Consider the following 85,011-nt stretch of genomic DNA (forward strand, 5'->3'; position numbering starts at 1 on the left):
AGTTTATTAAACTGGCATTTTACTATTAATTCTCCATAAAAGTAACCGAAGAACCGGAAAAACCAAATCATCTAAATAAGGATTTTCAGGTTTGATAGATATCAGTAAATTTCGTAATCTTTCTGAACAAGGGAATTGCCGTTTTTTGTTGTTTTTAGATCCCTGTACTCTTGTAGGGATGCCATTTCCCGATGTTGTCACTGACTCTTCAAAGCGAATATAACCACAGTCCTCTGCTATGTGCTTCCATTGAAGCCCAATTGCCTCTGATGGACGACAACCTGTCAGGAAGAAAAATTCTACAAGTGAAGCATAATGACTATAACTGATGCCTGTATAGCCTCTGCCGTTCCAATTTCCCCGATGCTCTTTAAATGCTTTAATAATTTTTTCTCTTTCTTCTTCTGAAAAAGCATTGGGTTTAGGTTCTAATTGATAACGGTACTTTGGCATCTCGTTAGCCATTCCCACATAAGGGTTAGAGTCAATCAACTTATGTTTTACAGCCCAGTTACAAGCTGCATTAAGTTGAATCAATGCCCGCTTGGTTTGCCCTACTGTAGTTATCCTCTCCAATTCTGCTTTTACTTTAAGAGCATCTAGCAATGGTATATCACCTAAACGTTGGAATAGTTTGGTGAAGCTATTGTAGTATCCCTTAGTTGTTTCCTTGAGGCTTGATGATTTGTAATTTATATAACCTTCCCAAAGTTTTGTTATTTTGGGTGTAACTTTGGGTGTAATGTCAGGTTCAACGGTACTCAGCACTGATTGAGGCTTGTATTTGTCCAGAGTTGGATCAAAATTTCCTGAAGCAATATCCAACTCAATCTGATTCTTTTTTGCTTCTGCTGCTTTACGGCTTATTTTTGTATCGGGTAAACCAAGAGATAAATAGTATCTTTTCCCTCCATAGCGAAATCGTAGTTGTAACCGTCCATTGGAATCAATAATAGAGACATTTCCCTTGGGTACTTTCCCTTTAGGTGTTTTGGTGTACATATTAAACTGTTTTTAGCTGATTATAGTACATCTGTTCGCTACACCCAATTTACACCCAATTTACCCTAAACAGACCCAATTTTTTGTTCAGATGTGGTACATGAGTACCATTGGATTAAGTATTCTATAGACACAAAAAACCCTTGTAAGGCTTAACTCACAAGGGTTTTAAGATAAGAGCGGGCGGCGGGAATCGAACCCGCATTAATAGCTTGGAAGGCTATAGTTTTACCACTAAACTACGCCCGCGAAATATTAACTATGTTAATATAGCACAGTTTTATTGGCAATTCAAGTATTTAATTAGCTGTTTGAGGCTTAATATCAATCCATATATAACAGTTGCTTAAATCTAGTGGTGTACCATCCCCATTTTTAGCTGGGGTACAGCTGTCGTTTTGGAACAAGTCGTTGATGATTTGCTGGTATGAACTTTTTTCACTTTGTAGGTTCACAGGAAGTTCTAAAACTTCAGCTTGTTGGAATTTGCCATTTTGATCAATTATTAAACTAACTAACAACTGTGCAGGCTGAAGTGTAGAGCTGCTCGGAAGATAACTGGAGCTATTGTCTAGAGACTTTGTACTGCTTCCTTGGTATACAGCAAAAACATTAGGAATATCTCTGTTTCTAATTTTACCTTGTTCTATGAGTTGGCGTACTTCAGTGTCCGCTATAGGCATGACATTGGCTATAAATCCGCCAGCATTAGCTGTAGGTGAATTTTCCGCCGCCGGACTATTGTTAGTTTCAGGAGTAGATGAACTATCATCACTGGAATTATTGGGAGTCTCTCCATTGGGAGTGGATGGAGTGTCTACATTATTAGAATTACTTGCAGTTTCTTCACTAGAATTAGAACTATTATCACTGGAATTGCTGGCAGTTTTTTCATTGAGAGGGGTTGGAGAATCTTGACTAGAAGTGTTTGCAGTTTCTTCGTCTAGAGTGCGTGGCGTTTTCTCTTCTACATCTCCCGACTCAGTGATTTGTTCTGGTGTAACATTTGGATTATCTGATGGTAAGGGAACGCTATTACCGAATTCGATATCTTGACGACGTTCCCAAGGACGTTCACCCAAGGGAACTGTAGGATTTGGCTGCGTAGGTTCTGGGGGTGGTGTAGGAGTTGGTGTAGAGGTCGGTTCTGGTTGAGGAGATGTTTCTTGAGCAAAGACTTGTGTATTAGGTTGAGACGCATTGCTACTGTTTTCTTGCTGAACACTACCACCAAAATTTAGCCTTCGATCATCTTGATTAGTAGATGTGGGTGGTGCTGTTTCTGGTGTAGTTTTTGGTGCTTGAGGTGTTGCTGGTTTAGTAGTTGATTCTTGAGGTGAAATTTCGACTAACTCAATAGGAACAACAGTTTGGCTTTGTTGTGGAAACCAAGGTCTAAAACCATTAGGCGATCGCATCAACCAAAAAGCTAGCAAATGCAGAGAAACTGAACCTATAGCTACAGCAATCCACAAACCTGGAGGATCGTGATGTCGCCGCCAGAGTGTTGCTGAAATGGGAGTTTTATCTGCAACCGATGTCGTCATAAGTTGAGTGCTGAGTGCTGAGTGCTGTTAGCGGTAGCGCGGCGTTTAGCCGGTGCTGAGTGAGGAGTGCTGAGTCCTGATTTAGGTATTGGGCATGAGTTCCTTTCTACCTTACTTCTTCCCAGTTTCCATTAACCCTGATCCCAAATTCCTTCCTCAAGGTGTCACAACAAAAGTTAAAACGGTTTCATCAACTCCTTTGAGTTTTAGAGGACTACCTTTAGTAATTTCTTCGTCTTGTAAATAATCAGCGACAGCCGCAGAGACTAAAATAGTACCAGGAACAGCAGCAGATTGTAATCTAGCCGCAATATTCACACTCGGACCGATCGCAGTATAATCTGCTCGTTCGGCACTACCAAACATACCCACAACTGCCGTACCTTGGTGAATACCACAGCGAAACTGCACCCCAGTTGGGTTATCGGCATCAAATATACCTTGGTTGTGCCACTTCTGGTTTAACTGCACCAATGACTTTTGCATAGCTCTAGCTGTATTAATGGCTCGACGCACCTGTTCATTGGGTGTCAGCTCTTCTGGCGCACCATACAAAGCTAAAATAGCATCTCCCATAAATTTATCTACCGTGCCACCGTTATCAAACACCCCTTTAGTCATTACTTCTAGATATTCATTCAGCAATTCTGCCACGCGTCGGGATCTGAGGGTATTAGCTAACTGAGTAAACCCCACAATGTCGCTAAACAAAACTGTAATTAAGCGTGGTTCTGGTCGTAAATCTAAACTCAAAGTACCCGCAGCCGCTTTGGACACTAAAGACGGCGGTAAAAAGCGTTTCAAGACTGACTCTGTAAGATAAGTGTTTAGCTCCAAAACCCTACGTTCGTTTGCCTTCAAAGCTAAAAGATTGCGAACCTCCGCTAGAAGTTCCCGGTCATTAAATGGCTTGGCTAAATACGCATCTGCTCCATGTTCTGTTCCTTCGATGCGGGTTTCTTCATCAACTTTGGCTGTGAGTAAGATAATTGGTATCCCTTTGAGCTTTTCTTCACTGCGAATCATCCGAATCATCTCCAATCCCGTCACCATTGGCATCATCAAGTCGGTGACAATTAAGTTAGGAGCGATCGCTTGCGCTTTCCCAAACCCTTCATAACCGTTACGCGCTGTCTGAACTTGATAACCACTGCGCCGCAGGATATCAGACACATAGGTTCGCAAATCTGGGTTGTCATCTACCACTAGGATAGAGTGCTGCGAGTTATCACTAGATGTTGTAGTTGTTTGGGTGTTTTCCCCTAAAATATTTTGAGCATCTCTAGATAGTGTGAAGTCAATGCTCTGTATGTTGTCAGCAGTCGATTCTACCAGTTCTAAGTCTGCTAACTCCACACTAGCGCGGCTGGTATTAACTTCTACGGGGGTATCAGATACTTGCTGTGGGGGTAAGTGAGCATTGCCGGCTAAAAGCCAAAGTTTAAAGGTAGTACCTTGACCATAGACTGATTCAACTGTGACTTTGCCACCATGTATTTCTACTAATTCTTTGACTAAAGCTAAACCGAGTCCACTACCTTCATAAGAACGATTTTCTGAACCTTCAGCTTGACGGAATCGCTCAAACAGATAAGGAATCTGCTCCTGCACAATACCAATACCTGTATCTTGTACCTGTAGTAAGCACTGATTCTGTGCAGTTCTAAGTCTAACGCTGATTGTGCCACCTTCAGGAGTAAACTTCATGGCATTTGACAACAGGTTATAAAGTACCTTGTCAAATTTTTCCATGTCTAAATACACGGTAGGACATTGGCTCAAGTCAGTGACCAGATGTAGTGACTTTTTTTCACAGTAGGGACGAAATGACTCGACAATTTGGCTGACAAACTCTACTAAATCGCTAGGACGGAAACTCGGCTGCATCCTCCCAGCATCTAAGCGTTGTAAATCCAGTAGTTGGTTGACTAGTCTGAGCAATCGGCGAGAGTTCCGCAAAGCGATCGCGCTTTGGTCATAGGATAACCCCTCCCCTGAACTCACGGCTGACTCTAATGGCCCTTGAATCAAGGTGATGGGAGTGCGAAATTCATGGGAAATATTTTGAAAAAACTCGGTTTTTTGTTTATCTAGTTGCAATAGGCGTTCAGCTTGTTCGCGGGTTTTTTCGTAGAGGCGTGATTGCTGTACTGCGATCGCGGCTTGTGCTGCTACAGTTTTTGCTAACTCAATATCCGATGATAACCACCGTCTAGCTTTGCTACCTACTCTTAGGGTAATACTACCAATACATTTAGCATCAGCTACTAAGGGAACTACCATCAGCGATCGGGCTTGCTGTTTCCACGGTAAATCTAAACCTTGAATTTCTGAAGGAAAATGATTCAAGTCATCAATGACTACAGGCTCATGGGTACGTACTATTTCTTGCAGAATTGGATTTTCCCAAATTTTAGTTTGGGATTCTGGTGATTCTTGTATTGTTATTTCTCTCGGTTTAATAACTGAGGGAAAATCCTCTAAATGCTGAGAACTATCATACAATCCTACACACTCCACATACTCATCTTCCTCTGCCCACAAAGACAAAACACAGCCATCTACTTGTAAAGCCTGTCCCAGTTGTTGAGTAATGGCCGCAAAGATATCTTGAGGATTCAAACTAGAACGAATTGCTGTGGTAATTGTATTAATTAAAGCTTCTCGTTTCGCCAGGGCGCGTACTTGCTCATATGCGTATGCTTGCGATAAAGCAAGAGCTGCTTGATCCGCCACCATCAAGACTAACTGCACCTCTTCAGACCCCCAAATACGCGCTTGGTGACACTGGTGCAGTGCTAGCACCGCCATTAATTGCTGTTGCCAAAGCAAGGGTACAACTAAGCTAGAGGAGATATTAGCAGCCTCAAAAGCCTTAGCTCTGTGTTGCAGTTCAGAAGTATCTCCATAAATACGCTCATCACCTACTACATCATGAATTACCTGCACCTCGCGAGTTTCCCAAACTGTCTGGGCTAGAAGCGGAGGGAGGGAGGGATGATTGATTGGTGCTGATGTTTTCTCATTACTCAGCTGTGCATGAGCGTGTTCTGAAGCCGTTTTTTGATAAATAAATCCTTCATCTACTAATTGTTCATCTTGAAAGGGACGTAATAGACAAACATCCACCTCCAGCATATGACCAACTGTATCCACAATGGCTTGCAAAATTTGTCGATAATCTAAGGCACTACGAATTGTATTAGTAACAGTATTCAGTAGCGATTCTTGGCGCAACGTGCGAGTTAATTCACGGGTGCGAGCTTTCAGGACATTGTGAGTATCAAGAGCTTGACGAACTACTGCCTTGAGTTCTTCCGATTCCCAGGGTTTAGTAACATATTTAAATACTTTACCAGCATTAATTGCTTCTACTAAGTCTTCGACATCAGTGTAGCCAGTTAAAATAATCCGAATAATATCTGGATATTGAGTTGCCGTGAGGCTTAAAAATTCTGTACCACTCATGATCGGCATACGCTGATCAGAGATAATGACTGCAACCTCTCCCTCTTGCGCCAGCAGATCCAGTGCCGCAGGGCCAGATGTTGCCCTCAGCACCTTGTAGTCGCGATAGAAGGTGCGGTAAAGCAAGTCGAGGTTGTCTGGTTCATCATCAACAACCAAAATTTTAGGCTTACTGTTTACTTGGGATTTCATGCACCGCTTTCCTGCTGTAACGGCAGTCGGATAAAGGATAATCTGATCAGGTAAGAATGTTTCTGAATCAGTTGATAACAGATGTCATTGCAACCAATAAAACTATGTGGAACTATTCACAGTAATTAACTTCAATGGCTTATCAGGATTGCCATTGCCGCTAGGGCAGTGCAGTTAGTCTCATTATCAGTGATTGTGTTACAGATGTGATACTGACTGTTCAAATATCGCCTCACCTCCAGTAATAAACATCAGAATACTATAAGCAGCAATCAAGCCTAGTTCAAAAACCGCATGAAGCTACTTTTTAAGTTTTCCCGTTGTTGCAGTCGCACTAACACTTTTAAGTAAATTTTATTTATGCCAGTCCTAGAATAACTAGTAATTTTACTAAAGTCATTTTTTAAATCAAGTATACTGTTAGACTAAATATATCGTGCCTGTATAGCTTTCAGAAAGATTTGCCTAGAACTAACAGCAGCTTCTCGCTCACCCATAAGGGAAGTGATGAGATGAGTTTTGTGGCAATGACTTTTTACTTTTGCCTTTTTGTACTGCTTATGATGATGTTGGCAAGCATACTAATGTGTTAGGCTACTATACTCTTACTGGGTTAATTTTTATCTAGCTTAATTTTTTCTATTTCAAGCAATGAAGAGTGCTGAGTAAGGTCAAAGCTTGATTTTGTTCCCGTAGTAGATGTACCAAAGGGCTGTATACACCCCTTGTTAGCGTTAAACTACTCTGCAAGAACACCTGACGTTGAATCCTTCCCCGTACAGAGTACACTAAAAAACTAGAATTATGTCCGCCGACTTACTGACAGTGTTTTAGGATAATTGAGAAGATTGTCGTTGAAAAACATCAATACTAAACTAGCCTTGACATACTGGTTTTCTGACCCATCCCACCAAAAAAAAGTCACAGCATCTGCTGAACACAGTTCCCATCACTTCCAAATTCGCGCTGCTACATCTGCTGATTTGAGGGGTGTTGCCCAAATTATTACAGAAAGTTTTCATTCCCAAAATGGTTTATGGGGATGGGCTTTTCCTCTACTCCGTTTAGGTATTTATGAAGACCTCAAACATCGCCTGCTATCGTCATTACCTCATCACATTTGTTTGGTGGCGGTGAATACTCATAGCAATGCAACGCATCAATTAGTAGGAACTGTCGAAATGGGTGTGCGTTTCAGTGATCCTTGGACGCAGGTTGGTAAGAGTTTCCTTTATCTGTCTAACTTAGCAGTTCACCCAGAATACCGAAGGTATGGGGTGGCATCACAATTACTCGCTAGCTGTGAACAGGTTTCGCAGGAATGGGGATTCGATGATCTATACCTCCATGTTTTGGAAAATAATTATCAAGCACGGCAGCTCTATTTCAAGCTGGGGTATAAGGTACAAACTGTAGAATCTAACTTGAATATCTTCTTCTTTAGGCAATCACGGCATATCTTACTGCATAAACATCTACACTTAGATGCCATTATCTAAATATTCTTTTTTGGCTGGTAAATAGTTTACTAGCACTCCGCTTGGTCTAGTAAGTTTTTTAGTCTTTATCCAATGAATGCTTTTGTTCTTTAAAGCTATAATCTATAGTATCAGATAAAAAATAAGTAATTACTTAAATCATAAAACTACATACCTGATTTGTTCACGAGAAATATTCTCAGCGATACCTTAATATTTTGGTCAAACAAGATGGGTGTATACCATTTATGTACCATTTACGAGATTTATATCCTTGCAAATTTTGAACGAAAGTATTGAATTTCCTTCAGGGCAGTAGTTTTGACAGGATTTAAGCATATTTGTTCTAGTTAAAATTTCATCTACAATTATTAGAAAATTATTTTTACTTGTACTTTAAAAAAAGTTCATAGAAAAAAACATATTTATTTGTCCATATTATGTTAGTCATATTAAATTTCAATTCTTAACGTTAAATATTATGAAACGAAAAATTTAAGCTATGATTGTCGCATCAGTAAAATTACTTTGAAAGTAAATTAATATCCTCATAGAAACTTATTAATGAAGATATTTATCTTCATAAAAACTTTAAGTGTTTTTGTGATTAATTGGCAGACAAATATAGTTAAATCACATAGAATGTGATTACTTCAATGGCAAAGCTCATGTCTATTGCTTTTAATTTTAGTTACAATTAACTAAACAATTCTGGTTACAAAGAGAGAGCAAAAAAAGGTGGGGATTTAATCAAACTTATCCACACTGGATTCCCAAAATTACACTATTCAAAAGTTTTAGCAAACATGGATAGCGAAAAAACCCGCCGCTATCAAGCTACTATGGTATCAACTTACTACTCTGACACAAGTTGCCTTGACAGTTTTGTCATGCCAGATGGAACTGAGCAAACATACAGTTCGGATGTTCTGACATTTTTGCACAGTGGACAAGTTTTTATAGTCAATAGTCGTAGGCGGAATGGGTTAATCCTCTTTAAACGCTATCATGCTGAATTTGCCGGGCCAGGAGCAGCAGTTGGCGGTGATTATGATTCTGATTGCCAGATGGTTATCCCTATAGGAAATCTGTCTTTACTGACACCGGAGTTATATGAAGAGCGTCAAAAAGCTTATTTAATTAGACGACAGTGGATTAGGTTGATCAAGCAAATTACAGAAAATCCAGTTCCTCAGCAGCGAGTGCAGAAAATTCTGGATCAGTTTGAACAATATTTTCCCCAAGAAATGGTTGCTAATTTACCAGATGTTGCTTTTGCTTTACTAGTGGGAGTGCTACCTCAAACGGCGGGAATAGTACGCCGTTGGGGGGGTAGGGAGTAGGGAACGACTCAAGTCAACAGTCAATATTCAAAATTAAATAACTCCTTGGGATTGGGGATTGAAGATCAGGAAGCAAGGGAGAAAAGCTAATGACTAGTGACTAAAGCTGCTTGTATTCGGTTTAGCGTGCGTAAGTTTTCTTCAGGTGTACCGATAGTAATTCGCAGTCCTCCGCTAATTTCGCGGATAAGAGTGCCTTGATTTTTGAGTTGTTGATGAAGATTTTTTAAAGCTGTATTTTTTGAGTCGTCATTATTTGGTTGAAGACGCACGAAAATAAAGTTAGTGGCACTTTCTATAACTTGTAATGCTGGGTTTTGAGATAACGCTGTAGTCATTTTGTTGCGTTCATGCAGCGTTTGCGGAATTGATTCCAGCAAGATGTGACGATTTTGCAAAGCCATGAGTGCGGCTGCAATGGAAAAACTAGGTAAGTTGTAGGGTAAGCGGATTTTTTCTAGGATAGCGATCGCTTCTGGATGAGCTATACAATAACCTACACGCATAGCTGCTAAACGGAAAGCTTTAGAAAAGGTACGTAAAATCACCCAGTTGGGATGCTTTGCTAGTTCACTCGCTAAGGTTGTTTGGCTAAATTCAAAATAAGCTTCGTCAATGACTACCAAAACTTGCTCACTTAGACTTCTTAACCAAGTTAATTCATGGAGAGTTAAAGGATTAGCTGTAGGGGAATTGGGATGAACAACGAACACAACACGAATGGGAGGATTTTTAGTTTGTTCGATAGCTGATTGGGCGGCTGTTAAATCAATTTCAAAGTTGTTAGGATTTCTAGCAACTGTCACCACAGGAATACCCAAAGTTTTTGCTAGAATCCCGTACATGGAAAAGGTGGGATTAGCAACAAGAACTGCACCTTCTCCTTGTAGACAGGTAGCAATTAATAAAGAACGGATTAGTTCATCCGAACCATTACCCACAGAGATATTGTCAGCCGTAAATAGTGATGTAGAAATACCAGCCGATTCATTGACATATTCAGCGATCGCATTTTTGATCGCCTCATGTCCACCATCAGGATAACGATTCGTTTCGATGACCTCTTGATAAGTCCAAGCCAGCTTTTGTTTTAAGTCAGGCGGCAAATCATAGGGGCTTTCATTGGTATCTAGGCGATCTAACTGAGTCGGAACTGCTGCACCTGTGTCGCTGCTAGGGTGTGGTTTGTAAGCGTTAAATTGTGCTAAATCTGAACGAATAAAAGGAAGCATAGTTTTAGTCAATAGTCAATATTCATTGGGAATTGGGCATAGAAAATATAATCTACCTTGTCACCTGTCACCTGTCACCTGTCACCTGTCACCTGTCACCTATCCCCCAGATAACTGACAAAATTGTTGAATCGCTTGCCAAATTTCTTCTGTAACATTACTTAGGGCGTGATCACTATCTAGTTCTACTAATTTTACCCAAGGACGCGATCGCATAAAATAGCGACTGGCAATAATGGGAATGACTTCATCTTGTTTGCCATGCAAAATCAACGTGGGAATTGGGTGGTGTAATTGGGTTTGGGAGTATTTAGTTGCATCTGTCACAAAATTGTAACTTAAAGGTAGCGATCGCCCTTCGCCATAGTGATGAACCATGATGTACTGTTCTTGTTGCCAACGTTGTATTGCTTCATCGCCTAAATTGGGCAACCAATGGGATAAAAACTCAAAAGCTGGTGCTAGTAATACTAAGCGTTCTACTTGTAAATATTGCTGTGCTATGTGGGCAGCAGTCAATCCCCCCAAACTAGAACCAATCAGGGTTACAGGTACAGAGTCATCACTAAATGCTGCTGCTACTTGTTTGATTTGACGTGAGATTGTTAACTCGGAACTGTTCTTGTTGCCAACGTTGTATTGCTTCATCGCCTAAATTGGGCAACCAATGGGATAAAAACTCAAAAGCTGGTGCTAGTAATACTAAGCGTTCTACTTGTAAATATTGCTGTGCTATGTGGGCAGCAGTCAATCCCCCCAAACTAGAACCAATCAGGGTTACAGGTACAGAGTCATCACTAAATGCTGCTGCTACTTGTTTAATTTGACGTGAGATTGTTAACGCTGAGAAGTCACCAGCATTCAGATCAGGAATTTTTAGGGGGATTTGAATTTTAGCAAAGCGATCGCTAATATCTTGAGCTTTGTTAGATTTAGGGCTAGAAGCAAAACCGTGCAGGTAGATGTACTGGTTAAGCATTGGGGAAGGTGACAGGTGACAGGTGACAGGTGACAGGTGACAGGTGACAGGGGAATGACTATTGATCTATCGCATAGTGACAAATTCTTCGGCGGCGGAGGGGTGAATACCTACGGTGTCATCAAAGTCTTGTTTGGTTGCACCCATTTTGACAGCGATCGCGACACCTTGGATAATTTCGGCGGCATTTTCACCGACCATGTGCGCACCTAAAACTCTGTTGGTGTTAGTATCTACAACCAACTTCATCATTATGCGCTCTTGTTTACCTGTCAAACTGTGGTACATGGGACGGAAGCTGGTGCGATAAATTGTCACCGCGTCACCCAGTTTTTCCCGTGCTTGGGTTTCTGTCCAACCAACTGTAGCGGCTTCTGGGTTGGAAAATACGGCGGTGGGTACGGTTTCATGGCTGAATTTACGGCGATTGTTGCCAAATTCACTGTCAGCAAAAGCACGACCTTCACCAATAGCGACAGGAGTTAAATTTAAGCGATCGGTGACATCACCGACAGCAAAGATGTTGGGTTGATTGGTTTGACTATATTCATCGACTGCGATCGCACAAGTAGTGCAGTATCCTGCTTCTACAGAACCGGGAACAACATCAACCCCAGCGTTTTGCAAACCGAGTCCTTCGACGTTGGGATCTCGTCCTGTAGCTACCAAACAAACATCGGCAATGATGGGTTCTTGATCGTCTCCAGATAAATTCAACTTCAAGCCTTCTGGAACTTGTGCAATGGCTGTCACCTCGGTATTTTGGATCATGTTAATCCCGTGATTGCTCATGCCTTCTTGAATGGCTGTGCGGATATCTTCATCAAATCCTTTTAGAATGAGGTGATTACGGTTAATCTGTGTCACCTCAGATCCCAAACCGCGCATGATACAGGCAAATTCTGTACCGATATAACCAGCACCAATAATGGCGATGTGTTTTGGTTGTGCTGTTAAATGAAATATTTCATTGGAGGTAATACTGTATTCTATCCCTGGTAAATCTGGTTTAGCAGGTCGCCCACCAACAGCAATTAAAATTTTATCGGCTGTAATTTTGCGGTCATTAATTTCTATGGTGTGGGGATCTAAAAATTTAGCGTGACCGGCTATCAGTTCTACGCCTGCTTTTTCGAGCAAACTGATATGTACTTGTGACAGCCGCCTGACTTCTTGATCAATTGATGTAATAAAATGCTCCCAGTCCAATAAAAAATTATCTAATTGCCAACCATAGCCGGCTGCATCTTGAAACAGCGCGGGAAAATGAGAGCCGTAAACCATCAATTTTTTCGGAATACAACCCCGAATCACACAAGTTCCGCCGACTAAATCATATTCAGCGATCGCTACTTTTGCTCCGTAGCTAGCTGCACGTTTGGAAGCCGCCAAACCACCAGAACCCGCACCAATTACAAATAAGTCATAATCAAAAGTCATATATTTAGGTGTTTTATTTTATTAAAGTGTGCGATTTTGCAATAAAAAAGGAATATACCTCATTCCCTTTTCCAAGATAGGATTAAGCATTGAGTCTGAGTTTGCTACAATTCCCCCAATCCCCAATCCCCAGTTATTTAATTTTGAATTTTGAATTTTGAATTTTGAATTGATTTGTCTCCAATCCCCAGTCCCCAATGCCTCGTACTCCCACCTTAACGTTTGATCGCGGTACATTAATTTTACATCCACCACCACGGAGTAAAGCTTGGATGGACTATGCCACTTGGGATGATAGGGTAGAAAAATTCCGCATTCCAGGGATAAAATACCGTACTGTAGTGGAAACACTGCAAGCTGAAGACATTTATTTTATCGATGAAGCCAAAGAATTTTACCCCGTGGATTTGGTTGCGAGTTTAGAAATGCAACCCTACCCCCATCAGAGTGAAGCCTTAGCAGCTTGGAAACTGGCAGGAAGACGGGGGGTTGTGGTGCTACCCACTGCGGCGGGAAAGACTTATTTAGCCCAGATGGCGATGCAGGCGACTCCACGGACAACGTTAATTGTTGTGCCAACCTTGGATTTAATGCACCAGTGGTATGCTCATTTGGTATCGGCGTTTCCTGATGCGGAGGTGGGGTTACTGGGGGGTGGTTCGCGGGATAGGACGGCGATTTTAGTAGCCACCTATGACAGTGCAGCCATTCAAGCCGAAGCTTTGGGGAATAAGTATGCTTTGATTGTATTTGATGAGTGTCATCACTTACCTACAGATTTTAACCGCGTTATTGCCGAATATGCGATCGCACCTTATCGTTTAGGACTATCGGCTACCCCAGAACGCACCGATGGGAAACACGCAGATTTAAATATTTTGATTGGGCCAGAAGTCTATCGCAAACGTGCTGAAGATTTAGCAGGGAAGGCGTTAGCTGAACATGAAATAGTCCAAATTAAGGTGAAGTTATCACAGCATGAGCGCGAAAGATACAACAATTTCATTCAAATTCGCAATGATTTTCTACGCCAAGCTAAGGTTTCCTTGGGGAGTATACAAGGTTGGCAGATGTTTGTGCAGATGAGTGCGCGATCGCAATCTGGGCGTAGAGCTATGTTAGCGCACCGGGAAGCGAAAGAAATCGCTCTTGGTACTGATGGCAAGTTACGCATTTTAGCTAATTTACTCGCCAAACATTACCCGGAACGATTGTTAATTTTTACTGCTGATAATGCCACAGTTTATAAAATTTCTCAGGATTTATTAATTCCCGCCATTACACATCAAACACCAGTCAAAGAAAGGCATGAAATATTAACTAAATTTCGGGAAGGTGAATATAATACTTTGGTGGCTTCCCATGTGTTGAATGAAGGGGTTGATGTTCCGGCTGCTTCTATAGCAATTATTCTATCTGGGACTGGCTCAACTAGAGAATATATTCAACGCTTAGGGAGAATTTTACGCAAAGGAAATACTCCTAATAAACAAGCAATCCTCTATGAAGTAATAGCAGAAGATACGAGCGAAGAAAATACTTCAGCACGACGACGCGGTGAGGATAAAAAAGCGAACTTAAAAGTTGTTTATGGCAGTAATCAAGAAAAGGTTGCTAAAGCTGCGGAACAATTAGATATCAATTATGTAGTCGATAATTCATCAGAGAAAAATAACCAGGAAAATGCTACCAACAGACCTACTAAGCCATCGCCTAAACGGAGAAGAAATAATTCCGAAGAGACTGAAGATAGATAATAAGAATTTAGAGTTAGCCAATGAATTAATTAATTGTTTTCAGTCAACATTAGGTAAAACTCAGGGTGAACTTGAGCGTCAACTTTTAGGGTTAGAAGGTGATGCTACAGATTATCGAGTTAAACGGGGGTTAGCTTACATTATTAAAAGCAATTTTTGCACATTTGAAGTAGTTAGTCCCCTAGAACCACCAATGTTAAGAGAACGGGTGTTTGCTTTGGCTGCAAAATCTGCACCTAGTCGCGAATCAACCCAAATCACTTTAGTGAAAATTGCTGATGAATTAAGTCAAGAATTAGAACGAGAAGTCTTACCTGAGCAAGTGCGTGATGGTATCTATGCTGATTTGGTGGAAAATAAAATTTTAACCAACTTGGATACACCAACAGGGGTCGATTTAATCAATCGATATAATTTATCTCAAGTGCAAGGGATATTTTATAAAGCCAGTAAGCTAATTTTAAATGCTCATCGCAATGTTCCAGGAGAATATAAGCTGTTATTTCGCTATCTCAAATTGTTTCAATTAATGGCTTATATTGAGGGTGATGCCGACCACGGGTTTACAATTACAGTAGATGGCCCCACCAGTTTATTTACGCCTAGTACGCGTTATGGGTTAGCGATCGCTAAACTGATTCCCGCCTTACTCCATGTTACCAAATGGAGTCTTGCCGCCACATTACAAACCCGTGATGTCTACACAGATACTTGGAGAACAGGCCGATTTACCCTCAATTCAGAATGTGGTTTAGTTTCGCACTACTCTAAAGGTAAACCCTACGATAGTATGCTAGAGGCTTCCTTTGCGGATAAATGGGATGCCTTAAAAACAGACTGGATATTAGAACGCGAAGTAGATTTGATTCCCATTCCTGGAAGTGTGATGATTCCCGATTTTCGGTTAGTGCATCCTGATGGACGGGAATTTTTATTAGAAATTGTTGGCTATTGGCGACCAGAGTATTTACAAAAAAAATTTTACCAGGTGCGGCGTTCCGGTTGTGATAATTTGATTTTGGCTATTTCTGAAAGGTTAAATTTAGAGAAAGCTGGTATTAAGTTAGATGATGTTCCCGCAAGAATTGTGTGGTTTAAAGATAAATTGTTGCCAAAATCTGTGTTACGAGTTATCGAATAAGGTAAGTTCTAGTAAAATTTTTTTAGATAAGATTAACTTAATTCTAGATAAGATTAACTTATTTGAGATTATTTTGCTGCTATTTACTCCAACGCAAAATATGCCTGTTTTTTTGAACTCACTAAGGTATAATTTGATTATGGCTCGAAATGTTATTCCCAACCCAACCTGTACAACATAGAACTACAGTCGCCGACTCGACGGTAAATATAATTTTGCCTAAATAATAAGTTTAAACGTGATAAACAATGGAAAATGATTCACAGTTGATTCCGGTTTTTGAACAACTATTTAGAGAAAAGTTAAAACTCAACAATTGTAAGGTCAAAAAGAAAAGACAAGAGAATAATTATGAAATTATTACTCCAGCCAAAGACGTTTTTTTGATGTCTTGGTGTGAATTTCCAGAAATTACCTTGGTATATCAGCCTATTGGGGTACGCACACACCAAACTATAGTTTATGAACGCGCTATTCGTTCTCACATTGAGTTTTGTGTGAGCAGTATTAAGGAGAAGGATAAAGCTCTCTCTTAATCACCATTATTTATTGAATAGTAGAATATCTGTATACCCAAGGGATTGTTCACCGTAGTTTGGGTTTTTATCAATACATTCACCAATTGTGAAGAGTAATATCATCAAGAATCTGAGCCAGTTTTATTGGCTCAGATTTTTTAAAAAGTAGAAATAATTAAAAATTATTCGTACTGACAGCCAATTTGGGATAATTTATATTTTGGTGTTCCCTAACCAAAAATAGTCCCTTATCGCACTCTCGGTATCTCATGAGTTCACAAACTTCTCACTCTGGCAACATTCTAGTTGTTGACGACTCTCCTGATAATGTGTTTTTAATTAAAACCATTTTGGAGGAAGAAGGTTACATAATTAATACCGCCGAAAATGGCTTCTCAGCATTAGCACAACTGCAAGCATTACCTTGTGATTTAGTCCTGTTAGACTTAATGATGCCTGGAATGGATGGTTATGAAGTTACTAGGCGCATTCGGGGGGAAATGCAGTTACCACAATACATTCCCATACTATTAATTACAGCCCACGATACGCCGAATGTAGCGCGAGGATTAGATTTAGGTGCTGATGATTTTATCCGCAAGCCTGTCACAGTCGATGAATTATTAGCTAGAGTGCGATCGCTATTGCGGTTAAAGCATAGCATGGATGAACGGGATGAAATTGCCCGGCAGAGAGAAGATTTTGTCTCTCGTCTTACCCATGACTTGCGTACTCCCCTAGTGGCTGCTGATCGGATGTTGACGCTGTTTCAACAGGGTGCATTAGGCACATTATCACCACAAATGCAAGAAGCGATCGTTATTATGGGGCGTAGTAATAGCAATCTGCTGTCGATGGTGAATACCTTATTAGAAGTGTATCGTTTTGAAGCCGGGCGTAAGACTCTGGCGTTTCAACCAGTTGATTTAAGTCGATTACTCAAAGAAGTAGCGGGAGAACTCACACCCTTAGCCCAACCCAAAGGCTTGGTGATCAATCTAGACGTTGATGATACAGCAAACCCCAGTACCATCACAGGCGATCGCTTGGAACTTCATCGTCTATTTACTAACCTTATAGGTAACGCCATCAAATTTACCGAATCTGGTTCAGTAAGTATCCGGCTGAAAAATCCTACTTTGAGTAATAGTTTCCCCACAGATAAAATCACCGATTACATAACTGTAGAAATAGCCGATACAGGCCCAGGTATTCCAGCCACCGAACAAGCCATCCTATTTGAAAGATTTCGTCAAGGTAGCCATAAAATCTCCGGTAGTGGCTTGGGTTTGTACCTTTCCCGACGCATTGCCCTGGCTCATCACGGCAAGATTGTTGCCAATTCTGAATTAGGGAAAGGTAGTGTATTTATTGTCAGCTTACCCATTAAATATTAATGTAACCGTCCCGTCTATGTAGAGATATTGCAATGTCTCTACATGAACAAATTCATAAAAAAATTATTATGGATAATTTAAAAATTCAGGAAATCATACACAAACAGCGTCAGTTTTTTCAGACTGGTCAAACTAAAGATATCGCTTTTCGCCTTGACAAACTCCGAATACTAAAACAATTAGTTAAAAATCATGAGCAAGAAATTATCCAGGCGTTAAAAGCAGATTTAAATAAACCAGAGTTTGAAGCTTATGCTACAGAAATCTTTATCATTAAAGAAATTAATTACGCTATCAAGCATCTCAAAAATTGGTGTCGTCCCCAAAAAACAGGCATTCCATTAGAATTTATTCAATATTCCGCCCAAATTCATCCAGAACCATTAGGAATCGTTTTAATTATTGGGGCTTGGAATTACCCATTTCAGTTAATTATTGCCCCCTTATTAGGGGCGATTGCGGCTGGTAATTGTGCCATGATTAAACCTTCAGAACTTGCTCCTCATACTTCTAATTTATTATGCAAACTTATTAATAAATATTTTTCAAATGAGTATATTTCTATAGTAGAAGGTGAGATAGAAATAAGCCAACAACTGTTAGCAGAAAAGTTTGATCATATCTTTTTTACTGGTAGTACATCCGTTGGTAAAATTGTGATGATGGAAGCAGCAAAAACCCTCACACCCGTCACCTTAGAATTAGGTGGTAAAAGTCCTTGTATTGTTGATACTGATATTAATCTCGAAAATACAGCCAGACGTATTATCTGGGGTAAGTTTCTGAATGCAGGACAAACTTGTATTGCACCAGATTATCTTTTAGTTAATCAAGCCATCAAAAAAGATTTAATTCTGGCTTTGAAAACAACAATTACAGAGTTTTATGGTGATAACCCAGCCAAAAGTCCAGATTATTGCAAAATAATCAATGAAAAGCATTTTGAGCGGTTATCTAAACTATTAAACAATGGCAAAATCATCATTGGTGGAGATACCAACCCCGAAGAATTATATATTTCTCCAACATTAATTGATCATGTTTCCCTAGCAGATTCCATCATGCAGGAAGAAATATTTGGGCCGATTTTACCCATCATAGAATATACAGATATAGAAACTCCGATCGCTCTAATTAATTCTCAACCAAAACCCCTAGCTTTATACCTATTTTCCCGCAATCAAAATCTCCAAAAACATATCTTACAAACTACCTCATCAGGTGGAGTTTGTATCAACGATATAGCCCTACAATTTGCTGTCTCGTCTCTCCCCTTTGGTGGCGTAGGCAATAGCGGTATTGGTAGTTACCACGGTAAAGCTAGTTTTGACACCTTTTCACATTACAAAAGCGTCTTAAAAAATTCCTTTTGGCTAGACATCAATTGGCGATACGCACCATACAAAGGTAAATTATCGTTGTTAAAGCTAATTATTAAGTAGCTGTGGGGTGCTTTAGTCAGAAAAACCCCAATTAAACCCTGAATTTTCACGTTGTGTAGAAAAATTTAGGTTTAATCTAACCCCCTAGCCCCATGCCCTAGCAGGGAAGGGGGAATTTTTTCAGGTTACTATCGCTGGGTTCATCGCTTCCACAAAATCTAGAACTTCTCCCTACAACCCTACACCCTTGTGTCTCTTAGGACATCATAAGCAACAAAATATTGCTTTTACTTGATTTGCGATCGCTAACCACGATAAAACCTTAAACGCATAACACATCATTATTTTTAGCTTTTTACAGTCATGCGTTATCAAAAACAACTCATAGTAGGATTCATTAGCTGCACTCTCCTCATGCAAGCTACTCCTGCATTGTCTGCACCTATCAATTCCTCTGGTATTTGCTTAAAAGAAGCTCCTCGATTTCCTTCTTTGTATCTACCAGCACTCCCCCGTCTTCCAGTCTCCCTAGCACTCAATGAGACAGCTTTATTGAATCAGGCTTTGGAATTAGCCAGAAACAGAAAACTTGACGAAGCATTACAACTTACACAAAGTATCCCTGATGAAGCAAAACGCTTTTATATTTTGAATCAAATCGCCAGAAGTTTAGCTGCTGCTAATCAGATTTCTACATCTGTCAGCTTTGTGCAGAAAATTGCCGACCCTGCGATTAAAAACGAAATTTTTGGTAATCTAGCTAGAAGTATGGTATCAGTAGGTAAAACTCAGCAAGCTTTAGAAGTTGCAGTTAACATTGACGACTCTGGTCAACGCACCTGGGTAGTGAGTGATATAACTAATCAACTAGTAGCAACAGGTAAACTTTCTGAATCATTAGAAATAGCTAAAACTGGTCAGAATAATTCTGAAAAATGTTCAATTTTAGAAAGTATAGCTGTTAAATTAGCAGAAGTAGGTAGAGTATCTACAGCTTTGCAGATAGCCGACACAATGGAAGACAATGGTTGGCAGAGTTCTACATTGAATAATATTTCTAGAAACCTGTTAGAGACTCAAAAAATATCTCAAGCCATAGAGATAGCTAAAAAAATTCCCAATGGATACTATCAGAATAATTCATTACAAGAGATTGGGAGGAGTCTGGCGCGCCAAAATAAATTTCCCCAAGCTTTAGGAATTGTGAAAGTCATCGATAGTCCAGAATATAAAGCTAAACTTTTAGTGACAATAGCAGCCCAGTACAGGAGAGTTGAGCGAAATCGTGAAGCTTTAGCTATTCTGGCACAAGCTCTACAAATAACCGATGAGAATTTAGAAAGTTACACCAAAATTTCTCTATGGCGGGATATATCTGACGAATACAGAAGGTTGAAACAGGTTGATAAATCCTTGGAAATTTTGTATAAAATAGATGCTCTAGAAACTCTCTACTAACAATAGTATGTTCGATTGTAGAGATGTTGTTTTGTCAATTCTCTACAATCAATTAAGAGCAATTTAGGGTTTTTTCTCGGAAAATATCACCCAACCATCCTAATAACTATATCTTTCTTCCGCCCAAGGTTCACCACGCCGATGGTAGCCGTTGCGTTCCCAAAAACCCAGTTCTTCTTGTTCAAGAAACTCTAAACCATTAATCCATTTAGCACTTTTCCAAGCATAGACATGGGGTACAACTAACCGCATCGGTCCACCATGTTCTACTGGTAATGGTTCACCAAATAATTTAACGGCGAAAAAATTTTCTTCTCTAACAAAATCCGCCATTGCAATATTTGTAGTGTAGCCCCCATAGCAATGTTCCATCACATGGGCAGCTTTGGAATCTACCTCTATCAGATTCATAAAATCTGTAACTTTAATCCCCGTCCACTTAACATCAAGTTTAGACCAACGGGTAACACAGTGAAAATCTGCGGTGAACTCGTGTTGAGGTAGATTCATAAAATCTGACCAACTAAACACAGCAGGTTTAGCCAAACCCCAAACCCGAAATTCCCATTCTTCTATGCTAACTTGGGGTGCTGCACCATAGGTTAAAACCGGGAAACCCTTAGCCAAATGTTGTCCTGGGGGGACGCGACCGCTATTTTCTTGATTTGGTTTTTGAAAAAATTTTCCTAACATAATCCCATCAACATTAATCTTGTTAATAGTTTTTGCACTAATTCACCAATTCTCAGCGTCTAAATTCCACCCAGAAACCAGGTAAATATTAATTTTGTTGAAAATCAAAAAATCAAGAGCTACAGATATTTTACTGTTAATGTGATTATTTGATTTTCAGTCATGGGTAAAAGGTAATGAGTAATTAGGTAAGTCCAATTACTCATTACCAATTTTTTCTTATTCTTCTTCGTCTTCTTCAGCAGTAGGATAGACAAATGTAGAACGTCCCGTCAAAATTGATTTACCCAAAGAAAGAGCTTTTTGTGCTTCAACAACAGCCTTGTGTCTCCAGGTAGCTCGACGTTTATCTCGTTTAGATTTAGATGTTTTCTTCTTAGGAACAGCCATGATAGCCGATATCGCAATTCTTGACAACCTTCCTATTCTAAGCGATCGCTTGGCTAAGTCAAATTAATTAGGGACTGGGGATTGGGGACTGGGGATTGGGGACTGGGAAGAGTTTTCTGTAATAGACCTCTTGCAAAAGTCATAATTATAGCGTCCTTCTTTGCGCCTTTGCGCCTTTGCGCGAAACAAAAAAATATTTATGCAAGAGGTCTAATCTTTCTCCTTTGTCTCCTTTGTCTCCCCTACACCCCTATTCCGTCGGCTTCGTTTCAGGAGTTGCGGGCGTAGCTGTGGGAATAGTCACTGCGGCGGCGGGACTTGGGGTGGTTTGTGTTTCAAAACGTAAGAGCGATCGCGCACTTTTAAAATAAGTCGCCCATCGACGAGGATCGGGACGGGTGCGCCATTGTTTGCGGCTGACTTCTAAAGACAAAATTGGCGCGATCGCACCATAACTTTGTACGGATACGATTACGTAAATATCTGTAGCTAAAATATCTTGGTCAAAGCTGCGTTGTGCTGCTGCTCTAGCCGTCATTTCGGCTCTTCTGAGTATGGCTTCGTAGCCTTCATCTGGTAATCGGTCAATAGTCAAGTCTACTCTGGCGGTGTAAGCTCGCACAATCTGGGGTGAAATGGCTTCTGTGCCTATCCATACAGACACAGGCGACAGGAGCAAAAATATTAACGGAAATGTCCGGATTTTTTTGTCAAATTGGCTAATAACTTTAAAGGGAATGATCGATGATAGTTGGTGAACACTTATTTTGGTCATGACTTTATGGCTCGCTGGCAAAGTTCTATATTTTGAATAAGTCGAGAGTTTTTTCGGTTACTTAGGTAATAAAAGTTACATACAATCTGGTGACTCTCATTGAATCACCCAGACTATAAAACATTAGGTTAGCTTTGTTTTTTCAGCAAAGCCAACCGCAATTTTAGGCAACCACACAACAACCTACAAAGGGCGGGATGGCAAACTACTGGGCGATCGCCATAGGCATCAATCAATATCAGTTATTTCAACCTTTAAGTTGCGCTCAAGCTGATGCTGAGTCACTAAAAGATTTTTTAGTTCAACAAGCAGGTTTTTTACATCAACGATGCTTGCTGATGAGTGACACTTCGCCACCGATTGGCGACAGATCCACTTATCCAACCAAAGAAAATATTCTGTTGCTATTGGAAGATTTAGCAGCTGCTTGTTGGCAACCCCAAGACAATATATGGTTATTTTTTAGCGGTTATGGGGTCAACTACGAAGGCAGAGATTACCTGATGCCTGTAGATGCTGATCCCAAACGCGTCCCAGAGACTGGGATAGAATTGCGATCGCTAATGCAAAGTCTGCAACTAGCTAACCTCAATGTCTTGTTGCTGTTTGATATCAACCGCGCTTTTGGTGCGGGTGGGGATACTCCCGTTGGACAAGAAACCCTAGAACTAGCCCAAGAACTACAACTAGCGACAATTTTTTCTTGCCAACCAGAGCAATTTGCCCAAGAAAGTAGAGAACTCGGTCACGGTATATTTACCGCCGCACTGTTAGCAGCTTTGCGTTCTGGTTATGGTATTAGCCTGGCGGATTTAGAAAAACACCTCAGCATTATCACCCCAGAATTATCTCAACACTACTGGCGACCCACCCAAAACCCAGTCGCAGTCATCCCCTCTACACCGCCGGCAATTTTACCGCCAGTTGAAACTACCACCCATACATTACAATTTAGAGCCGCAATTCCTAGTACATTCATTCCCAATACATTAGAACCCACCGCCGCAGAACCAATTATTTTTCCAGAGGAAAACTTTGCGGTAGCACTCGCATCTCCCCCACCAGGAGAATTCTCTTCCCACACTCTCGCTAATTCATATCCTATGAATATCTGGGGAGAAGCTCAAAGTGCAGAAACGGCTATCAAAGATAGATCCCAGCCGTTATCATTTCCCAACTTGACATTCAATGAACAACAATTTTCTCATCTAGATCCTGACTCTAACACTAGGGAACAATTCTTCACCCAGTCATCCCCACCACTTCCACCCGATGAAGAGATGGGAGGTAGGTTTATTCCCAACAGTCCCCAACCTTATATTTCTCGCCTACCTGAAAATAAACCGGACTCCTCATTGTGGAGACAGTTTATCGTTTGGGGTGGAGGTACGATGCTTGTAGTAACTTTGATTACGGTAGTTCTGCTACGCAATCAAGCCAGAGTATTGCAAGCCAGAGAAATATCCTCTACATCTGCTAATCATGAGACACCAGTTATCAAAACTGCCTCAAATTCCCAGTCTCCTCCCACAATATTGCCCCTCAACCCACCAAAAAACCAATCAACAGCCCAAATTGCGCCAATTTCTGAATCACAAAAACGCAACCAAGCTTTACTAGACCTAGCCAAGAAGTCCCTCAGACAAACGCAAGCTAGCGACCTCAACTTGGCGATTGCTACCGCGAAGAAAATCAAACCCGGTGAACCCCTCTACGACCAAGCCCAGGAAAACATTAAGATTTGGAGTCGGATGATTTTAGATTTAGCCGAAGGTCGGGCTAAACAAAAACAATACAGCAATGCGATCGCAGCTGCACAATTGATCCCCAAAGACGAGACTCTTTACCCCAAAGCCCAAGCAGCAATCACCCAGTGGCGGACAGAAGCTAAACAATATCTAGCCAACACCACCCTTTTAGAAGCCGCCCAGGCCTTAATCAAGTCAGGACAAGCTTCTACTTACAATCGAGCCATTGAAGTTGCCAAAAGAGTACCAAAAGGACAACCCGGTTACTACTTAGCAAAGAAATCTATTAACCAATGGAGCGAAAATATTTTAGATTTGGCGAAAAGCCGCGCCGAACAAGGTAATTTTCCGGCTGCGATTGAAACAGCCACCTTAGTCCCAGAAGTCACATCTGTCCACGAAGATGCTCAAGAAGCCATCCAAAAATGGCAAGCCAGAAAAACTAAAAATTAGCAACAACAAAGAGTTAGAAGCCGTTTAACTTCTAACTCTTTGTACTCCTAACTCTTCACTCAGCACTCTTTACTCAGCACTAACAATACTGCGTTACATCCTCGCCACACTCATCGGCTAGATAGCACATGGCTCGAAAGCGCAAACTCACCACTTCTTCATATAACGGATTGAGCTTGCATAATGGCGGAATATGAAACAAAGTTTTGCCAAATAAATTAATATCGCGTTCAAAGGGACATTGAGAGGGGATCAGTTGACATAGACGGTGCGCGAATTGGCGATCGCTGATTTTAATGCTGTCTAACCACTGGCGTAGGGGTTGGAGAAGATCCCATCCGGCTAAGGAAGTGGAGTTTTGCAACTGCTGGGGATGAACTTTGCTTACTTCTTGTTGATTTATCCAAACCCAGCTTGCAAGAAAAATCTTTTTTGTGGTATTATCAAATACCTTCATGGTTGTGCCTCTGTGTTAATGAGGGTATTCACCTTTCCGATGAATATATACAGCGTCAAAATTACTGAATCGGGAAAACATCGTCCTGAACAAGATACAATAAGGAATCTGACTAGTCACTGAAGTCAGGACATGATCTATTACTACGTCAAGTTAACCGCAATTTTCCCGGAATGACTAGTGTAGCCTTCCAATCTTATTGGTAACTTGACACAGTTTAAATTCTAATAAAGACATCCGTCTTTGGACGGGTTTTCCGGTAATCTTTACAAAACTTAATATACAAATTTTTATCAATAAAGCATATCAGCTATAGAAGCATATAGTTCTATCTTGAGAGAGGCGTAATGGTAATAGCTCAATAAAGAAAGTGAATATCATCCAATTTGAAGTTTATCTTGGTGTTTACCCTTTGAGTTTGGCGCAAGCCTTGAGTTTAAATCCCATTCCTTATTTACTGGCGATCGCAGGTGCAACTAACAACTAACATAGGTTCAGTGGCTACCTTAAGCGGTAATCCTCAAAATATCCTGATTGGCTCATTTTCTGGCATTTCCTACCGAGAATTTCTGCAAGCATTAGCTCCAGTGGCGATCGTCGGCTTGGTAATTCAAGTAGGATTACTGTGGCTACTCTACCCAGACGTGCGCTCATTCAAACCTTGTCAAATCCTACCTACCAGCAAGCAACGAATATTCAAACCTCTATTTAAAAAAACATTAGTCATTACCACCGGCTTACTAATTGCTTTTGCTGTAGGTTTACCCCTAGCACAGTCAGCTTTAATTGCTGCTAGTTTATTGCTAATTACTAGAAGGATTAAACCGCAGCGAATTTTGAAAAAAGTAGATTGGAACTTGTTGGTAATGTTTTCCGGACTGTTTATCTTAACGAAAGCCACACAAAAATTGAACTTACTACAGCCATTTACCCATACAGTTAACTCTGCTGCCAGTTTATTGGGTTTAACGGTTGTTTTATCTAACTTAATTTCTAATGTGCCAGCTGTACTGCTATTACAACCATTAATTACTCAAGATGATACTAAATCTTGGCTGTTGCTGGCTGCCGGTTCAACTTTAGCTGGTAATCTCACTTTATTTGGTGCAGTAGCCAATTTAATTACTGTGGAAGCTGCGGCTGGCTTAGGATACAAACTCACGTTTTGGGAGCATCTCCGTTTTGGCTTGCCACTCACTGTCTTAACTGTCATGATTACTTTTTTGTGGATTAATTAAGCTCTGATTTTGCACCATTCTCAACACAACAAAAACCAGATTGATCAAGCAATAATCAAATGTTTAAGCTTGAATATTTTCCAGAAACCCATTTTTGGACTATTGTTAAAAAATGTAACCAAAAATCAAAATAAACTTCACTAAAATCAGGCGATCGCCATCCGGTAAGTCACCCACTGCGGTAGTCTAGATGAGAGTGAAATGATCGCCTGGTTTGACATATTTTTTTATGACTTCAGTTATTTCGACTGCTAAACGCACAATTCGTATTGGTTCACGCAAAAGTCAACTTGCGCTAGTTCAGACCTATTGGGTAAGAGAGCAACTGCAAAAAAGCTATCCTGACATTGCTTTTGAAGTCCACACCATGTCTACCCAAGGCGACAAAATCCTGGATGTAGCATTAGCCAAAATTGGCGATAAAGGACTATTTACTAAAGAACTGGAAGTGGGAATGATCAATCAAGAGATTGATTTTGCTGTGCATTCCCTCAAGGATTTACCGACTAACTTACCAGAAGGTTTAGCACTAGCAGCGATTACAGAACGAGAAAATCCCGCCGATGCGCTAGTTGTGCATGAAAAATTTAAAGATAAGCAAATTGATACCCTCCCAGTCGGTGCAGTCATTGGTACATCGTCTTTGCGACGTTTGGCGCAATTACGCAACAAATTTCCTCACCTGACATTTAAAGATGTGCGGGGAAATTTGAATACCCGCCTAGCCAAACTTGATGCAGGCGAATATGATGGTTTAATTTTAGCGGCGGCTGGGTTGCAGCGTCTGGGAATGGGCGATCGCGTTCACCAAGTCCTCCCCAAAGAAGTATCGCTCCACGCTGTCGGCCAAGGTGCATTAGGGATAGAATGCCGTGCGGATGATACTGAATTAATCTCACTACTCAAAGCTATTGAACACCCCGAAACCCGCGATCGCTGTTTAGCAGAACGCTCTTTTTTGCGGAGTTTAGAAGGCGGTTGTCAAGTACCAATTGGGGTAAATACAGAGATAAATGGCGATAATTTAACACTCACAGGTGTGGTAGCCAGTATAGACGGTCAAAACCTAGTTAATGATACTGTTAGTGGTGCGGCAAGTGATGCCGAGGCTCTAGGTATAGAACTAGCAACACTTTTGCGTCAACAGGGAGCGCAAGAGATTTTAGAGGTCATCTTTGCAGAGATTCAACGTGGTTCTTAAACGATGATGCTCCGAGATGTGTTTAGATCAATGAGTAATTCGTAATTACTTAACTAAAAATTTTAAGAACCGGGGAAATAAAAACTACCATGCGGATTCTATTTGTAGCAGCAGAAGCAGCACCCGTGGCTAAAGTCGGCGGAATGGGTGATGTTGTTGGAGCTTTACCGAAAATCTTGAGAAAAATGGGGCATGATGTCCGAATATTCCTGCCTCATTACGGCTTTCTCCCAGACAAAATGGAGATTCCCAAAGATCCGATTTGGCGGGGATACGCCATGTTCCAAGATTTTACAGTTCACGAAGCGATTCTGCCTGGTACTGATGTTCCCTTGTACTTATTTGGACATTCTGCCTTCAATACCCGCCGCATTTATGGTGGCGATGATGAAGACTGGCGGTTCACCTTGTTTGCCAATGGTGCAGCTGAATTTTGCTGGAATTACTGGAAACCAGACATTATCCACTGTCACGATTGGCATACAGGGATGATTCCTGTGTGGATGAACCAGTCTCCAGATATCACTACAGTCTTTACAATTCATAACTTGGCATATCAAGGCCCTTGGCGTTGGTATTTAGAGAAAATTACTTGGTGTCCTTGGTATATGCAAGGACACAACACCTTGGCCGCCGCCGTCCAATTTGCTGACAGAGTAAATACAGTCTCTCCCACCTACGCCGAGCAAATCAAGACTCCGGCTTACGGTGAAACTATAGAAGGTTTACTGTCCTTCATCAGTGGTAAATTATCTGGGATTGTGAACGGTATAGACACGGAAGTATACGATCCAGCTACAGATAAATATATAGCTCAAACCTTCACTACTGATACCTTAGACCAACGCAAAGCCAACAAAATATCCTTGCAAGAAGAAGTAGGCTTAGAAGTTAACAAAAATGCCTTTTTAATTGGCATGGTAACGCGGTTAGTCGAGCAAAAAGGCTTAGATTTAGTCATCCAAATGTTAGACCGCTTCATGGCCTATACTGATGCTCAGTTCGTTTTGTTGGGAACAGGCGATCGCTACTATGAAACCCAAATGTGGCAATTAGCCTCGCGCTATCCCGGACGCATGGCCACTTACCTACTATATAACGATCCTCTGTCCCGTCGCATTTACGCCGGTACAGATGCCTTCTTAATGCCTAGCCGTTTTGAACCCTGTGGTATCAGTCAAATGATGGCTTTACGCTACGGTAGCGTCCCCATCGTTCGCCGCACCGGTGGACTAGTTGACACCGTATCCCACCATGACCCCATGAATGATGCTGGTACAGGCTATTGCTTTGACCGCTATGAACCACTAGATTTATTCACCTGTATGATTCGCGCTTGGGAAGGTTTCCGATATAAACCCCAATGGCAAGAACTACAAAAACGTGGCATGAATCAAGACTTCAGCTGGTACAAATCTGGCAAAGAATACGACCGACTATACAGATCAATGTACGGCTTGCCAGAACCTGAAGCAGAGAATCTAGAACCAAAGCTGATATTAACTAATCAATAATTTAGTCAGATCCCCGACTTCTTAAAGAAGTCGGGGATCTAGTCATCTAGCAGCAGTTTCTGGAAACCAAGACTGTTAGGTAGGCTATGATCCACCAAAAATTGCTGATAGGCTGACTCTTCCTGAATCTGCTTCTTAATATACTCTGTCTTGGGTAGTATTCCTGCTCGTAAACCGACATAATCTAAACAACTAGAAAACTCCCATTCTTCAGGTTGCTGTACTAATCCTGCTTTTACTGGATTCAGATGGATGTAATGGGAAAGATTGATCAGATAATCAGTTTGTGAAACATGGAGACTTTGGAAGCGTCCCGAAATAACACTCCAGAACGATTAAACCTTTTTTTTATTAATTGCTTTTGTATAGGCAAGTGAGAGAGATTTCATGGCATCAGAGAGGGTTTCATCTCTGAGGTAAACTAAAAAATGATAATGATTGGGCATTAAACAATAAGCGATAATATCTACCGCATTACTGATGAGATGTTTTCTGACCAATCTGAGAAAATAAATATAATTCTCACGCTCGAAGAAAATATTTTGGCGATTATTCCCCCGATTGTAAACATGATAAAAGTTTCCCATTTGCAGGGAAATGTCGCGTTTTGGCATAGGTGGAAATATAAGGTGTCGCTGTTAGTGTTCCCTTACACGTCATTCAGATGTCATTCAGATCCCCGACTTCTTTGAGAAGTCGGGGATCTTTTTTTTCGCTATTCTTGCACAAATTATCGCTCCCTGACACTTTCTCAGCACAATCTCCGTCTATGTAGTACGCAGCATCCATAAAAGTAATAAATTTTACGGATTTTATCCTGTTATTTCCAGTGTTATCTTGAACAAACGAATATATACAGACTATTTAAACTATATTTGCAAGGATTAACACTTGTGAGAAAAAATACTATCTTACAAGCCTGTACTTATGGCTTGATGGCATTAATATCATTCAGCACTGTACTCATCACCAATAGCACCGCTTTCACTCAAGTCGCAATTCAACAAACACCTCTAACTATTGCTAACTTGATTTGGCCAACAAAAGGATATATTTCTCAAGGCTTCCACAAGTATCGACATGAAGGTATTGATATCGCTGCACCATCTGGAACGCCAATTATGGCGGCGGCGGCGGGAACAGTAGTGAAATCAGGATGGGATGAATGGGGATTAGGTAATGCTATAGAAATTAAACATCATAACGGTAGTGTAACAGTGTACGGTCATAACCGTCGTTTATTAGTCAGCAAAGGTCAACAGGTGAAACAAGGCCAAATTATTGCTGAGATGGGATCTACCGGAAATAGCACTGCACCTCACTTACATTTTGAAATTTATCCCAATGGTCGAGTTGCTGCTGATCCTCAGCATTTACTAGCATCTTCTATCGCTAGCAATATTCCCTCACCACAGAGTTATCCATCTGCGGCTGGCGGTTATCAAGTTAATAAACCCCGACCAATTACTACACCCCCAGTAGCACAAGCCGTTTCACCTTCCCAAGCTATACCAATTCCCGTAACTCTTGCACCTGTGACAGATACCAAATGCAATGGTGTCACAGTCTTACAAGGTGAAACCAAAAATACATTCGTCAAAGTCTGCCAAGAAAACAGTCAGTTATTCTATATTGGTCAGTTAAAACAAGACCCTCAACAACCAGTCAAGATACCAGCTTGGAACATTGGTCAAAATCAATATCAAGCAGATAACGGTAGTTTCTCTTACTTAGTCAGTCCAGACAAAGTAGAAGTGTGGCGTAATGGTAGTCAGATTCGTACCGATGTTTTTTTTACTTTTAATAAATGAAAAAAATAGTTTTTTTGTGATGAGAGGAATTAAGATTTTATGACTTTTGTCTCAATCTAATTAATCTGAAAAAATCCAAGTGTGCAGAGTCCCTCAAGCCAATGATAACACTGAAAATTACTAGCGCGATCGCGAATTGTTTCTGCAAAGATTGTTATAAATTTTCTGATTTCTTGATCATACCAACAATAAAACGCTTTATGATATAGAGTAGTTAAAAATACACAAACTCAATATCGTCTGTACGCTTTTAAACTTTACCAAATATAAGGTGTTCACCAATGGAATATCTCGCTTATTCCTCTATGGTTATTGCCAACGAAGAGGCAAATGGTCAGGCAGAATATATCGACTACGAGTTTCCCAAATTTGATTTAAATTGGCATAAAGTCCTGAAATCTTCGGCTTGGTTGTCTTTAGCAGGCTGCATGGTATTGTTCTCGGCTATTACTCAAACACCAGCAGCTTTAGCCGCCTATGTCAGAACTAATGGCACTTGTCTCAATGTGCGTGTAGATCCCAACCCCAAATCGAAAGTTGTCGATTGTTTACCTAACGGTACTCAAATTGCAACCACTGGGACAGTAAATGGTTTTGCTCGCCTATCTACCAACAGATATGTATCTGCAAACTGGGTGAGTAGTATGTCTACCACTTCTACGACTAGTCCGACCAAACCGATGAATCGTGCCGGGGTTGGTGGACGTGTCATCCTCACTGTTGGCTCTAGAGGTCAAGCTGTGTCAGAAGTGCAGAAAGTTCTAGGGATTAATGCTACAGGTTATTATGGGCCTGTAACTGCTCGACGAGTTAGGGAGTTTCAAGCCAATAATAAATTGCGTGTAGATGGCATAGTCGGACCTCAAACACGCAGTGCTTTATTTAGAACCGCTTCGACACCTACTACAACTATTACACCGACTGGCGGCCCTATAACGCTGAGTCTTGGCTCTAAAGGTCAGGCTGTATCAGAAGTGCAGAAAGTTCTCGGAATTGAACCCACTGGTTATTACGGCCCTGTGACTACTCGGCGAGTCAGGGAATTTCAAGCCAATAACAACTTGCGTGTAGATGGCGTAGTTGGCCCTCAAACTCGCAGTGCATTATTAAGAGGATAGTTAAGGAAGGCAGAATACAATAAGATACAGTTCTTAGCGTTATGGGTGAATAGAGACGTTGCATTGCAACGTCTTAAGTTTTTAGCCCAACCCAAAGTATTTTTGAACAATCTGCAAGATGTATTCTGCTGCATGACCATCCCCAAAGGGATTAATAGCGTTAGCCATCGTTTCATACGCTACTGGGTTACTCAGTAACTCATCGGCAGCAGATGCAATGCTATCACTAGCAGTCCCGACCAGTTTTGCTGTACCCGCAGCCACAGCTTCTGGTCTTTCAGTCGTTTCTCTGAGAACTAAGACTGGTTTTCCTAGACTGGGTGCTTCTTCTTGTAAACCACCGGAGTCAGTCAGTAGAAAATGCGATCGCCCAATTGCTCCTACTAATTCCGCATAATCTAGAGGTTCTGTTAAAAACACTCGCGGATGATTCCCCAATAATGCTTGCAAAGGTTCTCTCACAGTAGGGTTGCGGTGTAAGGGTAACAGCAAAGCCGTATCGGGAAACTTATTTAAGATTTGTAAAAAACCTTGGGCGATCGCTTGTAATGGTTCTCCCCAATTCTCTCGGCGATGCACAGTAGCCAGCAAAGTACGGTAGGAATCCCAATCTAAACCAGGCACATTACAAGCCGGTTGAGTCGCAGCCACATTTAACAGCGCATCAATAACTGTATTCCCCGTCAAATGAATTTCACCCAAAACCCCAGAACGCTCTAAGTTTTCCACAGCCAACGCAGTCGGCGCAAAGTGTAACTGGGTGAGTTGCGAAATTAACCGCCGATTAGCTTCCTCTGGGTAAGGATTAAATAAATCATCAGTTCTTAAGCCTGCTTCGACATGACCAACAGGTATTTTTTGATAAAACGCTGCTAAAGTTGCGGCAAAAGCCGTAGTCGTGTCACCTTGTACTATGACTAAATCTGGCTTATTTTCCAGGAATAACTTTTCTAAACCTCGCAAACTGCGGCAAGTGATATCACTTAGAGATTGTTGAGGCTGCATAATCTCTAAATCATAATCTGCCTTCAAGTTGAACAACTGCATCACTTGTTCAACCATCTCCCGATGCTGTCCAGTTAAAATCACCCGCAAATCAAAGTCAGGCGATTTCTGGAAAACCTGAATCACCGGAGCTAACTTAATCGCCTCTGGACGTGTTCCTAAGATAATGTAAATAGATTTTTGATTAGTCATTAGTCATTAGTCATTAGTTATTAGTTAATAATCATTAGTCAATAATCATTAGTCAATAATCATTAGTCAATAGTTATTTCCCTGTCACCTGTCCCCTGTCCCCTATCCCCTAATTCCCTCCAAACACGAAAAAACCCGGCTGAACCGGGCAGATGCTTTTGGTCGAATTTTTCAGGATGACTATAGTTTGGAATCACAAGTTAGTGGGCAAGCTGCATATACAGTGGTCTGCATCTGCTCTGCTTCTCCTCCGTGCAACCAGCTTAACCATTGAATTTCTTTTGGATGTACACCCTTAAAGGTCAGCACACCTGCCGCAATCAATACAGCCATGACATTCAACATAATCAAGCCGCCTGCAACAAGTAAAACTGCGCTAACAGGCATTACAGATTGCAGCACAATTGACAACAAACATCCGACAGTAGCCATCAACACAACTAATGGAAATCCGACAACCAACAAGCATACTGCCAATGTAAAAGTCCATATCAAAAAACTTTTAATCATCAACAAGGAGTAGGTCTTTCCGAGATTAGAACTCTGAGCCAAAACCATAACGTTTCCTCCTAAGTACACAGCAAAATTTATTTTCAGTAATATCTCGCTTTTGGCAAGCAACTGAATGATTCAATGAAGTTTCAGTATATAAAACCAGTCCGAGAAAATGAGCGTTTATTTATTAAACTTTACAATTAATTTTTTGCAACTATGAATGTAAATTTAAGTTCACATTTCATCATAAATCTCGCTTTCGATATCTGTCTTGAGGAATAGTGGACAAAAGTCATTTGACCAAAAAGTTTGATTCCAACTCTTGAGTTAGATTTTGCTTAACATTTCTTATGAAAAATGCCGATGCTTCTCATAATTCTCTCAGGTCGCTCAACAAATTATCTACAGATGATTCTGCTGTTAATTGCTAGTTACTTATAGTCGCCATAGATAAAGTCCTCTCATTTAAGATTCATATTCCTAATTCACATCAATTTTTTTGCGTAAAAAAATACTTTACTTTAACAATACATTTACTGAGGTTTTTTAGGAAACTCTTAGGATAAACCAGTTTAGATAGGAGGTTACAATTTTTTCTTTTATAAATTAACGTCATAAGTTATACAAATATCCTAGACGAGATGTAACGGAATATTACTAAAAGCTGCCAATTAATCAGAAACCTAAAATTGGCTTACTGAGAAGCTTCAGAACGTTTTACCTCGTCTTTTTCTTCATTGAATAGTTCAACTGCGAGATATTAAAGATATATGACAGAATCACAGCATCCAGCGAATCCCAATCCTGTTGTTGCTCGGAATGTGCCACCAGCACCGCCACTACCGCCACCACCACCTACAGTCATGACGCAACGCCAACATACACAAACTTTGGATATGTCGTCAGTTAATAGAAGTGCTGGACAAGCTGTACCACCACCCCCAAGTCCTGCACCTGCGGCGGCTCATCGTCCTGGAACGCCGCCACCAATGCCTGTTGCTAGTAGTGCTACCACTTCGGGGCTAACTTTAGCGGAAATTATTAAAGAAGCCTTTGATAATGGATATTCTGATATTCACTTGGGAGTAGGTGAAATACCTCGCTTCCGTAGCCGAGGAGAAATTAGCCCAACTGATTATCCAGAAACCGACAAACCAACTTTCATGAGTTGGTTACGAGAGATCATAACTGAGCCGGAAATTCAACGATTTCAAGAACACTTGGAATTTGATGGTGCTACCCAATATGAATTTGCCCGTGTACGGATTAACGTCTTTGACTCTCTCAAAGGCCATGCAATGGTGCTACGGTTGATTCCTTTAAAAATCCTATCTATTGATCAGTTGAGATTACCCCCCATATTTCGAGATATTTGTCATTATCACAAAGGCTTAATTTTGGTGACTGGGCCTACTGGTTCAGGTAAATCGACAACGATGGCAGCTATGATTGATTACATCAATAGGGAAATGCCTAAACACATTATTACTATTGAAGACCCAGTAGAATTTGTGCATCAAAGCCGTAAGTCTTTAGTTAAGCAACGGGAAGTAGGAATGCACACCCGAAAATTCGACAATGCTTTAAAAGCAGCCTTGCGGGAAGATCCAGATTTAATTCTGGTAGGTGAAATGCGGGACAAAGAAACAGTCAACACAGCCTTAAAAGCGGCTCAGACTGGTCACTTGGTGATGGGAACGCTACACACCAATAGTGCAGTAAAAACTATTGAACGGATTTTGAACCTGTACTCAGGTGAAGAACAAGATGCTATGCGAGTAGCACTGGCTGAATCTTTAGTAGCAGTTATTGCCCAAGGTTTGTGTCGGACAACCGACGGTAAGCGGGCAGCTTTCCATGATGTCCTGATTAATACAGAGGCAGTCAAAGAATGGGTCAAAGATGGTAAGTATGATGAAATTACCGAATTGATGAAGCAAGCTGGTTTTGACGGTATGATTACGATGAATCAGTCATTGCTCAACCTCTATCAAGAGGGTCGCATCACTGAAGAAACAGCCTTAGAAATGTCGCCAACACCTAACGAAATGGCTCAATTCCTTCGAGGACGAGTCTAAGAGAGTAGCGGTGTAGGGGTGTAAGGGTATAAGGGTGTATAAGAAAGAAATTTTACCCCAATGCCCCATACCCCATGCCCTATGCCCCATGCCCAGTTCCGAGAACTAACTAATTAACTTGACTACAGATACACTATTTCAACCTCAGTTATTTAAGGGAATTGCCCTATTTACACCGGGAGGAGATTTAATTTACTGCATCGACTCAAACAAGCAAGGTCGATGGCATTCTCATTTATGTACTGCTTTACAGGAAATTCTCGACTTACCAGAACCGCCCCACTTTCTAGTTCCTTGTTATACAGCCACAATTGACCACTGGTTAGATCCGCAAACGCAGCAGGTGAAAACCTTTGCGGAAGCTTACCCCGTAGTAATGAAACATCAGGCTGTACTAAATGCGATTTTTGATACAGGTGACTTGGTTTGGCAACCTGCACCTTGGCAAGATGGGTTGTGCGATCGCATGGTATTGTCCACTTATCGCGCTGCATTTCCCCAACTCTGGGAAGACCACGACTTAATTATCAATTTAGACCTTTCCGAACCAGTCCCAAGATATCATCCATCAGCTAAGGCAGTACAAAAAGCCCAAATCAAAACTTATGTTCTGCGTTTGTTCGTCGCCGGACACAGTGCTAACACAGAGCGTATTCTCAAGAATTTACATGAACAATTAGAGCGATCGCTAGGATATCCTTACACAATGAAAGTGATTGATGTCTTAACTAATCCAGAACAAGCAGAAATCGATCAAGTATCCGCCACCCCAACCCTAGTCAAAGTTTGGCCTCACCCAATTCGCCGTCTAGTTGGTGACTTAGATAACGCAGAAAAAATACTCCAAATGCTAGGAGCAAAAGATAAACTCTAATTGGCTCTCCCTGCGTACCTCCGCGTTTAAATTACCACTCTCAATAAGTCAAGAAATCTTGAACATCCGCGAGCTAAATCCAGTTTTCCGGTAAATATTAGCATCTATCATTCAAACACTCGCTTGTCAATGAGTACATCTTGCATATACTGAGATGTATAGTAAGATAAACTTTTGTAAAGCGAGGACTACGGATGTACATCGTACAGATTGCCTCGGAATGCGCTCCTGTAATTAAGGCAGGAGGTTTAGGGGATGTCGTTTACGGTTTGAGTCGAGAATTAGACATTCGGGGCAATTGCGTCGAACTGATTTTACCCAAGTATGATTGTATGCGCTACGACCATATTTGGGGGCTACATGAGGCTTACTTAAACTTGTCTGTGCCTTGGTATGGTGGGGCTATTCACTGCACCGTGTATTGTGGTTGGGTACATGGGCGAGTCTGTTTCTTCATCGAACCCCACTCTGAAGACAACTTCTTCAATCGCGGTTGCTATTACGGTTGTGATGATGACGATATGCGCTTTGCCTTCTTCAGCAAAGCCGCTTTAGAATTTCTCCATCAAAGCAATAAGCGTCCTGGTATTATCCATTGCCATGATTGGCAAACAGGGTTAGTTCCCGTCATGCTCTATGAGATTTACAAATATCATGGCATGGATCATCAACGAGTTTGCTACACCATCCACAACTTTAAGCATCAAGGAATTGGTGGTGTCAAAACTCTCTGGGCTACAGGTTTAAATCGAGAGTCCTATTACTTCCAATCCGACAAGTTGCAAGACGACTTTAACCCCTTCGCTTTGAACTATATGAAAGGGGGAATTGTTTACTCAAATGCAGTCACCACAGTTTCGCCTAACCATGCTTTAGAGGCTCAACATACAGAAGTTGGCTGTGGTTTAGGTCATACTTTGCATTTGCACCGAGAAAAATTTAAAGGGGTGCTGAACGGTATAGATTACGATTTTTGGAATCCAGAAATTGACCGTTACATATCCCACAACTATAACGAAGATGATTTTGAACAAAAACTATATAACAAAAAAGCTTTGCGCGAGCAACTATTGCTCCGCCCCTCTGATAAACCAATCATCGCCTACATCGGAAGATTAGATCATCAAAAAGGTGTGCATCTTGTCCACCATGCAATTTATCATGCTTTGAATAAAGAAGCACAATTTGTATTACTAGGTTCTGCAACAGAAGCGGGAATCAACGCTCATTTCCGCCATGAAAAAGAATTTTTGAATAATAACCCAGATGTACATTTAGAACTGGGCTTTAATGAAGAACTATCTCACCTCATTTATGCAGGGGCAGATATGATTGTTGTCCCCAGCAATTATGAACCCTGTGGTTTAACTCAAATGATTGGTTTGAAGTATGGTACTGTCCCCATTGTGCGCGGTGTCGGCGGACTAGTGAATACAGTATTTGACCGAGACTACGACCAAAATCTCCCACCAGAAAAACGCAATGGTTATGTGTTTTATCAGACAGATAACCAGGCTTTAGAATCAGCCATGAATCGGGCAATTGATTTGTGGTATAAGTCCCCTGAAGAGTTTCAAAAACTAGCGATTCAGGGTATGAAGTATGACTACTCTTGGAATCAACCAGGGGAAGAATACTTAGAGATTTACGACTGGATTAAATACAAATGGTAGTTTAATCCTCATAGAAAAGTAGCTGTTTTTACTCAGCTACTTTTTTCATTTTAAAAAGTGCGTAGGTGTAGCCATCGTAGACATCACTCTATTTAAAACAGCGACATCATATTAATTGATGGCGAATCAAATCTTTCTCAAACCGTAAACCTGCAAGAATTTATAGACAACCAGAAATATAAAGTTAAAAATATTTTTATAATCCTCCTCTACGATCCATTCCAAAGCCATAGGCATAAATATCAGCAACCTTATAGCGTTCCTCTTTTTCGCGCCATTCAATAATACCAATCTCACTTAAAAAAGAAGCAAACTCTTCAAATTCTGCTATATCATGTGCTGATTCCTGCCATATTTTTTGTAATGGTTCTTTCTCTAAAAAAGCTGATACGTTTTTGAGAGAATCAAAAAATTTAATTAAATCAGGATATTCCTCTTTAATTTCTTCGCAGCGTTTTTCTGATGCTTTTTTCAAGCCAAATTCCAGAGAATTCCCTTGGAGTAATCGGTCTGTACGCAGTTTAATTGATGATTTTCCTTTATAAGTTAATTCTTGTTCTTTTGCTCCTTTGAGTAATATACTTAAACTTCTAGGAAAAGTAGTACCACTTGAATCTGTTAATCGTTCATAAACCCATCGAGATACATTTTTAGCTCTATTTCCACCTCTGCGACGACTTCCCCACAGTAACTCTAATGCTTTATCAATCGCTTCCTCGCTAGCTTGATCAATACTTTCAATAGGAATAGGAGCAACTCGATCAACTAATTTTTTGAAAGGTTCAGATTGTATTGCTTGACGAAGTGCTAACCGTAAAAAATCAATCTTAGCCCATTGTAAGATAATATCCCGGCCAGTAAAATGACTTTTATTGTCAAAACTTAAACGATTCCATATATCTTCTCTCAAGAAAATTTTAAATCTAATTTCTGTTAATCTGTTAGCATCACAAGATTGAACTAATTGAAATAAGCCAGTGAGTGCTTGCTGTCTTACTCCTCCTACTTCAGGAAAATCTTCATCTAAATCATCGTAAAGAAACCACAATTTTTGAGAATTATTTTTAGCTTCTTCATTAAGAAGAATGTTGATGGCATCTTTGACTATGAGACGTAGTTCAAAATTAGTGGATAATTCTAACAAAGCTTGAGTGCATTCAGACTGCCATGTTCCTCTAGGTAAATTATTGATAATTTGTTTCAGTTCACTAAATTTTTCACCTTTCTTACCTCTAGGAAACTTAAATAAATTTTCCTGATGACATCTAAGTAATAAATAAGCCCTCCAGAAAGCTTCCCATGTTCCACTTTTTGGCTGCAAATTCTGATGGATAAATTGGAATTCCTCACGAGATGGGCGACTTTCTTGAAATCTCCCATGCGCTGACACAAATATAGTACTATCTAACCGTCCATGAGCTAGTTTTTGAGCGAGATTTTTGTGTTTTAAAACAAGCCAATACAAAGCAGTTTTACCTGTTCCTTTTCGTCCTCTAATTAAGCAGGTTGTATCGTCTAAAAATCTTTCAAAATCAGTTGTACGCTGAAATAGTAAGCTTAAATCCTGTCTTTGATCGGCAGCATTTACTTCAGGAAATTGCAGAGTTTCAATGATTTCCCAGCGTTTCTCTGAATTAGTTAAAATATTTTTGCGTTCGATTTCATCAGTTTCTTCATCAATCAAGTTAGCAATTTTATTATAGTAATCTAGAAAAGCTGGTACAGGATAATTATCAGCTACAGCAATGGGCGTAAAGTAAGGAATTACTAATGGTTCTTCTATTAAATTTTGATGATTTTCTAAATCAGACTCATCCTCATCCGTTTCATAATGTTCATTTAGTTCTGTCTTTATTTTGTTGAGTAATGATTTCCAAATATTAATTATTTTTGATGAAACAGCTTTATGATCACTGTCAAGTACAGGAGAAAAAACAAAATTAATTGATAAATCCTTAAGGCTTTGAAGTGATTGCAAAAGTACTTCTATTCCTTGTTTATTTTGTTCATTAGGGAAAAGAAAGATAATTGCTTCATCAGCCGCTTGGATTAATGATAAAGCTCCCCATTGATTAATTCCAGTTCTCGAATCAATTAAGAGTATATCAGGTTTCAATTGTTCGTAAATTTCTCGCTTGAAAATAGACCAAAGATTTTGATCTCCATCAATAACAGTATTAGCATGAAGATCATCAACTTTCGAGACATAATCAAGATTAAGATAGCCAGCAGGAACAACAAATAATCGTCCTATGGCGTTAGTTATTCTCACTTCTCCAAATATTTCAGCAATTGAAATACTTGGTTCTACTCCTGCTGGTAGGTAGGAACGTTCATAAAAATAGTCAACAATTCCATACTTGGGTTGTGGTTTGAGGTTGAATGCTGTACTCAATCCAGGTGCTTCTAAATCTAAATCCACAACTACAACTTTACGACCACGCATTGCTAAAATCCAAGCAACATGAGTTAATGCTGTAGTACGTCCTACTCCTCCTTTAAAGGAATAAAAAGTTACGGTTCTGGGTAAACTGGGTTCATGCTGGGGAAGTTGAGGTTGATTTTGCGGATTAGCTGCTTGAATTGCTAAATCTTGCCAAGTTTTTACTGAAGCTGTATTAAAAGCCTGTGGTGCTGAAAGATTTAGTGAATCTGCTTCTTGAGGAGTATATAGGGAAATAAACCCAGGAGATAAATGAGGAACTTGTGATTTAAATAAATTATAAATTTGTTCTTTGCGTTGAGGAATAGATAAATTAATAAATTCTTCACTCACAATCGTCAAATTCAATAAACCTGATGTAGAAATATTTAAATCAATCCATTCTTGTGAATTATGCACATACTGGTTTGTAATTTCCTGCTTTAGCAAAATCTGCCAATTTTCCTGCATTTAACCACCTCTTTAAAGTTGAGTAGTTTGCTTCTGTAACCACCCGTTGAGACTCAGATAGGCTTTTAACCAGCGTTTGTAACTTTCATCATCAGGCTCAAGGCCAGAATAACGCATATCTATAAAATTTTGACTATTTGGATTTTCCACTTCATCAAGCCACTTTCGCACTGCAGGAAAATTAGCAATTCTAGATTTAAGTCGATTGTGCCGGTTTAATGCTTCTATGTAACTATGTCCAGGATTAGTAATAGTATGCCCAGGATTAGTAGAATCTGTCTTCCATTCCTGAGTTGCACCCTTTGGTAATGTAGCAAAAATCATTGCTTTTAATAAACACTCAATAGTTACACCTCCAAAGTGCATAGCTGCTACTTTCCTTCCAGTCTGACATAGTGTTTCAGTATCAAGGTGCCGGTGCATAAAAGCGGCTTGGTAATCTTCCATACTTAGTAAACTTAGAGTGCAAACTTGATCAGTATATTATTAAATAGCAATTCCTTTAACATTATTAATTCGTTATTTTCTCGTTTAAAAAACCTGAATTTTGACACAAAAAAATAGCCGCCTCCACAAAGGAAGCAGCTGTTTTTTTAACTTATGTGACTACAGAATATTAGTAATCGAAGTCACCGCCGCCAGCACCAGCCGCAGCAGGTGCGCCATCTTTTGGTTCTGGCTTGTCAACAACGATGCACTCGGTTGTCAACACCATTCCAGCGATAGAAGCAGCGTTTTGCAGAGCAGAACGAGTTACTTTCGCGGGGTCAACAATACCAGCATCGAACATATCTACGAATTCGTTGGTTGCAGCATTGAAACCAACATTGAATGCTTTTTCTTTGACACGTTCAGCAATAACAGCACCATTCTGACCTGCATTTTCAGCAATTCTCTTCAGAGGTGCGGGTAATGCACGAGCGACAATCAAAGCACCAGTCAACTCTTCATCTTTGAGGTTGCTGTTAGCCCAAGCTTCTAAGTCTGGGGTGAGGTGAGCATAAGTTGTACCACCACCAGGAACGATACCTTCTTCAACAGCAGCCTTGGTTGCGTTGATAGCATCTTCTAGGCGGAGCTTCTTGTCTTTCATTTCGGTTTCGGTAGCTGCGCCTACTTTCACCACAGCTACACCACCAGAGAGTTTAGCCAAACGCTCTTGGAGTTTTTCTTTGTCGTAGGAAGATTCGGTTTCTTCCAGTTGACGACGAATTTGTTCAACACGAGCCTTAACAGCAACGTCGTTACCTTCAGCCACAATTGTGGTGCTGTCTTTGGTAATGGTGACGCGGCGAGCTTTACCCAGGCTTTCTAGCTTGGTGTTGTCCAGCTTCAGACCAGCATCTTCGGTGATTAATTGACCGCCGGTGAGGATGGCGATATCTTCTAGCATAGCCTTGCGGCGATCGCCAAAACCAGGAGCTTTTACAGCCGCAACGTTGAGTACACCGCGTAGACGGTTAACTACTAGGGTTGCTAAAGCTTCTTTTTCGATATCTTCAGCGATAATCACCAGGGGACGACCGGCGCGAGCTACTTGCTCTAGAACGGGTACTAAATCTTGTACCAGAGCAATTTTCTTATCTGTCAACAACAGGTAAGGCTCATCGAAAATCGCTTCCATCCGTTCTGGGTCGGTAGCGAAGTAGGGGGAAATATAGCCTTTGTCAAAGCGCATCCCTTCGGTAATTTCCAGTTCGGTAGTTACTGACTTACCTTCTTCTAGAGAGATAACGCCTTCCTTACCTACTTTGTCCATTGCTTGGGCAATCATCTGACCGACTTCATCGTCGTTACCGGCAGAGATTGACCCAACTTGCGCGATCGCTTTAGAATCTTCTACAGGGCGAGCGTGTTCTTTAATTTTTTCTACCAAGAAGTTGGTAGCTTTATCAATACCGCGCTTCAATAGAATTGCGTTAGCACCTGCTGCTACGTTCCGCAAACCTTCTTTAACAATGGCATGAGCCAATACAGTCGCGGTGGTTGTACCATCGCCTGCTGCGTCGTTAGTTTTAGATGCAGCTTGACGAATCAAAGCAACACCAGTGTTTTCAATATGATCTTCTAATTCGATTTCTTTAGCGATGGTGACACCATCGTTAACGATTTGGGGCGCGCCAAATTTCTTTTCTAGAACTACGTTACGACCTTTGGGGCCAAGGGTAACAGCTACAGCCTCAGCTAGAATGTCAATACCACGCTCTAAGGCGCGACGGGCGTTTTCGTTGTAAATAATGCGCTTTGCCATAGGTGTCTCAATCTCAGGAAGTTATGTCAAATTGGTCTGGAATAATTGATTGGAGGTTGGGCATTGGGCATTGGTTTTGATTCTTATGACCTATGCGCCATTCCCAATTAGTTCACGACTGCTAAAATGTCTTTTTCAGAAAGCAGTACGTATTCTTCAGTTCCGAGCTTGACATCTGTGCCAGCGTACTTGGAGTACAGCACTTTATCGCCAACTTTTACTTCCAATTCTTGACGGCTACCGTCGTCATTACGCTTGCCAGGTCCAAGGGCGACTACTTCACCTACTTGGGGCTTTTCTTTCGCGGTGTCGGGTAAATAAAGACCACCTGCGGTTTTTTCTTCAGACGCGCTCACTTTTACGAAAACGCGATCGCCTAAAGGTTTTACTGTGGATACACTTAGAGATACAGCTGCCATATTTTTTATTTCTCCAGAGTTAGCACTCTCAACTCCTGAGTGCTAATCTATCGAAAACTACCCCCCAATGGCAATGTTTTCAGGTGTACGGGTTTCCGAACTAGGTAGGAGAGGAGGTGACAGGTGACAGGTGACAGGTGACAGATGACTAGGGTAGATAATATTTCCTATCCCTAAATGCCCAATTACGTTAGCGGAGCGGGACGTTAGTCCATTACGTAAAGCCTGCGGCATAGCTGCGCTTAGAGCGTAGCCCATTACGAATTACGTTAGCGTTCACGGAGTGTCTGTCTCCGACACGCTGCGCGTTGGCGTAGCCTCTCGGAGAGAACGTAGAGAAGTCCATTACAAATTATCAGTCCCCGTATATACACTCCGTATTAATTCCGTAAGTAAAAATCCTTAATTATTAGTATTTTTCAGGTTCTTTTCCATAAGTTACGAATATTTTTATATGGTCAACTTTATTTGCAAAGTGGGGAAATTAGTATAGAACAGTAATCAGCGAACCGCTTGATGAGTAACAATACAGTGACCTGGTGCAACAAAATACAAGTTTTTTACTTGCGAGTTTGTTGTTCTAGATAGATAATAGTTGTCTACCCGGATAGTGTCTGGTATCGCCAAGCAAACCCGGAGGTTATTGAGCGGATCGTCCAAGAACACTTGATAGGCATAATGGTGGTGAAAGAATATGCGTTTTTAACCCATCCTTTGCCAACAACTCCCCTACTTACTTGTAAACATCTTAAGATTAAGGCTGAACATCGGCAGGGTATTGTAGAGTAGTAAGCCAATGGAAGTGCGGGTTGTTTGACACCTAGGGTCATCATAAGCCAACACTTACTGAGTGAACTAGTGTGAACTAGAAAGATTATTATTTAATCAGTGTTTTTTCACCCGCCACTTTCAAAGGGATATATAATAGCGCATTATAAATACTACTGCTCTACGTATCCTTACTGGAATATTGCTAATGAGCTAGCAGTCTTACAGAAAGTGGAAACTAATTGTGAGACTTCAAGTTAAGCAAGGGTAAGTTAAGTGGGAAAAATGACAACATCTCAACAATCCACCATATAAGGATAACCATTCAAGACCTTGATGGATCGAAGCGCGACAAGTGCCACTGCTATGAAAGAGCCCAGCATGAAAGATCACAAACGACTTCTACTTATTGATGACGACCCTAACCTCATCTTGCTGGTGAAGGACTATCTGGAATTCAGAGGATATGAAGTCATCACCGCAGAAAATGGTCGAGAAGCTTTAGAGATTCTCGAACATGATGTTCCAGACATGATCATCTGTGACGTGATGATGCCGGAAATGGATGGATATACCTTTGTAGAACAAGTCCGGCAAAACGAACGCACCAGTTGGATTCCTGTCCTTTTCCTGTCGGCCAAAGGGCAAAGTGCAGACCGAGTTAAAGGTCTAAATAAAGGCGCGGATGTCTATATGGTCAAGCCTTTTGAACCAGAAGAACTCGTAGCGCAGGTAGAATCTTCCCTGAAGCAAACTATCCGTTGGAAGGAACACCAAACCAAAGGAGGAGAAAACGGTTCTCGTATCCAAGTTCCCTTCGATGTGCAATTAACTCCAACTGAGCTGAAGGTAGTGCAGTTTGTAGCTAGAGGTCTAGCTAACAGAGAAATCGCTGAAGAATTAAATGTTAGTCAGCGTACCGTTGAAAGCCACGTTTCTAATATGTTGGGCAAAACCAATCTCCACAACCGCACTGAATTAGCGCGGTGGGCGATTGAAAATCAAATGGCGTAAATAGCTATCAGCCTTCAGCCGTCAGCTTTACCATAATGAACTGACTGCTGACAGCTGATAGCTTAACCTATTAAGTCCTGTAGTTTAAGGGTAGATTGGTGAAAACTTGGGGTCGCCAATCTTCATTTATTTTGTGGTTATCCCTGTCGAAGTGTAGGTATTATCGCATTAAATTTGGTACGTAAAAAGAGAAAAGAGCGATCATAGACAAACCCAAATTAGGGAGTATCTTCAATGTTTCATTTCATTTTTAAACGCAGAAGGGCGTAAATGTGTCACGCGAACCATCTGTGTTCTATTTTAAAACCTGGGATACTCCCACCTTAAATTAAGTATTATAAAAAAAACTCTACGGAAATGAACGTATAGTTTAAGGGAATTATAATATTTCTAATAATATTTCCAAATAATACGTAATCGCATTTCTTTAAACTTGTCATGTATGACAACATCTGCAAATTCATTGCCGAAAACTTTAAAGATGACTTAGCAACATGGTTACTAGGTTCACCAACTAAACTAACAGAAATTAGCCCTACAGAATTATCAAACGAACCTATTCGCGCTGATTCGTTAATATTGATGCAATCAGATGACTTAGTTCTCCATACTGAGTTTCAAACCGACGCAGATGAAAATATACCCTTTCGGATGTTAGATTATCGGGTGAGGTTGTATCGCCGTTTTCCTCAAAAACAAATGCATCAAGTAGTGATTTATTTGAGAAAAACAGCTTCACCATTAATCACTAAAACCGATTTTAGATTAGAAAAGACTTACCATGAGTTTGAGGTAATACGTCTATGGGAACAACCTACAGATAGGTTTATTGCTGCTCCCGGTTTGTTGCCCTTTGCCGTCCTAAGTCAGACTGAAGATCCTACAATGGTATTAACCCAAGTAGCGAAAGCAGTTGAGGCAATTACAGACCAAAAACTACAAAGAAACATAGTAGCAGCAACTGCGATTTTAGCAGGCCTTGTCTTAAACAAAGATGTAATTAGCAGAATCTTAAGGAGTGAGATTATGCGTGAATCAGTGATTTATCAAGAAATTCTCCAAGAAGGCAAAGCCGAAGGTAAAGCCGAAGGTAAAGCCGAAACAACAAGAAAGTTGGCTTTAAATTTGCTGGAAATTGGTATGAGTCTAGAGCAAATTGCTCAAGTAACTGAATTATCTCTTGAGCAAGTTCAGGCTTTACAAAAAGAGATTTCAGAATCTGAAATTTAACTAAAAGATAAAACCCGCATTGGCGGGTTTTATCTGTCTAATTCTAGAAATTGAGGCTGGTGCTAAAACTCAGCATTTTGCGGTGTGCGAGGGAAAGGAATCACATCACGAATATTACCCATACCTGTCATAAATTGTACGAGTCGTTCAAAACCTAAGCCAAAACCAGCGTGAGGGACAGTACCATAACGGCGTAAATCCAGATACCACCACAAGTCTTCCGGCTGCATACCTTGCGCTAAAATACGGCGTTCTAGAACATCTAAACGTTCTTCTCTTTGTGAACCGCCAATAATTTCACCAATTTTTGGTGCAAGGATATCCATTGCACGGACGGTTTTTTCATCGTCATTCAAGCGCATATAAAAGGCTTTAATTTGCGCTGGGTAGTCGGTGACAATGACTGGTTTTTTGAACAACTGTTCAGCTAGATAGCGTTCGTGTTCTGATTGTAAATCTAAGCCCCAATTTACAGGATAGTCAAACTTAACGTCGGCTTTTTCTAGCAGTTTGATCGCATCTGTGTAAGTTAGTCGCTCAAATTGATTGTGAATAATATTTTCGGCTGTTGCTAAGACAGTATTATCAATGCGTTGATTGAAAAAGTCCATGTCTTCAGGGCATTTTTCTAAGACATAGCTAAAAATGTGCTGGAGAAACGCCTCAGCCAAATCCATATCGCCTTCTAAGTCACAAAAAGCCATTTCTGGCTCAACCATCCAAAATTCAGCCAAGTGGCGGGATGTGTTGGAGTTTTCTGCACGGAAGGTGGGAGCGAAAGTGTAGACGTTGCTAAACGCCATCGCCATCACTTCGGCTTCTAGTTGTCCACTGACGGTTAAGTATGTGGGTTTAGCGAAAAAGTCTTGGCTGTAATCAACTGATTGGGTTTCTGTGCGGGGTATATTCTTTAAATCCAAGCTGGTGACACTAAATAGTTCCCCTGCGCCTTCACAATCGCTAGCGGTAATAATGGGGGTGTGTACCCACAAAAAGCCTCTTTCTTGGAAGAATTGGTGAATGGCTGTTGAACAAGCATTGCGGACACGGAAAACTGCACCAAAGGAATTAGTGCGCGATCGCAAGTGTCCAATATTGCGTAAAAATTCAAAAGAGTGGCGTTTCTTTTGCAATGGGTAGGTTTCGGGATCAGCTTCACCGTAGACTTTCACTGTCTCGGCTTTCAATTCAATACGCTGTCCTTTCCCTTGGGAAGCCACCAGCACGCCATTAACCTCAACCGACGCACCTGTATTTAGTTGTTTTAAAATTGCTTCGTAGTCTGGCAAATCCTGATTGATGACAACTTGCAAATTAGCTAATGATGAGCCGTCATTCACCTCAATAAACGCAAACCCCTTCAAGTCGCGCTTCGTTCTTACCCAGCCTTGGACTAGAAGAGACTCATCAGGTTGACCACTTCGCAGTATTTCTGCAATCCTTTGATTTACCATATTTACCCAGCACAGGACTTTAATATCCAGCCTATAATAACGCCCATTCCACCAAAGCGGACAGCTTGCCAGAAAGGTTTCTTGAGACTACGCCAAGAAAATAACTGGCTTTCTAAGTTTAGTTCTAGCACTTCTAACTGCTGTTTGATGTGCCGTAACTCTGCTTTTATTTCTGGTGTTTTATGCTTATTTTCCTGCAATTCGTCCCGACGTTGTTGCCATTGTGCCTGTTGGGTGCGATCGCTGTTTACTTGAGCATAACGTTCTTTTAACAATATCAGCGATCGCTCGACTTCTTCTAGTTCCTGCTCAAAATCCGGTTCTTGATTTTTCCCTAGTGAATGTGGTTGTTTAGGCGGCTTCATATACGGCTAGTAAACTAATATAAAAAATAAGTCTGCCATCTAGAGACTTAAAACTCATTACTCATTACTCAGCACTTAAATATGCTTTCTAAAACCAATCAAATCAATGAATTGAGCGAATTAGAACTAGCCCAAGCCCTTATGGAAAGGCTGAGTATTTCCCCTAACGATTGGCATCGCCTCAAGTCTAACCGCAATTCTCGCGCTAGTGAACAAATTGCAGCTGCAATGGTATTTCTCCTCAAAAACGAACCACAAGAGGCTCTTGCTAGACTAGAACAAGCTGTTGGTTGGTTAGATCGTTCCCTTTCCGCTCCTCCCTGTCCGACTCATGGACATAAGGGACAGGGGACTGGTGACTAATACCGCTACGCTTTGCTCCAATTCAAAATTCAAAATTCAAAATTAAAGACAATACTAGGGATTGGGAAAGAAATTCCCAATCCCCAATCCCTAGCCTACCGCCTCAAAGACAGACGGGGGCGGTTTTGCATTTGCTTACACAGTCTTAATTCTGTACCTTTGCGATTCCACTCTACTTGATCAAAAATTTGGTGTAGGAGACACATACCTCTGCCATTTTCTGACTCATCAGATGGTAAATAATCTGTTGGGTCTTCATTCTCGCTAGTCACGGGATGAAATCCTTGTCCTTGGTCTGATATCACCCACCAATACTGATTATCTATTAGAGAAAACCGGACTACAACTTTTTTACTGGGATCAAGATTATTGCCATGTTTAGCTGCATTAACTAGGGCTTCTTGGAGTCCTAGCCGCAGTTCGGACTGCAATCTGGAGGGGATTTCCGCCAGCAGTAAATCTAAAATAGGACAAAGGTAAAGCGTTGAGGCGAAACTAAGTGTGCCCCAATAACGTCCCACTGGACGAAGGGAAATGGTTATCACGAGAGAAACCCCATAGCTTTCAGTTAGCTAGACATCAGTTTGCTTTTATATGCACCCTGATAGTGGTTGAGGTAGTCATGCTGCCTTCAAACTTGCGTCTTAATTACTAAATATTGAAAATGCTGGGGAGCATTGACTCTATTGGTGATGTTTGATTGTTGATACATAAAACGGCTTTGAGAAGTTATGCTAGTTAGGTTAGCAAGTTGGAAAATCATACAAATCACAAAGGTTTTTATATTCTCTTAAAAATCGCCGATTTATACTTTATACAATCTTATTCATTGGTAGCTAGAGTCTATGCAACTTGGGTTTTATTAACAAAATCATTGCTATTCTTATGTTATTTCAATTTTAGCATTTTTACTATGCAATAGACTACAAATTTGCAATGTAAGTTTTTTGTAAAGAGCTAATTATCCTTGTCAAAGTGTGATGATACAAGGAAAGCAGCAGCTTCCACATGAGATGTTTGTGGAAAAAAATCGGCGGGTTGGATGCGTTGAATAGTATACAAACCATTTTCACAGAGTAATTTAAGGTCGCGAGCGAGGGTAGCTACTTTACAGCTGACGTAAACGATGCGCGGGGGTTTCGACAATAATAAAGATTCGATGACAGCGCGATCGCATCCCTTACGTGGCGGATCTAGTATGACTACACTCGGTATTATTCCCATATTCGGCAGTAATCTCTCAACTGCGCCCACTTGAAATGTGACATTATGTATACCATTGCGATCGGCATTGACAATCGCCTGTTGTACCGCTTCTGGTTGTAGTTCTAATCCTATGGCTTGGCGTACCTGTTTCGCTAAGGGTAAAGTTAAAGTCCCAATACCACAATAAGCATCAACTAGCACCTCATCACCTTGCAATTTTAATTCTGACTGAATGACTTCTAATAGAGCTTCGGCTGTTTCTGTAGAAACTTGAAAAAATGTATCGGGACGAACTTGAAAATCTAGTCCAGCAAAGATTTCTCGCAGATAAGGGACTCCTGCAATGCAACGAGTTTCTGCACCAAAAATAGCATTTGTGCGTCCAGGATTGTAATTTAAGGACACCCCAACTAACAGGGGATATCGCTTCAGCCATGCTTCTGCTTGCTTCGTAATTCCTGGTAAATCTTCATCTTTGACCACCAACGTTAACAAAATTTCACCTGTACGCCGGCCAATGCGTAAACTCAAATGGCGAATTTGTCCTTGATGGCGGGTTTCATCGTAAATTGACCAGCCTTGCTGTTGGATGTCTTGCTTAATTTCCGCCAGTAAAGGATTTAAGCGTACATCTTGGACGGGACATTGATTTAAGTTAACTAATTGGTGGCTACCTTTTTGGTAATAACCAGCTTGTACTTGACCTGTGGGAGAAATATCTAGAGGATAGGTAGCTTTGTTACGATAACCCAAAGGCGAATTTGCCACTAATACGGGATCTACTGTTGGTGTAGTAAAACCACCGATACGTTGTAAAGCTTGGATAACTTGATGACGTTTAGCAACGAGTTGATATTCATAATCAATATGTTGCCACTGACAACCGCCACACTTATCAGCCACAATGCAGCTAGGCCGAATGCGATGAGGAGAAGGTTGTAATAATTCTTTAACTTTGCCGTGAGCGTATTTCGGTTTGACGTGTACCAAGCGTACCAGAGCGCGATCGCCTGGGACAGTATCCGGCACAAACACCACCCGTTCCTCAAAACGCCCTACACCGTCGCCTGTATCGCTCAAATCTGCGATCGTGATCTCTATTAATCCACCCTGTTGCCAAATAGAATTAGTCATTAGTCATTCATCATTAGTCAATATTCATTCTCCCCTGTCACCTGTCACCTGTTCACTGTTCCCTTCCCTCTTCACTTCTGTACCTCCAACTCGTTAAACTAACAAAATAATATTTCGCGTGATTTAAATAATCATGACTGTAATTAGCCAAGTTATTCTCAAAGCCGACGACGAACTGCGCTATCCCAGCAGTGGCGAACTCAAGAGCATTAAAGAGTTCTTGCAAACCGGCGAGCAAAGAACACGCATTGCTGCTACCTTAGCGGAAAACGAAAAAAAGATAGTTCAGGAAGCCACCAAAAAACTTTGGCAGAAGCGTCCTGATTTTATCGCACCTGGCGGTAACGCTTACGGTGAAAAACAGCGTGCTTTGTGCATCCGTGACTATGGCTGGTACTTACGCCTAATTACTTATGGTGTACTTGCTGGCGATAAAGAACCAATCGAAAGCATTGGTTTAATTGGAGTGCGGGAAATGTACAACTCCCTAGGTGTTCCTGTTCCTGGCATGGTAGAAGCCATCAATTGTCTGAAAACAGCATCTTTAGACTTACTCAGTGCAGAAGATGCAGCAGCAGCAGCACCTTACTTCGATTACATCATTCAAGCGATGTCATAGTAAAAAGTCTACGCTGGTTCTACAAGTGTGCTTCTGATCTACTAGATTGAGTGTGAAGTATTAACCTCATACATCGATAAAATCTCCAATTTGATCATAACCTCCCCACATCTGGTTGTGGCTCTGGCATAATTTGTGTCAAGTTACCAACTAGATGTGGGGAAATTTTATTGATGTATAGGGATTTAGCAACGTCATTCTTCCCTGCGCCTCTGCTCCCTAGCCTCTTCTTCGACCCCAAACAAAAAGCCGACAACCTTTTTCAAAAGACTGTCGGCAATTAGTGTGTTCCCTATTAATGACTCGGCTAGAGTTCAGTAATGAGCTAATCATCCCAATTTGCCCATTGGCGGGAAACGATCTTAATCATGAATCTATGTGATTGTTATCACTTAGTTTTAACGAAAAGACTGCATTTACTAGTAAAATCTCTAACTTTAGTAAGACAAATTTCTCTAGAATAGCAAAAAGATGTAGTAAAAACTACGAAATATCGATTTTTTTAATCATAAGTACACGTAGGTAAAAATGAATATTCGCTCTGCTTACTTTTTCATTGGGTCAATTATTTTAGGAACTTTCTTTGGTTGTGCTGTGCCACAACAGGCACAAGTTGTTCAAAATCCGGTTGTCACACCTAAGCCTGATGCTCCTGAAATCAGTTATAACCCATCTAGGCAACCAGCTACAAAAACTGCCACAATTTCTATTGAAGGAGAAAAAACTCCCATTACCCTAAAACTCTACGAAGAGTATAAAACTTTATTCACTACATATTTTCCCGATCAGGAGTTTATCGCGGAAGGTGTTAGTTCTGGTGAAGGGACAGGGGTAAAGTTCATCGTCAATTTTGATGGGAGCAAAAATGACAGAGCCTATATTAGTGTCTTTTTCCCGAATAACGTCCAAACTATCGAACAACTAGAAAGCTTTGTGAATAGTAAGTCTGGACTCATTGCATCTAATAAATGGCGCGTCATCAGTCAAAGTTCAAAAGTCTCCTATCCTTGGGCAAAAGAAAAGATTGATTTCCGCCAAGGACAAGAGATTATCGGTACTGTATACCTTGGTGAACAAAACGGTAAAGTTTTCTATGTAATTAATCATTACCCAGCAGAGTACAGTGATGGATTTGCACCAAGAGCCGATTTGATTTTACAAAACCTACAGGTTAGTAATTAAGAAATTGAAGGTAGCACAGCCAAACATTCTTATTTTTTAAAGTTAGCGATCGCATCTTCGCGCGAATCAAGGAAAATTATGATATCTAGCAAGAGGTGAAAGTGAGCCTAGAACATTTCTAAACGATTTACCTTTCTAGAACTGCACATACAGCACAAGTAAATCGATACAATAATGCTCTGTACTCTTGGTGCATTATTTCCATGACTGCCACATCTCCTGCTCCCTTTTCTCCCCAAGAAATTGCTGCTCAAGGTATTAAACCAGAAGAATATGCAGAAATTGTGCGACGCTTAGGTCGTCATCCCAACAAAGCCGAATTGGGAATGTTTGGGGTGATGTGGTCTGAGCATTGCTGCTACAAAAATTCTCGCCCTTTACTCAAACAGTTTCCCACTACTGGCCCCCGCATCCTTGTAGGGCCAGGAGAAAACGCTGGGGTTGTAGATTTGGGTGAAGGACTGCAACTAGCATTTAAAATTGAGTCTCATAACCATCCCTCAGCTGTTGAACCCTTTCAAGGTGCTGCAACAGGAGTTGGTGGTATTCTCAGAGATATTTTTACAATGGGTGCGCGTCCCATCGCTTTGTTAAACTCGCTCCGGTTTGGTTCTCTAGAAGACCCCAGAACCCAAAGGCTCTTCTCTGGTGTAGTTGCAGGAATTTCTCATTATGGTAACTGTGTTGGCGTTCCCACTGTCGGCGGTGAAGTGTACTTTGACCCTGCTTACTCCGGTAATCCTTTAGTGAATGTCATGGCACTAGGATTAATGGAAACGCCAGAAATTGTCAAATCTGGGGCATCCGGTATCGGTAATCCTGTATTGTATGTGGGTTCTACCACTGGCCGCGATGGTATGGGAGGAGCTAGTTTTGCTAGTGCTGAATTAAGTGGTGAATCAATGGATGACCGTCCGGCGGTGCAAGTAGGTGACCCCTTTTTAGAAAAATCTTTAATTGAAGCTTGTCTGGAGGCATTTAAAACAGGTGCAGTGGTCGCTGCTCAAGATATGGGTGCTGCGGGTATTACCTGTTCTACTGCTGAGATGGCGGCGAAAGGTGGTGTCGGGATTGAATTGGATTTAGATAAGATTCCGGTGCGAGAATTGGGGATGATTCCCTATGAATATCTATTGTCAGAATCTCAAGAACGGATGCTGTTTGTTGCCCACAAAGGACGAGAGCAAGAGTTAATTGATATTTTCCACCGTTGGGGACTACAGGCTGTTGTTGCTGGTACGGTAATTAGCGAACCCATCGTCAGGATTCTATTTCAACGTGGAGTAGCAGCAGAAATTCCGGCTGATGCTTTAGCAGAAAATACCCCCCTGTACGAGCGTGAGTTGCTAGCAGAACCACCAGAATATGCTCGTAAAGCTTGGGAATGGTCGCCTAATGCTTTGCCGACTTGTACATCTCAGGGTATTAAAATTCAAGGTAATTTGCAAAGTTGGCTTGATATTTTATTAACTTTACTAGATACACCCACGATCGCCTCCAAAAATTGGGTGTATCGTCAATATGACCACCAAGTCCAGAACAATACTGTCATCCTTCCAGGTGGTGCAGATGCGGCAGTAGTACGCTTACGACCACTGGAAAGGAAGCAGGGGAGCAGGGAAGCAGGGGAGCAGGGGGGAATTAACCATGCCTTAAGCGGCGTTGCTGCGACAGTAGACTGTAATCCTCGTTATGTTTACCTTGATCCTTATGAGGGAGCGAAGGCAGTAGTAGCAGAAGCAGCACGCAACCTTAGCTGTGTGGGTGCAGAACCTCTGGCGGTGACAGATAACCTCAATTTTGGTAGCCCCGAAAAACCCATTGGTTACTGGCAATTAGCAGAAGCTTGTCGCGGCTTGGCGGAGGGTTGTCGAGAATTAGCCACCCCAGTAACAGGTGGGAATGTTTCTTTATACAATGAAACTCTTGATTCTCAAGGCAACCCCCAACCGATTTATCCGACTCCTGTTGTGGGAATGGTGGGATTAATTCCAGATTTAACCAAAATTTGCGGTCAAGGTTGGCAAACCCCAGGTGATGTGATTTATCTTCTCGGCTCATCTCCCACCAGTTTAGGCGCATCGGAATATTTAGCTACCCTTCACAGCACTGTCGCAGGTAGACCAAGCAAGGTAGATTTTGATTTGGAACGTCGTGTACAGAAAGTCTGCCGTGAGGGTATCCGTTCCGGTTGGGTAAGTTCAGCCCATGATTGTGCTGAGGGGGGTGTAGCTATTGCCATAGCAGAATGTTGTCTGGCTGGCAAGCTAGGAGCGCAAATTTATTTAGACGCTACACAGTCACAACGCCTTGATGAATTACTCTTCGGTGAAGGTGGAACAAGAATTATTGTATCTGTAGCATCAGCACAACAAGAAAATTGGGAATCCTACTTACAGGCAAATCTGGCTCAAGCATGGCAAAAAATAGGTACTGTGGGTAATACCGATGTAGGATTGGCGGTTTTAACCACTGATAACCAAACCTTAATCCAAGTTAGTATCAAAGAAATGAATGATCGCTATCAAAATGCGATCGCCAGACGCTTAAAACTAAAGCCTAAAGGATAAGAAGAAGCAGGGAGCAGAGGGGGAAAATTCCATACCCAAGGACTTATGCCCTAGTCCTCCTAATTAATGACTAAATTCCCCCAAATCAATAGCATCTTTAGACACAATTAGGGTACTGTTTTAATAGATGGTTAAAGATTTATTAAGAACAGCCCCACTGTCCAGTTAATAGAATTAATCCCAGTGACACCAATTCTCCGAAATTCAACAATATATCTAAACTTAGAAGCTCTTGTGACATCTGGATTTCTGAATTTTGAATTTTGAATTTTGAATTGGTATGACTTGACACCCCCACCAGGAGCAAAGCTAGCATGATTCCCATTGATTCCGTCACTTTGGATGAGTACCCCCAGCAGATTGACAACCCAATCGATAGTCTGGAAAGTCGTCCAGACAAGCCAGAAGAAGCTTGCGGAGTTTTCGGCATCTACGCACCAGGAGAAAATGTTGCCAAACTGACTTACTTTGGATTGTATGCCCTGCAACATCGGGGTCAAGAATCAGCCGGCATTGCCACCTTTGAAGGGACAAAAGTCCACCTTCACAAAGACATGGGCTTGGTGTCTCAAGTGTTTAATGAGTCGATTTTGGAAGAGTTACTAGGGAGTGTTGGCGTTGGTCATACTCGTTATTCCACCACCGGTTCTAGCCGGAAAGTGAATGCCCAACCTGCCGTAGTCGAAACCCGGTTAGGCTCATTAGCACTTGCACATAATGGTAACTTAGTCAATACTGTGAAATTGCGAGAAGAGTTGCTTAATAGTAACTTTAACTTAGTAACCACCACAGACTCAGAGATGATTGCTTTTGCGATCGCCGAAGCAGTCAACGCAGGTGCAGATTGGTTAGAAGGAGCTATTCAGGCATTTCATCGCTGTGAAGGTGCGTTTAGTCTAGTCATAGGTACTCCCGTTGGTGTGATGGGTGTACGTGATCCTAATGGCATTCGTCCTTTAGTGATTGGTACTGTACCAGGGAATCCCATTCGCTATGTTTTATCTTCCGAAACCTGCGGTTTAGATATCATTGGTGCAGAATACCTGCGCGATGTCGAACCAGGTGAAGTAGTTTGGATTACCGCAGAGGGTATGGCTTCCTACCACTGGAGTCAAAAACCCCAGCGTAAACTATGTATTTTTGAAATGATTTACTTTGCCCGTCCTGATAGCCAAATGCACAATGAGAGTCTGTATAGCTATCGGATGCGCCTAGGACGGCAACTAGCGAAAGAGTCCTATGTAGACGCAGATATTGTTTTTGGTGTTCCTGATTCTGGCATACCAGCAGCCATTGGATTTTCCCAAGCTTCTGGTGTCGCCTACGGTGAAGGACTGATTAAAAATCGCTATGTAGGACGCACCTTTATTCAGCCTACCCAAGCCATGCGGGAATCGGGCATCAAAATGAAACTTAACCCTCTTAAAGACGTGCTGGCGGGTAAAAGGGTGATTATTGTTGATGACTCGATTGTACGGGGTACAACTAGCCGCAAACTAGTGAAAGCTTTGCGTGAAGCCGGTGCAGTAGAAGTACATATGCGGATTTCTTCACCCCCGGTAACTCATCCTTGCTTCTACGGTATCGATACCGATAGCCAAGATCAGCTCATTGCTGCGACCAAATCCGTAGCAGAAATTGCCCAGCAGCTAGAAGTAGATAGCCTCGCTTACCTGAGTTGGGAAGGAATGTTAGAAACCACAGGGGAAGACACCAATAGTTTCTGTTCGGCTTGCTTCACTGGTGATTACCCTGTAGCGATTCCTGAGCAGGTGAGACGTTCTAAGCTGATTTTGGAGAAGGTAGTAGTTTAGAGATGAACAAAAAATAAATTACTTTTAGGGTGGGTTAAGTTACGGCTAACCCACCATTATTTTAGGGTTGATAGTGCCTATTGACTTTTGCCTTGCGGCACTCTCATCCAAGCTAAAATATTAACATCCCCAGCAGTGATAGCTTATGACCCAGCCGACAACAGAAAGAGTACGCTGGACTAACGCCGACTTAGAGTTGTTTCCAGATGACGGAAAACGCTATGAAATCATCGACGGAGAATTATTGGTGACAAGATCGCCTCATTGGAAGCATCAAAAAGCTTGTGTCAGAATTAGCACAGCTTTAGATAATTGGTCACAGGAGACGGATTTGGGAGAAGTTGTGATTGCTCCCGGTATTATCTTAGGGGATAACGATAATATCATTCCCGATGTCGTTTGGGTTAGTAAACAGAGACTAACTGAACTATTAGATGAAGCTGGACATTTGACGGCTGCACCAGAATTAGTTATAGAAGTTTTATCTCCCGGTAATGAGAACGAAAAACGGGACAGAGAACTAAAACTTAAGCTTTATTCAACACGGGGTGTAAGAGAGTATTGGATTGTTGATTGGCGCAAACAACAGTTGGAAGTATACCGACGCGAACAGGGAAGTTTAAAGTTAGTAACAACCTTATTTCCAGGTGATCAACTGGAATCGCCCCTACTACCTAATTTTACTTGTGCGATCGCTCGTTTATTTGCTTAATCAAGAACTAGCTATTGCCTATTGTTGAACTTCAATTACCTAGCTGTGCTTTAAAAAATCCACTTTAGGCAACAATGGGTCAGTGACAATACCTACGCCTGTAAAACCCCAGCGTTTCAGCAAACTGCCTAACTGTGTACCAGGAAGAGATTCTACAGCAAAGCGGTTTGCTACGTCTGGTGCATGAGTATTGAGATAGCTAAGGGCATCAAAGTTTTCTTGAAATAGTAATAAATAAACAGATGCGTCTTCATTGGGACGAGCAGTGAGATAACGTCCATCAGCTTTTGAACGCAGTATGTAATAGACTTCGGAGAGCATGGAGGTAGGTAACAAGGGACAGATGACAGGGGACAGGGGACTGGTGACAGGTAACAGGTAACTAAAATTATGTGTCTAGACGAATGCGGGGGTCGGCTACTTTGAGTAACAAGTCTGCCATGAGGTTTCCTACATTGAGTAATACGGCACTCATTACTAGACTCGCCATGACTAAATACTGGTCTTTAGCAATTACCGCCTGTAAAGTTAATCTACCTAAGCCTGGCCAGTTAAAGAACTGTTCCGCGATAAATGCACCGCCCAATAAACCTGCTAACTCAAAGCCTAGCAAAGTGATAAGGGGGTTAATGGCATTACGCAGCGCATGGACGTAAATCACACGATTTTCTGGTAGTCCTTTAGCGCGTGCTGTTTGAATGTAATCTTGGCGCAGTACATCTAATAATTCACCGCGCATAATGCGTTGTAAGCCTGCAAAACTAGTAATACTCAAAGCGATGGTAGGTAAAATCATGTGCCAACCGAGATCAAGGATTTTACCAAACCAAGATAAATCCGCATGGTCAATGCTAGTCATCCCACCCACGGGGAATAAAGGCGTGGTGAATTGGGCAAAGATCAGTAAAAACAAAACAGTGATGAAACTGGGAAAGCCTTGTCCGGTATAGCTAATCACCTGCAAAATTCGGTCAGTGGCTTTATTTTGCTTCACCGCCGCTACAATACCCAAGGGAATAGCGATCGCCCAAGTGATAACTAAAGACGCGATCGCTAAAATTAAAGTAGCAGGTATCCTCTCCCACAATAGAGACGCAACTGAACGCTGGTAAACAAAACTTGTCCCAAAATCTCCTTTGGTGACAATGCGCCCCAACCATAACCAATATTGCTCTACCCAAGGCTTATCCAAACCAAACTGCTTGATCAGTTCTGTAATTCTCTCTGGAGAAATTTTCGGATTTTGTCGCAGTGTATCTACATAATTACCTGGGGATAATTTCATGATGAAAAACGACAGTGCCGATGCCAACAATAGAGTCAACAGTGCCTGCAATATTCGCTTCACCACATAAATGAACGTTTCGCTGGTGATAAACCTAATCAACCAGTCCCAAACTCTATCCCCGGAAATTCTTGTAGAAGTCATTATGCCTTTTATCCTTTGTTCCTTTGTCCAGTGGTGTTTGGTTTCAAAGCCATGAGTCAATGACTATTGACTAATATTCAACTAGAGAAATAATTGGCACATCTGGTAAATATTTGCGCCCTTGTAAATCCCGTAGCTCGATAATAAACCCAAAACCTACTAATTCGCAGCCTATTTGCTGCATTAATTGGGCTGTGGCAGTTGCTGTTCCTCCTGTCGCAATTAAATCATCTACAATCAAGACTCGGCTACCTGGGTGTAAAGCATCTTGATGCACTTCTAAACAGTCAGTACCATACTCTAGTTGATATTCAACCGAATGAACTGCTGCCGGTAGCTTGCCTTTTTTGCGGACAGGAATAAAACCAGCACCTAATCTATAAGCTAACGGAGTGCCAAAAATGAACCCTCGTGACTCCATACCCGCAACATAATCGACTTCCAAACCAGCTTCATTACATTTTTCTGTAAGAAAGTCAATAGTGTATCGCAAACCTTCGCGATCGCGCAGTAAAGTAGTAATATCCCGAAACATAATTCCGGGCTTAGGAAAATCTGGAATGTCGCGAATTAGAGATTTTAAATCCATAATTATGGGGTTTGGGGGCTGGGGTTTGGGGTCTGGGGACTGGGGATTATTGTCTTTAATTTTGAATTTTGAATTTTGAATTTTGAATTGGAGCATTCGCGTAGCGTCTCGTAGAGAAGCGACTTGACTTCCGCCTTGCGGCTCTAGTCCCCTGTAACCTGAAAAATCGTACACTATAATGTCATACGCTTGGGATCAGAGCATTGATTTCGTCATCCATTGACGATATAGAGAATCTACACCAAGCTGAAGATAGATTAATACTCACACAACAAGAGAGTAAAATAATGCTTTAAAAACTTAAATTTACGTATAGGTCAATGTGGGAGTAATACAAGTAAGTTAATGTATATATCCATTAGACTTGTTATTGCTACTAAAAGTTTAATCTTGCTTTTTAGCTGTTTATCTTAAATTAGTTGTACTAGTTTTGCCTAGTCTATTAGAGCCGCACAAGGTATTTTATAGAATGAATGTTTCTGCAAGCTTAACGCCGTTTAATAGTCCAACCCCTCCATCACTGCCGATGATTTTGGACACTTTACCAGATCCTGCGATCGCGGGACAGGGATGTCCTGCTAGAACTAGGTTGCAAATTGATCTGATCTTATTGGCGATTGAAGCTTTAGAATTGGGTGGATCTGAAGCCATTCTCACTTTTGCCCAAGAGTTGGACTTGAAAGTCATTGTCAAGGATAGGGTAAATTTGTGGCGGATGCGGAGTTCTAACCCCATCAGAAGAGCGCATATTCGCCGCCCTTTAACTATTATGGAGGCAAAAGCTTTAGTAGTAATTGCCTGTTACATCGCCCGGCGTTTAACAGTTGTGATCCGCCAAATGCTGATGATCTGTCAACAAATGAACGACAAGCAGATCCCCCTGGAACAGAATTTACGCCTATCTAATTACCTAGAACGTTTTAGAGCGCATTTTAAAAGCAGAATGAACGCTCGCCGTTTTGGTGCGTTGGCCTTAAATTCTGATGAAAAATTAAATGAATTAGCTATAAATTTGTTGGGACAATTGCTATTTTGTACTGGTACAGCTGGAATGCAGCGTTTCTGGATTAGTCTTTTTGACGGTGAAGTAGAATGAACATTCAACGTAAGTACAGTCTGCCTAATTGTACATTGCTTTTAGAGGGATTAAGTGATGCTACCAGAGGCACACACTTCCAAGAAATGCGCCCTGAGCTTTCAATTTTGGTAAATGCAGAATGCTATATTTCCAATTACAATCAACCCCTTGTGGGAGGAAGAGAATTTTTTGAAAGTTTAGTAAGAGCAGTTAGTGGTTATGCTCAAGAGTTTTTAAGTAATGTGCCAAATCCACAAGCACATAATCAAGACTCTGAACTGGTAGAATTACAGAACATAGATGTGAACCGCCATAGATTAATAGTTCACGCTGAGAATGCACCAGATGAATTTAATTCTGGCTCTAGCAATCATCTACAACCCATTCAAATAGATTTGAATACGGTACAGTTGTTTGATTTAGTGGAAGCTGTAGATCAGTTTTTTGCGGACACTCAAACTTTACCAGAGTTATCCCTAGAATTACAACCAGTGACTAGACGTTATGGCGGTGCTAGTCAAGCTGTTATGAAACAGGCAGTACCCGCAACTATTGGTGTTTCTAGTTTAGCTGTGGCAGCGATCGCCTTTAGCTTGATTCCTGCGCCAGAAATACGCCCACCAGAAACCAAGCCAGAGGAACAGAGTTCTACTACCGATACTACAGCCTCACCAACAACAACGCCCACAACCGCAGCAACTCCCACACCTACACCTACATCAGCCACCACAGCTGCCGCAGCAACTCCCACGCCAACGCCTACAGAAGCCGCAACTCAACCCGTAGTTAAGGATTTAGAGGCACTTTTAAATAATGTTACTGAAATCACTGATCCCTCTCAACTACGTGTTTTAAATCGGCAGGTTTGGAATCAAATCAACCCAGCTTGGAATAGCCGCACAGAAGTTAAACAGGATTTAGTTTATCGCGTAGGTGTAGCGGCAGATGGTTCAATTGTGGGTTACAAAGCAGTCAACCAAGGGGCTAACAAAGGTATAGAATCAACACCTCTGCCTAACTTACTTTACAATCCTGCTAACCGTCCTCCTATTGCGAATGAGCCAATTGCCCAATTTAAAGTAGTTTTTACTAGCAAAGGCATACTAGAGGTTAGTCCTTGGCGCGGCTATGCGAGAACCCCGGAAGTAGTCGGTACAAAAATCTCTGATGCTAATACCATCAAAACTTTAAACCAAAAGCTTTACGATACAGTCCGGCAAAATTGGAGTGGGACTCCCAGCTTTAACAAAGATTTGAAGTATCGAGTAGCCATCAATAAAGATGGCACAATTGCTGATTATGAACCTCTCAACCAAGTCGCCTTTGACTATTTCCGGGAAACACCCTTACCCAAAATGTTCCAAGCCGTGTACGGTTCAAATGCAGCAGTCCCCAACAACAAGGAAGCTTTAGCCCACTTCCAGGTCATTTTTAAGCCTAGTGGTCAATTAGAAGTTTCCCCTTGGCAGGGATACCAGTAATAATTCGTAATTACTAATTCGTAGTTCGTAATTAAGAGCTACGAATTACGTTTAATGTGAATTAAGTCTTGAAACCCTTGTAGTTTCTTCATTAATTCCAAAAATAAATTTTAGACGAGTCTTAAAATTATCGTGGGATAAGAGACGTTTTTCATTCACATCAAGAGTGAACTACGAATTACGAATTACGAATTTATCTTGTAATTCTCCTCATATAATTACCCCACAACTGAGCAGCCTGTGCGCTGCTACCATTGGTGGGGGAATTATTGTCGTTGCCTAACCAAATACCTGTCGCTAGTCGGCGACTAGGGATAAAGCCAATAAACCATAAATCAACGTTCTTATCGGTTGTACCAGTTTTGCCTGCTTCCCCTAGTCCAATGGCAGCACTGCGCCCAGTACCCCGTGTAATTACCTGTTGCATCAAATTAGTCATCTGATCAGCTACGGCGGGTGATAAGACTCGCTGATTGGCATTTCGGTCTTGGTCAAAAGAATAGATGACACGACAGGTTTTCAAATCATTGCGATCTTTACAATCACTACTATCTAAAATTCTACTGATGGCATGGGGAGGATTCCACACGCCACGATTACTAATCGCACTAAACGCACCAGTCATTTCTAAAACGTTGACTACACTTTGACCCAATATCAAACCAGGTACAGGATCAAGTGATGACTTTACACCCAAACGTTTTGCCATCGCCACCACTTTATCTAATCCCACTTCCCTACCTATCCGCAAAGCAATAGGGTTTTCTGAAAGTGCTAATCCTGTGGCAACATCTAAATTCACGCCTGCACCAGCACGACACGGCTTATAAGTAAACCCTTGCCAGGGTAAAGAGGCGCAGGAATAAGTTCTAGAGGTGGGTATGCCTTGTACAAGTGCCTGGGTGTAAGCAAAAATTTTAAAGGTAGAACCTGGCTGTCTTTTAGCTTGCACAGCGCGATTGAACTGACTTTGACGATAATCAGTCCCGCCAACCATTGCCAGAATACTACCTGTTCTGGAGTCCAGTGTCACCATTCCCCCTTGAGAAAACCGAAAAGCCGAGCCGGCGGTACTGACTGAATTTTGTAGAGATATTTCGGCTTGCTCTTGAATTCTGGGGTCTAGCTGGGTTTCGATAATGTAATTTCCTTCTCTGGCTGCACCTTCACCTAATATGTTTTCTAGTTCCTGAAAAACATAGTCATAAAAATAAGGAGCTATAGTTTTAGCCTGCTGCTCACATACTTTAGGACTAACTTGCACCGTTGATCTTCTCGCTCTGTTAGCTTCCTCTTGGCTGATTTTGCCCATCTCTAACATCCGCTTAATTACACGATTGCGATAATCAGCAGCGTCGAGTTTCCTAGGGCCATCTCCACAAAAATTAAAAGCATTGGGAGCAGGTAAAATTCCTACCAATGTTGCGGCTTCCGCTAGAGACAAGTCTTTAGCTGACTTCTCAAAGTAATACTTACCAGCATCCTCAAAACCAGAGGTATTTGCCCCTAAAAACACCCGATTCAAGTAAGTCAGCAAAATGTCATCTTTGCTGTAAAAGGCTTCTAACTTCAGGGAAACAATGGCCTCCCTAATTTTACGCCCCAAGGAATCTTGTGCGCCGACATAATCACGAAATAAACTCCGGGACACCTGCTGGGTGATGGTGCTAGCTCCTTGCTGCACATCTCCACTGCGGCTATTAATCAACACAGCCCGTAAAATGCCCAAGGGGTCAACCCCAATATGCCAGTTATAGCGGCTATCTTCAGAGGCTACTACCGCCGCAGGTAAATAACGGCCAAAGTCTTCTAGACGCTTCATGTCTACGTGAGCCACATTCCGGGGTTCACGTAATGGGGTGCTACCATCACGGGCGTAAACTACTATAGGAGCGCGGGTAGCTGTTGGTAAAGGTCTAACTTTAAATTTGAACGATTCAACCCCAATTACCAATCCTAACAAGGCACTTACGCCAGCAATCCCATAACCTGTCCAAGTAGCTGCTTTCACGTAGAAAGGTGGCGGATCGACATATTGCAATCGTACTGAAGCTGCTAGTTCTGGTGGGCCTAGGGTGAGAATATCGCCATGACGTAGTTCTAAAGTGTTAACTCGCCGTTTACCGCGATAAATGCCATTGGTGGAGTTTTCATCTTTGATAGTAAAAACTGGGGTACGCTGGGAAGAATCCCGTGATAACGACAAGTGAATTTGGCTGACAACTGGGTTGCGAATGACTATATCAGAGGATTTGGAACTGCGACCCAGTATATAGCGATCGCCTAACAGTGGATAAACCTCCGCTTTATCTGCCCCTGCATCCTGCACCCAGAGTTCTGGTACTTTGGCATTAGGCTTGAGCGCCAGTTTAGAAAAATCAACCCTAGCTTGAATCGTATGTACTGCTTGAGTCAGTTGACCAAGTAAAGTTTGTGATTTGTGAGGAGGTTGGGGAGAGTTCATCGGCTGTTTACATCACGGTGAAGAGTGAAGAATCGGGCGAATGGCAGTCTCTATAATTGGTTTTACACCATTTTACTCCTAAGCCAAAAAATTAATTGGCTATACGGAATTCTTGCCGATTCAATCTTACATCAATAGACTAGCTATTCAGTAAAATTACTTTGTTGGTTGGGGTACTGGTTAATACAGATACAATTTTCCACTTCTAGTCTACAATGCTGATTTTAGCTAATGTTAATTTGTTGCATAACCAGAAGGAACACTTTTACTTTTGTATTAATTAAAACTTACTATCAATAAATTAATGATTGAATTTTCACTACTTTTACATATCCACATACATTACAACAAAAGCAAACATCTTCATTTAGGAATATTTTCTAAAAATCTATTGTCTGTTTTAATGGTGCGAGTGTTCCATTTCCGTTGAGGTTAAGTTCAGAATTATGGGAAAATCTCTGTCCCTGATTGGTACAGTCCTGACTTTAGCAATCACAGCTAATGTTGCTGTTGCTCAATCCAATAAATCCCCTATCGCTCAATCTAGTAGCTCATCCACCAGTTCATCAACGGAAATTAAATTATCACCAGAAGGATTTGAAATTCTGTGTAAGCGTTTCCCTCTCAATTCCCGTTGTGCAGGTAATCAATCTGTCACACCTAATGCTGATAGTACCCCAGTAGAAACCCAACCTACTGAAGACACAACTCCAGCACCAGAAAGCCTAACAGTACCTGAGTCCACTACTCCTGAAAGTACAACTCCAGCACCAGGAAGCCTAACAGTACCTGAGTCCACCACTCCTGAAAGTACAACTCCAGCACCAGGAAGTCTAACAGTACCTGAGTCCACCACTCCTGAAAGTACAACTCCAGCACCAGGAAGCCTAACTGTACCTGAGTCCACCACTCCTGAAAGTACAACTCCAGCACCAGAAAGCATCTCTCCAAACAAACTTCCAGATTCTGGTTTACCCACAATTCCCTCCACTGGTAATTAGTAAGTAGTGCATCTAATTTAAATTAATAGTTACTTAAAAAGAAAAGGACAAGGGATTTGACCCTTGTCCTTTTCTTTCTTAACAAATTGCTACAACTTAGTTAAGGAAATCTACGACTAGAAGTAGGTGTTTTCCGCAAAGAAGCCATCAATAAGCAAACAATACCTATGCTAATGAATGAATCTGCCACATTAAAGACAGCAAAGTTAATCAATCGAAAATCGAGAAAATCAACTACATAGCCTAAAGCAAACCTATCAATACCATTACCCACAGCACCACCCAAGATAAAACCATATCCCAGCTGATCCCAACGATTTAACACAGGGCCAAACAATGCTATCCCTATTAAGATTAAACTCACTCCCAAAGATAGCCAGCGTAAAAAATCTACCTGTCCGCTAAATATACTAAAGGCTGCACCATCGTTTTTGACGTAGGTGAAATGAAATATGCCTTGTAGGAGTGGTAGCGTATTTCTATCGTATGGAATCCCTGTTTTGGAGTCGATGATAGTTTCTAACGGCCAAAACGAAGATGCTTCTACCACCCAGTATTTTGTCAGTTGGTCTAAAATAACTGCTACAAAGGCAACGATCAAGAAAAGGTGATTTTTTAAACGCATGAAAATAGGTAGGGACTTGGGATTCGGGATTGGGGAATAGGGAGTAACAAAATACTAGACTCTAACCTCTAGTAACGTCATGACTAATAAAACATTAAGTGTCGCAACACATATGCTATGACGGTAACGGCACAGACTACACCTAGCTGGCTGGGTATTACAAACCAAGAATATCTGAGAATGGCTTGTGTTAATAGTGGACTGTCTATACCTTGCCCCTGAAAAGCATAACTAATGATTAAATAAATAATTCCGCAAATATGGATAGTTAACAAGCCACAAATACAGCTAAATGTTAGCGTTTCCAGCTTGGGTCTAGCTTGAAACGCCACAAAGCCACAAATCCATGCGGCAGGAATAAATCCTAGTAGATAGCCAAACTGAGATAGCTTAATGTAGCCAACGCCGCCACCTCCATCAAATACAGGATGCAGAGTTAAACCCATAACTAAGTAAGCAATTTGTGACAACGCACCAGCATTTTGTCCTCCTAGGCAACCTATTAACAGCACCGCACCAATTTGATAGGTGACGCCTAAAGAAACAGTTTGAATTCCATGCTGACTCCAACTCCAAGGTGAGGTGATACTATAGGCTTCTAAAAAAGTACCACCTATTGTCAAGAGTAAGCCAATCATAGACCATAGTAATTGATTGGAAGCGGCAAACATTGATAATTAGGACAAAGGAAAAACCAACAGCAACCAGTATAGGCATTAATTACGTAACTGAGACTCGTGCTAACACCCTCAATCGGTAGCATATTGTGTGTCGAAGTCTATATCTTTCTGCATTTTGATCTAGATGTTTTCTGATTCTCTTTGCTTCGATATCATGGTAAAATAATTAACCATAGTTCTGGTTTTTATCCGTGCTGATTAGCTGGTTTATCAATAACTACAAGCTTTACTAAACTATGTTATGTTTTTGAGAATTGTTATGCAGTGATGCCTAGATAGGGCTACACCTAAACTATCCTCTATGTTCTCTGCATTACTACTCCTCATAGGATAAAAATTTTGTGGAATTTAAGTATAAATACATATTTTTAGTTGACATAGGGGTGAAAGCAAAATTGGCGATCGCGTTCCGCCCAGCGTAGCTCTTGGCGCAGCCTCCGTTTCCGACACACTCCGTGTATCCTTTGGGGTGAATCCTACGGATACGCAATGCTAACGCAGGGAACGGAGAGAAGCTAGAGATGGTCTTTGTTCGACCGGGGGTCATCGCAACTTCATCAGCTTTTGCTTGGCAGAGTTATTTTTTCAGTTGACAAATGCTTCTTTCACCACAAATTCTTAATAGAATTGACTCATAGACTTTTATGAATGTAGATCATATATGTTGAGCAGGAACATTTAACAGACACAATCCCTTAACTGGTATAAATTTTATCTGGTTATTAAGTCCAAAATCTTAGCCGCTTAGTCTGAAAAAATATTTTTTTTGCTTTTATTAACCAAAGCTTAACCTTGAAACCCACCTATAAAGGGTAGTTTAGAGTCGCCCATGTGGAAATTTACCCAAAACTGACAGCTATGCTTTCACGTCTACAGACAAAAAAAATTAACCGTATTCCGGCTATTGTCTCCGTATTAGCACTAACAGCCAGTTTAGCTGCTTGTGGTGGACAGCAAGCCTCAGACAACAATGCAACCAATGATGCTTCCTCTGGGACTGCTAAAGATGCGGCAGCTTCTAGCCCTGCTAAATTGGATCTTGGTGGTAATGTCTCATTAACTGGTGCTGGTGCATCTTTTCCCGCACCCATATATCAAAGTTGGTTTACTGATTTAAATAAAAAGTATCCCAATTTGCAAGTCAACTATCAGTCAGTAGGTAGCGGTGCTGGAGTTGAGCAATTTATCAAAGGTACTGTAGACTTTGGGGCCAGCGATGTGGCAATGAAGGATGACGAAATCCAGAAAGTGCCAGCAGATAAAGGAGTGCTTTTACTACCTATGACAGCTGGTAGTATTGTTCTGGCTTACAACTTACCTGGAAATCCTGAAATCAAGCTACCACGGGCTGTTTATATAGATATTCTCCTAGGTAACATCAAGAACTGGAACGATCCTAAGATTGCCTCTGCTAACCCAGATGTCAAGCTTCCCGATCAGCCAATTACAGTTGTGTATCGTTCTGATGGTAGTGGGACTACAGGGGTATTTACTCAACACCTCAGCACAATTAGTCCAGAGTGGAAAAGCAAAGTAGGTGACGGCAAAACTGTCAACTGGCCAGTGGGACTAGGTGCTAAAGGTAATGAAGGTGTCACCGCCCAAATCCAACAAACTCAAGGTTCAATTGGTTATGTTGAGTATGGCTACGCGAAACAAAATAACCTCAAGTTTGCAGCTTTAGAAAACAAGAGTGGCACATTCGTGGTTCCCACAGAAGCATCCGCGTCTAAAACCCTAGAAGCAGTAACTCTTCCAGAAAACTTACGGGCTTTTATTACAGATCCAGAAGGTGCTGAATCATACCCCGTGGTCACTTACTCATGGATTATGGTGTACAAAAAATATCCTGATGTCGCGAAAGCGAAAGCCATAGAGGCCATGATTGAGTATGGCTTAACAGAAGGTCAAAAAATAGCTCCCGAATTAGGGTATGTTCCTTTACCTGCAAATGTAATTCAGAAAGTGGCTGCTGCTGCTGACCAAATCAGCCCAGATTATAAAATTGCCGTTGGTAGCAATACCAGTGCTAGCAAATAGTCATCAGCATTTCAGTAGCGAAGGGATAAACTCCGCTACAGCTAATTTTGGACTAGTTAATTCAATGATTTCTGGCTCGACAGCCATTAAACAGCAGAAAACCTGACTTATCTAAACTTATTTCAGGTTTTGGTGCGTTCATCTACTTGCTTCTCACACTTGTCTCTGATTTACTCTTTACAGTCAGTCCTCATGGCTACAAACTCCCAGAATCTGCCGGCAGCAATTAAAAATCGCTCTGAAGTAGAACAGTCTTTGGATCGGGGCTTTATTTGGCTGACTCGTATTTTTGCGCTAGCGATCGCTGGTACTTTATTATGGATTGCTTTGCAAGTCACGATTGCAGCTTGGCCAGCTATCAAAGAATTTGGTGCTGGCTTTTTAGCTAATAGCACTTGGAATCCAGTAAATGACAATTATGGGGTGTTGCCTCAAATTTATGGCACGTTAGTTAGTTCTTTTCTGGGTTTACTGCTAGCAATACCTATTGGTGTTGGTACTGCTGTTTTATTAAGTGAAGATTTTCTCCCAGGTAAAGTAAAAACTGTCCTAGTATTTTTAGTAGAACTGCTGGCAGCTATTCCCAGCGTGGTCTACGGTGTTTGGGGCATTTTCGTCTTAGTGCCGATTTTAACTAACTTGGGCAAATGGCTCTACAGCACTTTAGGTTGGCTGCCGATTTTTAGCACCCCTCCTACTGGGCCAGGAATGTTACCGGCAGGGGTGATTCTCGCAATTATGACTTTGCCAATTATCACCGCCATCTCTCGTGATGCCTTAATTTCTGTACCCCCTAGTTTGCGTCAAGCATCTTTGGGATTGGGAGCAACACGCTGGGAAACGATTATGCAAATTCTCATCCCTTCTGCGTTTTCTGGCATTGTCAGTGCCGTCATGTTGGCACTAGGCCGCGCAATGGGAGAAACAATGGCTGTCACCATGTTGATTGGCAATTCTAATAATGTCAACATCTCACTTTTAGCACCAGCCAATACTATTTCATCGCTGCTAGCCAATCAGTTTTCAGAAGCTAGTGGTTTGCAAGTGTCAGCCTTAATGTATGCTGCTTTAGTTTTGTTTGTTTTAACATTTTTAGTCAATATTTTGGCTGAATTTGTGGTGACTCGAGTCAAGCGAATATAGCTTAATGGTAAGTTAAAATATGACCGCTCATTTTCCAGAAAGGAGCTTAAATCGCGCCTCCACATCTCCCCGGACAATGTTTAATACCGCAATGACGGTAGTGGCATTTATTTGTGGAGCATTGGCACTTTTGCCTTTGTTAGCAGTACTTTCTTATGTCGTAATTCAAGGATTTAGTAGCTTAAGTATAAGTGTATTTACTGAACTACCACCAGCACCTCTGAGGGATGGAGGAGGTTTTGGTAATGCAATCTTAGGAACACTATTAATGGTAGGTATTGGGGGATTAATTAGTATTCCCGTTGGGGTGATTGCGGCAATTTATTTAACAGAATTTAGCTCCGCTAATACCGCTAGATGGATACGTTTTGCTACTAACATTCTCAGTGGTGTTCCTTCCATTATTGCTGGCGTATTTGCCTACGGTATTGTGGTTTTAGGCTTAGTAAAACTCAATCTCGGCTCATATTCGGCAATTGGTGGGGGATTTGCACTCTCAATATTGATGTTGCCAATTATCGTGAGAACCGCCGACGAAGCCTTACAGTTAGTATCGCAAGACTTACGACAAGCGTCAGTAGGGTTAGGGGCTACTAATTTTCAGACAGTAACACAAGTTGTATTACCTGCTGCCTTACCAGCTATTGTAACTGGAACTACATTGGCGATCGCAAGGGCATCTGGAGAAACTGCGCCTTTATTATTTACCGCCTTATTCTCGCCATTTTGGCCTGATAGCCTCTTCAAACCTACGGCTTCCTTGGCTGTTTTGGTTTATAACTTTGCGATTTCTCCCTTCAAAAACTGGCAATCCCTAGCCTGGGCTGCATCTTTGATTTTGGTGTTGATGGTGTTGCTTACAAGTATTCTCGCTCGCTGGGCAACTCGCCAGAAAGCTTAGAGAAGATTTTTCCCTAGCTTTGGACATATTGCTTTGCTTTCCCTAAAACGTACACAAAAACATTTATGGCTACTAACGTTAGTACAGTGAATAGTACAGAAACCGTTTTAAGAACGGAGAACCTGAATGTCTACTATGGCAAATTTCTGGCTTTGCAGAATATTTGGCTAGACATCCCCAAAAATCAAGTTACAGCCTTTATTGGCCCTTCTGGTTGTGGAAAAAGTACCTTACTGCGATGCTACAACCGTCTCAATGACCTGATTGAATCATTTCGGGCAGAAGGTAAAGTATTTTACTACGAGAAAAACCTCTATGCGCCCGATATCGACCCTGTAGAAGTACGCCGCCGGATTGGAATGGTATTTCAAAGACCGAACCCATTCCCCAAATCAATTTATGACAATATTGCTTTTGGCGCGAAAATCAATGGCTACAAAGGTAATATGGATGAGTTGGTAGAGAGAAGCTTGCGTCAGGCGGCATTATGGGACGAAGTAAAAGATAAACTGCGTCAAAGTGGCTCATCTTTATCTGGTGGACAACAACAAAGATTGTGTATTGCACGAGCGATCGCAGTACAACCAGAAATTATCCTCATGGATGAACCTTGTTCAGCTTTAGACCCCATCTCTACCTTGCGGGTTGAAGAACTCATACATGAATTGAAAGAGCAATATACCATTGTGATTGTGACTCACAATATGCAACAAGCCGCACGGGTTTCCGACAAGACAGCCTTTTTCAATGTCAGTTCTACAGATAAGGGAGGTCGTATCGGCTACTTAGTAGAATATGACGCGACAGAAGTGATTTTCAACAACCCCAAGCAAGAAGACACCAGAGATTACGTTAGTGGCAGATTTGGTTAAGTATCGTCAATAATATTGCAAAAGATGGGGGGATGCTGCTTTGCATCCCATATTTTTTTGGCATTGGTCATTGAATTTACCCCCTACACTTGTTTAGAGGGTTAACCAGCTAAAAACTTCCTCAACAGTTAGGGCGAGGTCGATATTGCTGAGAATGGGTAGTGGATCTGTACCTGTGAGCATTTCAACTTGTTGGTTTGGGAAAATGGTTAAAATGCTGGCGTCCTCTGGAAAAATTAACCAGCCTAGTTCTGTGCCATTTTGAGAACAGTGCAGCAGTTTACGAAGAACTTTAGCTTGGGTTTGATCTGGGGATAGGATTTCTATTACCCAGTCGGGATAAGTTTCAAATCTGTTAGTAATTCTCCCAGATTCTTCACGGGGAATGCGTTCCCAGCGAAATACGGCAATATCAGGAACGATCGCAACACCACCAAAAATACACCGTAGTTCGGGGAAAGCTAGGGCAGTTTTTTGAGGTTCAGCCACTCCATTAATAGTGGACACGAGTTTACCTTGAAGGCGGCTATGTTCTCCTTGGGGCATAGGTTTTTGAGTAATTTTTCCGTTGATATATTCAGAGGCAGGTTTGGTTTCTGGGAGTTGCAAGAATGCTTCTAAGGTGATGGAATTGACTAGTGTAGTCATTTTTTTCCTGGCCAAATTCTCTTACTTTATATTAATGCCTGCTAATTTAGATCATGAAAAAGGCTGGCATGGCAAACTTAACTTAGTGTATGCCGATCGCCTGGGTAAAACTGAGTTAATTTACAACCACCAGCAAGCACCGCTAAAAGTGCAACGTCCCTTTTACCCAGAAGGGGAAAAAGTCTGTCATAGCGTCATTTTACATACGGCTGGGGGAGTCGTGGGAGGCGATCGCTTATCTACTAATATCCACCTGCAACCAAATACCCAAGCCTTAATCACCACCGCCGCCGCCGGGAAGATATATCGCAGCAATGGGTTACAGGCTAAACAAACTATAGATATACAAGTAGATGCGGGTGCTTGTTTAGAATGGCTACCGCAAGAAACAATTTTATTTAACGGGGCAATTTATCGCCAAGATTTACGGGTAGAATTAGCAACCGGAGCTAGTTTATTAGGCTGGGAAATTACTCGATTTGGTCGCAGTGCTAGAGGAGAGAAATTTTTGCAAGGCGAATGGCGATCGCATACCGAAATTTGGCAGCAAGGTGTTCCCTTGTGGATTGATCGCCAATACCTACCGGGTAGCGAAGAGGTTTTCCACAGTCCCCACGGCTTATCAGGACAGCCAATAACAGGTAGCTTCATTTACTTAGGTAGTACAGTTTCAACACAAACCATTGACAAAGCACGTTCCGTATTTACTCATGACTCAGCACCGGCTAAACGCCGCGCTACCGCTAATATAACTCAGCACTCTCTCATAGGTGTTACCCGTCTAGAAAATGGATGTTTGTGTCGATATCGTGGTGCTTCCACGTCTGAGGTGAGAAGATGGTTTACGGCTGTGTGGCAAATGCTACGAGTTGATTTTGGCGATCGCAGTAGCTGCATACCAAGAGTATGGCAATTGTAATTATCATTTCTCATTAGTCAGCCTAGAATTAAAGTCTTGATATCAACAGTTGCAATAAGTTACTCTATTCGGAGAATGTATACTTTTTTTGTTTGCTATAACAATGCAACTTACGCCACAAGAAAAAGATAAACTATTAATTTTTACTGCCGCCTTAGTAGCAGAAAGACGTAAAAACAGAGGCTTAAAACTAAATTATCCTGAAGCCGTGGCTTATATTTCGGCTGCGATTTTAGAAGGTGCGCGAGATGGACATACAGTAGCAGAATTGATGAGTTATGGCACAACTTTATTAACAAAAGATGATGTGATGGAAGGTGTGCCAGAAATGGTGCATGAAGTTCAGGTAGAAGCAACATTTCCTGATGGCACAAAATTAGTCACAGTGCATAATCCTATTCGTTAATCTTAGCTCGCAAACTATAACTACCAGATTTTCCTCATGCAAAAGTATTTCATTTGTGGCGATTAACATTTCTTTTTTAGCAGAAAAAAGTAACTCTAGGTTAGAGTCTATTGGTGAGTTAACAGTTTGAGTTGCAATTTCTTTAACTACATTAAAATTCATCAAAATGCACCATCCGGACTTAGTTGCTATAGCCGCGACTTCCATTCGTTCGGACTGAAAAAATTCTCAAATAAGTCGAGATTTTGTTGATAAAATTAAAGAATAAACTTAAATTTATGCTGTGTTTATGGTAACCCAACTCAGCGCAACCAACCCCCAAGCTCAACTGGTAATAACTTGGGAAGCCTTACCCAAAGATTTTCAACTAGAGGATGAACCGGTGGAGAATACAGGTCAGCCAATATTGGCTGGTGCTTTGCGTGAAAGCTTAGAAATCAGTGGCTTCATCCAACCACAAATGTTGATAGCTTCAAACTTTGGACTGTGTGCAACCGTCAACGGACAATTTATTATTAAAGCACCAGACTGGGTGTATGTTCCCCAGGTAAATGAAATTATCAGTAATCGCAAAAGTTATACCCCGATTTTAGAAGGTGAAATTCCGTTAATTGTGATGGAATTTCTCTCTGATAATGATGGAGGAGAATATTCAGTTAAACGCACTTATCCGCCAGGAAGATGGTTTTTTTATGAACAAATATTGCAAGTTCCCATCTATATAATTTTTGACCCAGATGGGGGATTATTGGAATACCACCAACTCGAACGTGACCGGTATGAATTAAAGCTACCCGATGAGAATGGTCGTCATTGGGTGGATGCAATGGGTTTATATTTAGGAACATGGCAAGGAACAAAAGAAGCTCATACTGGTTATTGGTTACGCTGGTGGGATAAAGATGGCCGTTTGTTACCTTGGGCTGTGGAAAAGATTGAACAGGAACAGCAGCAAAAAGAACGACTAATGGCTTATTTGCGATCGCAAGGTATTGACCCAAATAATTTACCTCCGTTTGATGAGAAAATATAACTAATTCAGATACCAGAGTTCGATCAACCTCTCCCTCCGCACGGTTCTGCACCGATGCGAAATGCGATCGCTATTTTAACTAGCACAAACTGGGTGTGTGAGAGCTAGATTTTGGGATGTTGAGTTGGGAACTTCTGCGGTCAACACTAAATTACCATGAGTATCAAATACTAAAGCTTGGGCTTCAACAATAGGAGTCTCAGGGGAATTAGCAATTTTTGAGGAATTAGTGCCATTTTTGGCGACATTACTGATATTATTCACATCAATCCAATTAGCGATCGCGGATTCACTTTGGAGTGTTCCATAGGGATTTATTGGTATCCCGCCCTTACCTGTAACCAAAAATTCATTTGGCTGTTTGGCTATAGCCTCATTAGCGCGGCATTTTTGGGCGATTTGATTCGACACATCAGTCAGATTTGATGGTAGTTCCGTTAAGCCTCGACTGGGGTCTACTTCTGGACTGGTGATTTCCACCGTTCCGCTTAACTCTGGAGTTGCACCAGTCGCCGTAATATCACTTTCTGGAGTCAAAGAGTTGCGAAATTGTGTACCAGCAATACCTTGAGCCGTAACTGTGACACGACCACCGCGAAAATCAGCCGAATTAGCACTAATATCACTATTCTCAAAGGCAGCTAACAACTTGGTATCAATATCAACATTGCCCCCAATCACGTTACTACCAATGGCGTTGGTAGTGATGCTACTGTTACCACGCAACAAAATTAAATCTTGCGAACGTAAGGTGATATTAGCTTGTGACTGGTTGGAGTTGTTACTAACACCACGAGTATCAGCACTGATAAAAGCTTGATTATCTAAATTAATAGAACGAGCATTGACAAACAAGTTACCCGCACTACCTAAACCTCTATTCCGCACTGCTATTCCTGCACCCTGGGATACTTGCAATAAATCGGTGTTAATTGTCAAGTTACCCGCATCGCCTGTAGAGTTTAGAGTTGCAGTTGCAAATAAACCACTAGGAAATGCCCCATTCACAGCAGCCCCAATTAATTGCAATTTCTCTTTCACATTAATTGTTAAATTCCCAGCTTGTCCTTGACCGCTAGTGCTAGCAGCAACTTGCGCCCCATTTCGCACCTGCAAACTAGGAGTATCAACTCTCAAGTAGCCAGCATCCCCAATTGAACCTGCGGCTGCAACAGCAAATAAACCACTGGGGAATAAATCACCATTCCCAGAAGTGCCAATTAGTTCTATCCCTTCAGTTGCTAGGACAGTCAAATTTCCCCCCTTACCTGAAGCAAAGGTGCTAGCACTGACTTGCGCCCCATCCCGGACTAGCAAAGTAGAGGTGTTAACTATTAGTTCTCCTGCATCGCCTCTGCTACCAAAATTAGCTTGAGTAAACAAACCACTGGCAACATTTTGACGCGACACACCAATGAGTTTTATTCCTTCAGTCGCCTGCACATTTAAATTTCCCCCTTGACCTATTCCAAAGGTACTTGCACTAACTTGCGCCCCATTTTGTACTAGTAAATTACCAGTCAAAATTGTCAAAGTACCGGCTTCTCCCGTCGCTTTAGGATTGACTCTTGTAAATAAGCCGCTAGGAATTCCACTAGCAGAAGCACCCAAAAGTTGTACCTGTTCAGTAGCTTTAACAGTTAAATCGCCACCCCGTCCTTTATCAAAAGTGTTAGCACTAATTTGTCCACCATCTCGTGTTAACAATTCACGGGTATTGATATTAATATCCCCTGCATCTCCTCCTGCGGTAGCGTTAGTAAACAAACCACTAGGGAGAGTGTCTTGGATTCTCAAGCCTTGAACAGATGACAAAAATATTAGTGAAGTATCAAGTATTGGCTCATCTATTAAGAAATTATTCTGTGCATCAGTAGGAATTTTACCAGTCCGAGAAGTGCCAACAAGCTCTATTTTATCTGTGGCATTAACAATCAAATTACCAATTTTATCGGCACTAGAATTTACTGCTATTACCTGTGCGCCGTCTTCAATTAACAAAAATTTCGTGTTAATTGTTAGTGAACTGCTATCTTTTCCTTCAAAAGTTCTAGTAAATAAACCGCTAGGATGGATCTCATTTAATGAACTACCTGATAAGGTCACAGATTCGGAAGCATTGACAGTTAAATTACCTTTTTTGACTGTTTCTACATTGTTCAAAATACTCATTAAAGTAGGAACAGCACTACCAGAAGAATTAGTCAGGATTTGCGCCCCATTCTGCACAGATAGATTTCGAGTATTAATTGTCAGGTTGCCGGCCGAATTTGTTATGTCTTCTGAAGCATTAGCAAATATCCGGCTAGTACGCTGGGAGGTAGAATCTAGGTTACTTGTCACTTGCATCGTATCTGATGCGTTGATGATCAGATTGCCTTTATCTACTCCTATATAAGCACCATCTCTAACTAATAAATTTTGCGTATTGATGGTGAGATTGCCGGGAAATCTGCCTAAGCCAGCAGAAAAAATAGAACTGTTATTTAATACTTCAATAGTCTCTGTAGCATTAAAGGTGAGGTCATTATCTGCGCTTAAAAATCCATTATTAATGGTAATATTTCTACCTGTAATATTGATGTCTATCAAGTTTTCAATATTAGTATTTGAAGATATTTGAATATTGCCAAAATTTGGGGTAGCATCAAAGTCTAAGATAAAGCCTAATTCTGTAGATTTTACACCCACCAAACCGGCTGTCGCCACACTGCCGATTTCTACTCTGCCGCCAGATTTTAGGGGACTAATATTTGCATTTTCGACAAAAACATCGCCACCAAGCAAAGCTAAAGTTTGACTGGCTTCTACTTGCAGTAAAGTAGGATTCAAGCCAGATTCTCCTTGCACATAAATACTGCCGGGATTGACTCCAAACCCCAAGCTAATAGGGGTATTTAAAATTTCTTGTTGATCTGAAAATTTTCCTATATTTGCACCAATTTGCAAGCCAATCGGAGTCTTAACAGTGAGTAAAGGTGTACTTTCTTCTGGATTAGCACTAAACCTTTCACCATCGGCAAAATTGATACTGTTGGCGGTAGTTGCAAAAAAAGAACCACCAATCTTTAACTGCGCATTAGCTCCAAAAATGATGCCGTTGGGGTTGATAATAAATAAATTGGCTCTATTATTGGCTTGGATGATGCCATTAATATTCGATATTTCTCCACCTGTGACACGGCTGAAGATATTTTGAATGTGCGGCTGATGATCAAAATAAGCTGTGTTATTTGTAGGTAGAGAAAAATGGGAAAAGCTGTGGAAGAGATTTTTACCTACTTCAGTTCCACCTTCAATCAAAAAAGTATTACGAGAGAACGTAACCGTGGAATTATTTGGTAACGTTTTGTCTTCAATAATTTCTGCCTGAGCGCGATCGCTTGTGTCCAGAATTACACTCATGCCTAAGCATACAGTAATTACTACTGTGAGGCAATGATGACACTGTTTTGCTTGTTTTAGTAAGTGGTGAATCAACACCTAGTTAACTCTATTAGTTTAATATGTCAGCTACTTAGTAATAATTACACGTTTTCCCTCTGCAAAGGAACTACTAACAGCCACTATTGCTAATTTAAGGGTATTAAAAGTGGCTTTGTGTATCAAATATTACTTTAGATTGGGTTTAGATTAAGAGATGTAATAACACGTGATTATTTGCTAGATAATGGCTGTATTTGGTAATAGGTAATGGGTAAGAGAAAAGACCAATTACCTATTGCCAACCCTGACAGATGAATTAATCTTTGATTTGTAAGCCAGCTTTTACGGGGTCAAAATTTGGGGGAAAATTAGTGGTGCGATCGCAATCGGCCTTTTGTAACTTTGCCCCTTGGAGGTTGGCTTGGCGGAGATTGGCCGACATCAACATTGCACCTCTGAGATCGGCATCTTGTAAATCAGCAAAGCTTAAATCAGCAAAGCTTAAATCAGTACCTCTAAGATTCGCGCCTTTGAGATTCGCTGCATTCAAATCAGCGTAACTCAGGTCTGATCCTTTCAAGTCAACACCTTGTAAATTGGCATTACCTAGTTCAGCCCGGCTAAAATCGCGCTCACCCGTGATGTACATCTCCATCAGAGTGGCTACCGTACTAATTGGCTGTTGGTAATTAATTTCAGACATAAAACAGCCTCACATAAGATTTTTTATCAGTGTATGGTTTATGTTGAGCTAGAAAACGCAATATTTCATGGTCTATAGGATTGTTTTTTCGGTGCAACTTAATCCTTTACCAATACGCCATTCAGGAAGATATCCGCCAAACCTTCTGCCATTTGTTGCATTTGTTGGGGGGAAGCATCGGGTTGCATCAGGGTGTTGTTGGAGAAACCGGCGATCGCAAACATTCCTAAGAAGACTTTCGCTACTAGATTGGCATCCATTTGGCGATAAATACCTTTATCCATAGCAGTTTGGAAGAAGGCTTCAGCAACATCAGTCATTTTGTTGATCACTTCTATTTGAATGCGATCGCGTAAATCTGGATGAAACTGCACTTCCATAAAGCAAACGCGCATCAAATCTGCATTTTTTTGTAAATTCCACATCCGGCGGCGCATCACCTGTGCTACAGCTTTATAGCTGCCCATTTCACTTAATTCTGTCAGTAAATCCGTGAGAATCTCTACCCAGCCAGCCGTTGCAACTTCCACTAAAATAGCTTTTTTATGAGAAAAATGCCGAAATAAAGTTCCTTCAGCCACACCTGCTGCTTGTGCTAAGTCACGCGTGGTAGTACCATCAAATCCCTGAGCAGCAAATAATTTGAGTGCTGCCTGTAAAATTCGGGAGCGTGTCTGTGCTTCTGAGGGTGGAGGAGAATTAAAAACTCGCATAATAGTTAATGTAAAATCTCCGGAACATGGTTTGTAGCATTATTGTCTAACGTCAGGTACAAAAAGCACAGAAAGCTTAATACAAGATTAACGCTCCTATTGCTAATTTACCTATCACCTAAGTAGTGAAAATTTATTTTACTCCTCGCTTATGAATCATTTCAGTTGCTCACACGTCCCAGCTACAAAAGGTCAATCATACATTCCCGCTTTTTGGAGCAGGGATTTAACCCGCCGACTTTTAACAACATTACTGGTACTGATAGTTGCTTGGTGGGGGCTAGTACCACAGACAGCTTTAGCACAAACCCAAACTGTCACTCCTCCCGAAACTACGCTGCAACGGAGCAAAAGGCCTACTGCTAAAAGTTCGATTCAACCCTATTTAGATCGGGTAATCAAGCAGCTGACGGAGTTCCGCTTGAGTAATGGGATGAAGTTCATTGTTTTAGAACGCCATCAAGCACCAGTGGTTTCCTTTCTCACCTACGCAGATGTAGGAGGTGTGGATGAGCCAGATGGCAAAACTGGTGTAGCCCACTTTCTGGAGCATTTGGCATTTAAAGGGACTACCCGCATTGGAACACAAGACTACCAAGCCGAAAAACCTCTATTAGAGCGTTTAGAGCAGTTGGATAATCAAATTAGAGCCGCCAAAACTAATGGTAAACAAGATGAAGTTGCTAGATTACAAGGGAATTTTAAGCAATTAGAATCACAAGCAGCTAAGTTAGTCAAGCAAAATGAGTTAGGGCAAATCGTCGAGCAAGCAGGCGGTGTAGGTTTAAATGCTACTACTTCAGCCGAAGCAACTCGCTATTTTTACAGCTTTCCATCTAATAAATTAGAACTGTGGATGTCACTGGAATCAGATCGATTTCTTGAGCCTGTGATTCGGCGGGAGTTTTATAAAGAAAAAGATGTAATTTTAGAAGAGCGACGGATGCGGGTGGACAATTCACCTATCGGCATGATGGTGGAAAAGTTTATTGATACGGCTTTCAAAGTCCATCCTTACAGACGGCCAGTGATTGGTTATGACGAAGATATTCGTAACCTCACACCAAAAGATGTCCAGAGTTTTTTTGACACTTATTATGTCCCTAGCAATATCACAATTGCTGTTGTGGGAGATGTAAACCCGGATCAGGTCAAAAAACTAGCACAGACTTATTTTGGACGCTATAAGTCTAAACCCAAAGCCCAATCAACCATTCCTGTAGAGCCAAAGCAAACCCAAACACGGGAAGTTACTCTAGAGTTACCTTCCCAACCTTGGTATTTAGAAGGCTATCACCGTCCGGCTACTACCCATCCAGATAATGCAGTTTATGAACTCATTGCTAGCTTATTAAGTAATGGACGGACATCACGGTTGTATAAGTCATTGGTAGAACAAAAACGCGTAGCCTTAAATGCTCAAGGTTTTAGTGGCTTTCCTGGTGATAAGTACCCCAACCTGATGCTATTCTATGCTCTCACAGCTCCGGGTCACACCGTTGATGAAGTGGCAACAGCTTTACGCCAAGAAATTGATAAATTGCAAACCCAACCTGTAGCCGTTGCAGAATTGGAACGGGTGAAAACTCAAGCACGGGCGGGTTTGCTCCGCAGCCTCAACTCGAACATGGGCATGGCACAGCAACTTTTGGAATATGAGATCAAGACAGGCTCTTGGCGGAATCTGTTTAAGCAGTTAGAGGAGATTGTGGCGGTGACTCCTGCTGATATTCAGCGAGTAGCTAAGGACACATTTACACCAGAAAATCGGACAATTGGCAAGCTGTTATCAAAGCCAGCTTAGACAATTCAAAATTTAAAAGTATAAGGTGAGGGTTTAAAAGCGGATGTCCAGGAAAATTCAAAATGGTAAGCGACTGATTTATGCGTTGTTAGTTGCTTGTGCTTTTTTACTGGTGACTTTTAACTTTTCTCCAGTGGCGACAGCAGCAGCCAAGCACTACACAGAGTTAGAGTTTACACCGATACCAGAAATTAAGTTACCCAAGTATGAGCGGTTTGTGCTGCGAAATGGCTTAGTTGTGTATCTTATGGAGGATCGAGAACTACCCTTAGTGAGTGGTACGGCGTTGGTACGGACTGGTAGCCGTTGGGAAGGAGGAGATAAAGTCGGACTGGCTGGTTTTACGGGTAATGTAATGCGGACTGGCGGAACTAAAAAGCATTCCCCAGATCAGTTAAATGAAATGTTGGAACAACGGGCGGCGGCGGTAGAAACTAGTATTAGTGAAGCTGCTGGTAGTGCCAGTTTTGAAACACTCAGTGACGATGTAGAAACGGTATTTGGGCTATTTGCTGAGGTGCTAAGAGAGCCAGTATTTGCTCAAGAAAAGCTAGATTTAGCCAAGACACAAGCTAAGGGTGGTATTGCTCGGCGTAATGATAATCCTAGCGATATAGCCAGCCGGGAATTTCGCAAATTGATCTATGGGAAAGAAAGCCCCTATGCTCGAATTACAGAGTATGCAACTATAGATCGGATTACCCGTGAGGATTTGGTGCAGTTTCATCGGGATTATTTCCACCCCAATAATATGATTTTGGGAATTGTGGGGGATTTTGACAGCCAAAAAATGCGATCGCTCATTCAAGCTAAACTGGGTGATTGGCAACGTAACCCCAAAATGGTCAAATTGCCCTTACCAGAGGTATCAGCAGCTAACACAGGCGGAGTATTTTTTGTCAATCAGCCGCAGTTGACGCAAAGCAATGTTTTAGTTGGGCATTTGGGCGGTAGCTTTGATAGTCCTGACTATGCACCCTTGGATGTCATGAATGGGGTATTAAATGGTTTTGGCGGTAGGTTATTTAATGAAGTGCGATCGCGTCAAGGTCTAGCATACTCTGTATACGGCTTATGGAGTCCCCGCTTTGACTACCCTGGAATGTTCATTGCTGGTGGACAAACTCGCTCTGATGCAACTGTACAGTTTGTCAAAGCTTTGCAAGGAGAAATCAAGCGTATACAAGCTCAACCAGTGACAGCAGAAGAACTAGGTCGTGCTAAAGAGTCTACCTTAAATTCTTTTGTGTTCAACTTCCAAGACCCTGCTCAAACCCTATCTCGGTTAATGCGCTACGAATATTACGGCTATCCGGCTGATTTTCTGTTCCGCTATCAAAAAGCTGTATCTGCAACCACAGCCACAGATGTGCAACGGGTAGCGAAACAATACCTCAAGCCAGAAAATTTAGTAACTCTAGTAGTGGGTAATCAAACTGCTATTGAACCACCATTAACACAACTAGCCGCCCAGGTAACACCAATAGATGTAACCATTCCTAGTTCACAACCACAGACTCAGAATTAATATTCTTCTAAGCACGACTATTAAGTCAATAAGAACCCCGATTTCTTCGAGAAATCGGGGTTCTTATCTTGCTCAAGACAAATAAATTTCACTATTCTAAAAAATATGCTTTTATAGACAATAATTCTGGAATTGTGTCTGAAATCCTCACAAAAAAAGATTGACTTTCTTGAATAGAAAATCAAAATATAAGGGGGCGATTCTAATTTTTTAAATTAGTTACGTCCTGGTACTGTAACAATTAATATGACTGTATTTCAGGAGACAAGCTAATGGTAAAAATCACAATTTCTGACCTTTCTCCCAATGATGAAGGCAAATTCATTAATGAACTCACTGCTTGGGAAATGAAGACTATATATGCTGGTTTGGAAAGAAGATATGGAAGAAGAAGAACTTCAAATACTCCCACTCCAGAAGAGCCAACCACAGAATCAATACCTGATACAAATGCAATTCTTGGCCAGTGGATGGATAATCTAGACTTACAAATTAAAGATTTGCGAGGACAGCTTGGTATCCCATAGTAATTATTTGCTAATTACAACTTAATACTCATGATTATCGTGTGTTTTATCTCAATTAAGATGAGACACACGATTTTTCATGAAAAGAAACATCCCAAATATTTTGAGGTGATTATAGTCCCTCCTTAATCCTTACTAAAAGCTGAAAACCCTGGATTTTTTAATAACCCAGGGTTCTAAATTCTTATAAATAGTGCTAATCAAAGATGCTTGATACATATATTCATCAGTTGCTTGCAGTACACCTTTATAGGAGAAAGAGACTAGGTTAGTGTACATCATCTAGATTAAAAGTGCTGTGTTACTAACGTAAGATATATACGGCTACATATCAATATGGAATTAATTAGATATCAGAATCAAAAAGAGACATATATAACTAATTTATGTCTAGTAAATCAAGTTTAAAAGCTTGATTTTCATAAAGGAAGTAAATAAAAATTGAATCAACGGACAAGCGATATAAAGCTTGAACGTCTGCAAAATCTACTAAAAACAAAAATTTTTAGGAGTCTATCATGGCCTTTATTGCTGTTAACGAATTACGTGCTACTGGTGCAGAATTGTTCCAAGATTCTGAAAGCTTCCTCAACGAATTGAACAATCTTGATGATTCTGTTCATGGTGGTAACTATTCTAATACCACAAATGGCGTTTTAGACTTGGCTGTGAAAGGATTTGAGTTTGGCGTTATCACCTATGGTATTGACGCAATTGGACACCTAGCTAAGTCCTATAGTTCTGCTAATGGCGGTTACTACTAATTTTCATACTGAGTCAATATTGAGCTAAATAGCTCTGTTGTAATGGCGGCATCAGCGATTAAGCAATATTAACTTATCAAGCTTAATCGCCTGCACTTTCTATTAAACACAACAATTGTTTTAGGAGTTAATCATGGCTTTTATTGCTGTTAACGAATTACGTGCTACTGGTGCAGAATTGTTCCAAGATTCTG

Annotated in this window: 70 protein-coding genes, 1 tRNA gene and 2 pseudogenes; 39 read left to right on the forward strand and 34 right to left on the reverse strand. The window is 41.3% G+C overall.

What is annotated here, in order from left to right; all coding sequences use genetic code 11:
• Positions 1-6 precede the first annotated feature (6 nt).
• From ACM0OR_RS09555 to ACM0OR_RS09570, 4 genes are all read right to left on the reverse strand, one after another.
• Positions 7-1,002: an Arm DNA-binding domain-containing protein gene (locus ACM0OR_RS09555; protein ID WP_414576036.1), complete on the reverse strand. Its 996-nt coding sequence runs from the start codon at positions 1,000-1,002 to the stop codon at positions 7-9.
• A 178-nt stretch (positions 1,003-1,180) separates the two neighbouring features.
• Positions 1,181-1,251, reverse strand: a tRNA-Gly gene (locus ACM0OR_RS09560).
• A 50-nt stretch (positions 1,252-1,301) separates the two neighbouring features.
• Positions 1,302-2,549 (reverse strand): hypothetical protein, encoded by a 1,248-nt coding sequence (locus tag ACM0OR_RS09565; RefSeq protein WP_414576037.1) that lies wholly within the window; start codon positions 2,547-2,549, stop codon positions 1,302-1,304.
• Between the two features lie 156 nt (positions 2,550-2,705).
• On the reverse strand, positions 2,706-6,209 hold the full coding sequence (locus ACM0OR_RS09570; protein WP_414576038.1) for a response regulator: 3,504 nt from the start codon (positions 6,207-6,209) through the stop codon (positions 2,706-2,708).
• 854 nt (positions 6,210-7,063) lie between these two features.
• On the opposite strand from ACM0OR_RS09570, the gene ACM0OR_RS09575 reads away from it, so the two are divergent.
• Both ACM0OR_RS09575 and ACM0OR_RS09580 read left to right on the forward strand, forming a co-directional pair.
• The gene (locus tag ACM0OR_RS09575; protein WP_414576039.1) at positions 7,064-7,708 is read left to right on the forward strand and encodes a GNAT family N-acetyltransferase; all 645 of its coding nucleotides are present in this window, start codon (positions 7,064-7,066) and stop codon (positions 7,706-7,708) included.
• Between the two features lie 785 nt (positions 7,709-8,493).
• Entirely contained in the window at positions 8,494-9,030 is a 537-nt protein-coding gene (locus ACM0OR_RS09580) for a hypothetical protein (RefSeq protein ID WP_414576040.1), read from the forward strand.
• A gap of 86 nt (positions 9,031-9,116) precedes the next feature.
• Here the strand turns inward: ACM0OR_RS09580 and ACM0OR_RS09585 are convergent, their stop codons facing one another.
• The 4 genes from ACM0OR_RS09585 to gor form a co-directional block, all read right to left on the reverse strand.
• The gene (locus tag ACM0OR_RS09585) at positions 9,117-10,262 is read right to left on the reverse strand and encodes a histidinol-phosphate transaminase (RefSeq protein ID WP_414576041.1); all 1,146 of its coding nucleotides are present in this window, start codon (positions 10,260-10,262) and stop codon (positions 9,117-9,119) included.
• Positions 10,263-10,361: 99 nt separating this feature from the next.
• Complete coding sequence (locus ACM0OR_RS09590; RefSeq protein ID WP_414576042.1) at positions 10,362-10,910, reverse strand: YqiA/YcfP family alpha/beta fold hydrolase; 549 nt, start codon at positions 10,908-10,910, stop codon at positions 10,362-10,364.
• Complete coding sequence (locus ACM0OR_RS09595; RefSeq protein ID WP_414576043.1) at positions 10,828-11,241, reverse strand: YqiA/YcfP family alpha/beta fold hydrolase; 414 nt, start codon at positions 11,239-11,241, stop codon at positions 10,828-10,830. The genes ACM0OR_RS09590 and ACM0OR_RS09595 overlap by 83 nt, the downstream gene beginning before the upstream one ends.
• Before the next feature lie 66 nt (positions 11,242-11,307).
• Positions 11,308-12,681 carry a glutathione-disulfide reductase gene (gor, locus tag ACM0OR_RS09600; protein ID WP_414576044.1) on the reverse strand — a complete coding sequence of 458 codons (1,374 nt, stop codon included), beginning with the start codon at positions 12,679-12,681 and terminating at the stop codon, positions 11,308-11,310.
• A 197-nt stretch (positions 12,682-12,878) separates the two neighbouring features.
• On the opposite strand from gor, the gene ACM0OR_RS09605 reads away from it, so the two are divergent.
• The 6 genes from ACM0OR_RS09605 to ACM0OR_RS09630 all read left to right on the forward strand — a co-directional run bounded on the left by ACM0OR_RS09605 (position 12,879) and on the right by ACM0OR_RS09630 (position 20,334).
• Positions 12,879-14,438 (forward strand): DEAD/DEAH box helicase family protein, encoded by a 1,560-nt coding sequence (locus tag ACM0OR_RS09605; protein WP_414576045.1) that lies wholly within the window; start codon positions 12,879-12,881, stop codon positions 14,436-14,438.
• Complete coding sequence (locus ACM0OR_RS09610; RefSeq protein ID WP_414576046.1) at positions 14,365-15,579, forward strand: DUF790 family protein; 1,215 nt, start codon at positions 14,365-14,367, stop codon at positions 15,577-15,579. The genes ACM0OR_RS09605 and ACM0OR_RS09610 overlap by 74 nt, the downstream gene beginning before the upstream one ends.
• 248 nt (positions 15,580-15,827) lie before the next feature.
• Positions 15,828-16,115, forward strand: coding sequence for a hypothetical protein (locus ACM0OR_RS09615; protein WP_190707867.1), 288 nt, complete (start codon positions 15,828-15,830; stop codon positions 16,113-16,115).
• A gap of 251 nt (positions 16,116-16,366) precedes the next feature.
• Positions 16,367-17,494, forward strand: coding sequence for a response regulator (locus ACM0OR_RS09620; RefSeq protein WP_414576047.1), 1,128 nt, complete (start codon positions 16,367-16,369; stop codon positions 17,492-17,494).
• Positions 17,495-17,526: 32 nt separating this feature from the next.
• The gene (locus tag ACM0OR_RS09625) at positions 17,527-18,936 is read left to right on the forward strand and encodes an aldehyde dehydrogenase (RefSeq protein WP_414576048.1); all 1,410 of its coding nucleotides are present in this window, start codon (positions 17,527-17,529) and stop codon (positions 18,934-18,936) included.
• A 303-nt stretch (positions 18,937-19,239) separates the two neighbouring features.
• Positions 19,240-20,334: a hypothetical protein gene (locus ACM0OR_RS09630; protein ID WP_414576049.1), complete on the forward strand. Its 1,095-nt coding sequence runs from the start codon at positions 19,240-19,242 to the stop codon at positions 20,332-20,334.
• A 99-nt stretch (positions 20,335-20,433) separates the two neighbouring features.
• Here the strand turns inward: ACM0OR_RS09630 and ACM0OR_RS09635 are convergent, their stop codons facing one another.
• From ACM0OR_RS09635 to ACM0OR_RS09645, 3 genes are all read right to left on the reverse strand, one after another.
• Positions 20,434-21,027 (reverse strand): sulfite oxidase-like oxidoreductase, encoded by a 594-nt coding sequence (locus ACM0OR_RS09635; protein ID WP_414576050.1) that lies wholly within the window; start codon positions 21,025-21,027, stop codon positions 20,434-20,436.
• Positions 21,028-21,246: 219 nt separating this feature from the next.
• A complete protein-coding gene (rpmF, locus tag ACM0OR_RS09640; protein WP_190707877.1) occupies positions 21,247-21,417 on the reverse strand; it encodes a 50S ribosomal protein L32 in 171 nt (56 codons plus the stop codon).
• A gap of 250 nt (positions 21,418-21,667) precedes the next feature.
• Positions 21,668-22,192: a hypothetical protein gene (locus tag ACM0OR_RS09645; RefSeq protein WP_414576051.1), complete on the reverse strand. Its 525-nt coding sequence runs from the start codon at positions 22,190-22,192 to the stop codon at positions 21,668-21,670.
• Between the two features lie 197 nt (positions 22,193-22,389).
• On the opposite strand from ACM0OR_RS09645, the gene ACM0OR_RS09650 reads away from it, so the two are divergent.
• Positions 22,390-24,393 (forward strand): caspase family protein, encoded by a 2,004-nt coding sequence (locus tag ACM0OR_RS09650; RefSeq protein ID WP_414576052.1) that lies wholly within the window; start codon positions 22,390-22,392, stop codon positions 24,391-24,393.
• A gap of 79 nt (positions 24,394-24,472) precedes the next feature.
• Here the strand turns inward: ACM0OR_RS09650 and ACM0OR_RS09655 are convergent, their stop codons facing one another.
• Positions 24,473-24,850: a Mo-dependent nitrogenase C-terminal domain-containing protein gene (locus tag ACM0OR_RS09655; protein WP_323266615.1), complete on the reverse strand. Its 378-nt coding sequence runs from the start codon at positions 24,848-24,850 to the stop codon at positions 24,473-24,475.
• 412 nt (positions 24,851-25,262) lie between these two features.
• On the opposite strand from ACM0OR_RS09655, the pseudogene ACM0OR_RS09660 reads away from it, so the two are divergent.
• From ACM0OR_RS09660 to glgA (ACM0OR_RS09670), 3 genes and pseudogenes are all read left to right on the forward strand, one after another.
• Positions 25,263-26,088, forward strand: a pseudogene (locus ACM0OR_RS09660) (SLC13 family permease); the annotation flags it as partial.
• 229 nt (positions 26,089-26,317) lie between these two features.
• Positions 26,318-27,289 (forward strand): hydroxymethylbilane synthase, encoded by a 972-nt coding sequence (gene hemC, locus ACM0OR_RS09665; protein ID WP_414576053.1) that lies wholly within the window; start codon positions 26,318-26,320, stop codon positions 27,287-27,289.
• A gap of 89 nt (positions 27,290-27,378) precedes the next feature.
• Positions 27,379-28,803, forward strand: coding sequence for a glycogen synthase GlgA (glgA, locus tag ACM0OR_RS09670; protein ID WP_414576054.1), 1,425 nt, complete (start codon positions 27,379-27,381; stop codon positions 28,801-28,803).
• Between the two features lie 38 nt (positions 28,804-28,841).
• Here glgA (ACM0OR_RS09670) and ACM0OR_RS09675 read toward each other — a convergent pair.
• Positions 28,842-29,417, reverse strand: a pseudogene (locus ACM0OR_RS09675) (transposase).
• Between the two features lie 279 nt (positions 29,418-29,696).
• Between ACM0OR_RS09675 and ACM0OR_RS09680 the strand changes: the two are divergent.
• Together ACM0OR_RS09680 and ACM0OR_RS09685 are read left to right on the forward strand one after the other, a co-directional pair.
• Positions 29,697-30,614, forward strand: coding sequence for a M23 family metallopeptidase (locus ACM0OR_RS09680; RefSeq protein ID WP_414576055.1), 918 nt, complete (start codon positions 29,697-29,699; stop codon positions 30,612-30,614).
• A gap of 281 nt (positions 30,615-30,895) precedes the next feature.
• Positions 30,896-31,732 (forward strand): peptidoglycan-binding protein, encoded by an 837-nt coding sequence (locus ACM0OR_RS09685; RefSeq protein WP_414576056.1) that lies wholly within the window; start codon positions 30,896-30,898, stop codon positions 31,730-31,732.
• A gap of 81 nt (positions 31,733-31,813) precedes the next feature.
• On the opposite strand, the gene wecB is transcribed toward ACM0OR_RS09685, so the two are convergent.
• Complete coding sequence (gene wecB, locus ACM0OR_RS09690) at positions 31,814-32,929, reverse strand: non-hydrolyzing UDP-N-acetylglucosamine 2-epimerase (RefSeq protein ID WP_414576057.1); 1,116 nt, start codon at positions 32,927-32,929, stop codon at positions 31,814-31,816.
• A gap of 180 nt (positions 32,930-33,109) precedes the next feature.
• Positions 33,110-33,487, reverse strand: coding sequence for a hypothetical protein (locus tag ACM0OR_RS09695; protein WP_190707897.1), 378 nt, complete (start codon positions 33,485-33,487; stop codon positions 33,110-33,112).
• 707 nt (positions 33,488-34,194) lie between these two features.
• Between ACM0OR_RS09695 and ACM0OR_RS09700 the strand changes: the two genes are divergently transcribed.
• The 3 genes from ACM0OR_RS09700 to glgA (ACM0OR_RS09710) all read left to right on the forward strand — a co-directional run bounded on the left by ACM0OR_RS09700 (position 34,195) and on the right by glgA (ACM0OR_RS09710) (position 38,049).
• Entirely contained in the window at positions 34,195-35,502 is a 1,308-nt protein-coding gene (locus ACM0OR_RS09700; RefSeq protein WP_414576058.1) for a type IV pilus twitching motility protein PilT, read from the forward strand.
• Positions 35,503-35,620: 118 nt separating this feature from the next.
• Positions 35,621-36,376, forward strand: coding sequence for a circadian clock KaiB family protein (locus ACM0OR_RS09705; RefSeq protein WP_414576059.1), 756 nt, complete (start codon positions 35,621-35,623; stop codon positions 36,374-36,376).
• A 194-nt stretch (positions 36,377-36,570) separates the two neighbouring features.
• Positions 36,571-38,049: a glycogen synthase GlgA gene (gene glgA, locus ACM0OR_RS09710; RefSeq protein WP_414576060.1), complete on the forward strand. Its 1,479-nt coding sequence runs from the start codon at positions 36,571-36,573 to the stop codon at positions 38,047-38,049.
• A 196-nt stretch (positions 38,050-38,245) separates the two neighbouring features.
• On the opposite strand, the gene ACM0OR_RS09715 is transcribed toward glgA (ACM0OR_RS09710), so the two are convergent.
• The 5 genes from ACM0OR_RS09715 to ACM0OR_RS09735 all read right to left on the reverse strand — a co-directional run bounded on the left by ACM0OR_RS09715 (position 38,246) and on the right by ACM0OR_RS09735 (position 43,870).
• Complete coding sequence (locus tag ACM0OR_RS09715; RefSeq protein ID WP_414576061.1) at positions 38,246-40,942, reverse strand: P-loop ATPase, Sll1717 family; 2,697 nt, start codon at positions 40,940-40,942, stop codon at positions 38,246-38,248.
• A 12-nt stretch (positions 40,943-40,954) separates the two neighbouring features.
• Positions 40,955-41,389, reverse strand: coding sequence for a hypothetical protein (locus ACM0OR_RS09720; protein ID WP_414576062.1), 435 nt, complete (start codon positions 41,387-41,389; stop codon positions 40,955-40,957).
• 169 nt (positions 41,390-41,558) lie between these two features.
• The gene (gene groL / locus ACM0OR_RS09725; protein ID WP_190707914.1) at positions 41,559-43,193 is read right to left on the reverse strand and encodes a chaperonin GroEL; all 1,635 of its coding nucleotides are present in this window, start codon (positions 43,191-43,193) and stop codon (positions 41,559-41,561) included.
• A 107-nt stretch (positions 43,194-43,300) separates the two neighbouring features.
• Positions 43,301-43,612: a co-chaperone GroES gene (gene groES / locus ACM0OR_RS09730; protein WP_190707916.1), complete on the reverse strand. Its 312-nt coding sequence runs from the start codon at positions 43,610-43,612 to the stop codon at positions 43,301-43,303.
• A 57-nt stretch (positions 43,613-43,669) separates the two neighbouring features.
• The gene (locus tag ACM0OR_RS09735; protein WP_414576063.1) at positions 43,670-43,870 is read right to left on the reverse strand and encodes a hypothetical protein; all 201 of its coding nucleotides are present in this window, start codon (positions 43,868-43,870) and stop codon (positions 43,670-43,672) included.
• An 846-nt stretch (positions 43,871-44,716) separates the two neighbouring features.
• On the opposite strand from ACM0OR_RS09735, the gene ACM0OR_RS09740 reads away from it, so the two are divergent.
• The gene (locus ACM0OR_RS09740; RefSeq protein WP_237992963.1) at positions 44,717-45,394 is read left to right on the forward strand and encodes a response regulator transcription factor; all 678 of its coding nucleotides are present in this window, start codon (positions 44,717-44,719) and stop codon (positions 45,392-45,394) included.
• 438 nt (positions 45,395-45,832) lie between these two features.
• Positions 45,833-46,624 (forward strand): Rpn family recombination-promoting nuclease/putative transposase, encoded by a 792-nt coding sequence (locus ACM0OR_RS09745; protein ID WP_414576064.1) that lies wholly within the window; start codon positions 45,833-45,835, stop codon positions 46,622-46,624.
• A gap of 62 nt (positions 46,625-46,686) precedes the next feature.
• Here ACM0OR_RS09745 and asnS read toward each other — a convergent pair whose 3' ends face one another.
• Both asnS and ACM0OR_RS09755 read right to left on the reverse strand, forming a co-directional pair.
• Positions 46,687-48,078 (reverse strand): asparagine--tRNA ligase, encoded by a 1,392-nt coding sequence (asnS, locus tag ACM0OR_RS09750; RefSeq protein WP_414576065.1) that lies wholly within the window; start codon positions 48,076-48,078, stop codon positions 46,687-46,689.
• 2 nt (positions 48,079-48,080) lie between these two features.
• Positions 48,081-48,443 carry a hypothetical protein gene (locus ACM0OR_RS09755; RefSeq protein WP_414576066.1) on the reverse strand — a complete coding sequence of 121 codons (363 nt, stop codon included), beginning with the start codon at positions 48,441-48,443 and terminating at the stop codon, positions 48,081-48,083.
• An 81-nt stretch (positions 48,444-48,524) separates the two neighbouring features.
• Here ACM0OR_RS09755 and ACM0OR_RS09760 point away from each other — a divergent pair, with 81 nt between their 5' ends.
• On the forward strand, positions 48,525-48,806 hold the full coding sequence (locus tag ACM0OR_RS09760) for a DUF6439 family protein (protein WP_414576067.1): 282 nt from the start codon (positions 48,525-48,527) through the stop codon (positions 48,804-48,806).
• Positions 48,807-48,901: 95 nt separating this feature from the next.
• On the opposite strand, the gene ACM0OR_RS09765 is transcribed toward ACM0OR_RS09760, so the two are convergent.
• Together ACM0OR_RS09765 and rlmD are read right to left on the reverse strand one after the other, a co-directional pair.
• On the reverse strand, positions 48,902-49,351 hold the full coding sequence (locus ACM0OR_RS09765) for an ATP-binding protein (protein WP_190707929.1): 450 nt from the start codon (positions 49,349-49,351) through the stop codon (positions 48,902-48,904).
• Positions 49,352-49,763: 412 nt separating this feature from the next.
• Entirely contained in the window at positions 49,764-51,146 is a 1,383-nt protein-coding gene (gene rlmD / locus ACM0OR_RS09770) for a 23S rRNA (uracil(1939)-C(5))-methyltransferase RlmD (protein ID WP_414576068.1), read from the reverse strand.
• Positions 51,147-51,279: 133 nt separating this feature from the next.
• On the opposite strand from rlmD, the gene ACM0OR_RS09775 reads away from it, so the two are divergent.
• The 5 genes from ACM0OR_RS09775 (at position 51,280) to ACM0OR_RS09795 (ending at position 58,043) form a co-directional block, all read left to right on the forward strand.
• Complete coding sequence (locus ACM0OR_RS09775; protein ID WP_190707934.1) at positions 51,280-51,765, forward strand: allophycocyanin subunit alpha-B; 486 nt, start codon at positions 51,280-51,282, stop codon at positions 51,763-51,765.
• Positions 51,766-52,293: 528 nt separating this feature from the next.
• Positions 52,294-52,947, forward strand: coding sequence for a hypothetical protein (locus tag ACM0OR_RS09780; protein WP_414576069.1), 654 nt, complete (start codon positions 52,294-52,296; stop codon positions 52,945-52,947).
• Between the two features lie 203 nt (positions 52,948-53,150).
• Entirely contained in the window at positions 53,151-55,517 is a 2,367-nt protein-coding gene (gene purL / locus ACM0OR_RS09785; RefSeq protein WP_414576070.1) for a phosphoribosylformylglycinamidine synthase subunit PurL, read from the forward strand.
• Between the two features lie 314 nt (positions 55,518-55,831).
• Positions 55,832-57,331 (forward strand): amidophosphoribosyltransferase, encoded by a 1,500-nt coding sequence (gene purF, locus ACM0OR_RS09790; protein ID WP_190707940.1) that lies wholly within the window; start codon positions 55,832-55,834, stop codon positions 57,329-57,331.
• Between the two features lie 145 nt (positions 57,332-57,476).
• Positions 57,477-58,043: a Uma2 family endonuclease gene (locus ACM0OR_RS09795; RefSeq protein WP_414576071.1), complete on the forward strand. Its 567-nt coding sequence runs from the start codon at positions 57,477-57,479 to the stop codon at positions 58,041-58,043.
• Between the two features lie 39 nt (positions 58,044-58,082).
• On the opposite strand, the gene ACM0OR_RS09800 is transcribed toward ACM0OR_RS09795, so the two are convergent.
• The 3 genes from ACM0OR_RS09800 to ACM0OR_RS09810 form a co-directional block, all read right to left on the reverse strand.
• Positions 58,083-58,364: a hypothetical protein gene (locus tag ACM0OR_RS09800; protein ID WP_414576072.1), complete on the reverse strand. Its 282-nt coding sequence runs from the start codon at positions 58,362-58,364 to the stop codon at positions 58,083-58,085.
• A gap of 67 nt (positions 58,365-58,431) precedes the next feature.
• On the reverse strand, positions 58,432-59,472 hold the full coding sequence (locus ACM0OR_RS09805; protein WP_414576073.1) for an ABC transporter permease: 1,041 nt from the start codon (positions 59,470-59,472) through the stop codon (positions 58,432-58,434).
• A gap of 70 nt (positions 59,473-59,542) precedes the next feature.
• Positions 59,543-60,061, reverse strand: a complete 519-nt coding sequence (locus tag ACM0OR_RS09810) for an adenine phosphoribosyltransferase (RefSeq protein ID WP_190707948.1) — start codon at positions 60,059-60,061, stop codon at positions 59,543-59,545.
• A 469-nt stretch (positions 60,062-60,530) separates the two neighbouring features.
• Here ACM0OR_RS09810 and ACM0OR_RS09815 point away from each other — a divergent pair, with 469 nt between their 5' ends.
• The gene (locus ACM0OR_RS09815; RefSeq protein WP_190707950.1) at positions 60,531-61,157 is read left to right on the forward strand and encodes a DUF3038 domain-containing protein; all 627 of its coding nucleotides are present in this window, start codon (positions 60,531-60,533) and stop codon (positions 61,155-61,157) included.
• A complete protein-coding gene (locus tag ACM0OR_RS09820; RefSeq protein WP_414576074.1) occupies positions 61,154-62,620 on the forward strand; it encodes a DUF4335 domain-containing protein in 1,467 nt (488 codons plus the stop codon). The genes ACM0OR_RS09815 and ACM0OR_RS09820 overlap by 4 nt, the downstream gene beginning before the upstream one ends.
• Before the next feature lie 193 nt (positions 62,621-62,813).
• On the opposite strand, the gene ACM0OR_RS09825 is transcribed toward ACM0OR_RS09820, so the two are convergent.
• Complete coding sequence (locus ACM0OR_RS09825; protein WP_323266635.1) at positions 62,814-65,084, reverse strand: transglycosylase domain-containing protein; 2,271 nt, start codon at positions 65,082-65,084, stop codon at positions 62,814-62,816.
• A 446-nt stretch (positions 65,085-65,530) separates the two neighbouring features.
• Between ACM0OR_RS09825 and ACM0OR_RS09830 the strand changes: the two genes are divergently transcribed.
• Positions 65,531-66,085, forward strand: coding sequence for a hypothetical protein (locus ACM0OR_RS09830; RefSeq protein WP_414576075.1), 555 nt, complete (start codon positions 65,531-65,533; stop codon positions 66,083-66,085).
• 100 nt (positions 66,086-66,185) lie between these two features.
• Here ACM0OR_RS09830 and lspA read toward each other — a convergent pair whose 3' ends face one another.
• The gene (gene lspA / locus ACM0OR_RS09835) at positions 66,186-66,710 is read right to left on the reverse strand and encodes a signal peptidase II (RefSeq protein WP_323266636.1); all 525 of its coding nucleotides are present in this window, start codon (positions 66,708-66,710) and stop codon (positions 66,186-66,188) included.
• An 83-nt stretch (positions 66,711-66,793) separates the two neighbouring features.
• A complete protein-coding gene (locus ACM0OR_RS09840) occupies positions 66,794-67,381 on the reverse strand; it encodes a biotin transporter BioY (RefSeq protein ID WP_323266637.1) in 588 nt (195 codons plus the stop codon).
• 867 nt (positions 67,382-68,248) lie between these two features.
• Here ACM0OR_RS09840 and pstS point away from each other — a divergent pair.
• The 4 genes from pstS (at position 68,249) to pstB (ending at position 72,346) form a co-directional block, all read left to right on the forward strand.
• Positions 68,249-69,430 (forward strand): phosphate ABC transporter substrate-binding protein PstS, encoded by a 1,182-nt coding sequence (pstS, locus tag ACM0OR_RS09845; RefSeq protein WP_414576076.1) that lies wholly within the window; start codon positions 68,249-68,251, stop codon positions 69,428-69,430.
• 192 nt (positions 69,431-69,622) lie between these two features.
• Positions 69,623-70,573: a phosphate ABC transporter permease subunit PstC gene (pstC, locus tag ACM0OR_RS09850; protein ID WP_414576077.1), complete on the forward strand. Its 951-nt coding sequence runs from the start codon at positions 69,623-69,625 to the stop codon at positions 70,571-70,573.
• A 19-nt stretch (positions 70,574-70,592) separates the two neighbouring features.
• A complete protein-coding gene (gene pstA / locus ACM0OR_RS09855; RefSeq protein WP_414576078.1) occupies positions 70,593-71,474 on the forward strand; it encodes a phosphate ABC transporter permease PstA in 882 nt (293 codons plus the stop codon).
• Between the two features lie 65 nt (positions 71,475-71,539).
• A complete protein-coding gene (gene pstB, locus ACM0OR_RS09860) occupies positions 71,540-72,346 on the forward strand; it encodes a phosphate ABC transporter ATP-binding protein PstB (RefSeq protein ID WP_414576079.1) in 807 nt (268 codons plus the stop codon).
• 93 nt (positions 72,347-72,439) lie between these two features.
• On the opposite strand, the gene ACM0OR_RS09865 is transcribed toward pstB, so the two are convergent.
• Positions 72,440-72,994, reverse strand: coding sequence for a Uma2 family endonuclease (locus ACM0OR_RS09865; protein WP_414576080.1), 555 nt, complete (start codon positions 72,992-72,994; stop codon positions 72,440-72,442).
• Positions 72,995-73,028: 34 nt separating this feature from the next.
• On the opposite strand from ACM0OR_RS09865, the gene ACM0OR_RS09870 reads away from it, so the two are divergent.
• The 3 genes from ACM0OR_RS09870 to ACM0OR_RS09880 all read left to right on the forward strand — a co-directional run bounded on the left by ACM0OR_RS09870 (position 73,029) and on the right by ACM0OR_RS09880 (position 75,352).
• Entirely contained in the window at positions 73,029-73,913 is an 885-nt protein-coding gene (locus ACM0OR_RS09870; protein ID WP_414576081.1) for an urease accessory protein UreD, read from the forward strand.
• Positions 73,914-74,016: 103 nt separating this feature from the next.
• A complete protein-coding gene (gene ureA, locus ACM0OR_RS09875; protein ID WP_414576082.1) occupies positions 74,017-74,319 on the forward strand; it encodes an urease subunit gamma in 303 nt (100 codons plus the stop codon).
• A gap of 289 nt (positions 74,320-74,608) precedes the next feature.
• Positions 74,609-75,352, forward strand: a complete 744-nt coding sequence (locus ACM0OR_RS09880) for a Uma2 family endonuclease (RefSeq protein WP_414576083.1) — start codon at positions 74,609-74,611, stop codon at positions 75,350-75,352.
• Between the two features lie 75 nt (positions 75,353-75,427).
• Here ACM0OR_RS09880 and ACM0OR_RS09885 read toward each other — a convergent pair whose 3' ends face one another.
• From ACM0OR_RS09885 to ACM0OR_RS09895, 3 genes are all read right to left on the reverse strand, one after another.
• Positions 75,428-78,757 carry a filamentous hemagglutinin N-terminal domain-containing protein gene (locus ACM0OR_RS09885; RefSeq protein WP_414576084.1) on the reverse strand — a complete coding sequence of 1,110 codons (3,330 nt, stop codon included), beginning with the start codon at positions 78,755-78,757 and terminating at the stop codon, positions 75,428-75,430.
• 337 nt (positions 78,758-79,094) lie between these two features.
• Positions 79,095-79,481 (reverse strand): pentapeptide repeat-containing protein, encoded by a 387-nt coding sequence (locus ACM0OR_RS09890; RefSeq protein WP_414576085.1) that lies wholly within the window; start codon positions 79,479-79,481, stop codon positions 79,095-79,097.
• Positions 79,482-79,579: 98 nt separating this feature from the next.
• A complete protein-coding gene (locus ACM0OR_RS09895) occupies positions 79,580-80,194 on the reverse strand; it encodes a TetR/AcrR family transcriptional regulator (protein WP_414576086.1) in 615 nt (204 codons plus the stop codon).
• 151 nt (positions 80,195-80,345) lie between these two features.
• Between ACM0OR_RS09895 and ACM0OR_RS09900 the strand changes: the two genes are divergently transcribed.
• The 4 genes from ACM0OR_RS09900 to ACM0OR_RS09915 all read left to right on the forward strand — a co-directional run bounded on the left by ACM0OR_RS09900 (position 80,346) and on the right by ACM0OR_RS09915 (position 84,817).
• Positions 80,346-81,998: a M16 family metallopeptidase gene (locus tag ACM0OR_RS09900; protein ID WP_414576087.1), complete on the forward strand. Its 1,653-nt coding sequence runs from the start codon at positions 80,346-80,348 to the stop codon at positions 81,996-81,998.
• Positions 81,999-82,041: 43 nt separating this feature from the next.
• The gene (locus ACM0OR_RS09905; RefSeq protein WP_414576088.1) at positions 82,042-83,526 is read left to right on the forward strand and encodes a M16 family metallopeptidase; all 1,485 of its coding nucleotides are present in this window, start codon (positions 82,042-82,044) and stop codon (positions 83,524-83,526) included.
• Positions 83,527-83,798: 272 nt separating this feature from the next.
• Positions 83,799-84,053 carry a hypothetical protein gene (locus ACM0OR_RS09910; protein WP_190701671.1) on the forward strand — a complete coding sequence of 85 codons (255 nt, stop codon included), beginning with the start codon at positions 83,799-83,801 and terminating at the stop codon, positions 84,051-84,053.
• A 518-nt stretch (positions 84,054-84,571) separates the two neighbouring features.
• Positions 84,572-84,817, forward strand: coding sequence for a hypothetical protein (locus tag ACM0OR_RS09915; RefSeq protein WP_414576089.1), 246 nt, complete (start codon positions 84,572-84,574; stop codon positions 84,815-84,817).
• Positions 84,818-85,011: the final 194 nt, after the last annotated feature.

Origin of the sequence: Anabaena sp. CCY 9402-a, from assembly GCF_963920945.1 — a bacterium.
Classification (GTDB): Bacteria; Cyanobacteriota; Cyanobacteriia; order Cyanobacteriales; family Nostocaceae; genus Trichormus; species Trichormus minutissimus.

What these genes read in the sequence shown, in the direction of transcription:
- ACM0OR_RS09720 (WP_414576062.1), bottom strand. Translation starts at nt 41,389, where the DNA reads ATGGAAGATTACCAAGCCGCTTTTATGCACCGGCACCTTGATACTGAA.
- glgA (WP_414576060.1), top strand. Translation starts at nt 36,571, where the DNA reads ATGTACATCGTACAGATTGCCTCGGAATGCGCTCCTGTAATTAAGGCA.
- groES (WP_190707916.1), bottom strand. Translation starts at nt 43,612, where the DNA reads ATGGCAGCTGTATCTCTAAGTGTATCCACAGTAAAACCTTTAGGCGAT.
- ureA (WP_414576082.1), top strand. Translation starts at nt 74,017, where the DNA reads ATGCAACTTACGCCACAAGAAAAAGATAAACTATTAATTTTTACTGCC.
- groL (WP_190707914.1), bottom strand. Translation starts at nt 43,193, where the DNA reads ATGGCAAAGCGCATTATTTACAACGAAAACGCCCGTCGCGCCTTAGAG.
- purF (WP_190707940.1), top strand. Translation starts at nt 55,832, where the DNA reads ATGATTCCCATTGATTCCGTCACTTTGGATGAGTACCCCCAGCAGATT.
- ACM0OR_RS09570 (WP_414576038.1), bottom strand. Translation starts at nt 6,209, where the DNA reads ATGAAATCCCAAGTAAACAGTAAGCCTAAAATTTTGGTTGTTGATGAT.
- ACM0OR_RS09865 (WP_414576080.1), bottom strand. Translation starts at nt 72,994, where the DNA reads ATGACTACACTAGTCAATTCCATCACCTTAGAAGCATTCTTGCAACTC.
- ACM0OR_RS09780 (WP_414576069.1), top strand. Translation starts at nt 52,294, where the DNA reads ATGAATATTCGCTCTGCTTACTTTTTCATTGGGTCAATTATTTTAGGA.
- ACM0OR_RS09775 (WP_190707934.1), top strand. Translation starts at nt 51,280, where the DNA reads ATGACTGTAATTAGCCAAGTTATTCTCAAAGCCGACGACGAACTGCGC.
- pstA (WP_414576078.1), top strand. Translation starts at nt 70,593, where the DNA reads ATGACCGCTCATTTTCCAGAAAGGAGCTTAAATCGCGCCTCCACATCT.
- ACM0OR_RS09625 (WP_414576048.1), top strand. Translation starts at nt 17,527, where the DNA reads ATGTCTCTACATGAACAAATTCATAAAAAAATTATTATGGATAATTTA.
- ACM0OR_RS09735 (WP_414576063.1), bottom strand. Translation starts at nt 43,870, where the DNA reads ATGGGCTACGCTCTAAGCGCAGCTATGCCGCAGGCTTTACGTAATGGA.
- ACM0OR_RS09755 (WP_414576066.1), bottom strand. Translation starts at nt 48,443, where the DNA reads ATGAAGCCGCCTAAACAACCACATTCACTAGGGAAAAATCAAGAACCG.
- ACM0OR_RS09630 (WP_414576049.1), top strand. Translation starts at nt 19,240, where the DNA reads ATGCGTTATCAAAAACAACTCATAGTAGGATTCATTAGCTGCACTCTC.
- ACM0OR_RS09910 (WP_190701671.1), top strand. Translation starts at nt 83,799, where the DNA reads ATGGTAAAAATCACAATTTCTGACCTTTCTCCCAATGATGAAGGCAAA.
- pstC (WP_414576077.1), top strand. Translation starts at nt 69,623, where the DNA reads ATGGCTACAAACTCCCAGAATCTGCCGGCAGCAATTAAAAATCGCTCT.
- ACM0OR_RS09590 (WP_414576042.1), bottom strand. Translation starts at nt 10,910, where the DNA reads ATGAAGCAATACAACGTTGGCAACAAGAACAGTTCCGAGTTAACAATC.
- ACM0OR_RS09820 (WP_414576074.1), top strand. Translation starts at nt 61,154, where the DNA reads ATGAACATTCAACGTAAGTACAGTCTGCCTAATTGTACATTGCTTTTA.
- ACM0OR_RS09890 (WP_414576085.1), bottom strand. Translation starts at nt 79,481, where the DNA reads ATGTCTGAAATTAATTACCAACAGCCAATTAGTACGGTAGCCACTCTG.
- ACM0OR_RS09905 (WP_414576088.1), top strand. Translation starts at nt 82,042, where the DNA reads ATGTCCAGGAAAATTCAAAATGGTAAGCGACTGATTTATGCGTTGTTA.
- ACM0OR_RS09900 (WP_414576087.1), top strand. Translation starts at nt 80,346, where the DNA reads ATGAATCATTTCAGTTGCTCACACGTCCCAGCTACAAAAGGTCAATCA.
- ACM0OR_RS09655 (WP_323266615.1), bottom strand. Translation starts at nt 24,850, where the DNA reads ATGAAGGTATTTGATAATACCACAAAAAAGATTTTTCTTGCAAGCTGG.
- ACM0OR_RS09760 (WP_414576067.1), top strand. Translation starts at nt 48,525, where the DNA reads ATGCTTTCTAAAACCAATCAAATCAATGAATTGAGCGAATTAGAACTA.
- ACM0OR_RS09605 (WP_414576045.1), top strand. Translation starts at nt 12,879, where the DNA reads ATGCCTCGTACTCCCACCTTAACGTTTGATCGCGGTACATTAATTTTA.
- ACM0OR_RS09800 (WP_414576072.1), bottom strand. Translation starts at nt 58,364, where the DNA reads ATGCTCTCCGAAGTCTATTACATACTGCGTTCAAAAGCTGATGGACGT.
- ACM0OR_RS09695 (WP_190707897.1), bottom strand. Translation starts at nt 33,487, where the DNA reads ATGGTTTTGGCTCAGAGTTCTAATCTCGGAAAGACCTACTCCTTGTTG.
- ACM0OR_RS09915 (WP_414576089.1), top strand. Translation starts at nt 84,572, where the DNA reads ATGGCCTTTATTGCTGTTAACGAATTACGTGCTACTGGTGCAGAATTG.
- ACM0OR_RS09880 (WP_414576083.1), top strand. Translation starts at nt 74,609, where the DNA reads ATGGTAACCCAACTCAGCGCAACCAACCCCCAAGCTCAACTGGTAATA.
- ACM0OR_RS09885 (WP_414576084.1), bottom strand. Translation starts at nt 78,757, where the DNA reads ATGAGTGTAATTCTGGACACAAGCGATCGCGCTCAGGCAGAAATTATT.
- purL (WP_414576070.1), top strand. Translation starts at nt 53,151, where the DNA reads ATGACTGCCACATCTCCTGCTCCCTTTTCTCCCCAAGAAATTGCTGCT.
- ACM0OR_RS09825 (WP_323266635.1), bottom strand. Translation starts at nt 65,084, where the DNA reads ATGAACTCTCCCCAACCTCCTCACAAATCACAAACTTTACTTGGTCAA.
- asnS (WP_414576065.1), bottom strand. Translation starts at nt 48,078, where the DNA reads ATGGTAAATCAAAGGATTGCAGAAATACTGCGAAGTGGTCAACCTGAT.
- gor (WP_414576044.1), bottom strand. Translation starts at nt 12,681, where the DNA reads ATGACTTTTGATTATGACTTATTTGTAATTGGTGCGGGTTCTGGTGGT.
- hemC (WP_414576053.1), top strand. Translation starts at nt 26,318, where the DNA reads ATGACTTCAGTTATTTCGACTGCTAAACGCACAATTCGTATTGGTTCA.
- ACM0OR_RS09620 (WP_414576047.1), top strand. Translation starts at nt 16,367, where the DNA reads ATGAGTTCACAAACTTCTCACTCTGGCAACATTCTAGTTGTTGACGAC.
- glgA (WP_414576054.1), top strand. Translation starts at nt 27,379, where the DNA reads ATGCGGATTCTATTTGTAGCAGCAGAAGCAGCACCCGTGGCTAAAGTC.
- wecB (WP_414576057.1), bottom strand. Translation starts at nt 32,929, where the DNA reads ATGACTAATCAAAAATCTATTTACATTATCTTAGGAACACGTCCAGAG.
- ACM0OR_RS09595 (WP_414576043.1), bottom strand. Translation starts at nt 11,241, where the DNA reads ATGCTTAACCAGTACATCTACCTGCACGGTTTTGCTTCTAGCCCTAAA.
- ACM0OR_RS09745 (WP_414576064.1), top strand. Translation starts at nt 45,833, where the DNA reads ATGTATGACAACATCTGCAAATTCATTGCCGAAAACTTTAAAGATGAC.
- pstS (WP_414576076.1), top strand. Translation starts at nt 68,249, where the DNA reads ATGCTTTCACGTCTACAGACAAAAAAAATTAACCGTATTCCGGCTATT.
- ACM0OR_RS09795 (WP_414576071.1), top strand. Translation starts at nt 57,477, where the DNA reads ATGACCCAGCCGACAACAGAAAGAGTACGCTGGACTAACGCCGACTTA.
- ACM0OR_RS09830 (WP_414576075.1), top strand. Translation starts at nt 65,531, where the DNA reads ATGGGAAAATCTCTGTCCCTGATTGGTACAGTCCTGACTTTAGCAATC.
- ACM0OR_RS09615 (WP_190707867.1), top strand. Translation starts at nt 15,828, where the DNA reads ATGGAAAATGATTCACAGTTGATTCCGGTTTTTGAACAACTATTTAGA.
- ACM0OR_RS09685 (WP_414576056.1), top strand. Translation starts at nt 30,896, where the DNA reads ATGGAATATCTCGCTTATTCCTCTATGGTTATTGCCAACGAAGAGGCA.
- ACM0OR_RS09650 (WP_414576052.1), top strand. Translation starts at nt 22,390, where the DNA reads ATGGCAAACTACTGGGCGATCGCCATAGGCATCAATCAATATCAGTTA.
- ACM0OR_RS09895 (WP_414576086.1), bottom strand. Translation starts at nt 80,194, where the DNA reads ATGCGAGTTTTTAATTCTCCTCCACCCTCAGAAGCACAGACACGCTCC.
- ACM0OR_RS09610 (WP_414576046.1), top strand. Translation starts at nt 14,365, where the DNA reads ATGCTACCAACAGACCTACTAAGCCATCGCCTAAACGGAGAAGAAATA.
- ACM0OR_RS09565 (WP_414576037.1), bottom strand. Translation starts at nt 2,549, where the DNA reads ATGACGACATCGGTTGCAGATAAAACTCCCATTTCAGCAACACTCTGG.
- rpmF (WP_190707877.1), bottom strand. Translation starts at nt 21,417, where the DNA reads ATGGCTGTTCCTAAGAAGAAAACATCTAAATCTAAACGAGATAAACGT.
- ACM0OR_RS09555 (WP_414576036.1), bottom strand. Translation starts at nt 1,002, where the DNA reads ATGTACACCAAAACACCTAAAGGGAAAGTACCCAAGGGAAATGTCTCT.
- ACM0OR_RS09805 (WP_414576073.1), bottom strand. Translation starts at nt 59,472, where the DNA reads ATGACTTCTACAAGAATTTCCGGGGATAGAGTTTGGGACTGGTTGATT.
- rlmD (WP_414576068.1), bottom strand. Translation starts at nt 51,146, where the DNA reads ATGACTAATTCTATTTGGCAACAGGGTGGATTAATAGAGATCACGATC.
- ACM0OR_RS09840 (WP_323266637.1), bottom strand. Translation starts at nt 67,381, where the DNA reads ATGTTTGCCGCTTCCAATCAATTACTATGGTCTATGATTGGCTTACTC.
- lspA (WP_323266636.1), bottom strand. Translation starts at nt 66,710, where the DNA reads ATGCGTTTAAAAAATCACCTTTTCTTGATCGTTGCCTTTGTAGCAGTT.
- ACM0OR_RS09715 (WP_414576061.1), bottom strand. Translation starts at nt 40,942, where the DNA reads ATGCAGGAAAATTGGCAGATTTTGCTAAAGCAGGAAATTACAAACCAG.
- ACM0OR_RS09645 (WP_414576051.1), bottom strand. Translation starts at nt 22,192, where the DNA reads ATGACCAAAATAAGTGTTCACCAACTATCATCGATCATTCCCTTTAAA.
- ACM0OR_RS09870 (WP_414576081.1), top strand. Translation starts at nt 73,029, where the DNA reads ATGCCTGCTAATTTAGATCATGAAAAAGGCTGGCATGGCAAACTTAAC.
- ACM0OR_RS09580 (WP_414576040.1), top strand. Translation starts at nt 8,494, where the DNA reads ATGGATAGCGAAAAAACCCGCCGCTATCAAGCTACTATGGTATCAACT.
- ACM0OR_RS09740 (WP_237992963.1), top strand. Translation starts at nt 44,717, where the DNA reads ATGGATCGAAGCGCGACAAGTGCCACTGCTATGAAAGAGCCCAGCATG.
- pstB (WP_414576079.1), top strand. Translation starts at nt 71,540, where the DNA reads ATGGCTACTAACGTTAGTACAGTGAATAGTACAGAAACCGTTTTAAGA.
- ACM0OR_RS09700 (WP_414576058.1), top strand. Translation starts at nt 34,195, where the DNA reads ATGACAGAATCACAGCATCCAGCGAATCCCAATCCTGTTGTTGCTCGG.
- ACM0OR_RS09635 (WP_414576050.1), bottom strand. Translation starts at nt 21,027, where the DNA reads ATGTTAGGAAAATTTTTTCAAAAACCAAATCAAGAAAATAGCGGTCGC.
- ACM0OR_RS09585 (WP_414576041.1), bottom strand. Translation starts at nt 10,262, where the DNA reads ATGCTTCCTTTTATTCGTTCAGATTTAGCACAATTTAACGCTTACAAA.
- ACM0OR_RS09815 (WP_190707950.1), top strand. Translation starts at nt 60,531, where the DNA reads ATGAATGTTTCTGCAAGCTTAACGCCGTTTAATAGTCCAACCCCTCCA.
- ACM0OR_RS09810 (WP_190707948.1), bottom strand. Translation starts at nt 60,061, where the DNA reads ATGGATTTAAAATCTCTAATTCGCGACATTCCAGATTTTCCTAAGCCC.